Source organism: Roseomonas sp. USHLN139, assembly GCF_037145735.1.
In the GTDB taxonomy this organism is placed as follows: domain Bacteria; phylum Pseudomonadota; class Alphaproteobacteria; order Acetobacterales; family Acetobacteraceae; genus Pseudoroseomonas.
The window spans coordinates 277,248-372,266 of sequence record NZ_JBBCWY010000006.1 but is presented as its reverse complement, the minus strand read 5'-3'; the positions used below and the strand labels follow the sequence as shown (position 1 = coordinate 372,266).

Below are 95,019 nucleotides of genomic sequence, written 5' to 3'. Positions count from 1 at the left end.
TGCGCTCTGGGATGCCATCCGTGACGCCCTCCCGCAGTTCTCACCGCAGGAGTGTGCCAGCTACTTCACCGCCGCAGGATATGAACCAGAATGATCGGATTATGCTCTAGCGGCCCCAGCGCAGCACCACCGGATCCAGGCCGCGCGCGATCTCCAGCAGGCCGGCCCGCACCGCCTCGTGCATCGGCGCCAGCGGGTGGCGGCCGGCATCACAACGGATGACACCGCCCTCCCGCATCAAGGCCTTGGCGGCCAGCAGCCCGGCCTGCCGGTTCTCGTAATTGATCAGCGGCAGCCAGCGCTGATAGGCCGCGACCGCGGCCGCGCGGTCGCCGGCGAAATAGGGATCGGTGATCTGCCGGATGCCGTCCGGATAGCCGCCGCCGGTCATCGCCCCGGTCGCCCCGGCATCCAGATCGGCCAGCAGGGTGATCGCCTCCTCGCCATCCCAGGGGCCCTCGATGGCGGCACCCCCCGCCTCGATCAGCGCGCGCAGCTTGGACGCGGCCTGCGGCACCTCGATCTTGAAGTAGGCGACATGGGCGATCTCCTGCGCCATCCGCGCCAGCAGCGGCACCGACAGCGGCGTCCCCGCCACCGGCGCATCCTGGATCATGATCGGGATCGAGATGGCATCCGACACCTGGCGGAAGAACTCGTACACGGCCGCCTCGCCGACCCGGATGGTCGCGCCGTGATAGGGCGGCATGATCATCACCATGGCCGCGCCCGCCTGCTGCGCGCGACGGCTGCGCTCGGCGCAAAGGCGGCTGGAGAAATGCGTGGTCGTCACGATCACCGGGACGCGGCCGGCGACATGGCCGAGGATCTCATCCTGCAGCAGTTCGCGCTCGGCATCGGACAGCACGAACTGCTCGGAGAAATTGGCCAGGATGCACAATCCCTGCGATCCGGCATCGATCATGCAGTCGACCGCGCGGCGCTGCCCCTCGAGGTCCAGCGCGCCCTTGGCGTCGAAAATGGTGGGCACCACCGGAAACACGCCGCGATAGGCTGGCTCGGCCATTCCCTGCCTCCTCCCCTGGGGTGCGGCCTCGGACCGGGCCGCTGCCGGCATCCTGCCCTGCCCCGCCCTGGCCTCCAAGCCCCGCCCTCGCCGGCACTCCCTGGCCAGGCCCAAGCCTCCCGCCCCCGTGAGGCCGCCTTGCGTGACCGGACCATGACATTGACTCGCAACAGGGTATAATCGCCGGCAAAGGCCCCCTGCCCGCGCCCCGGGTGGAAGCACCGCGGCCAGACCCTTGGATCAGGAGAGCAGCTTGCAACAGGGCACGCCCCGCACGGCCGAGCCGCAGCAGAGCTTCACCACCGCGAACATCGCGCCGATGGCCCGTCCCAGCCTGATGACCCGCTTCTTCATGAGCCTGGTCTCGGGCGCGGAACGGCTGAACCTGCGCTACAGCAAGGTCGGCAATCCGCCGGTCTTCGACAATGCCACCTTCCCCTGGGCCGCCGAGATCGAGCGCGAATGGCCGCTGATCCGCCAGGAGCTGGAGCGCGTGCTGCTGCGCCAGTCCGAGCTGCCGAGCTTCCACGACATCTCGACCGATGTGCAGACCATCAGCAAGGACAGCGCCTGGAAGACCTTCTTCCTGGCCGGCTATGGCCTCTCCTCGCAGGAGAACATCAAGCGCTGCCCCGAGACCTGGCGGATCGTGCAGAAGATCCCGGGCCTGAAGACGGCGATGTTCTCGATCTTCGAGCCGGGCAAGCACCTGCCCGCGCATCGCGGCCCGTACAATGGCGTGCTGCGCCTGCATCTCGGCCTGATCGTGCCGGAGCAGAGCGACCGGCTGGCGATCCGCGTCGACAAGCAGGTCTGCCACTGGCAGGAGGGCAAGGCCCTCATTTTCGACGACGCCTATGAGCACGAGGCCTGGAACCACACCGACCAGACCCGCGTGGTGCTGTTCGTCGATTTCGTGAAGCCGCTGGCCTTCCCGGCGCGTCTGACCAACTGGCTGCTGCTGAACCTGGCGGTGTTCACCCCCTTCATCCGCGAAGGTCTGGACAACCACAAGGAGTGGGAAAAGAAGTTCTATGCGGAAGCCGAAGCGCTCCGTAACCGTCCGAATTGATCGTGGAATAAAAAGAAGATGGGGGTCCGGGGGAATTCCTTCCCCCGGCCTTTTTTTATTCGAGGGATTCGTACCAGGTCCGCCCGTCGCGCTCGATCATGGCGATGGCTGCTGTCGGCCCCCAGCTGCCCGCCGCGTAGGGCCGTGGCGTCTCAGGCCGCTCCGACCAGCCCTGCAGGATGGGTTCGACCCATTTCCAGGCCATCTCGACCTCGTCGCGGCGCATGAACAGGGTGGTGTTGCCGCGCACCACGTCCATCAGCAGCCGCTCATAGGCATCCGGGTAGCGCTGGCCGAAGGCCTTCTCGAAGCTGATATCCAGCCCGGTCGGCCGCAGATGCAGCCCGCCCGGCCCCGGCTCCTTGGTCATCATCTCCAGCCGCATGCCTTCCTCCGGCTGCAGCCGGATCAGCAGGCGATTGGGCTGCATGCCGACCGCCTCGCGCGGGAAGATGCTGAAGGGCGGCGTGCGGAACTCGATGATGATTTCCGACACCTTGCGCGGCAGCCGCTTGCCGGTGCGCAGATAGAAGGGCACCCCGGCCCAGCGCCAGGAATTGACCTGCAGCTTCAGCGCGACGAAGGATTCCGTCAGGCTGGCCTCGCCGTCCAGGTCCTGGCGATAGCCCGGCACCGGCTGCCCGGCGATGGCGCCGGCGGTGTATTGCCCGCGCACGGTGGCCAGATGCGCCTCGTGCGGGGCGATCGGCTTCAGCGCCCGCAGCACCTTGACCTTCTCGTCGCGCACCGCGTCGGGGTCGAGCGAGATCGGGCTTTCCATCGCCAGCAGGCAGAGCAGCTGCAGCATGTGGTTCTGCACCATGTCGCGCAGCGCCCCGGCGCGGTCGTAATAGCCGCCGCGGCCGCCGATGCCGACCTCCTCGGCCACGGTGATCTGGACATGGTCGATCATGTCGGCATGCCAGAGCCGCTCGAAGATCGGGTTGGCGAAGCGCAGCGCCATCAGGTTCTGCACCGTCTCCTTGCCGAGGTAATGGTCGATGCGGAAGATCTGCGCCTCGGGCAGGACCTCGCCGACGGCGCGGTTGATGTCGCGGGCGCTGGTCAGGTCGTGGCCGATCGGCTTCTCCAGCACCACCCGCGCCTGCGGCGAGAGCGCGCCATGCCGCGCCAGGCGCTGGCAGATCGGGCCATAGAGCTCCGGCGAGGTCGCGAGATAGAAGGGCCGCACCTGGCCCGGCCGCTCGTCCAGGGTGGCGGCGAGCCCCTCCCAGCCCTCCTCGCCGCTGCCCTCGATCGGGCGGTAGTGCAGCTGGGCCAGGAAGTCCTGCAGCGTCGCCGCGTCCAGCGCCCCGGCCGGCAGGTGCTGGCGCAGCGCCGCCTCGGCCTGGCGGCGGAAGCCGTCATCGTCCAGCTGCCCGCGCGCCGCGCCGATGATGCGGCTGGTGTCGGGGAATTGCCGGTCGCGGTGCCGGTGGTAGAGCGCCGGCAGCAGCTTGCGCATGGTCAGGTCGCCGGTGGCGCCGAAGACCGTGCAGTCGAAGGAAGCGACAGGGAGGATGCGGGCCATGGCCGCATCCTGCCGCAGCGCAGCGCGGAAGCCTAGCGCCAGGCTCAGGCCACGGCGACGGTATCCGGGAAGATCCGCGCGATGATGGCCTTCAGCCCGTCCATCATGGCGCGTTCATAGGCCTGGTCCTCGGGGCTGAAGGCATGCTCGTTGCGGTGCCAGCTGTATTTGGGCAGCGGCATCTGCTGGACGGTGACGCCCAGGCGCGGGCGCTCATGGCCAGGCAGCGGGGCGGTCTCGGCGGTTTCCTCGAATTGCCGGCCAACCAGCACGGCCAGACCCCAATCCTTGTCGGGGAAGCGCTTCTGCAGCGCCTCGTAGATGCGCTCGACGCCGCGGGTGATGCCGGGCACCCAGCGGTTGGTGTAGAGCAGGAAGACGATGCGGTCGGCGGCGGCGATGTCGCGGTAGAAATTCTCGATGCGCGCCGAGTACTTCTTCACCAGCAGGGCGCAGTTGTCGGCATGGAATTCCTCGCCGCGCTCGTGGTTGAAGGTCGCGCCCAATTTGGTGTGGGTGACATAGCCCTTGTCCGGCAGATACTGCAGCGCGCCGGGGTCCAGGTAGCCGGCGAAATCGGTCTCGATCAGCGTCGGGATGGTGGCGATGCGGTGGATGGCGATGTCGAAGGGGTGCGTCGCCTCGCCCAGCGCCGCCGGCGGCTTGATGCCCCAGCGCGTCGCCACCGACCGGGCGAAGCAGTTGCTGCCCAGCGAAATGAATTTGATGCCGCGATAGGCGAGAAGATTGACGCGGCGCGCCTCGGCGACCTGCAGCGCCATGCGTTCGTATTCGGCCAGGCGGGCGCGGGCGGCGGCGAAGCTGTCCCGCAGCACCGCCAGGTCGGTGTCGGTGACGGTCAGCCCGTCGCGCGCCGTCTGCTTCATCGGCTCGCGCAGGGCGGCGTCGAGCCGCTGGGCGAAGGCCTCCGGCTGGAAGACGGTGTTGGTCAGCTTCTGCCAGTCCATTCGTTTCCCGGCTCGCTCATGGCCATACTGTTGCTTGCCCGTCATTATCGCCGCCGGATGTCAGGGCGTCCAGGCGCCGGCGGCAGCCGCCAGCATCGTCCACAGCGTTATCCACAAAGCGGTCCACCGAATCTGTGGATAACCATCCTTGCCCGGCCGGCGCGGCGCTTCCTATCCTGGCGCCGATGCGCGACCTGAAATCCCTGGAGACCTTCGTCTGGATCGCGCGGCTGGGCGGCTTCCGCGCGGCGGCGCAGCGGCTGAACACCACCCAGCCGGCACTGTCGGCGCGGATCCGCCAGCTGGAGCAGGATCTCGGCGTCACGCTGTTCGAGCACCGGCTGCGGCGCACCGCGCTGACCGCCGAGGGGGTGGCGGCGCTGCGCTATGCCGAGAGCATGCTGGAGCTGCGCGGCGAGATGCTGCAGGCGGTCGCCGCGCCGGCGGCGATGGATGGCGTGCTGCGGCTCGGCCTGGCGGAGACGCTGGTGCACACGCTGCTGCCGCAGCTGCTGGAGAGTATCCACCGCCGCTATCCGGCGCTGGTGCTGGACATCGTCGTCGACATCACGCCGAACCTGCGCGACCAGCTGCTGGACGGGGCGCTGGACCTGGTGATGCTGGTCGGGCCGGTGGAGGACCCGCGGGCGGTGAATGCGCCGCTGTGCCGGATCGAGCTGGGCTGGGTGGCGCGGGCGGATATCGCGCTGGCGCGGCGGCCGCTGCGGCTGGCCGAGCTGCTGCCCTGGCCGGTGGTCAGCTTCTCGCACAGCTCGCCGCTCTCGGGCGAGATCCGCGCCGCGCTGGAGGCGAGCGGCACGCCGGGCCTGCGGCTCTGGGGCAGCACCTCGCTGACGGCGATGACGCGGCTGGTGCTGGATGGCATCGGCTTGGCGATCCTGCCGCTGCTGATGGCGCAGCAGGAGCTGGCCGCCGGCCGGCTGCGCCAGCTGGAGGTGTCCGACGTCACCCTGCCGCGCAATGCCTTCCACCTGAGCTATCTGCGCAGCCCGAAGAGTCACCTGGCCGCCGCCGTCGCCGCCGAGGCGCATCGCCTGGCCGAAGGCCTGTAGGTCAGCGTCCCGCGGTGCCGCCCTGGCGCGGCAGCCTGACAGAAAGACGAAGGGGGTGCAGGGGGAATTCCTTCCCCCTGCCCTTGTTTTTGTTGTGGTTTGTCAGGGGTGATAAATTCCCTTTATCGCTTCGATCCAAATTAAGGATTCGACAGCGATCCGGCCCTGCGATCCCATGACCGGCAATGCAGCTGCGACCCAAGCGCGGCGCCGGGAGAGCCATTCAAACGGAAGCCGCCAGCAGAGCAACAGGGGCTTCACAGAATGAACAAGTGGATCGCGGGCGGCCTGGCCGCCTGGCTCGGGCTGACCTCCTTCACGGCGGCCGCGCAGGGGCCTGCCACGCTGCCCGACGGGCCGAAGCTGCGCATCGTCGCGGTGACGCAGCCGCTGCCCACCATGCCGCAATTCACCCGCGTCGACACGCCGCTGCTGCGCGAACAGCTGCAGGCGCGCTCGAACGGCCGCATCACCGTGCAGCTCAGCTCGCATGCCGAGCGCAACCTGGGCGGCAACGAGATCGTGCGCCTGGTGCGCTCCGGCCAGGCGGATATCGGCGCGGGCACGCTGTCGACGCTGTCGGGCGATGTGCCCTTCCTGGACGGCATCGACCTGGCCGGGCTGAGCGCCGACATCACGACCGCCAAGCGGATCGCCGAGGCCGTGCTGCCGGTGGCCAACAAGGAGCTGGAGCGGTTCAACACCCGGCTCGTCGTGCTCTATCCCTTCCCGGCGCAGGTGCTGTTCTGCCGCCAGCCCTTCCGGTCGCTGGCCGATCTGCGCGAGCGCAAGATCCGCACCTTCGGCAACTCGCTGGTCGACCTGATCGACAAGATCGGCGGGCTGCCGGTCAGCGTCGGCTTCCCCGAGGTCTATAGCGCGCTGGAGCGCGGCGTGGTCGATTGCGCGGTCACCGGCACCGGCAGCGGCGCCTCGGCCCGCTGGCCGGAGGTGACCTCGCACATCTCGGACCTGCCGCTCTCCTGGTCGGTCGCCGGCTACATGGTCAACCTGGCCTGGTGGAACAAGCTGGACCCGCAGGTGCGCGGGCTGCTGGAAGCCACCTTCGCCGAGATGCACGAGAAGCTCTGGGATCTCGGCGCCGCGGCGACGCGCGACGGGCTCGACTGCAACACTGGCAAGCCCGAGGGCTGCAAGCTGCACCAGCTGGCGGCGCGGCCGATGACCGAGGTGGCGGCCACCGAGGCCGACCGCGAGCTGGTGCGCGCGACGCTGCGCAGCACCGTGCTGCCCGGCTTCGTCCGCCGCTGCGGCGCGCGCTGCGGCGAGATCTACAACCAGGTGATCGCGCCGATCTCCGGCGTGGAGTATCGCCCGTGAGGCGGGCTGCCGGGGCCGCCGCCCCGGCGCCGCTGCGCGCGGCGCAGGCGCTGCGCCAGGGCATCGCCAGGGTGTCGGCCGTGATGGCCTATCTGGCGGGGTGGAACTACATCCTCTGCGCGCTGTTCATCACCGCCGATATCGTCGGGCGCTCGGTCTTCCATGTCTCCAGCGCGGCGACGGTGGAGATCACCAGCTACATGCTGGCCGGCGGCATCTCCTGGTCGCTGGCGCATACCCTGGCGGCGCGCGCGCATATCCGCGTCGACGTGCTGGTCAACCGCCTGCCGCTGCGGCTGCGCGCCGTGCTGCATGTGCTGGCGCTGATCCTGCTGGCCGGTTTCTCGGTCTTCGCCGCCTGGGCCGCCTGGTCGCTGCTGGATGAGTCGCTGATGTTCGACGCGCATGACAGCAGCAAGCTGCGCATCCCGATGGCGATCCCGCAGGGGGTCTGGACCTTCGGCCTCTTCGCCTTCGTGGCGATGATCCTGGCGCTGCTGCTGGAAGCGCTGCTGGAGCTGGCGCTGGGCCGTTTCGCCGAGGCCGATGCGCTGCTCGGCGCGCGCACCATCGACGACGAGGCGGAGGAGGCGCTGGAAGCCGTCGCCATGGCCCGGGAGCGCGCCGCATGATCGCGATCCTGTTCATCCTGGGCCTGCTGGGGGCGCTGTTCTTCGCCGCCGCCAGCGGCGCGCAGTCGCTGCCCATCGCCGAAATCCTGGGCCTCGTCGCGGTCTTCATGGTGTTCTTCGGCGCCGGCGTGCATATCGCCGCCGTGCTCGGGCTGCTGGCGCTGCTCGCCGGTTTTCTTTTCTCCGATCGACCCTTCTGGCTGTTCGCGGGGCAGACCTTCTGGGGGCCGTCGAGCAACTTCGTGCTGATCGCGGTGCCGCTGTTCCTGCTGATGGGCGAGATCCTGTTGCGCGCGGGGCTGTCCGACCGGCTGTACAAGGCGCTGAACGTCTGGCTGAACCGGCTGCCGGGCGGGCTGCTGCACACCAACATCGCCTCCTGCGCGCTGTTCTCCGCCGTATCGGGGTCGTCGGTGGCGACGGCGGCGACGATGGGTTCGGTCGCCCTGCCCTATTTCGAGGGCACCAAGTACAGCCAGCGCATGGTGCTGGGCTCGCTCGCCGCCGGCGGCGCCATGGGCAATTTGATCCCGCCCGGCATCACCTTCATCGTCTATGGGCTGATCACCGAGACCTCGGTCGGCGCGCTCTATATCGCGGCGCTGATCCCGAGCGTGCTGGTCACCGCGCTGTTCGTCGCCGTCATCACCGCGCATGGGCTGCGCTCGCCGCTGCCGAAGCCGCCGCCGGTGCCGCTGGCCGAGAAGATCCGCGCGCTCGGCGGGCTGGTGCCGACCCTGCTGCTGATGCTGCTGGTGCTGGGCTCGATCTATGGCGGCTATGCGACGCCGACCGAGGCCGCGGCGCTTGGCGTCGTCGGCGCCGCCGGCTTCGCGGCGCTGGACGGCAAGCTGAACTTCCGCATGCTGAACGCCTCGGCCGAGGCGACCGCGCGCAACACCGCGCTGCTCGGGCTGATCATCCTCGGCGCCTATCTGCTGAACTACGTGCTGACCGGGCTCGACGTGCCGCAGACGGTGGCCACCATGATCGGCGGCCTGCCGGTCCCCCCTTGGGCGATCATGCTGGCCATCATCGGCATGTACTTCGCGCTCGGCACCTTCATGGAGGGCTTCTCCATGATCATCACCACGGTGCCCGTGGTCTTCCCGATCGTCGTCGGCCTCGGCTACGACCCGATCTGGTTCGGCGTGATCGTCACCATGCTGGTGGAGATCGCGCAGATCAGCCCGCCCGACGGCACCGTGATGTACGTGCTGCAGGGCATGCGCCCCAAGGGCGGGCCGATCACCGACGTCTTCGCCGGCGTCATGCCTTTCCTCGCAGCCTATCTCGTGGCGGTCGCGGCCCTGCTGGCCTGGCCGGAGCTCGCCACCTGGCTGCCGCAGGTCCTGGGCTGACCGCCATGCCTCCCATCATCCCAGCGCAGCACGCTGCGAGCGGAGTTCCCGTGTCCCCTGATCCCTTCATCCGAATCGGCATCGATATCGGCGGCACCTTCACCGATCTGCAGATCCTCGACGAGCGCAGCGGCGCGCTGCGCAGCCTGAAGACGCCGACCACGCCGGAAGACCCCTCGATCGGCCTGATCACCGGGCTGAACGAGGCCGCCACGCGCTATGGCTTCGGCCTGACCGATATCCGCATCCTGCTGCACGGCACCACCATCGCGACCAATGCCGTGCTGGAGCGCCGCCTGGCCCGGGGTGTTCTTCTCACCACCGCCGGCTTCGAGGATGTTCTCGAGATCGGCCGCCACAGCCGCAAGGACATCTACGGGCTGAAGCCGCATCACGATGCGCCGCTGATCCCGCGCGATCGCCGTCTGGGCGTGGCGGAGCGCATCCGCGGCGATGGCAGCGTCGAACGCGCGATCGACCCCGCCTCCCTCGCCCCGCTGCTGGCCAAGCTCGACGCGCTGGGCGCCGAGGCGGTGGCCATCTGCCTGCTCAACGCCCATGTCAATCCGGCGCATGAGCAGGCCCTGGCGGAGGTCATTCGCGCCGCGCGCCCGGACCTGCCGCTCTGCCTCTCCAGCGAGCTCAGCCCGGAAATCCGCGAATACGAACGCAGCTCGACCACCGCGCTCAACACCCTGCTGATGCCCGTCGTCGGCGCCTATCTCCAGAAACTGACCGGGCGGCTGGCGGAGGCCGGCATCGCCGCGCGGCTGCTGCTGGTGCAATCCAACAGCGGCGTCTGCTCGGCCGAGGTGGCGGCACGGCAGCCGGCGCGGCTGCTGCTCTCCGGCCCCTCCGGCGGCGCGCTGGCGACGCTGCGCATGGCAGAATCGCTGCAGCGGCCGAACCTGCTGGGCGTCGACATGGGCGGCACCAGCTTCGACATCTGCGTCGTCCATGAGGGCAGCGTCACCCGCATGACCCAGGGCGAGATCGACGGTCTGCCGGTGCGCCTGCCGATGATCGAGATCCGCACCATCGGCTCCGGCGGCGGCTCGCTCGCCGCCGTCGACGATGCCGGGAGGCTGCGCGTCGGCCCGCGCAGCGCCGGCTCGCGCCCCGGCCCGGTCTGCTATGGCCGCGGCGGCACCGAGCCCGCCGTGACCGACGCCAATATCACCCTCGGCCGGCTCGACCCGCGCTTCTTCCTGGGCGGCGCCATGCCGCTGGACGCGCCGGCCGCCGAGGCCGCCATCGCGACGCGGATCGGCGCGCCGCTCGGCCTCGGCGCGCAGCAGGCGGCGGCCGGCATGCTGGCGGTGACCGACACCAACCTGGCCGCCGCCGCCCGCCTTTCTCTCTTCGAGAAGGGCCTCGACCCGCGCGAATTCTCTCTCCTTTCCTTCGGCGGCGCTGGCGGGCTGCATGCCATTCCCGTCGCGGAAGAGCTGGGCGTGCCGGAGGTGATCTTCCCCGCCGATGCCAGCACTTTTTCTGCGTTTGGCATCCTGCATTCCGACATCATGCACGACCTGACGCGCAGCCGCGTCATGCCGGCGACGGAAGAAAACCTGCCGCGCGTCGCCGCCTTCCTGGACGAGTTGCGCGAGCAGGGCGATGGGCTGCTGGCCGCCGATGGCGTGCCCCTGGCTGACCGGCGCTTCAACTTCTCCGCCGACCTGCGCTATCGCGGCCAGGCCTTCGAGCTGGTGATCCCCTGGGAGGCGCCGGCCGCCGAGCCCGCCGCGCTGGCGACACTGCTGGCCGCCTTCCATGCCGAACACGCCCGCCGCTTCTCCTACAGCAACACGGCGGCGCCGGTGGAGCTGGTGGCGCTGCGTCTCTCGGCCACCGGGTTGCTGGCGCGCGCCCGCACCCGCCGCGCCCCCGGCCTGGGGGCCGATCGCAAGCCGGAGGCGCGCCGCATCTGGCTGGGCGATGCCTGGCGCGAAGTGCCGGTGCACCAGCGCGAGCAGCTGACCGCGCCGGTCAGCGGCCCGGCGCTGATCGAGGAGGAATACACCACCATCTACCTGGCCGAAGGCTGGCGCTGCGCCCCCGGCCCCGACCACACGCTGATCGCGCGGCGCCAGAGCGCCGGCCGGACGGAGGCCCTCGCGGCATGAGCACCCATCTCGACGCGATCGCGCTGGAAATCCTGCGCAACGCCCTGACCGCCGCCGCCGCCGAGATGGATGTCACCGTCTGGCGCACCAGCCGCTCCACCATCGTGCGCGAGCTGCTGGATTATTCCACCGCGATCTTCGACGCGCATGGCGACAATGTCGCGCAATCGGCGCGCATCCCGCAGCACCTCAACTCGATGAGCACCGGCCTGCGCACCGTGCTGCGCGACCACCTGCCGCTCGAGCGCTGGGAGGATGGCGATGTCGTCATCACCAACGATCCCTATTGCGGCGGCCAGCACATCCCCGACATCCTGGCCTTCCGCCCGGTCTTCGCCGAGGGGCAGCGCGTCGCCATCGTCGGCACGCTCTGCCACCATCTCGACATGGGCGGCATGGCGGCCGGCTCCTATGCCGCGACGGCGACCGAGGTCTTCCAGGAGGGGCTGCGCATCCCGCCGCTGAAGCTGGTCAAGGCGGGCGCCCTCAATGACGACCTGCTGGCGATGATGAAGCAGAATGTCCGCCGGCCCGACATGCTCTGGGGCGACCTGCAGGCGCAGCTGGCCTCGCTGGCGGTGGGGGAGGCGAATATCCGCAAGCTCGCCGACCGCGTCGGCGCGGCGACACTGACCGAAGCCTGCGCCCGCATCCTCGACGGGTCGGAGCGCGCCATGCGCGCGATGATCGGCCGCATCCCGGACGGGAAATACGACTTCGAGGATTTCCTCGACGATGACGGCATCGACGCGAAGCCGATCCGCATCCATGCGGAGATCGAAGTGCGCGGCGAGGAGCTGATCATCGACCTCTCCGGCTGCGGCCCGCAGGCCGTCGGGCCGGTGAACGCGACGCTGGCCTCCTCGGGCTCGGCCGTCTCCTATGCGGTGATGGCCATCGCGGATGCAGAAATCCCGCCCAATGCCGGCTGCTACCGCCCGGTCACGGTGATCGCGCCGGAGGGCAGCATCGTCAATGCCCGCCACCCCGCCCCCGTCGCCAACCGCATCGCCACCGGCCACCGCCTGGCGACGACGCTGCTCGGGGCGCTGCACAAGGCGGTGCCGGGGCGGGTGCCGGCGGCCTATTACGGCGTCAGCTATGTCTGCTCCTTCCAGACCATCGGCGACCAGGGCGAGCGTGGCGTGCTGGTCGAGATCGAGGTCGGCGGCAGCGGCGCGCATGACGACACCGATGGGCTGAACGGCTATACCTATGGCATGCACAACAACTCGAACATCCCGGTGGAGATGATCGAGAGCGAGCTGCCGATCACGCTCACCGGCTATGGCCTGCTGGACGGCTCCGGCGGCGCCGGGCGGCAGCGCGGCGGGCTCGGCCTGTTCCGCGAATGGCGCATCGACAGCGCGGAAGCCGTTTTCACCGCCAATCTCGAGCGCTTCAAGCACCGTCCCTATGGGCTCGAGGGCGGCGAGCCGGGCCGCGCCGGCGCGCTCTGGCTGATCCGCGGCGGCGAGCGGACGGCGCTCGGCTCCAAGGTCAACAACCTGCGGCTGTGGCGCGGCGACACCATCCGGCTGGAGACCTCGGGCGGCGGCGGCTTCGGCCCCGCGGAGCAGCGCAGCGCGGCGGCGCAGATGATGGACCGTCAGCTCGGCTACATCGCCGCCTGACCCTTGCGGCGCCGCAGCGCGGCCTTATCTGGGCAGGGATGGACCCCTGCCCCGAGACGGCCGCCCTGGCGGCGCTGCAAGCTTCCTTCCAGAGCGGCGCGACGCGGCCGCTGGAGGCCCGGCGGGCGGCGCTGCGGCGGCTGGCGCAGGGCCTGGCGCGGCTCGAGGACGACTTCCTCGATGCCCTGCGGGCTGATCTCGGCAAGTCAGCCTTCGAGGCCTGGACCTCGGAGATCCTGCCGCTGCGGCAGGAGCTGGCGCATGTCCAGAAGCACCTGGCGCGCTGGATGAAGCCGCGCCGCGTCGCCACCGGCCCGCTGCACTGGCCGGCGCGTGCCGGGGTACAGCCCGAGCCGCGCGGCGCCGTGCTGATCCTCAGCCCCTGGAACTATCCGCTGCAGCTGGCGCTGATGCCCCTGGTCAGCGCGCTGGCCGCCGGCAATACCGTGCTGCTGAAGCCCTCGGAATTCGCCCCCGCCACCGCCGCCCTGCTGCAGCGCCTGATCGGGGAGAGTTTCGCCGCCGACCATGTCCGGCTGCTGCAGGGTGATGCCGGCCTCGCCGCGCGGCTGACCGCGCTACCCTGGGACCATATCTTCTTCACGGGCTCGGTGGCCACCGGGCGCAAGGTGGCGCTGGCGGCGGCGGCCATCCTCACCAGCTGCACGCTGGAGCTCGGCGGCTGCAACCCGGCGGTGGTCGAGCCCACCGCCGATCCGCGCATCGCCGCGCGCCGCATCGTCTGGGGCAAGTTCCTCAATGCCGGGCAGACCTGCATCGCGCCGAACCATGTGCTGGTGCATGCCGACCTGCACGACCGGCTGGTCGAGGAGCTGCGCCGCGCCATGGTCGCCTTCTACGGCGCCGATGGCGCCGCGGCGCAGCGTCTCGCGCATCGCGGTCAGTTCGAGCGCATCGCTTCCCTGCTGAACGAGGGCCGCATCCTGCAGGGCGGCGCCACCGATGCCGCGCGGCTGCATGTCGCGCCGACGCTGCTCGGCGATGTCGCCCCGGATTCGTCGCTGCTGCGCGAAGAAATCTTCGGGCCGGTGCTGCCGGTGCTGGCCTGGCGCGAGGAGGCGGCGCTGGTGGCGCGGCTGCAGGCGGCGCCCTCGCCGCTGGCGACCTATCTGCACGGCCGCGACGACGCCCTGGCCGGCCGGCTGCAGCAGGCGACGCGCTCCGGCGCCTTCGTCCGCAACGACAATGTGCTGCAGGCGGCGGTGCCCGGCCTGCCCTTCGGCGGCGTCGGCCCGAGCGGCCAGGGCCGCGCGCATGGCGAGGCCGGCTTCCGCGACTTCAGCAATCTGCGCAGCCTCTACCAGCAGAGCCCGCGCCTCGACCTGCCGACCCGCTACCCGCCCTATGGCAACCAGCTGCCCTGGCTGCGGCGGATCTTCGGGCGGACCGGGCTCTAGAGCAGACTCCGATCTGGTGGAATCACCAGATCGGGTGAAGATGTTCGCGAAGACAAAAGGCTGGAGTGGTTGACGTGAGCGATTGCGAACGGAAACCGCTCTAGCCGCCGCCGGCCAGCACCCGCACCGGGATCGCCTTGGCCGCCGGCACATGGCTTTCCTTCGCATGGTGCCAGGCCGGCAGCAGCGGGTTGCATTCCGGGAAATAGCCGGCGATGCAGCCCGGCGTCAGGTCGTAGCGCACCACCTGCAGCCCCTCGACCCGGCGCGACACCCCGTCATCGGCGACGGTCGACAGCGTCACCTTCTGGCCGTCGCGCAGGCCGAGGCGGGCGATGTCCTCGGCATGCATCATCACCACCGCGCGGCTGCCATGGATGCCGCGGAAGCGGTCGTCGAAGCCATAGACGGTGGTGTTGAACTGGTCGTTGCTGCGCAGCGTGATCAGCCGCAGCACCGGACCGCCTTCGCTCGCCATGTCGGCATCGGCCGCCAGCCCGGGGGGGGCGATGAAATTCGCCTTGCCGGTCTCGGTCTGCCACTGCCGCTGCCGCGCCGGATTGGCGCGCGGCATGCCGCCCTTCTCCCAGACGCGCCGGTTGTAGTTGGCGTACCACTTCGGGAAGAGGGCCGCGATCTCCTCGCGGATGCGGCCGTAATCCGCCAGCCAGCCATCCCAGTCGATGCGCGGATTGGCCGGCAGCAGCGCCTTGGCCAGGCCGGCGATGATGGCGGGCTCCGACAGCAGCCCCGGCGCCGCCGGGCTGCGCATGCCGCGCGAGGGATGGATCACCGCCGTGCTGTCCTCCACCGTCACCACCTGCGGGCCGCCGGCCTGCTGGTCGATCTCGATGCGGCTGAGGCAGGGCAGCAGCCAGGCGCTGCGGCCATGCACCAGATGGCTGCGGTTCAGCTTGGTGGTGATCATCACCGTCAGCGGCAGGCGCCGCCAGGCCGGCTCCAGCAGGCTGCTCTCCGGCAGCGCGCGCACCAGGTTGCCGCCGAGCTGCAGCACCGCCTGCACCTTGCCGGCGATCACCGCCTGGGTGACGCCGACGGAATCCAGCCCCTTCTCGCGCGGCGCGGTGAAGCCGTAGCGCTGCTCCATGGCGTCGAGCGGCGCCAGCTCGGGCTTCTCGGTGATCCAGACGGCGCGCTGGCCCTGCACGTTGGAATGGCCGCGCACCGGGCAGATGCCGGCGCCGGGCCGGCCGAGATTGCCGCGCAGCAGCAGCAGCGCCACCAGCATCTGCACATTGTCGACGCCGGCCCGGTGCTGGGTCAGCCCCATGCCATAGATGCCCAGCACCGCCTTCGAGCGGGCATAGACTCCGGCGATCTGTTCCATCGCCGCGCGGCTCAGGCCGGATTCCTGCTCGATCGCGGTCCAGCCATGGCCGCGGATGCTGGCGGCGAAGGCGGGGAAGCCGTGGCAGTGCTCGGCGATGAAGGCGTGGTCGAGCACCGCCGGGCGGCCGGCGGCCTGCGCCGCGTCGTCCCATTCCAGCAGCAGCTTGCACAGGCCCACCAGCATCGCCAGGTCGCCGCCGGCGCGCGGCTGGTGGTATTGCGCGGCCAGCTGCGTGGCGCCGGTGCCCAGCATCTCCACCGGGTTCTGCGGATTGGTGAAACGCTCGAGCCCCGGCTCGCGCAGCGGATTGACGACGATGATCGGCACGCCGCGCCGCGCCGCCTCCTCCAGCTGGTGCAGCATGCGCGGGCTGTTCACCGCGGTGTTCTGGCCGATCAGCAGGATGCAGTCGGTGGTCTCGAAATCATCGAGCCGCACGGTGCCGACCGGCACGCCGATGGTCTTGGGCAGCGCCACCGAGGTGCTCTCGTGGCACATGTTCGAGGAATCGGGCAGGTTGTTGGTGCCGTGCAGCCGGGCCAGCAGCTGCCAGAGGAAGGCCGCCTCGTTGGCGGCGCGGCCGGAGGCGTAGAACACCGCCTGGTCCGGCGCCATGCCGCGCAGCGCCGTGGCGATGCCCTCGAAGGCCTCCTGCCAGGAGGCCGGGACGTAATGGTCGCTGGCGGCGTCCCAGCGCATCGGCCCGGTCAGCCGGCCGGCCTGCTCCAGCGCGTAGTCGCTCCAGCCCTCCAGCTCGGTGACGGTGTGGCGGGCGAAGAACTCGGCGGCGATGCGGCCGCTGCTCATGTCCCAGGCGGTGGCCTTGGCGCCGTTCTCGCAGAATTCGAAGAGATGCGGCGTCGCCGGCTTGGCCCAGGCGCAGGAGACGCAGGCGAAACCGCCATGCTTGTTCTGCTGCGTCAGCAGCAGCGGCACGCTGAGCGGATTGCCCTCCCGCTTCAGGATCTTGCCCAGCGAGCGGACCGAGCCCCAGCCGCCGGAGGGCCCGTCGTAGCGGACCACCCGCAGCGCGCCGTCCCCGCCCGTCTTTCCTGTCTTCCGCATCGCTGCCCGATCCTTCGCTGCCCCGGTTCAACCCGCGATGGCGGGCGGCGTTGCAGCCCGGCGGCAACGCCGGGCCGCCGCGCCGCATTACCGGGGCGATGCGCCCGGTGGTCGGGACCGCTCCTGCTGCCGGAAAGACCCTGCCCGATGGATGTCCTCGCCGCTCCGCCGCCCGCCCTTGCCGATGCGGCGCTGCTCGGCGCCGCCCGGGCGGTCGCCGAGGCGGCCGCCGCCGGTGCCGCCGCGCTCGACCATCCGGGCGCCTTCCCGGCCAGGGAGGTGGCGGCGCTCGGCACCCAGGGCCTGCTCGCCGCGCCGCTGCCGGCCGCGCTGGGCGGCGCCGGGCTGGGCGAGGGCGCCGCCGGCCACCGCCTGCTGGCCGAGGTGCTGATGGCGATCGGCGCGGGCAGCCTGGCGCTCGGGCGGCTCTATGAGGGCCATGTCAACGCGCTGCAGCTGGTGCTGCGCCATGGCGATGCGGCGCAGCGGCGCGAGGCCGCGGCCGCCGCCGCCGGCGGCGCGCTGTTCGGCGTCTGGAACACCGATGACCGCGCCGCGCCGCTGCGGCTGGAGCAGGGCGTTCTGCAGGGCGCCAAGATCCTCGCCTCCGGCGCCGGCCATGTCGCGCGGCCGCTGGTGACGGCGGCGACGCCGGCCGGATCGGTGATGCTGCTGCCCCGCCTCGCGCCCGGCCAGGGGGCCGATCTCAGCGGCTGGACGGCGCAGGGGATGCAGGCCTCGGCCACCGGCCGGGTCGACTTCACCGGCCTCGCCGCGCCGTCGCCGATCGGGGCGCCGGGCGACTACCTGCGCGAGCCGGATTTCTCCACCGGCGCCTGGCGCTGCCTGGCGGTGCAGGCGGGCGGCATGGCGGCGTTGCTGGCGCTGCTGCGGCAGCATCTGCTGGACAGCGGGCGCGACGAGGACCGGGCGCAGCGCCAGCGCTTCGGCGAGGCCGCCATCGCCGCGCAGACCGCCCGGCTCTGGGTGCTGCGCTCGGCCGAGAGCGTGGCCATGACGGCGGATGTCGAGGGCGCCGTCGCCGCGGTCAATCTCGCGCGCCGCGCGGTGGAGCAGGCGGCGCTGGCGCTGCTCGAGCTGGTGCAGCGCTCGATCGGCTTGGCCGCCTTCCTGCGCCCGGCCCCCGTCGAGCGCATCGCCCGCGACCTCGCCACCTATCTGCGCCAGCCGGCGCCGGACCTGGCGCTGGAACGCGGCGCCGCCACGCTGCTGCGGCAGGGCCAGCTGCCATGGTGATCCGCGCCGATGAATTCTGGGCGGCCACGGCCGCGCTGCCGCACCGCCCGCTGGAACAGATCCTGGCGCCCGGCGGCGTGCTGGTGCTGGCGCCGCATCCGGACGACGAAAGCCTGGGCTGTGGCGGGCTGATCGCCGCGGCGCTGGCGGCCGGGCGGCGGCTTGGCGTCGTCTTCCTCTCCGACGGCGCCGCCTCGCATCCCGGCCATCCGGCCGCGGCGCTGCAAGCGATGCGCGAGGCGGAGGCGCGGGCGGCGCTCGCCCGCCTCGGCGCGCCGGACGGCGCGGCCCGCTTCCTCGGCCTGCCCGACAGCCGGGTGCCCGACCGCGGCCCGGATTTCTGCCGCGCGCTGCAGGCGGTCACCGCCGAGGCGGCGGCGCTGGAGGCCGGCACGGTGCTGGCGACCTGGGCGCATGACCCGCATTGCGACCACCAGGCCTGCGCGGCGCTGCAGGCGGCGCTGCCGGCCGGGCTGCGCCGCCTGGCCTATCCGGTCTGGGGCCATACCCTGCCGCCGGCGACGCCGCTGCCGGCACCGCCGCGCGGCGCCTGGCTGGACATCGCGCCCTGGCTGCCGGCCAAGGCGCGGGCGGTGCAGGCGCACCGCTCGCAGCTCGGCGACCTGCCCGGCGGCTTCGCGCTGGATGCCGAGATGCTGGCGCGCGCCGCGCGGCCCCGCGAGCTCTATCTGGAAGCCTGAGCCCGGCCGCGGCGGGCCAGCAGCGCCTGCGCCGCCAGGATCGCCTGCGACAGCAGCGCCGGCGGCAGTGGCCGCGCCGCCAGCACCGGCGCCAGGGCTTCCAGCCGCCGCCAGGCGGCGCTGAACGGCCGCGGCTGCAGCGCCGCCAGCGTCGCCGCCGGCAGCCGCAGCGGCGCGGCCAGGCCCGCCAGCGCGCCCGCCGCATGCGCCCGGCGGGCGCGGCCGCGCAGCAGGGCGCGGCGCAGCGCGGCGCCGGGCATCTCCAGCGCCGCGTCGCCGGGCAGGCCGGGCTGCGCCGTCCACAGCGCCAGCGTCGCCGCCGCACCGCCGGCCGCGCGCCCGGCCCGCCGGCAGGAGGTGACGGCCCGCACCGAGGGCGCATGGCGCAGCCGCAGCCCGGCATCGAGCACGGCATTGGCCAAGGCGCGGTCCTCGCCCACCGCCAGCCGCGGCAGGCCGCCGATCCGGCGATAGGCGGCGAGCGTCAGCGCCAGGCTGGCGCCGGAGGCCATGCGATGCCGCGGCCAGGGGTCCTGCGGCACCGGATCGCCCAGGCTGTCGATCCGCGCCAGCAGGCCAGCATAGCGCGCCTCCAGCCGCAGCCGCTGCGCCAGCGCCGGCGGCAGCGTCGGATCCTCGTCGAGGGCATAGTCGACCTGCCCGGCCACCGCATCGGCGCCGGCGCGGATGGCCTGGCGGGTGGCCTGCAGCCAGTCCGGCGCGACGCGGCTGTCGGCATCGGTGGTGAGCAGCAGCGCCTCGGCCGCCGCCGGCGGCCCCTCGGCCTCCAGCCAGAGCGCGGCGGCATCCAGCGCCTGGCCGCGCGCCTCGCCGACATGCCGCGCCGCCGGCGGCAGGCTGACCTCGCAGAGCCGCAGCGGGAAGGGCAGGCGCGGCGCCCAGTCCCGCGCGATGGCGGCGCTGCCGTCGCGGCAGTCGTTCAGCAGCAGCAGCACCGCCAGGCCCTCGGCCTCGCGCTGCCCCGCCAGCGCCGCGAGGCAGGCCGGCAGAAAGGCCGCCTCGTCGCGCAGCGGGATGGCGACGATGGCGTCCGGCAGGCCGGGCCCGGGATGCAGCGGCAGGTCGAGGATCGGCTGGTGCTGCAGAGCGGGTCCTTCCGGTAAATCGAGCGCGGCAAAGGAACGGATCACGGTCCTGGCGGTTTCCCTCTGCAGCGCCTGCAGCCCGGGCCGCGCGCCGCCACCACCCTGGCGGCGCCGCCCCGTGGCGGCCGGCCCCCACCCGGAGGAGAGCGGCCATGACCGACAAGGCGTCCCGCGAGGGACTGAAGAACTGGGGCCACGGCCCTTCCAGCGGCCGGCCCGACAGCGTCGGCCCGCATGACGTCAAGCGCGACCAGCTCGACCCGGACCGCAAGGGCGTCGATCCGGAAGATTATGACCGCGGCCCGGTGACGCAGCCCGGCCCCGGCGGCCCGGTCAACATCAAGCCCAAGGCATGAGCGCCACCGGCGCGGGGGGCGGGGCGTCGCAGCCCCTGCCCTACGATCCCGCCTACGAGACGCCGGAGCCCGACGAGGCGGAGACCACCGCCGCCCTGGTCGAGACCATGCGCGGCATCGCCGAGACCACCTACCAGGACGAGGGCGTGCCGCTGCGCAGCGTGCATGCCAAGAGCCACGGGCTGCTGCGCGGCCGGCTGCAGGTGCTGGAGGGGCTGCCCGCCGCCCTGGCGCAGGGGCTCTTCGCCCGGCCGGCGGAGTATCCGGTGGTGCTACGCTTCTCGACCAATCCGGGCGATCTGCTGGATGACAGCATCTCCGTGCCGCGCGGCCTGGCGGTGAAGGTGGTCGGCGTCGAGGGCGCGCGGCTGCCCGGTTCCGAAAGCGCGCGCGAGCAGGATTTCGTCCTGGTCAATGCGCCCGTCTTCGCCGCCCCGACCGCCAAGGCCTTCCTCGGCAGTGCCCGGCTGCTGGCGAAGACCACCGACACGCCGCAGGGGTTGAAGAAGGCGGTCTCCGCCGTGCTGCGCACCGCCGAGGCGGCGCTGGAGGCGGTCGGCGGCCAGAGCGCGACGCTCACGCAGATGGGCGGCCATCCCAATACCCACCCGCTCGGCGACAGCTATTTCTCGGCGACGCCCTTCCTCTATGGCCGCTGCATGGCGAAATTCGCGGTGGTGCCGGTCGCCCCCTCGCTGCTGGCGCTGCGCGACCGCAAGGTCTCGGTGTCGGGCCGGCCCGACGCGCTGCGCGAGGAGATCCTGGCGCATTTCGCGGCCCAGGGCGCGGAATGGGAATTGCGTGTGCAGCTCTGCACCGATCTCGCGGCGATGCCGATCGAGGATCCCTCCGTCGAATGGCCGGAGGCGATGAGCCCCTATGTGACGGTGGCGCGGATCAGCGCCGGCGCGCAGCCCTCCTGGAGCGAGGCGCGGTCCCGCGCCGTCGATCTCGGCATGGCCTTCAGCCCCTGGCAGGGGCTGGCGGCGCACCGGCCGCTGGGCGCGGTGAACCGCGCGCGGCGGCCAGCCTATCGCATGTCATCGGCCTTCCGCGCCGAGCGCAGCGGCTGCCCGATGCACCATCCGCGCAGCGCCGACGAACTGCCGATCTGAGGGAAAGGGTCGCGCGGCGCGGCAAAATGCAGAGGGGCGGGGAACCGGCAGGGCCGGCGCAGGTTTCACCTTGGCATGCGTCCTCGCCTCCGCCGGGCCGCTTGTCGCTGCAGGGGCCCCGGCACGGCCGCGACGCGGCGTGGCGGGCCATCTTCGGCCCGTCCTCCGACAGCCAGTCTTCCAACAGCCGGTCTTCCATCCTGACCCTGTCGCATGGCCGCCCCCGGCCGTGATCCGCGCCGGCGCCCCGCGCCGCGCCCTGGCCTGTCCTGCCTTGCCCATGGCCGACCCGTCCGGGCCGCGGCCGCTTCCCCGCACCTCGCCTTCCAGGAGATCGCCCCTCATGTTCATGCGCATCGACAAGCTGCAGGCCGAGCTTCCCGCGCCGCGCCGTGCCGACCCGAACGCGGCGGCCGCGCTGCAGGAATTGCTGGGCGGCAAGTATGGCGAGATGTCGACGCTCGGGAACTACCTGTTCCAGAGCTTCAACTTCCGCAGCAAGAGCAAGCTGCGGCCGTTCTACAGCCTGGTCGCCAGCATCACCGCCGAGGAGATGGGCCATGTCGAGCTGGTCAGCAACGGCGTCGCCATGCTGGCCAACGGCCCCGACCACGACCAGGACGAGGAGCCCGGCGGCGACATCTCCGGCGCGCCCTTCGAGGCGATGAAGGACATCCGCTCCTTCGCCAGCTTCGCCTCGGCCGGCGGCGGCGCCCTGCCGGTGAACAGCAACTCCATGTCGTGGAACGCCGACATGGTCACCACCACCGGCAATGTCGTGGTCGACCTGCTGCACAACTTCCACCTGGAATGCGGCGCGCGGCTGCACAAGCTGCGGGTCTATGAGACGCTGACCGACCCGACCGGGCGCGAGGTCTGCGGCTATCTGCTGGTGCGCGGCTCGGTGCATGCGCATGCCTATGCCCTGGCGCTGAAGCAGATCACCGGGGTCGAGCTGGAGAAGTTCCTGCCGACGCCGAACATCCCGCTCGACAAGATCCCGGAATGCCAGAAGTACCTGCAGGAGGGCTCGCACCGCCGGCTCTATACCTGGAGCCCGGCCGACTACAAGGAGATCGCCGGCATCTGGGGCCATGGCGAGCAGGCGCTGCCGGGCGACCCGCCGGGCGCGCTGGAAGTGGTCGACGGCCTGCCCGAGGGCGGCAAGATCCACCAGCTGAGCGGCGTGCCCTCGGCCTTCACCCCGGATTACGCGCCGGAGGAGATGATGGAAATCGCCACCAAGCTGTACAAGGCGTCGCGCTGACGCGGCGCCCCTGGCGGTGGCCGAAGGGCCGCCGCCCAGGGCAGAACCGGCGCTGCGGGCCGCCTGAACGGTAGCGGGAGCCGTATTTTCGGCCTGCGGCATGAAGGCGCTGGCCCGGCCACGCTGCAGATTGTAGGGAAGGCGGCGGAGCCTCGCCCGGCTCCGCGGCGGCGGCCGCTCCGGTCCGGGCAGGCGCCCTTCCCTGCCCGACCTGCGACGCCCATGGCCCCGAATGATCCCGACCAGGCGCCTGACCCCCTGTGGGCGCAGGCGCTGACCCTGCTGATGGAGATCCGCGCTGCGCCGCAGGATGCCGAGCTGCGCCAGGCCTGGCAGCGCTGGATCGGCCAGGGGCCGCAGCACCAGGCGGCCTGGCGCGAGGCCGAGCGCATCTGGCTGGCCATGGGCGAGGCGATCCGCGAGCTGCCGCCGGCTTCACCCCCCTCTCCGCCCCTGCTGCCGCGCCGCCTGCAGCGCCGCCTGCCGGGCCGCCGCCGCGTGCTGCTGGCGGCGGGCGGCGGGGCGCTGGCCACCGCGCTGCTGCTCGCAGCACCCGAACTGGCCCAGGGGCTGGAAAGCCGGCTCTGCGCCGATCTGCGCAGCGCCGCCGGCGAGAGCCGCGCGGTGCAGCTGCCGGACGGCTCGCGGCTGGAGCTGGACACGGCGACCGCCATCGAGCTCGATCTCTCCGGCGCCGCGCGGCGGCTGCGGCTGCTGCAGGGCCAGGCCTTCATCACCGTGGCGCCGGAGGCGGCGCGCCCCTTCCTGCTGCGCTGCGCCGCGGTCGAGGTCGCGACCCGCGGCGCCGCGCTCAACCTGCGCTGCCTCGGCGACCGGGTGGAGATCGCGGTGCAGGAAGGCCAGGCCGAGGCCCGCTTCGCCGGCGCGGCCGGCCCCTCCCGCCCCGTCGCGCTGGCGGCGCGGCAGAGCCTGAGCCTGTCGCTGGCCGATGGCGCGCCGCTGGCCCTGTCCGCGCCGCCGGAGCGCGCCATGGCCTGGCGCGACCACCGCCTGGTGGTGGAGCAGGCGGCGCCGCGCGCGGTGCTGCAGGAGCTCGGCCGCTATCTGCCCGGCCTGCTCTGGCTGCGCGGCGCCGCCCTCGGCGCCGGGCGGATCAGCGGCGTCTATGACCTGCACGACATCCCGGCCGCCTTGCGCCAGGTGGTGGCGCCGCTCGGCGGCCGGGTGCGCGCCTTCTCCACCTATCTGGTGGTGGTCGACGCGCCCTGAGGCCGCCGCCTCAGCGGAAGGGCGGCTCGTCGAAGGCGCGCAGCTTGCGCGAATGCAGCGCGGTCAGCTGCCGGCGCAGGATGCCGAAGGTGGCGATGCCGATCGCCAGGTGCTCGCTGACGGCGCGCTGGTAGAAGGCGGTCGCCGCGCCCGGCAGCTTGATCTCGCCATGCAGCGGCTTGTCGGAGACGCAGAGCAGCGTGCCATAGGGCACCCGCAGCCGGTAGCCCTGCGCCGCCAGCGTGCCGCTCTCCATGTCGACGCCGATGGCGCGCGACAGGTTGATGCGCAGCCGCTCCTGCGACCAGCGCAGCTCCCAGTTGCGGTCGTCATAGGAGACCACGGTGCCGGTGCGCAGCCGCCGCTTCAGCGCCTCGCCGGACTCGCCGGTGACCTCGGCCGCGGCCTGCTGCAGCGCCACCTGGACCTCGGCGAGCGCGGGGACCGGGATTTCCGGCGGCAGCAGGTCGTCGAGGATGCGGTCGCGCCGCAGATAGCCATGCGCCAGCACATAGTCGCCGATCTCCTGGCTCTGCCGCAGCCCGCCGCAATGGCCGATCATCAGCCAGCAATGCGGCCGGGTCACCGCCAGGTGGTCGGTGATGGTCTTGGCGTTGGAAGGCCCGACGCCGATGTTGACGATGGTGATGCCGTCGCGGCCGGTGCCGCGCAGCAGGTGGTAGGCCGGCATCTGGAAGCGCTGCCAGGGCGCCTCGGCGGCCCGCAGCGCCGCCGCCTCGGGATCGTCGTCGCGGGTGATAACACCGCCGCCGGGCAGCACCAGGCGCGTATAATCGCTGTCGGCGCGGCGCAGCTCGGCCAGCGCCCAGTCGACGAACTGGCCGATATAGCGCTGGTAGTTGGTCAGCAGGATCCAGGGCTGCACATGGCGCCAGTCGGTGCCGGTATAGTGCTGCAGCCGGCGCAGCGAATAATCGGTGCGCGCCGCGTCGAACAGCGCCATCGGCCGCGGCGCGCCGTCGCGGAAGCGCCACAGCCCGTCCGCCACCTCGTCGCCCACCGCCGAGAGCATCGGCACCGGGAAATGCCGCGCCAGCTCGGCCGCCGAGACGCCGCCGCGGGCCAGCTCGTCGCCGCCTTCCAGCACATAGGGATAGGGGATCTCCTGGCGGCTCGGCCCGACCTCCAGCGCCGCGCCATATTCCTCGACCAGCGGCCGCAGCTGCTCCAGCAGATAGGGGCGGAAGGCGGCCGGGCTGGTGATGGTGGTGGCATAGTCGCCGGCCACCTGCAGCTTGGCCCAGGAGCGGCGCACCTGCGGCGGCGGCCCCTCGGCGGTCCAGCGCAGCCGCAGGCCGGGATAGCAGAAGGCCGCGCGCTCCGCCGGGGTCGGCGGCAGGCGTTCCGCGATGAAGCGGTCGAGGGCCGCGCGCTCGGCGGCGATGGCGGCGTCGTAGAGCCGTTCCAGCCGGTCGACGGCCTCCTCGGCGGTGGCGCAGGGCTGGGCGGCGGGATCTTCGTGGCGCATGGGGCGAAGATAGGCCGCCTGGCCTTGGCAGCCTACCGGCTGCGCGGAAACGTCATGCGCGGGCGCCGCAAGGCCGCCGCGATGCCGCCTTGCCGCCGGCCGCGCCTTCGGCGAGCCTGACCGGGCCGGGCGGCGGCCTGCCGCGCCAGGCCAAACCGGGCCCGGCCAAACCGGACCAGGCCAAATGGACCAGGGAGGAATATCCGCATGCGCCGGAACCTGCTGCGCGAGAAGCTGACCGCCAACCAGCCGACGGTGGGGACGCATCTGCTCTCCACCTGGCCGACGCTGGTCGAGCTGGTGGGCCAGGCGGGGCATTACGACTATGTCGAGTTCACCGCCGAATACGCCCCCTTCGACCTGCACGACCTGGACAATCTGGGCCGCGCCTTCGAGCTCGCCGGGCTCGGCGGCATGATCAAGATCGAGCAGACCCAGTACACGCACCAGGCGATGCGGGCGATCGGCTCGGGCTTCCAGAGCGTGCTGTTCGCCGATATCCGCAGCGTCGAGGATGCCCGCGCCGCGGTCGCGGCGGTGCGCGCCGAGACGCCGGCGCGGGTGGGCGCGCGCGGCGTCGGCCGGCTCGGCGTCGGCATGCGGCGGGATGTCGGCTCGATCCGCGAGGTCGGCAAGCCAGCCTATGTCGAGGCGCTGAACGACATCGTCATCGCCATCATGGTCGAGAAGCAGTCCTGCCTGGACGATCTCGAGGCGATCCTCTCGGTGCCGGGCCTGGACATGGTGCAGTTCGGCCCCTCGGACTATGCGATGAGCATCGGCAAGCCGGGCCAGGGCGACGACCAGGCGGTGCTGGTGGCCGAGCGCCGCACCATCGAGACGGCGCTGCGCCTCGGCCTGCACCCGCGGGTCGAGCTGCAGGACCCGGCGCATGCCGAGCGCTACCTGGAGATGGGGGTGCGGCATTTCTGCATCGGCTGGGATGTCGGCATCCTGGCGCAGTGGTGGAGCGCCCAGGGCCAGGCGATGCGGCGGATCCTGGCGGAGGGCGGCAGCGCGGCCACGCCGGCCGGCGCGGCACGGCTCTACTGAGGGGGCGGCGGCCAGAGGAAAGCGGGCCCGCCCGCTTGACGCCGGCCGCCGCCTGCACCAGGAGGCGCGCCCCCGGGCGCGGCGACGCGCCTGCCTTTCCCGGCGCGGTGACCACGCGACCGCGCAGCAGCACAGGACAGCCGCCATGCCTTCCCCGACCACCCCCGCAACCCCGGCCGGCGCGGACCGCGACGCCGTCAGCCCGGCCGCCTGGAAGGCGCTCTGGGGCTCGGCCCTGGGCTATGCCATGGACGGCTTCGACCTGCTGATCCTGGGCTTCATGCTGCGCGCCATCTCGGCCGATCTCGGCCTCAGCCCGGCCCAGGCGGCCTCGCTGGTGACGGCGACGCTGGTCGGCGCGGTGGTCGGCGGCGTCGGTTTCGGCATGCTCTCCGACCGGCTGGGCCGGGTCCGGGTGCTGACCTGGACCATCGTCCTGTTCGCCGTCTTCACCGGGCTCTGCGCCCTGGCGCAGGGCTATTGGGACCTGCTGTTCTACCGCACCATCGCCGGCATCGGGCTGGGCGGCGAGTTCGGCATCGGCATGGCGCTGGTGGCCGAGGCCTGGCCGGCCTCGAAGCGCGCCCGCGCCTCCTCCTATGTCGGGCTGGGCTGGCAGGCCGGCGTGCTGGGCGCCGCGCTGCTGACGCCGATGCTGCTGCCCGAGATCGGCTGGCGCGGCATGTTCGCCGTCGGGTTGTTCCCGGCGGTCGCCGCCTATTTCATCCGCAAGAACCTGCACGAGCCCGAGGTCTTCGTCCAACGCACGAAGACAACGGAGAAGAAGTCGGCGCTGCGGCTGCTGGTGGCCGACCGGCGCACGGCGCGCAGCAGCCTCGGCCTGGTGATCCTCTGCGGCGTGCAGAATTTCGGCTATTACGGCGTGATGATCTGGCTGCCGAACTACCTGTCCTCGCGCTTCGGCTTCGGGCTGACGCAGTCGGCGACCTGGACGGCGGTCACCATCCTCGGCATGGCGGCCGGCATCTATGCCTTCGGCCATGTCGCCGACCGCATCGGCCGCAAGCCGGCCTTCCTCGGCTGGATGCTGGGCGCGGCGATCATGGTCGTGACCTATGCGCAGCTGACCGACGCCACCGCCCTGCTGGTCGCCGGCGCGGTGATGGGCTTCTTCGTCAACGGCATGCTCGGCGGCTATGGCGCGCTGATGAGCGAGCTGTATCCCACCGCGGCGCGCGCCACGGCGCAGAACGTGCTGTTCAACATCGGCCGCGCCATCGGCGGCTTCGGCCCGGTGGTGGTCGGCGCCATCGCCCTGGCCTATGGCTTCCAGGTCGCCATCGCCCTGCTGGCGCTGCTCTACCTGGTCGATATCCTGGCGCTCTGGCTGCTGATCCCCGAGACCAAGGGCGAGGAGCTGGCCTGACGCGGCGCCGACAGCGCGGCCGGGTCAGAGACCGGCCGCGAAGTCGCGGATCAGCCGCGCCACGGCGGCCGGCGCCTCGATCGGCAGCAGATGGCGGGCGCCGGGGATGACCTCGAGCCGCGCTGCCGGAAAGTGCGGCAGCATCAGCCGGCGCTGCGCCGCGGGGCCGAGATCGCCATCCTCGGCGCCGGCCAGCACCAGGGCCGGCAGCGGCAGGATGCCGACGCGGTCCGACCAGTCCTCGCGGCTGCCGGATTGCAGCCAGGCGCGCCAGGCGGCGGGGCTGGCGCGCAGCATCTCGGCCTCGGCGAGCGCCCGGGCCGCCTCGGGCAGCGCCAGGGCATTGGCGGCGACGAAATCGCGGGCATGGCGGTCGCGCGCGGCGGCATCGCCCTCCAGCCAGCCGGTCATCTCCGCCCGCCGCGCCTCCGCCATCGGCTCCGGCGCCGGCGGCGAGCCGGCCAGCGTCACCAGCCCGGCCGGCGGCGGCAGGGGGGCAGCGCCGTCCAGCGCCTGCCGCGCCAGCACCGCCGCCACCTTGGCGCCCATGCTGTGCCCGGCCAGCAGCCAGCGCGACGGCGCTGCCGCGGCGATGCGTGCCGCCACATGCGCCGCCATCTCGGCGACCGGGTAGCCGGGGAGGGCGGCGGCGGCGCCGAAGCCGGGCAGGTCGATGCCCTGCAGGTCGAAGCCGGGGCCCAGCGCCTCGGCCAGGGCGCGCCATTGCCGGGCGCTGCCGCCGAGGCAGGGCAGGCCGAACAGCGCCAGGGGCGCCGCGGGATCAGAAGGCATAGCGCACCCGGCAATAGGGCATGCGCGCCGCCAGCAGCGCGATGAAGCGGTCCAGCCAGCGCCGCTTCCACGGCGTGCGGTAGCGCAGGTTGACGCCGCCGCCCTCGGAGACCTTCTGTTCCTGCAGGTCGGGGCGCCAGAGCAGCGCCTCGGCCTTGGGGTGCCAGGCCAGGTTGACCTGGTGCAGCGTCTCGTTGTGGGTCAGCATGATGATCTCCGCCGCCAGCTGCTGCTTCACCGGATCGGGCAGGCTGTCGTCCAGCATCTCGAACAGCGCGCCCCATTCGCCCTCCCAGCCCTCGCGCAGCACGACGGGGGAGAAGTTGACATGCACCTCGTAGCCGGCGCGGTGCAGCTCGGGGATGGCGGCGATGCGCTCGGCCACCGGCGCGGTGCGCACATCCAGCAGCCGCGCCAGCTCGGGCGGCATCAGCGACATGCGGATGCGGGTGCGGCCCTGCGGGTCATAGCCGAGCAGCGCCGGATTGACCGCCTTGGTGGCGAAGCTGCCCTTGGCCTGCGGCAGGCCGCGGAACAGCGCCACCAGGTCGCGCACATTGTCGGAAATGGCGGCATCGACGGAGAGGTCGCCATTCTCGCCCAGGTCATAGACCCAGGCCACGGGATCGACCTGGTCGGGCACCGTCTTGCACCCCTGCCGCGTGGCATGGCGGATGATGGCGGCGCTGATCGCCTCGATATTGACGAAGACGCTGACCGGATTGGCATGGCCCTTGCGCCGCGCGACGTAGCAATAGGCGCAGGCCATGGCGCAGCCATTCGAGGTGGAGGGCGCGATGAAATCGGCGCTGCGCCCGTTCGGCCGGAATTCCAGACCCTTCTTGACGCCGAGCACCAGCGACTGCCGCTTGGCGGCCAGGTAGTCGCCCGGATCACCGTCCCGCAGCGCCGGGATGCGCCAGTGGGACTCCACCGGGATGCGCTCGGCGTCAGGAAAGCGCGCCAGGATCTCGCGGCCGCGCGGATGCGCCTCCACGGCGGGCTCGAGATAGAGGCGGTCGATGTCGAGCAGCGGGGCGAGCATGCCCCAGGCATGTGGGGATGGCGGCGCGCCTGCCCAGGGGTCGCTCGCGCGGAGGTCAGGCCGCCGCGGGCAGCGGCAGCCCCAGCCGCGCCGCCAGGACCGCCGGGTTGGGGCGCAGCAGGTCGGCCAGGCTCTGCCCGTCCAGCACCGCCAGGAAGGCGGCCAGCGCCTCGCCCAGCAGCCCCTGCAGCCGGCAGGCATCGATCAGCGCGCAGCCGGCGCCGGTCGCCGGGTCCTGGAAGCAGGCGACCAGCGCCATGTCCTCCTCGGTGAAGCGCACCACGGCGCCGACATTGATCGCCTCCGCCGGGCGCGCCAGCCGCAGCCCGCCGCCCTTGCCGCGCGTGGTCTCGATGAAGCCGCCGCGGCCGAGATTGTGCACCACCTTGACCAGGTGGTTCTCCGAGATGCGGTGCGCCGCGGCGATCTCGCGGATCGAGACGCGGCGATCGGTCCGCAGCCCGAGATAGATCAGCGTGCGCAGCGCATAGTCGGTGTGCAGGGTGAGACGCATTTCGAAGATGTAGGGGATTTACATCTTCAGGCCAAGCGGGCATGAAGGTGCACGGCCGATACATCTTCAAAGAGGTTGCCATGCCCCGCCCGCTCTCGCCGCAGACCCTTGCCACCGTGAAGGCCACGGTGCCGGCGCTGGAGGCGCATGGCCTCGACATCACCCGCGCCATGTATGCCCGGCTGTTCCGCGACCCGGCGATGCGCGACCTGTTCAACCAGTCGCATTACGGCGCGACCGGGTCGCAGCCGAAGGCGCTGGCCAATGCGGTGCTGGCCTATGCCCGCAACATCGACAATCTCGGCGCGCTGACCGGGGCGGTGGAACGGATCGCGCAGAAGCATGTCGGGCTGAACATCCTGCCGGAGCACTATCCGGCGGTGGCCGAGGCGCTGCTCGGCGCCATCCAGGAAGTGCTGGGCGCCGCGGCGACGCCGGAGATCCTGGCCGCCTGGGGCGAGGCCTACTGGTTCCTGGCCGATCTGCTGATCGGCCGCGAGGCGCAGATCTATGACAGCCAGGCCAGCGCCCCCGGCGGCTGGCGCGGCTGGCGCGACTTCGTGGTCGCCGACAGGATCCGCGAGAGCGAGGTCATCACCTCCTTCCTCCTGGCCCCGGTCGATGGCGACCCGGTGCTGCGCCACCGCCCCGGCCAGTACCTGACCTTCTGGCTGGAAATCCCCGGCCAGGCGCCGCTGAAGCGCAACTACAGCATCTCCTCGGCGCCGGGCGGCACCGCCTATCGCATCAGCGTCAAGCGCGAGCCGCAGGGCACCGCCTCCGGCTGGCTGCACGACACGGTGGAGAAGGGCACGGTGCTGAAGGTCGCGGCCCCGGCCGGCGACTTCTTCCTGCCCGACGCGCCGCCGCGGCCGGTCGTGCTGCTCAGCGGCGGCGTCGGCCAGACGCCCTTCCTGTCGATGCTGCAGGCCGCCGCCGCGCAGCCCGGCGGGCCGGCGATCCATTTCGTCCATGGCACCCTCTCCGGCGCCACCCATGCGCTGGGCGCCGAGGCGCGCGCCCTGGCCGCGGCCTCGGGCGGCCGTATCCAGGTGACCACCTTCTACGAATGCCCGCGGCCGCAGGACCACGGCCATGACGTGGAGGGCCGCATCACCGCCGAATGGCTGGCGGCCAACACGCCGCTGGCGGGCGCCGACTATTATCTCTGCGGCCCGCGCGACTTCCTGCGCGGCCTGGTCTCGGCACTGCGCCGGCTGGGCGTGCCGGCGGCGCAGATCCACCACGAGTTCTTCGGCCCGGCCGACGAGCTGCTGGCCGCCTGAGGGAGGAACGCCGCGATGCCCTGGACCGACCGCCGCCTCCTCGACCTGTTCGGCATCGACCTGCCGATCATCCAGGCGCCGATGGCCGGCAGCACCACGCCCGAGATGGTGATCGCCGTCAGCCAGGCGGGCGGCCTCGGCTCGCTGGCCTGCGCCGCCTACAGCGTGGATCAGGCGCGCGCGGCGGTGGCGGCGATCCGCGCCGCCACCGACCGTCCCTTCGCCATGAACTTCTTCTGCCATGTCCCGCCGGCGCCCGATGCGGCGCGGGCGGCGGCCTGGCAGGCGGCGCTGGCGCCCTATTACCGCGAGCTCGGCCTCGACCCGGCGATGCCCACGCCGCCCGGCGCCCGCGCGCCCTTCGACGAGGCTTTCTGCGCCCTGGTCGAGGACGTCCGGCCGGCGGTCTGCAGCTTCCATTTCGGCCTGCCGGAGCCCGCCCTGCTGGCGCGGGTGCGGCAGACCGGGGCGCGCATCCTCTCCTCCGCCACCACGGTCGCCGAGGCGCGCTGGCTGGCGGCGCGCGGCTGCGATGCCATCATCGCCATGGGGCTGGAGGCCGGCGGCCACCGCGGCCATTTCCTGTCGGACGATCTGGCGACCCAGCTGGGCACCTTCGCGCTCCTGCCGCAGGTGGTGGATGCGGTGTCGGTGCCGGTGATCGCGGCGGGCGGCATCGGCGATGCGCGCGGCATCGATGCCGCCCTGGTGCTGGGCGCCGCGGCGGTGCAGCTCGGCACCCTCTACCTCTTCACCCCCGAGGCCAGCATCCCGGCGCCGCACCGTGCCGCGCTGCGCGAGGCGGCGCAGCGCGAGACGGCGCTGACCACCCTCTTCACCGGCCGCCCGGCGCGCGGCTTCGTCAACCGGCTGATGCGCGAGCTCGGGCCGCTCTCGCCGCTGGCCCCCGCCTTCCCCACCGCCGGCGGCGCGCTGGCGCCGCTGCGCGCCGCCACCGAGCCGGCGGGCTGCGGCGACTTCATGAGCCTCTGGGCCGGCCAGGCGGCGGCGCTGGGCCGCGAGATGGCGGCCGGCGCGCTGACCCGGCGGCTGGCGGCGGAGGTGCTGGCGCGGCGCGGCCAGGCCTGACGCCGCGCCCTCAGCCCAGGTCGTGCAGGTCGCGGCCGAGCGGCGGCGTCACGCTGAAGCCGCTGAAGCCGACCTGCAGCCCCTGCCCCTCCGGGCTGCAGGCCATCGGCCCGACCAGGCAGGGGCCGCTGCCGGGGAAGCTGCAGAGCCGCAGCAGCGGCCAGCGAATTCCATCGGCGGAAGCCTGCAGCCGCAGCACCCCGTCTGCCAGCGTGGCGCGCAGCCAGAGATCGCCCGGATCGCCGCGCCAGGGGCCGGTCGCCCAGTCGGAGCGGCCAAGCGTCAGCACGCTGCCCAGCAGCGCCTCTCCATCCGACAGCTCGATCCCCGCCTTGATCCACTGTGCCGGCCCGCGCCGCAGCATCAGCCCGGCCTGGTCGTAGAGCGCCGCGTAGCGGCCCTGGACGCGCAGCGTCGCGGTGAAGTCGCCCTCGACGGCGCGGCCGAGGAAATGCCCGCTGTCGCGGGTGAAGCCGTAATGCGTCTCGCGCCAGAAATCGCTGCCCGGCGCGGTGGTGAGGCGGAGCCCGTCCGCCGTCGCCGACCAGGCGGGCGGCGGGTTCAGCCAGGCACATCCCTCGAACATGTCTCGTCCCCCCTGCTGCGGCTCGCATCATCGCCATCCGGCGGCGCGGCTCAAGGCAGCGGGCCGGCCGGGCAAAATTTCGATACTTTTAAGAAACGGTCTGTTTTGCTTTTTTTGTACTGGCATTGCCGTGCAACGGGTGGTTGATTGCCGCGGCTGCCGGCGAACCTTCCTGGAGCGTCCCGTGACCCACGCGCATGCCGGCCTGCAGGGGCTGACCGTCCTGGTGGGGGAGCCCGGCCCCGTCCGCGGCAGCGCCCTGCATGACGCCCTGACCACGGCCGGCCTGCATGTCATCGGGCCGATGCGCGACGCCGCCTCGCTGCGCGAGATGCTCGATGTCTTCGTCGTCGATGCCGTGCTGGTCAATGCCCTGATGCTGCGCGGCCCCGCCGCGCCGGCGCTGCCGCCGCTGGCCGCCGGGACCGGGCTGCTGGTCTTCGGCAGCCCGGCGATGCTGGCCGCCATCCCGCTGCCGCCCGGGGCGCGCCGGCTGGCCGGGCCGGCGACGCCGGCGGCGCTGCGCCGCAACCTGGGCCGGCTGCTGGCGGCGCGGCCGCGGCCGGTGTGAGGGCGAACGGCGGGCGGCCGCGACTTTACGGATGGCGGGACGCCCCGCATTCTCCCGGCCAACACGATCCCGGGAGCACCACACCATGTCACGCATCCGCCACGCCCTCAGCGCGACCGGCCTGGCGCTCGCCGCCACGCTGGCCAGCTGGGCCGCCGCCACCCCCGCCCGGGCCGGCGCCACGCTGGAGGCGGTGCGCAGCCGCGGCAGCGTCACCTGCGGCGTCAACACCGGTGTCGCCGGCTTCTCGCAGCCGGACAGCCAGGGCGTCTGGCGCGGGCTGGATGCCGATCTCTGCCGCGCCATCGCCGCCGCCGCCACCGGCGACGCGACCAAGGTGCGCTTCGTGCCGCTCTCCGGCCAGCAGCGCTTCCCCGCCCTGCAATCGGGCGAGATCGACGTGCTGGTGCGGCAGACCACGGCGACCATGGGGCGCGACACCGCGCTCGGCCTGCGCAGCGTCGCCATCAACTTCTATGACGGCCAGGGCTTCATGGTGCGCAAGGACGCCAACCTGTCGCGCGCGGCGGAGCTCGGCGGCGCCACCATCTGCGTGCAGCAGGGCAGCACCACCGAGGGCAACCTGGCCGACTGGGCGCGCGCGGCGAAGCTCACCATCACCCCGGTGCTGTTCGAGCGCATCGACCAGGTGGCCACCGCCTTCACCGCCGGGCGCTGCGACGCGCTGACCACCGATGCCTCGCAGATCGCCGCCGTCCGCGCCTCCTTCCCCAATCCGGGCGACTACACCGTGCTGCCCGACCGTATCAGCAAGGAGCCGCTGGGCCCGATGGTGCGGCGCGACGACCAGGAATGGTTCGACCTGGTGCGTTGGGTGCTGAACGCGCTGATCGAGGCGGAGGAGCTCGGCATCACCGCCGCCAATGCCGAGGCGCGCCGCGCCAGTGACAGCGCGCCGGCGGTGCGCCGGCTGCTCGGCGCCGACCCGTCGCTGGCGCAGCCGCTGAAGCTGCAGCCGAGCTGGGCCTATGACGCGATCCGCGCCGTCGGCAATTACGGCGAATTGTTCGAGCGCAATGTCGGCCGCGCCACGCCGCTGGGGATGGAGCGCGGGCCGAACGCGCTGTGGACCGCTGGCGGGCTGATGTACGCCTGGCCGCTGCGCTGAGCCGCGGCCGTTGCATCGCGCCGCATCTTCCGGCGCGGCGCGATGCAACGCGGGCGGGCCTGGCGGGTTGATGGCAGGTCGGTCCCCAAGCTCGACGCCCCTTCGCCGCCACCCTTGCCGGGTGGCGGTTTTTTTTGGCGCCTCCCCGCCCGGCGCCGCCGCATGGACCCGGGCGCCGTGACGCCGTATTGGCCAGGCTGACGGCATCAGGCCGCGGCCCCCCCGGGTCGACCGCGCCCGCCGGCGCGGCCGGCCCCGGCCGGTGGACAGGAAGGAGACGGAATCCCATGAACCGACGTGACCTGCTGGCGGCGGCGACGCTGGCCGGCGGCCTGGCGGCCTTCCCGCGGCTGGCCCGCGCCAATGGCGTGCTGCAGATCGGCATGGCCGGCGCCTTCACCACCATCGATCCGCATTTCTTCCATGCGACGCCGAACCACACGGTCGCCATGCACATGTTCGAGCGGCTGGTCGACCGCGCGCCGGACGGCACGCTGATCCCGGGCCTGGCGGAAAGCTGGACCCTGCTGGACAGCACGGTCTGGGAATTCCGCCTGCGCCCGCGCGTGACCTTCCACGACGGCGGCGCCTTCACCGCGGACGACGTGGCCTTCACCTTCGACCGCGCGCCCAAGGTGCCGAACAGCCCGGGCGGCTTCGGCACCTTCCTGCGCGCCGTGGCGCGGCTCGAGATCGTCGACCCGCTGACCATCCGCGTGCACACGCACCAGCCGGCGCCCGACCTGCCGGCCAACCTGACCTATATCGGCATCGTCTCGCGCCGCGTCGGCGAGGGCGCCAGCACCGCCGACTACAATGGCGGCAAGGCGGCGATCGGCACCGGCCCCTATCGCTTCGTCTCCTTCACCCCCGGCAGCCGGGTCGAGCTCGCCCGCTTCGACGGCTGGTGGGGCGCGAAGCAGCCCTGGGAGACGGTGACGCTGCGGCTGCTGTCGAACCCCGCCGCACGCAGCGCCGCGCTGCTGTCGGGCGACGTGCAGGTGATCGAATCGCCCTCCGTCAGCGACCTGCCGCGGCTGCGCGAGACGCCGCAGGTCAGCGTCGCCAGCGTGCCCGGCATCCGCTGCATGTACCTGGTGCCCGACTTCTCGCGCGAGGGCGAGAGCCCCTTCGTGCTCGGCCAGGACGGCAAGCCGCTGGCGAAGAACCCGTTCCGCGACCGGCGGGTGCGCGAGGCGCTCTCCCTCGCCATCCAGCGCAGCGCGCTGGCCGAGCGCGTCATGCTGAACACCGCCGTCGCCACCAACCAGTGGATGCCGGAGGGCAGCTATTCCCACGCGCCGAAGATCCGCGTGCCCGAGGTCGACGCGAACCGGGCGAAGGCGCTGCTGGCCGAGGCCGGCTTCCCCGAGGGCTTCCGCCTGACCCTGCACACGCCGAACGACCGCTATCCCAATGATTCCCGCCTGGCCCAGGCGGTGGCGCAGATGTGGACGCGGATCGGCGTGCAGACCACGGTGGAGGCGCTGCCCTGGAGCAGCTTCTTCGGCCGCGGCAACCGCCAGGAATTCGCCATGGCGCTGTGGGGCTGGGGCAGCCCGACCTTCGAGGCCGGCTACATGCTGACCAACTGCATGGCGACGCAGGACCGCGCCCGCAACCGCGGCGCCTACAATTACGGCCTCTATTCGAATCCGGCGCTGGACACGGCGATCTTCGCCGCGGTCGAGGAGATGGACGCGGCGAAGCGCGAGACGCTGCTGGTCGCCGCCGCAGAGCAGGCCATGGCGGAGGTGCCGATCATCCCGATCCTGATGCTGGAGAACCTCTGGGCGGCGCGGCAGGGCTTCCGCCTGCAGCCGCGCCGCGACGAGCGCACCCTGGCCATGGACATCGCCCCGGGCTGAAGCACCGGGGCGCGCGTCGATCCCGCCGTCAGACGGCGGGGTCGACGCCGCTGTCGCGATAGGCGGCGTGGAACTTCGGGTCGTTCAGCGTCGCCAGGAAGGCCTGCGCCGCTGCGCGATGCGGCGAGCCCGGCATGACGCCGGCCGAGAAGGAGGAGACCTTCTGCAGCGCCTCGGGGAATTTCCCCACCAGCTCGATGCCCTTGACCACCAGCAGCTCGCTGACCTGCTGCACGGCGAGGTCAGCCTCGCCGGTCACCAGCTTCTCGGCGGTGAAGCCGGCCGGGATGACGGTGGCGCGGGCGCGGACCTCCGCGGCGATGCCGAGCCGCTCGATCACCGTCTCGAAATGGATGCCGCTGGCGCCGGCGCGCGAATAGCAGACCGAGCGCGCCGCCAGCAGCGCCGCGCGGAAGTCGTCGGGCGTGTCGATCCTCGGATGCGGCGCGCCCGCGGCGACGGCGAGGCCGAGGCGCGAATGGGCGATCTCGACGCGGGTCGCCGGATCGACCTTGCCGTCGGCGATCAGCTGGTCCATCGATTCGCGGATGGCGACCAGGATGTCGGTCTCGGCGCCGGCCTTGACCTTCTCCATGATCAGCGTGGTGGGCAGCCAGTCGACGGCGATGCGGTGGCCGCTGCGCGCCTCGTAATCGGCGACGATGCCGCCCTCGAAGGCGCCGCGCACCGCCAGGCCCGACCAGATCCGCACGGTTTCCGCGGTGACGTCGCTCGACATGCTGCAGGCCTTTCTGTTGCGGCGCGAAGCCGGCGGCCGCGCATCCCGTTTCCCTCGCCCCCGCCGACAGCTCGCAGCGGCCGTTCCGGGGGCGGCTTCACAGACCATGGCGGGCCCCGGGTGTCAACGCGGCCCCCCTGGCGGACGGCCGCCCGGCTTGGAGGCGGCGGCCGGATATGCCACGACGGCCGCAACGCCACGCCCGTCACGAAACTGGAAGAAGAATGTCCAAGCGGATCGTCCTGCTGCACGCCACCCCGGTCGCCATGGCGCCGATCCAGGCGGCCTTCGCCGCGCTCTGGCCGGAGGCCGAGACGGTCAACCTGCTGGACGACGCGCTGTCGCTCGACCGCGCGCGCGAGGCGACGCTGAGCGAGGCGATGATCGAGCGCTTCGTGGCGCTCGGCCAGCACGGCTTCCGCAGCGGGGCGGATGGCATCCTGGTCACCTGCTCGGCCTTCGGCCCGGCGATCGAGCGGCTGGCCGAGGCGCTGCCGGTCCCGGTGCTGAAGCCGAACGAGGCGATGTTCGAGGCCGCCATCGCGCAGGGCCAGCGGATCGGCATGCTGGCCACCTTCGCCCCCTCGATCGGCACCATGACCGAGGAGTTCGAGGAATTCTCGGCGCGCAGCGGCGGCACGGCGCAGCTGACCACGCTGCTGGTGGAGCAGGCGATCGACCGGCTGAAGGGCGGCGATGCCGAGACGCACAACCGGCTGGTCGCCGGCCGGGCGCCGGAGCTCGCCGGGTACGACGCCATCATGCTCGCGCATTTCTCCACCTCGCGCGCCGCCGCCGCGGTGCGGCAGGCGGTGGACGTGCCGGTGCTGACGGCGCCCGAGGCGGCGGTGCAGCGGATGCGCGCCCTGGTCGAGGCGGCGGCCTGAGCGCACCCCCCGCGCAGCGCCCGGCGCCGCACACCTCGGCGTGAGGTGCCGGCGCGACTCTGCGTGGGCATGTTCACTTTCTGTTCTTTCTGATAGACCCGGATGCAAGGGGCCTGCAGGGGTGCAGAAAGAGGGATGCGCGAGCGTGGGATTCGACGCGGGATGCGATGCGGGACGTGACGGACACCGGCTGCCCGGCGCCACGGCGCGGGTGCTCGACGGCCACCTGGCGCCCTGGCGCGGCTGGATGGCGCGCTCGCGCTGCCTGGACGCCGATTGCCCGCCGAACCGGCTGATCGCCGTCGCCGACATCCTGGCGGCGCGCGGCGATGTCACCCTGCTCGGCATGGCGGAGGGGCTGCGCTGCCATGCCTGCGGCGCCAAGGCCGGCAGCGTCAGCCTGGTGCTGCGCTCGCCGGCGGGCGAGATCGTGCAGCCGCTGCGCGGCGGTGCCGCGCTATTCGGGCACCGCGCCTGAGGCGCGCACCACCGGCGCCCATTGCGCCACCTGCTGGCGGACGAAGGCCTGGGCATCGTCCAGATAGGCCTCGCCCGGCGTGCTGGACAGGTCGGCCAGGCGCTGGCGCACAGGGGCCTCGCTTTGGGCGGCGCGCAGCGCGTCGGCCACCGCCTGCAGCACCGGGCGCGGCGTGCCGGCCGGCGCCGCCAGCCCGGCCCAGCCATCGGCGACCACGCCGGGGAAGCCCAGCTCGGCGAAGGTCGGGATCTCCGGGAAGAGCGGCGAGCGCTGCGCGCCAGAGCTGGCGAGCGCGCGCATGCTGCCGGCGCGCAGGAAGCCGCTGGTGGCGGTCAGGCTCTCGATGATGCCCGGCAGGGTGCCGCCCATCAGGTCGGCGCCCGACTGGGTCAGGCTGCGATAGGGGACATGCTCCATCGTCGCGCCGGCGGCCTGGGCTAGCTGCACCCCCAGCAGATGCGCGACCGAGCCGACGCCGGTGGTGCCATAGGCCAGGCCATCGGCGCGGCGCGCGGCGGCCAGCCAGTCGGCCAGGCTGCGCATCGGGCTGTCGGGCCGCACGCAGAGGATCCAGGGCGTCTGCAGGATCATGCCGATATGGGCGAAGTCGCGGTCGGCGTCCCAGGTGATGCGGTCGCGGTAGAGCGTCTGGCCGATCGCTAGCCCGCTGATGGTCGAGACCACCAGGGTATAGCCGTCGGCCGGCGCGCGCGCCGCGGCGGTGGTGCCGATGGTGGCACCGGCGCCGGGCCGGTTCTCCACCACGATGGTCTGGCCGAGATGGCGCGACATCGCCTCGGCGAAGACGCGGGCGACGATGTCGGTGGCGCCGCCGGTGCCGAAGGGCACCAGCAGGCGGATCGGCGCGCGCTGCGGCCAGGCGACGTTCTGCTGGGCTGCGGCCAGGCGCGGCGCGGCCAGGCCCAGGCCGGCGGCGGCCAGCAGGCCGCGGCGGGAGAGGCGGGAAGAGATCATGCGGTGCTCGCAGCCCCGCCGGCGCCGGTCAGCAGCAGGACGGGGATCATGAGGTGGGACAGCACGCGGACGGGCGTCAGGTGGTCGTCGTGATAATGCCCGGCGCCATGCAGCAGGTTGACCTGCCCCAGGCTCCGGCCGCGCCACAGCACCGGCATGTTCAGGATGCTCTCGCAGCCGAGCGCGAAGATCTTCTCGTGGTCGGGAAAGTCGCGGCGCAGCTCGGCGGCGTCGCGGCCGATATAGGGTCTTCCGCTCTCCGCCACGCGGCGCTGGGTGGGGGCGTCGGCAAAAGCCTTGCGCGCGCCGACGGGGAAGAGTTCCGGGCGGTTGCTGTGGATGCGCTCGGCGACGCCCTCGGCATGGTGATAGACCAGGACCGAGAGGAAGCGATGGCCGACCGCCTGCTGCAGCGCCGCGTCCAGCGCCTGCAGCGCGGCCCGCGGCTGGTCCGGCGCCGCCAGCGCGTCGAGGACGGCCTCGAGGCTCACGCCGCCACCCGGCGCAGCGGCAGCTCGAGCGCCGAGCCGGCCTCGCCGCCGAGCTGGAGGCTGAGCAGCGGCGGCCGGCCATGCGGCACCTGCACGCAATGGTCGGCATCGGCGCCGGCGAGGGAGAGGCGGAGCCGGCTGCCGGCGCGGAACACCCAGGAGACCGGCAGCAGCGGGATGCGGATGCGCTCCCCCTGCCCCGGCACCAGCGGCGCCGCATCCTCGCGGCGGAAGCTGCGGAAGGGCCAGCTGGTGCGGTAGTTCGCGGGCGCCGGGCTCTCCTGGCGGTGCAGCGCGCGCAGCAGGCCCTCGGTGACGTAGCGGACGGTGCCGTCGGCCTCGACCTCGGAGAGATAGGCGAAGAGCGCGGCATCCGGCTCGCTGCAGGCGAGGTGCAGGTCGGCGAGGCCATGGCCGGTCAGCTCGGTGTCCTCGGCCAGCGGCGCCGAGCTCCAGCCGATCAGCCGCGCCTCACGCTCCTGCCAGTCGGCATAGTAGGTCGTGCTGTTGATGCCGGCGATGCGCTCGTAGCGGGTGCCGTGGCCGCTGCCGGCGGCGAAGTCGGCGCGGGTCTCGGCGATGGCCGCGACGGCGGGCGCCGCCTCGGCCAGCAGGCCCCCGGGCGCCAGGTGCAGCCGGCGGGTCTCCGGCAGCGGCGGCCAGGATTCCGCCGCCATCCAGGTCTCGGCATGCAGGCCGAAATAATGCACGCGGGCTTCCTGCTCGAGCCCGGTGTCGCGGCCGAGGAGATAATGGTCGAAGAAGCGCAGCACCTCGCCGAGCAGCGCGAAGTCGGGCACCTGCTGGTGGCGCCAGGGCGAGACGTTGCAGCGCGCGCCATGGTCCCAGGGGCCCAGCAGCAGATGCACCGGATTCCGGTCCAGCGTCAGGAAGCGGGCGATGGCGCCATTGGCATAGCCGGCGCCGTCCATCCAGCCGGAGACCGCCAGCACCGCCACATCCTCGCGGATGCCGTCGCACACCGAATAGGGGCTGAAGGCGGCGGAGGAGAAGGAGGGGTCGTAGGGCAGCGGCTCCTCGCGGAAGCGGAACTCGCCCATGAAGTCCGGCTGGCGGAAATTGCCGAGATGCTCATGGATCGCCTGCGCCAGCAGCGTGCCGTCCGGGTCCTCGTCGACCGGATGCGGGCCGGCGAGATCCGGATTGGCGTAGTAGACGAAGTTCTTCAGCAGGTCGCGGCGGTCATGGTCCATGGCGACCATCAGCTCGTCATAGCTGCGCGCCAGCTCCTTCAGCAGGATGCCGCCGGGATAGTAGTTGTCGGCATAGGTGTCCCAGACGGCGAAGAGCGGCGCGATGGCCCTGACCGCCGCATGCCCGGTGCTGGCCAGGAAATCCGAGGCAGCGCCGGGATAGGAGATGCCGGTGGCGCCGATGCGGCCGTCCGACCAGGGCTGCGCCACGATCCAGTCGGCGATCTCGCGGCTGTCCTCGCGCTCGCGCGGCGAGCGGAAGCTGTCGCGGGTGCCGAAGCTGGCGCCGGTGCCGCGCACATCGACCACCACCACCGCATAGCCGCGCGGCACGAAGAGGTTGATGAACTTCCCCGCATTCGGCGTGGCGTCGCCGGCGCCGCCCGGGCGCAGCGCGAAGCGGCGGTAATAGGGCGTCAGCACCAGGATCGCCGGCACCGGGCCGGTGGCGCCCTGCGGCCGCCAGACATCGACCGCGATGCGGCAGCCGTCGCGCATGGTCAGGTAGCGGGACTCCGGCTGCTCCGGCAGCGCGAAGGGCGTCGGGCGCCCGGCCAGGTAGCGGCCGGGCGGCAGCTTCCAGGCGGTGCTGCCGGTATCGCTGTCGGACATGTCGCTCTCCCCCGCGGCGCCGCCCCTGCCGGCGGCCGGGAGGCAGCCTGCTGAGTTGCAACAAATGCGTCAAATGCGTAATTCCGGCGCTGAGCTGCGCTTTCCGCAGCATCGCCAGGAGGGGCGGGCATGCTGGGCTACCGGTCGCTGGCGGCGCTGCGCGCCTTCGTCGAGACCGGCTCGGTGGCGCAGGCGGCGGCCCGGCTCGGCCGCACCGCGCCGCAGGTCGGCCGGCTGCTGGCGGCGCTGGAGGCGGAGCTGGGCTTCGCCCTGTTCACCCGGCACAACCGCCGCCTGCTGCTGACCGCCGAGGGGGCCCGCTTCTATGCCCAGGCCGAGCGGGTGCTGGCCGGGCATGACGGGCTGGACCGGCTGGGCCGCGAGATCCGCCAGGGGCAGCGCGACGACCATCTGCGCCTGCTGATCGCGCCGCAGGTGACCAATGCCTTCATCGGCGAGGCGCTGGCCGCCATGGCGGCGCGGGTGCCGGGCTTCACCGCGACGGTGGAATCGCGCATCCGGCTGGATATCGAGAGCTGGGTCGGCCAGGAGCATTTCGACCTGGCGGTCACCGTGCTGCCGCTGACCCATCCGGCGCTGGAGGCCGAGGAATTCTGCGCCGTCGAGGCGGTCGCCGCGCTGCATCCGGCGCATCCGCTGGCGGCGCGCGACAGCCTGGGGCTCGCCGATCTCGCCGAGCAGCCGCTGGTGGTGACGCATCCGCGCTCGCTGATCCGGCAGCGGCTGGAGGCGCTGTGCCGCGACGCCGGCCAGGGCCTGCGCATCCGCTTCGAGACCAGCAGCGGCGCGGTCGCCTGCCAGCTGGCCTCGCGCGGCATGGCGCTGGCCGTCGCCGATCCCTTCGTGGCGCAGTCGAGCGGCGCGGCGCCGCTGGTGCTGCGCCGCTTCAGCCCGGCGATCCCGCTGCCCTACGGGCTGCTCTACCCGCGCTGGCAGCCGCGCTCGGCCACGGTCGAGGCCTTCTCGACCCTGGTCGCCGCGGCGGGGCGGCGGCAGGCGGCGGCGCTGGCCGCGGCGCTCGGCGGCTAGAGGCAGCTCCCGCGCCGGCGGCCTCGCCGGAGCAGGCGACAGGGCCCGCGGAAACGGCAGGCCGGAGAGATGGAACCGCGCCGGGCCGCGCGGCCGGCGCCCCTGCGCCTAGTCGGCGCCCTGGGCGGTGCGCACCACCGCCAGCACCGCCTCATGCGTCGCCAGGATCCGCCGCAGCGTCGGCTTGCCCTTGTCGCTGGCCTCGGCGATGCCCTCGTGCATCTCCTCGATGCCGCTGGCCATCTGCTCGGCGAGGCCGGCGAGGCGCTCCTGCAGCGGCTCGTCATCCTCGCCCAGCTCGGCCTTCCACTTCTCCAGGACGCGGTTGAGCTCGGCGGCGGCGCGGGCGGGCGGGACGCCCGCCTGCATCAGCTTGATGAGCGGGGCGAGATCGGCGGCAGGGGAAGCGGCGCGGGAGCGGGACATGCGGCGCATGATAGGCGCGGCGACGACGCGCAGCCAGGGCGGGCGATACCGGGCGCCTAGCCGCCGCGCGCCGGCTTGGGCTGCGCCGGCCGGCCGACCGGCGGCTTCCACTCGCCGCGCTTGCGCACGCTCCAGGCATAGCGCGGATCGCCCTCCAGCAGGTGGACATGGTCGGCCAGGCGGTTGCGCTCCAGCCAGCCCAGCGCCGCCTCCAGCTCGGCCAGGGTCATGGCGGCGCGCGACTTGTCGCCGACCACGCGCTTCAGCACGGCATTGTAGCGGTGGTAGAGGCCGGGACCCATGACGCCCTTGTGGTGGCCGATGGCGCCGGCCTCGTCCTCGACCGCCTGGGCCGCCACCATCTCGCCGAGCCGGGCGCGCAGCCGCCGCTCGACCACCGAGGGCACCTGCACCAGCTCGCCCTGCGCCGCCTCCTGCTCCGGCCGCCGCATCGCCAGCTCGGGCCCCGGCGCCAGGTGGTCGTAGCGCATCGCCAGGGCGTTGGAGGAAAGCGGGGTGATGCCCGGCGGCGGCTCGGGCAGCTGGTCGAGCAGCCAGGCCGGCAGGCCGCCCTTGCCGCGCGGCGGCTTGATCCGGCGCGCCATGGTGCCCTGCTCGGTCTCCATGCGCCGGCGGAACAGGCCGAACAGCGGGTCGTCGGGATGGAAGACCAGCGCCTGCTGCCCTTCATAGGGGCCGGCATGCGGATCGACCCGGGTGGCGCGCGCCACCATCTGCTCCAGCCAGGGGCGCGAGCGGATATGCGTCAGCGCCGCGACCACGGCGACCTCCGGCGCGTCCAGCCCCTCATAGGCCATGGCGACGGTGACCAGCACGGAAGGCTCGGGCCGCAGGCGGAAGGCGGCCAGCAGCTCATGCGCGCGCGGCGTATCGGAGGTCGCCAGCTGCACCGCCTGCTCGGCCTGCGCCGCCGGGATCCATTGCCGCACCACCGTCAGGTAGTGCCGCGCCGTGGTCTGGTCGGGCGCCACCACCAGCAGCTTGCCGAGGCCCTGCGCCGCCTCGCCCGGCGCCAGCCCGCGCTCGCGCCGGCGCCGCGCCCGCAGGTTGCGGATCGCCAGGAAGGCCTCGCGCAGCAGCGCCTCGGCGAAGCCGGTGCGCAGCGCGGTGAACAGCGCCGGGCGCGTCGTCTCGTCCGGGTGCAGGCCGGAGAGGCGGTGCGGGCCGAGCGCCGTGCCGGTCTCGTCGCGCCAGCTCGCCTCGCCGTCCAGCGCGCCGAACAGCACCGGCAGCACCGATTTCTCGGCCAGCGCCTGGGCGCGCGAATAGCCGACCACCGCCCAGCCGGGGGCGTCCAGCTCGACCTCGCGGGTGCGCGCCTTCGGGCCGCTGCGATAGGGCAGCCAGAGGATGCCGCGGCCATCGGCGCGCTCCAGCGTGCCCGACAGCAGCAGCCGCACGCGGGCGCATTCCAGCAGCGGCAGGATGGCGCGCGACCAGGCGCTGGCCTGGTCCTCCTCGGTCGCCTGCGCCGCGGCGGCGGGGTCGGTCTCGGCCAGCGCCGGCAGGTGGTGCACCTCGTCGACCACCAGCAGGGTGCGGTGGCGGCGGAATTCGGCGAGATGCAGGTCGGGCGCGGCGGCGATGCCCTGGTAGGTGGTGACATAGCCGGCCAGGCCGCGGCTCGGATCGGGCGCATTGTCGGCGGCGCGGACGGAAAGCTGATGGCCGAGCACCTGCCGCCAGACCGGATCGGCGAAGGCCTCCTCGGCCTGCAGCCGCAGGCTGTCGCGCGGCACCACCCAGCAGACCCGGTCGACCGTCCCGGCGGCGATCAGCCGCGCCGCAGCGATCACCGGCAGCAGCGACTTGCCGCCACCGGGCGTCACCGCGGCGAGGATGTCGCAGGCCTCGGTCTGTCCCGTGGCGATCGCCTCGACCACGCCGGCAAGGCGCTGCTGATGCGACCGGAGCGGGCGGAGGCTCACGGGAGGGCGCGGAACGGATCGTGCACAACAGCAATCTAGGCAGGCTCGAATCCGCTTTCCAGGCCCGGCGGCCGGCTTTCCCGGCCCCCATCGCCCTCGTCAGCCGCCCTCGTCAGCCGCCGAAGGGCGTCGGCTGGCGGCGCATCAGCGCATTCCACACCGTCTCGAAGAACGGGTTGCGCGGCCCGTCCGGCGCGCCCTCGACCTGCAGCAGCGCGGCGCAGGCGCCCTTCGCCACGCCCTCCCCGGCCAGCAGCGCGGTCTGCGCGGCGGCGCCCCCGGGGCCGGCGAGGCGGCGCCAGCGTTCGCCCATCTCGGCCGCCGCCCGCTTCGCCTTGTCGCAATCGGCATAGCCCAGCGCCACCACCAGCCCGGCCCGGCCGGGCCCCGCCAGATCGGCCATCAGCCCGGCCTGCCAGGTGGGAAAGGCGGCCGGCGGCTCGGCCAGCGCCTTGCGCGCCGCCTCCATGCCGCCCTGCAGCAGCACCGCCGGATCGGCCGGCGGATTGGCCAGCACCGGCGAGAGCAGCACCGCCTGCACCAGCCCGCCCGCGCCGCCGCGCGCCGCGATCCCCTGCAGCGCGACCTCGAGCGCCGGGCGGCTGGTGGCGGCCGGCTGGTCGCGCAGCTGCGCCGCCGCCGCGGCATCCTGCAGCTGCAGCAGGCTGGCCCCCTGCTGCAGCACGGCCGAGGGTCCGGGCAGGCTGCGCCAGGGATCGGACATGCGGTCCATCAGCGGCACCGGGCCGGGATCGACCAGCGCCTCGCCCTCGGCGCGGAAGCCGCGGCCGCGCAGATGCGCCATCACCGCGCCGGCGGCGGCTTCGTCGGCCAGGCGCCACAGCGCCAGGCCACGGCCCAGGCCGAACATCGCCTCGACCTGCTGCGGCGCGACGCCGGCCGGTGCCGTCCAGCGCTCGACGCCGACCTGGCCAAGGGTGGCGAGCGGCGTGATCTCGCCGCCGACCACGGCGCGGCGCAGCGTGGCCGGGTCCCAAGGACCTGGGGCACCGGCGACCAGCGACAGCGCGGAGAGCTGCACGAAGGCGCCCTGGACCGGCGCCGGGCTGTCCAGCAGCAGCGCCGGCACCTGGTCCAGCGCCTCGCGCAGCCGCGCCAGCCCGTCCTGCGGCGCGGCCAGAGCGGGCATCGCGGCGAGACAGGACAGGCCGAGCAGCGAGAGGGCGAGGCGGCGGGAGATCATGCGGCGGCTCCGATCGGAATGCGTCGCCCCGAGACACTCCGGCGGCGGCGGCAGCGCAAGCCGGCCGCGCCGCCGCTTGCGCAAAGGTGATCGGCGCCGCTCAGCACTCGATGGCGTTCACCGCCAGGCCGCCCTCGGAGGTCTCCTTGTATTTCGAGAGCATGTCGCGCCCGGTCTCGCGCATGGTGCGGATCACCTGGTCGAGCGAGACATGGTGCTGGCCGTCGCCATGCAGCGCCAGCCGCGCCGCGTTGATCGCCTTCACCGCGCCGATGGCATTGCGCTCGATGCAGGGGATCTGCACCAGCCCGGCGATCGGGTCGCAGGTCAGGCCGAGATTGTGCTCCAGCCCGATCTCGGCGGCATTCTCCACCTGGCCGTTGTCGCCGCCCAGCACCGCCGCCAGCCCCGCCGCCGCCATCGCCGAGGCGGAGCCGACCTCGCCCTGGCAGCCGACCTCGGCGCCGGAGATCGAGGCATTGCGCTTGATCAGCGAGCCGATCGCCGCCGCCGCCAGCAGGAAGGTCTCGATGCCGCGCGCATCGGCGCCGGGGACGAAGCTGACGTAGTAGTGCAGCACGGCGGGCAGGATGCCGGCGGCGCCATTGGTCGGCGCGGTGACCACCCGGCCGCCGGCGGCGTTCTCCTCGTTCACCGCCAGCGCGTAGAGATTGACCCAGTCGATGCCGTGCAGCGGGTCGGGCTCGTTGCCCGGCTGGCGCTCCAGCAGCCGGCGGTGCAGCGCGGGGGCGCGGCGGCGCACCCGCAGGCCGCCCGGCAGCTCGCCATCCTGGCGCAGGCCGCGCGCCACGCAGTCGCGCATCGCTGCCCAGAGCCGGGCGATGCCGGCGCTGATCTCGGCATCGCTGCGGAAATGGCGCTCGTTGCGGCGCTGCAGCTCGGCGATGCTCAGCCCGGCGGCGGCCGCCATCGCCAGCAGGCCGGCGGAATCGCGGAAGGGATAGGGCGGCGCGGCCGCGGCGCGGTCGTCCGGCGCGGCCTCCTCCTCCTCCTCGCCGAGGATGAAGCCGCCGCCGATCGAATAATAGGTCTTCTCGATCACCGTGCCGTCGGTGGCGGTCGCGGCGAAGACCATGCCGTTGGTGTGCCGCGGCAGGACGTCGCGGCGGTGGAACAGGATGTCGCGCTCCGGACAGAAGGGCACCGGCCGGCCGCCCGGCAGCGTCAGGCTCTGCCGCGCGCGCAGCCCAGCGAGCAGCGCCGGCGCCGCATCCGGGTCGATGCCGTCCGGCGTCTCGCCGAGCAGGCCGAGCATCACCGCCGCGTCCGTCGCATGCCCCTTGCCGGTCAGCGCCAGCGAGCCGTAGAGCGCGACGCTCAGCCGCGCGAGCGGCCGGTCGGGCAGCGCGGCGGCGAAGCGGCGGGCGGCGATCATCGGCCCCACGGTGTGCGAGCTGGAGGGGCCGATGCCGATCCTGAACAGGTCGAACAGCCCGACCCAGGGCATCGGCGGCGCCGTCGCGGTGTCTTGCGTCATTCCCTCACCCGTCGCAGCGCGTGCTGCGCCTTCCCGGCCGCGACGTGGCGCGGCCGGCGGCGAATGAACAGCATCCGCCCGCCGCGCGCCAGGGCGGGCGGGCGCGGCCACGTCACCCCACGGCGACGACGGCGCCGTTGCGGCGCGGATCGGCCGCCCCCTCCAGCCGGCCGGTCGCCGGGTCGCGGGCGATCGCCTGCATGCCGCCCACCCGCCAGGAGAAGGGCCCCGGCAGCGCCTGCGCGTCATGCCCGCGCGCGCGCAGCTGGGAAAGGACCTCGCCGGCGACGCGGTTCTCGATCTCGACCAGCCGGCCATCCCACAGCCGGGCGCGCGGCGCGTCGATCGCCGCCTGCAGGCCCAGGCCGAAATCCAGGTGGCTGACCATCGCCTGCACCTGGGTCTGCAGGATGCCGTAGCTGCCCGGCGTGCCCAGCGCCAGGCAGGGCGCGCCGTCGCGGGTCGAGAGGCTGGGCGACATGCACATGGCCAGCGGCGCGCCCGGCCGCGCGCGGTTCGGGCTGCCCGGCTGCACATCGGCCCAGTAGAGGAAGTTGTTGAGCAGGATGCCGGTGCCGGGGATGGCGACGCCGCCGCCGAAGACCGAGCCCAGGCTCTGGGTGATGCAGACCAGGTTGCCCTCGCCGTCGGCGACCGAGAAGGAGGTGGTGTGGCCCGGATCGGCGCCCGGCGGCAGCTCGCCGGTCCATTGCTCGGTCGGGCCCTCGATCCCCGCGCCGGCGCGCAGCCGGTCGCGCAGCCGCGCCACGCTGTCCTCCGACAGGATCTCCGCCAGCCGCACCGGGTCGGGGTTGTTGTGGGCGATGCGGATCCCGGCCGAGAGCCGGATGGCGCGCAGCACCAGGTCGAGATGCTCGGCCGAGAGCGGCGCCAGGCCCGCCAGGTCGAAGCCCTCCAGCAGCCGCAGCGCCAGCAGGAACTGGAAGCCCTCGCAGGGCGGCGGCGGCACATGGATGCGCAGGCCGCGATAGGCGATGGCCAGCGGTTCGCGCCAGGCGGGCTCGACCGCGGCCAGGTCGTCGCGGTCCAGCGTGCCGCCCTGCTCGGCGACATAGGCGGCCAGCCGGGCGCCGAGCTCGCCGCGGTAGAGCGCCTCCGGTCCCTCCTCGGCCAGCTGGCGCAGCGTGGCGGCCAGCATCGGCAGCCGCGCCGTCTCCCCCTCCTGCAGCGTCGCGTGGAAGGGGAAGGCGGCGGTGAAATCGGCGCCGGTGCCGGCGGCAGCGGCATGGGCCGGGGCGAAGGCGCGCATCTCCTCCAGCCCGAAGCGGGAGAAGGCGAAGCCCTGCTCGGCCAAAGCGATGGCCGGCGCCATCACCTGGCGCAGCGGCATCCGGCCATAGGCCCGGTGCAGCGCGCACCAGCCGGCGAGATTGCCCGGGCTCGCCGCCGCGGCGGCGCCGGCCAGCAGCTGCTCGCGCGTGGTGAAGCGTTCGGCCGGGAAGGAGCGCGGGATCGGCGGGACGAAGTCGAGCACCCGCACCCGGTCCTCGGCGGCGACCCAGGCGGTGGCGAAGCCCATGCCGGCGAGGCCGGACATATAGGGCTCGACCACGTTCAGCGCGGCAGCGACGGCGACCGCCGCGTCGAAGGCATTGCCGCCGGCCTGCAGCACGCTGCCGCCCGCTTCCGAGGCGCGCTGATGCGCGCTGGCCACCATGCCGCCGCCCTGGCGCGTGCCACCCGCCGCGCCACCTGTCGTCCCGCCCATGGCCGCCCTCCCCTTGCCGCGGCCGGGCGACTCCCCCGGCCGGTTGCTGGCCTGGGATGGTAGCCAGCCGCGCGCGCCGGCTCAAACCGGCGCCGCCTTTCCGACGGTCCGCGCGTTACCCACCGGGGATCTCCCCCGATCCAGCATCAGGAGGCCAAGCCATGGGCGAGGACGAGACGCGCCGCGCCGAGATCGAGACGCGCGCCTATACGCTATGGGCCGAATCCGGCCGGCCGGAAGGCCGCGCCGAGGAGTTCTGGCACCTGGCCAAGGCGCAGATCGAGGCCGAGGAACAGCCCGCCGACCCCGAGAGCCGGGTGGCGGTGGAAAGCGGCGGCGGGCTGATCCCGCCGCCCTCGCCGGTCGACAACTGAGGCCGGCGCGCCCCCGCGCCCGGCGTTCCGCGGCGACCTCCGGGGGCAACCCTGGCGCCGCCGCCGCGTCCTTCTGCTGCAATCAGGAGAATGCGGATGGATCTCGGCATCAAGGGGCGCAGGGCGCTGGTCACCGGCGGCGATTCCGGCATCGGCCTGGCCACGGCGCGGCAGCTGGTGGCGGCCGGGGCGCGGGTCGTGCTGTCGGATGTCGACGCGGCGAAGCTCGCGGCGGCCGCCGGCCCGCTGGGCGACGCGGTGACGGCGGTGGCCGCCGACCTGACCGATCCGGCCGCGGTGGCGCGGCTGTCGGAAGCCGCCGGCCGGGTGGACATCCTGGTGCATGCCGCCGGCATCACCGGGCCCACCGGCGATTTCGAGACGCTGACCGATGACGACTGGCGGCTGGCGCTCGAAGTTGACCTGATGGCGGCGGTGCGGCTGCTGCGCGCGGTGCTGCCGGGGATGGCCGCGGGCGGCTGGGGCCGGGTGGTGCTGATCGCCTCCGAGGATGCGGCGCAGCCCTATGCCGACGAGCTGCCCTATTGCGCCGCCAAGGCGGCGATCCTCAACCTGTCGAAGGGCCTGTCGAAGGCCTATGCGGCGAAGGGCGTGCTGGTGAACACCGTCTCGCCCGCCTTCATCCACACGCCGATGACGGATGCGATGATGCAGAAGCGCGCCACCGAGCGCGGCTGCAGCTTCGACGAGGCGGTCAGCAGCTTCCTGGCCGAGGAACGGCCGACGCTGGAGCTGCGGCGGCGCGGCGAGCCGGAGGAGGTCGCCGCCGCCATCGCCTTCCTGGCCTCCGCCCCGGCCAGCTTCATCACCGGCGCGACGCTGCGCGTCGATGGCGGCTCGGTCGCCAGCCTGGCCCTCTAGCTGGCGCCCTGCCGGCCGCGCCGGAACCGCTCACTTTCCGCTGAGCGGCATGATCCGGCGCGGCGCCGCGCGTTGAACCCGCGATCGGCGCGTGGCCTGCCCGCCCGCCCGAACGCCTTCCCCCGGTCCCCCCTGGACCGGAGCGTGTTTCAAGAGGACGGGATTTCTGCATGCGAACCTCCGACGTCGCGGCCACCCGGCGCGGCCTGGTCGTCGGCACCGCCGCGACCGCCGCGACCCTCGCCGCCTCTCCCGGCGCGGCCGCGGCCCGGCCGGCGCCGCCCCTCGCTTCACCGACCCCCGCCGGAGCTCCTGCCATGGCCAAGGTTTCCTTCTCCCTCAACGGCGCGCCGCGCAGCCTGGAGCTCGACACGCGCACCACGCTGCTGGACGCGCTGCGCGAGCATCTCGATCTCACCGGCACCAAGAAAGGCTGCGACCACGGCCAGTGCGGCGCCTGCACCGTCCTCGTCGACGGCCGCCGCATCAATGCCTGCCTGACGCTGGCGGTGATGCATGAGGGCCAGTCGATCACCACCATCGAGGGGCTGGGCACTCCCGACGAGCTGCACCCGATGCAGGCCGCCTTCGTCAAGCATGACGGCTACCAGTGCGGCTATTGCACGCCGGGGCAGATCTGTTCCTCCGTCGCGGTGCTCGAGGAGATCAAGGCCGGCATCCCGAGCCATGTCACCGGCGAGCTGACCGCCGCGCCGCAGCTGACGGCCGACGAGATCCGCGAGCGCATGAGCGGCAACATCTGCCGCTGCGGCGCCTATTCCAACATCATCGAGGCCATCACCGAGGTCGCGGAGCGCCAGGCATGAAGCCCTTCACCTATGAGCGCGCCGCCTCCCCCGCGGCCGCCGCGGCGGCCGTGGCGCGGATGCCCGGCGCCAAGTTCATCGCCGGCGGCACCAACCTGCTCGACCTGATGAAGCTGCAGATCGAGACGCCGCCGCATCTGATCGACGTCAACGGCCTGGCGCTGGACCGCATCGAGGCGACGCCGGAAGGCGGCCTGCGCATCGGCGCGCTGGTGCGCAACACCGACCTCGCCGCCGATCCGCGCATCCGCCGTGACTACGCGCTGCTGTCGCGCGCGCTGCTGGCCGGCGCTTCCGGGCAGCTGCGCAACAAGGCGACGACGGCGGGCAACCTGCTGCAGCGCACCCGCTGCCCGTATTTCTACGACACCAACATGGCCTGCAACAAACGCCAGCCCGGCAGCGGCTGCGCCGCCATCGGCGGCTACAGCCGGCAGCTGGCGGTGATCGGCCACAGCGAGGCCTGCATCGCCACCAACCCCTCCGACATGGCGGTGGCGATGCGCGCACTCGATGCCGTGGTCGAGACGGTCGACGCCGAGGGCGCGACGCGCGCCATCCCGATCGCCGAGTTCCACCGCCTGCCCGGCGACACGCCGCAGCTCGAGACGGCGCTGCGCCCCGGCGAGCTGATCACCGCCGTCACCCTGCCGCCGCCGGTGGGCGGGCAGCAGATCTACCGCAAGGTGCGCGACCGCGCCTCCTATGCCTTCGCCCTGGTCTCGGTCGCCGCCGTGGTGCAGCCGGATGGCAGCGCGCGGGTGGCGCTGGGCGGCGTCGCGCACAAGCCCTGGCGGGTCGAGGCGGCGGAGCGCGAGGTACCGCGCGGCGCCAAGGCCGCGATCGACGCCATCCTCGACGGCGCGCGGCCGACGACAGAGAACGCCTTCAAGGTGACGCTGGCGGCGCGCACGCTGCATTCGGTGCTGCTGGAAGCGAAGGGCTGAAGCGATGAAGTTCGAAACCCCCGCCACGCAGAACCCGATCGACCAGTTGAAGGTCGTCGGCCAGCCGCTCGACCGCGTCGAGGGCCGGCTGAAGACCACCGGCCAGGCGCCCTATGCCTATGAGCGGCGCGACAGCCCGGTGGCCGATGCCGCCTATGGCCATATCATCGGCGCCGGCATCGCCAAGGGCCGCATCACCGGCATGCACCTGGAGGCGGCGCGCGCCGCGCCCGGCGTGCTGGCCATCGTCACCGCCGAGAATGCCGGGCCGCTGGACAAGGGCAAGATGAACACCGTCCGCCTGCTCGGCGGGCCGGAGGTCGACCACTACCACCAGGCGGTCGCCCTGGTGGTGGCCGAGACCTTCGAGCAGGCGCGCGATGCCGCTGGCCTGGTGCGCATCGACTATGCCCCGGCCGAGGGCGCCTATGACCTGGCCGCCGCGCGCGACAGCGCCGAGAAGGTCGACCAGTCGGCCAGCGCCACCGGCGATTTCGCCGGCGCCTTCGCCGCCGCGCCGGTGCAGTTCGACGCCACCTACACCACGCCCGACCAGACCCATGCGATGATGGAGCCGCATGCCTCGGTGGCCTTCTGGGAGGAGGACCGGGTGACGGTCTGGACCTCCAGCCAGATGATCGCCTGGGGCGCCAGCGACCTGGCGAAGACGCTGCGCCTGCCGCGCGAGAAGGTGCGGCTGATCTCGCCCTATATCGGCGGCGGCTTCGGCGGCAAGCTGTTCCTGCGCGCCGATGCGCTGCTGGCCGCCCTCGGCGCGCGGGCGGCGGGACGCGCGGTCAAGGTGGCGCTGCCGCGGCCGCTGATGATCAACAACACCACTCACCGCCCGGCCACCATCCAGCGCATCCGCATCGGTGCCGACCCGCAGGGCCGCATCACCGCCATCGGCCATGAGAGCTGGTCGGGTGACCAGAAGGATGGCGGGCCGGAGACGGCGGTCGACCAGACCCGGCTGCTCTATGCCGGGGCGAACCGGCTGACCCAGCTGCGGCTCGCCGTGCTCGACCTGCCGGAGGGCAATTCCATGCGCGCCCCCGGCGAGGCGCCCGGGCTGATGGCGCTGGAAATCGCCATCGACGAGATGGCGGAGAAGCTCGGCCTCGACCCGGTCGAGTTCCGCATCCGCAACGACACCCAGGAGGACCCGAACCAGCCGGGCCGCCGCTTCTCGCAGCGCCAGCTGGTGGAATGCCTGCGGCTGGGCGCCGAGCGCTTCGGCTGGGACCGCCGCCGCGCCCCCGGCCAGGCGCGCGACGGCCGCTGGCTGACCGGGCTCGGCGTCGCCGCCGCCTTCCGCAACAACATGGTCACCAAGTCCGGCGCGCGGGTGCGGCTGGACGCGCAGGGCCTGGTCACGGTCGAGACCGACATGACCGATATCGGCACCGGCAGCTACACCATCATCGCGCAGACGGCGGCCGAAATGATGGGGGTGGGCATCGAGCGGGTGACGGTGAAGCTCGGTGATTCCAGCTTCCCGGTCTCGGCCGGCTCGGGCGGGCAGTGGGGCGCCAACAGCGCCACCGCCGGCGTCTATGCCGCCTGCGTCAAGCTGCGCGAGGCGGTGGCGCAGCGGCTCGGCGTCAACTCGGCCGATGCGGTCTTCGAGGGCGGCGACATCCGCTCCGGCAACCGCCGCGTCGCCCTGGCCGAGGCGGCCGGCGCCGACGGGCTGGTGGCGGAGGACAGCATCGAGTTCGGCGACCTCGACAAGCAGTACCAGCAATCCACCTTCGGCGCGCATTTCGTCGAGCTGGCGGTGGATGCCGCGACCGGCGAGACGCGGCTGCGCCGCATGCTGGCGGTCTGCGCGGCGGGGCGCATCCTCAACCCGAAGACGGCGCGCAGCCAGGTGATCGGCGCCATGACCATGGGCGTCGGCGCGGCGCTGATGGAGGAGCTGGCCGTCGACACGCGGCAGGGCGCCTTCATCAACCACGACCTGGCGCTCTACGAGGTGCCGGTGCATGCCGACGTGCCGCACCAGGAGGTGATCTTCCTCGACGAGGTCGATCCGATCTCCTCGCCGATGAAGGCCAAGGGGGTGGGCGAGCTCGGCCTCTGCGGCGTCGCGGCGGCGATCGCCAATGCCGCCTACAACGCCACCGGCATCCGGCTGCGCGACTATCCGCTGACGCTGGACAAGCATCTCGACCGGCTGCCGGCGCTGGCCTGAGGCGTCCTGGCCGACCCTGGCTAACCCTGGCTAGCCGGGGCGGTGGCCGATCGCCACCGCCCCGGCCGGCGTCAGGCCGAGCTGGCGCAGCGCGTGATGCGCGGCGGCATCGAAGGCGATGTCGACCCGCTCGGCGCTGGGGCGGCCCTGGAACACCGCCGGCATGTCCTGCAGCCCGAGGATCCGGTCGGCCCAGAGCAACAGGTCGCAGCCGGGCACGGCGCTGGGCGCGATCCGCCGCGCCGGGTCGGGCAGGAAGACCAGCCGCGCCTCGTCCCCGGCCCGCGGCGTCGGATCGACCAGCGCGGTGCCGCCCGGCGGCTGCCAGACCGCGTGATAGGCCGCCTCGTTGATCATCCCCGGCCGCAGCAGCCAGCCCGGCACCACCTGGCCGCCGGCCTCGCGCACGCGGTGCGCCACGTTGACGTGGCACTGCCCTGCGGCATAGTGCGGGTCGAGCGGGGTGACGGGCAGGATCGCCGAGCGGGACAGCCGCAGGCGGCGCAGGAACTGCTGGATCAGGGCGGGTTTCGGCAGGGAGGGGCGCATCGCCGCCTCATAGCACCGATCGGCCGGCGGGCGAGCCGGCGCGGGCTCAGCCGGCGTCGCCGGGCGCCGCCTGCCAGACCTGGCCGGGCCGGGCCGCCAGGAAGCGCTGCGGCGCCACGCCCTGCTGCGCCAGCGCCACGGCCAGTTCCTCCTCCGGCCGGGCGATGCCCTCGTCGGTCAGCTTGAAGGTGCCCCAGTGATAGCCCAGTGCCTGGCGCGCGCCGAGCAGGCGGAAGCCCTGCGCCGCATCGGCCGGGTCCATGTGCTGGCCGGCCATGAACCAGCGCGGCGCATAGGCGCCGATCGGCAGCAGCGCCAGGCCGAGCGCGCCATGCCGCGCGGCGACGCGGCGGAACGGCCTTCCCTCGTCGAAGCCGGTGTCGCCGGCGAAGAACACGCCCTCCCCCAGCCCGCGCAGCACGAAGCCGCACCACAGCGCACGGTTGCGGTCGAACACGCCGCGCGCCGTCCAGTGGTGCACCGGCTCCAGCACCGCCTCCACCCCGGGGCCGAGCGGCACCACCGCCTCCCAGTCGGCCGTGGTCACCGCGATATCGGCGTCATGGCCGCGGATCGTCGCGTCATGGCCGAGCGGCGCCAGGATGCGCGGCCGGTCGCGCTGCCAGAGCCGCGCCAGGGTGTCGAGGTCGAGATGGTCGTAATGGCCGTGCGAGACCAGCACGGCGTCGATCGGCGGCAGGTCGTCGAAGGCGATGCCCGGGGCATTGACCCGCTTCGGCCCGGCGAAGGAGACCGGGCTGGCGCGCTCCGACCAGACCGGGTCGGTCAGGATGTTCAGCCCGGCGCCCTGGATCAGGAAGCTGGCATGGCCGGCGAAGCTGACGCGCAGCGCCCGGCCGGCGACGCGCGGCGGCGGCCGGTCCGGCGGGAAGGGGCTGGGATAGGCTTCCGGCCAGGGCTCGTCGCCGCCGCCGAGCTTCCAGCGCGCCAGGTCGAGCAGGCCGCGCGGCCCGGCGCCGCCGGGGTTGAAGAAGCGCTCGCCGTCGAAATGGTCGCTGGCCGCCAGCGCGGCGCCGGGCACCCCGCCGCCCAGGCAGCCGCCGATCCAGGGCAGCGCGGCGGCAGCGCCGAGCAGGCCGCCGAGGCGGCGGCCCAGGCGGCGACGAGTCAGGCGGGGGGCGGGCGGCTGGTCGGTCACGGGCGGACGGGTCTCGCGGCGGGGATGGCTGCGAGGTGGTGCCGGAAGCGGCGGCCGCAAGCCGCCGTGACCCTGCGTGACAAGAAAGCGGCCGGCGGCGGCACGGGGCCGCCGCCGGGATCAGTCCGTCTCAGTAGTGGACCGAGGCGGCATCCAGCGGCGTCGCCTTGGGCGGGGCGAACTTGGTCAGGTCGATGCCCTGGACGGCGGCCTTGTATTCCTCGGCGCTCGGCGTGCGACCGAGAATGGCGGAGAGCACCACCACCGGGGTCGAGGCCAGCAGCGACTCGCCCTTCTTCTCGCCGGCATCCTCGACCACGCGGCCCTGGAACAGGCGGGTGGAGGTGGCGAGCACGGTGTCGCCCTTCTCCGCCTTCTCCTGGTTGCCCATGCAGAGGTTGCAGCCCGGGCGCTCCAGATAGAGGATGTTCTCGTATTCGGTGCGCGCCGCGGTCTTCGGCTGCACGTCGTTGAACTCGAAGCCCGAATAGCGCTGCAGGATCTCCCAGTCGCCCTCGGCCTTGAGCTCGTCGACGATGTTGTAGGTGGGTGCTGCGACCACCAGCGGCGCCTTGAACTCGACCTTGCCCTGCGTCTTCTCGATGTTCTTCAGCATCTGGGCGACGATCTTGATGTCGCCCTTGTGCACCATGCAGGAGCCGACGAAGCCCAGATCCACCTTCTTCGCCGCGCCGTAATAGGAGACCGGGCGGATGGTGTCGTGGGTGTAGCGCTTGGAGACGTCGGCATTGTTGACGTCCGGGTCGGCGATCATCGGCTCGTCGATGATGTCGAGGTCGACCACCACCTCGGCGAAGTACTTGGCATTGGCGTCGGGGGCCAGCGCCGGCTTGGCGCCCGAGCGGATCTCGGCGATGCGGGCATCGGCCTTGGCGATCAGCCCGCGCAGCGTGCCGGCGGCATTCTCCATGCCCTTGTCGATCATGATCTGGATGCGCGACTTGGCGATCTCCAGGGATTCGATCAGGGTCGCGTCCTGGCTGATGCAGATCGAGGCCTTGGCCTTCATCTCCGCCGTCCAGTCGGTGAAGGTGAAGGCCTGGTCGGCCAGCAGGGTGCCGATATGCACCTCGATGACGCGGCCCTGGAAGACGTTGTCGCCGCACTGCTTCAGCATCTGCTGCTGCGTCGCATGGACCACGTCGCGGAAATCCATGTGCGGCTGCATGGCACCCTTGAAGGTCACCTTCACCGATTGCGGGATCGGCATGGTGGCCTCGCCGGTCGCCAGCGCCAGCGCCACCGTGCCGGAATCGGCGCCGAAGGCGACGCCCTTCGACATGCGGGTATGGCTGTCGCCGCCGATGATGATCGCCCAGTCATCCACGGTGATGTCGTTCAGCACCTTGTGGATGACGTCGGTCATCGCCGGATAGGCGCCCTTCGGGTCGCGCGCCGTGATCAGGCCGAAACCGTTCATGAAGGACATCAGCTTCGGGATATTGGCCTGCGCCTTCTTGTCCCAGACCGAGGCGGTGTGGCAGCCCGACTGGTAGGCGCCGTCCACCAGCGGCGAGATGACCGAGGCGGCCATCGCCTCCAGCTCCTGCGCCGTCATCGGGCCAGTGGTGTCCTGCGAGCCGACGATATTGACCTTGACGCGGACGTCCGAGCCCGCGTGCAGGATCTTGCCCGGCGTCACGCCCACCGCGTTACGGTTAAAAATCTTCTCGACCGCGGTCAGGCCCTGGCCCTCGACCGAGATCTCCTTGTTCGGGGCGAAGACCTGGGCCGCGGCGACGCCGAGCGTCTGCGCCGCGAAGGTCTGCAGCTTCTTGCCGAAGACGATGGCATAGGAGCTGCCCGCCTTCATGAATTCCAGCTTCTGCGGCGTGAAGGCGCCGGCGATGTCGACCAGCTCGTTGCCCTGGGCGTCGCGCAGCTTCTTGCCCTTGACGTCGATGGTCAGGACGGTGCCGGTCTCGACCGAATACTTCTGCTCGAGGATCGGGTTGCCGTCATTGTTGAGGATCGGCTTGCCGTCGGCGCCGAGCTTCTTCACCCAGTTCTTCAGGTTGATGCCGATGCCGCCGGTGACGTCGACGGTGGTGGCGAAGATCGGCGAAATGCCGTTGGTGCCGGCGACGATCGGCGCGACATTGACGAAGGGGACATAGGGGCTGGAGGGCCGGCCGGTCCACAGCGCCACGTTGTTGACGCCCGACATGCGCGAGGAGCCGACGCCCATCGTGCCCTTCTCGGCGATCATCATCACCCGCTTGCCCGGGTGCTGGCGCTGCAGCGCGACGATCTGCTGCTGCGCCTCGGGCGAGCACATGCAGCGGCCGTGCAGCTCGCGGTCGGCGCGCGAATGCGCCTGGTTGCCGGGCGAGAGCAGGTCGGTCGAGATGTCGCCCTCGGCGGCGACGAAGGTCACCACCTCGATCGCGTCGGGGACCTCGGGCAGCTTGGTGAAGAACTCGGCCTTGGCGTAGCTCTCCAGCACGTCACGCGCCACGGCGTTGCCGGCCTGGTGGGCGTCGCGCAGCCGGAACATGTCGGCGTCGTAGAGGAAGACCTGGGTCTTCAGCACCTCGCCGGCCTGCGCGGCCAGGGTGGCATCGGCGCCCAGCGCGATGTCGAGCAGCACGGCGATCGAGGGGCCGCCCTTCATGTGCGACAGCAGCTCGAGCGCGAAGGCCGGCGTGATCTCGGGGAGCGCGACCTCGCCCAGGATGATCCGCTTCAGGAAGGCGGCCTTCACCCCGGCGGCGCTCGTGGTGCCGGGCAGGGTGTTGTAGATGAAGAACTTCAGCGCATCGGCGCGGTGCTCGCTGCCGGCATCCTGGATCAGGGCGATCAGGTCGGCCACCAGCGCGCCATCGTCGATCGGCTTGGGAGCGAGCCCTTGAACCTTTCTGCCTTCGATGTCGGTCAGGTAATCCAAGTAGGCTTTCATCGCATTCCCACCGTCATGAGGTCGGTGCAGGAGCCGCGCGCGGCGCCCAGCACCGGTATTGTAAACTGCCTGGGGTCCCAACGGCCCCGAGTACGCCAAGCCAGGCAAACTGACAAGGTACCGTCTCCCGGCCGGCCATTCTGCCGCGCATCCGATGCCGGGTTGTTAAGAAAGGGGGCGGTCCGCAAGCGCCGGGCCGGCCGGCTGGATCCCAGGATGGATCCCATCATGGATCCCAGGATGGATCCCGTGGCCGCCTGGCGCGTTGACCCCGCATGATCATCCGCCGTCCCGAGGCGGGCTGCCGCCTGCTGGTCCCGCAGCCCGCCCATGCCCTGCTCTCCGGCCAGATGCTGGCCGCCTGGGGCGCCCCGGGCTTCGCCCTGCCCGACCCGGCGCCCGCGGTGATCCTGGCCGCCGGGCAGCACGACCTGGCCTGGCTGGACTGGGAGGCGGCGCCCAGCCTGAACCCGGAGACCGGCCTGCCGCACAGCTTCACCGAGCTCGGCGCCGCGGTGCACGCGCCGATGTGGGCGCAGGGGGTGGAGCGGGCGCGCGCCGCCTGGGGCCTCTGGCCCGCCCTGCTGATCTCGCTGCACGGCACCCGGATCTACACCGAGTACCTGCGGCCCGAGCGGCTGCCGCCGGCCGACCGCGCCGCCATCAACGAGCATGCCGCGCGCCAGGCGGCGCTGCAGGCGGACTGGACGGCGAAGCTCGGCGCCGCGCCGGAGCAGGTGGCGCGCAACTCGGCGCTGGTCGCGGTGACCGACGCGCTGTCCCTGGCGCTCTGCTTCGCCGCCCCCGACAAGGCGGGCGAGGCGCCGATGGAAGATGGCAGCCGCCGCCCGATGCGGCTGGCGCGGCAGGAGGAAGCACGCTGGTCGCTCGACCCCTGGCCGTTCCGCGAGGAGCGGCTGGTGCTGCGCGCCGAGGCGATCCAGCTGCCGGAAGCAACCCGCTGGACCGGGGAGGAGGCGATGCGCCGCGACCTGCGCCAGGCGCGCTGGAGCCCGCTGGTCGAGACCCTGGTCCCGGCATGAGCGCCGCGCCGCCGCCGACCACGCCGGATGGCCGCTACCTGATGGTGCGCGGCCGGCTGTGGCGCCGCGCCAACCCGGCCCTGTCCGCCGCCCGGCGCGAGGCGCTGGTGCGGGAGCTGATGGCGGCGCGGCGGGCCAAGCAGGCGGCGATGCGGCAGCAGGACAGCGCGGCGCGGGAGGCGGCGCGGCAGCGGGTCGAGGCCGCCAAGCAGGAGCTCGGCGAGCGCGGCCCGGTCTGGTGGCAGGATGGCGCGCCGGACTACACCCGCCACCTGGCGCGCAACACGCCCTATGCCGGTTGGGCGGCCGCGCTGGCCGAGGAACTGGCGGAGGGCTGAACCGCCGGTTCAGCGGCGTCGCAGATTGGCCCAGGCCTCGGCCAGGCGGTCGATGCGCTGCTCGGCCGGGCTGCGCGGCGGCAGGCTGGGCAGCACCGGGCCGCGCCGCAGCGCCATGGCGGCCGGCGTCTCGCCCTCGCGCCAGTGCCGCACCGTGCCGGAATCGAGATGGATGAAGCCCTGGCCGGGATACAGGCCGACGCCGCCGCGGCCGAGCTTCAGCGCCGCCTCGGCGAAGCCGTCGAAGCGGGCGCGGGCGATCTGCAGGTCGAGCGCCGCGGCGCGCAGGTGCTGGCTGTTGGCGGCGCCGTTCACCTCGCGGTTGGTCGCCTCGGTGCGGTAGCCGGAGAGCACGGTGAATTCCGCGAAGCCCTGGCGTCGGCCCATCTCCCAGACGATGTCGATGGCCTCGACGTCGAAGGCGCGGACCTGGCCGGTGCGGGTATCGGCCAGCACCTGCGACAGCTCGGCCATGGCCTTGGGATCGGCGGCCAGGCCGTTGTGGTAGATGCCGGAGAAGACCGCGCCGGAGGCCGCGTGGCGCAGCCGCAGCCGGCGCGCCAGCGGCGGGTCCGGCAGCAGCCGCGGCGCCGCCAGGGCGGGCGGCGCGGCAACGGCGGCGGCCAGGGACAGGGTGCAGAAGAACCGGCGGCGCATGCCCGCATTTTCGTCGGTTAAATATTATGGGGCAACCCACTAATTCGCAGTTTTACTATGTTTGTCCTTGGACGATTTCAAATTGATCCAGGGGAAATATTTTCATCCCTGGCAGGCGGGGAAATGACCCGTGGCGGAAACCGCCCGGCGGGGATGGCCGCCCTGCCCGGCTGCCGGCGGCCGCGCCGCGGCCCCCGCCGGCGAAACCGCCGCGCGCGGCGCGGCGTTGGACGGTCGACAGGAGAACCCGGATGACGCCGCCGCGCCTCAGCCTTGCCGTGCTGCTCGCCGCCCCCGCGCTGCTCGCCGCCTGTGCCGGCGAGGGGCCGGGCGATGTCGATCGCGGCCTCGCCACCTATGTCGGCCAGCCGGAGATCCGCCTGGTCGAGGGCTTGGGCGTGCCGCAGCGCGTCTATGACGGCGAGGGGCGGCGCTTCCTGGAATACGACCTGACCAGCAGCACGCCGCCCGCCGCCTCCGGGCTGAGCTTCGGCATCGGCGCCGGCAGCTTCGGCTATGGCGGCGGCTATGGCCGCGGCCGCGGCGTCGGCACCGGCACCGGCATCGGCCTGGGCTTCCCGCTCGGCGGCGGCGGCTATGCGGCGGAGCCCTGCCTGGTCACCTTCGAGCTGCGCGACGGCCGGGTGTTTAACTTCCGCCGCACCGGCGACAACTGCCGCTGAGGCCGCGCCGCTGACGCGAATGTGCCGCGGCCGCCCGCTCCGGCGCCGCGCGCCGGCATGCTAAGCCCGGCGGCGGCAGCACAGCGCGGGAGGCAGGGCATGGCGGCGCGGCATCGATGGGCGGGGGTCCTGCTGGCCGCGCTGCTGGCGGCGGGCCCGGGCCGGGCGCAGGAGATGGCCTGGTCGCGCGACCCGGCGACCTCCTGCCGCTTCGTCGCGCCCCGCTCGCTGGAGGGCGGCCCGGTCTTCTCGACCGGCGCCTGTCCGGCGGGGCTGGCGGAGGGCCATGGCATGCTGCGGCGCCGCGACAGCGCCCGGCCGGGCGTGGCCTTCTACGGCGCGATGCAGGGCGGCGTGCCGCGGATCGGCGTGGTCGATCTCGATGGCGGCTATCGCGTCGGCGCCTTCCGGGAGGGCGAGATCGGCGAGGGCGAGCTGGACTGGCCCCAGCGGCTGGAGGCCTTTGACGCCGCGGTGCGGGCGGCGCGCGCGGTCAGCGCCGCCTACCGCGCCCAGGGCAATACGGCCTCGGCGCGGCATTATGAGGGGGTGGCGCGGCAGCTGGCGATGCAGAACGACGGCTGAGCGGGCGGCGCCCGCCTCAGGCCACCCCGGTCGGGCCGTCGAGCACCAGCCGCACCTTCTTCGCCAGGTTCTGCAGGCCATAGGGCTTGTTGATGATCTCGAATTCCGAGCCGCCGGCCTCGATCCGCTCGACCGAGGCCTCGGCATAGCCGGTGGTCAGCAGGATCTTCAGCTCCGGCCGGCGCCGCCGCGCCTCGCGCGCCAGCACCACGCCGTTCATCCCGCCCGGCATGATCAGGTCGGAGAACAGCAGGTCGATCTCGGGATGCGCCTCGAGCATCACCAGCGCCTGGCGCCCGCTCTCGGCGCGCAGGATGCGGTAGCCGAAATCCTCGAGGAAGGCCTCGGCGACATCGCCGATCTCGGGCCGGTCCTCGACCACCAGGATCACCTCCTGGCCGCCGCGCTGGATCGCCCGCGAGTGCGGCGTGGCGCGGCGGTCGCCGGTCCCCTCGGCGGCGGGGAAGTAGAGCCGCACCGTGGTGCCGAAGCCCGCCTCGGAATACAGCCGCACCGTGCCGCCGGACTGCTTGGCGAAGCCATAGACGGTGGACAGGCCGAGGCCGGTGCCGCGGCCTTCCTCCTTGGTGGTGAAGAAGGGATCGAGCACCCGGGCCAGGATTTCCGGCGACATGCCGCAGCCATTGTCGGAGACGCTGATGCAGGCATAGCGCCCGGGCGGCAGGCCGGCCGGGTTGCCGGCATCCTCGGCCGCCACCTCGTGGTTGCGGGTCTCCAGCGTCACCGAGGGCGAGGGCCGCCCCTGCAGCGCGTCGCGCGCATTGATCAGCAGGTTCAGGATCGAGACCTCGAGCTGGCTGGGATCGGCCCGGCAGTTCCACAGCGTCTCGTCGAGATGCGCATAGACCTTGGCCTCGCCGCCCAGCGTCCGCCGCGCCAGGTCGAGCATCGAGCGCGCCGTCTCGTTCAGGCTCAGCGCGCGGCCCTCCAACCGCTGCTTGCGGGCGAAGGCCAGCAGCTGCTGGGTCAGCGTGCCGGCGCGCATCGCCGCCTGGTGCGCCGCCTCGATATGGCCGAGCGCCCGCACCTCCGCCCCGCCGCCGCGGCGCAGTGCCGCCAGCGCCAGCTCGTGATAGCCCGACATCACCTGCAGCAGGTTGTTGAAGTCGTGCGCGATGCCGCCGGTCAGCTGGCCGAGCGCCTCCATCTTCTGCGCCTGGCGCAGCGCATCCTCGGCATCGCGCCGGCGCGAGACGTCGAGCTGCGAGCCGAAGAAGTAGATCAGGTTGCCCTCGCCGTCATGCACCGGCGAGATGTAGAGCGCGTTCCAGAAGCTGGAGCCGTTCTTGCGGTAGTTCAGGATCTCGGTGGCGATCTCCTGCTCTTCGCGGATCGCCTGCTTGACCTGCTCCACCGTGTCGCGATCGGTCTCCGGCCCCTGAAGGAAGCGGCAGTTGCGGCCGATCAACTCCTCCGAGGCATAGCCGGTCAGCGCCAGGAAGGCCTGGTTGGCGAAGATGATCGGATTGTCCTTCTGCCGCGGATCGGTCACGGTCATCGGCATCCGCGTGGTCTCGACCGCGGCGAAGAAGATGTCGCGGCTGTCGCGCGCGCCGGAGAAGTCGGGGCTCTGCCGCGTCTCCTCCGACAGGGCGGGCCTGTTGCGCGACCGTTCGACGGGCATGACTCTCCCTTCTGCCGCTGGCGGCATGGCTGCGACGGTTCCGATAGCGGGATGCGGCGGGCGGCCTGCGGCGGCCCGGCACCCGGTTCCGTCACATAAGTTATTTCCGCGCCAAACGTTGTGCGGGACCCTGGCTTTTTTTCCCGCGCCGCAAGCCGGCCGGCCGGCCGGGCCCGGGCCGCCCTCCCCTCCGCCCCCGTCCCCCGCAGCGTCATCGATCCTTCACGCTGCTGCGATGCGGCTGTCATCATGCGCGGGCTAAGCGTCCGCCCATGCTGATCATCCAGGGATTGACGCGGCGCTTCGGCGACCGGATCGCGCTCGACAACCTCTCGCTCGAGGTGCCGCGCGGCGCCTTCGTCGGCGTGATCGGCCGCTCGGGCGCCGGGAAGTCCACCTTCCTGCGCATGGTGAACCGGCTGGCCGAGCCGAGCGCCGGGCAGATCCTGTTCGACGGCACCGACGTCACCGCGCTGCGCGGCCGCGCGCTGCGCGACTGGCGGGCGCGCTGCGCCATGGTGTTCCAGGGCTTCAACCTGTCCGGCCGGCTCGACGTGCTGACCAATGTGCTGATGGGCCGGCTGAACCAGGTGCCGGCCTATCGCTCGCTGCTGCAGCTCTGGCCGGAGGAGGACCGCGCCATCGCCCTCTCGGCGCTGGAGAGCCTCGACATCGCCGAGCTGGCCGCGCAGCGCGCCGAGACCCTCTCGGGCGGCCAGCAGCAGCGCGTCGCCATCGCCCGCGCCCTGGTGCAGTCGCCCGAGATCATCCTGGCCGACGAGCCGATCGCCTCGCTCGACCCGCGCAACACCCGCGTGGTGATGGACGCGCTGGCGCGGATCAACCGCGACTACGGCATCACCGTGCTCTGCAACCTGCATTCGCTCGACATCGCGCGCCACTACTGCACGCGGCTGGTCGGGCTCTCGGCCGGCCGCCTGGTCTTCGACGGCGCGCCGGACCGGCTCGACGCCGCCGCCGCGCGCGCGCTCTACGGCCTCGAGGCGGCCGAGGCGATGGAGGCCGCGCCGGTCGCGGCGCCGCCCCGCCGCGCGGCACAGCCGCTGCACGCCTGACGCTGCCTTCGCTTTTCGCCGACCCACAGGGAAGACACCCATGCTCCTCCAGCGCCGCGCCCTCCTGGGCGCCTCCGCCGCCATGCTCGCGGCGCCGACCGTCCTCCGCGCCCAGGGCGCCGCACCCTGGGCCGCCCGCTATCCCGAGCTGGTCTTCGCCATCATCCCGTCGGAGAACGCCTCGGGCGTCACCGAGCGCTACGCGCCCTTCATCGCCTACATGTCGAAGCGCCTCGGCACCAAGGTGACGCTGCGCATCGCCAGCGACTATGCCGCGGTGATCGAGGGGCAGCGGGCGGGCAATATCCACCTCGCCTCCTACGGCCCCTCCTCCTTCGCCCGCGCGCTGATGACCGGCTCGAAGATCACCGCCTTCGCCATCGAGAGCAATCTCGACGGCAGCAAGGGCTACTACTCGGTGTTCTACGTGAAGGCCGACAGCCCCTACCAGAAGATCGAGGATCTGAAAGGCAAGAACCTCGGCCTGGTCGATCCGAACTCCACCTCGGGCAACAACGTGCCGCGCTTCGCGCTGAACAAGCTGGGCATCACCCCGGAGCAGTTCTTCGGCCGCGTCGTCTATACCGGCAGCCATGAGAACGCGGTGATCGCGCTCAGCCAGGGCACCGTCGACATGTGCGCCAACTGGTGGAATGACGAGCAGGAGAGCAACCTGCTGCGCATGGCGCGCAAGGGCATGGTGAAGGCAGCGGATTTCCGCATCATCTTCAAGTCCGAGCAGATCGTGAACTCGCCGATGGCCTATCTGGACGCGCTGCCGGAAGACCTGAAGGCGGCGATCCGCAGCGCCGTGCTGGAGCTGGCCACCGCCGACAAGGCCGCCTTCGACAGGATGACCGATGGCAAGGCGGGCCCGCTGGTGGCCGCCGACAACAGCGTCTACCAGCCGATCATCGAGCTGAACCGCTTCGTCGACAACCTGCGCCGCCGCGGCTGAGGCGGCGCGCCCGCTGTCCTGGCCCTGGTGGCCGGGACAGCGGCCGTTCCGGGACGCATTCCCCTGGCCATCTCCCTCCCCCGCCCCGCCGACCCGCGCCTCGCCGAGCCGCTGGACGGCTATCGCCAGGCCGGCCGGGCGCCGCGCCGCCGCGCGCTGCTGCTGGCGCTCGCCATCGCGGCCCTCACCCTGCTCGCCGGCCATGTCGCCGAAATCGACCTCGCCCGGCTGTGGCGGCATCTCGGCGGCTTCCTCGACTATTTCGACCGCATCACCGCCTTCGAGAGCGGCAGCGGCCGGGTCTGGACCGATCCGGCGGAATGGCTCTGGGGCTGGCGGAAATGGGGCGTGCTGCTGTTCGACACGCTGCTGATCGCCTATCTCGGCACCGTGCTCGGCGGGCTCGGCGGCTTCCTGCTCTGCTTCCTGGCCTCCTCCAACCTGGTTGCCCATGGCTGGCTGCGCGGCGCGGCGCGGCGGCTGCTGGAATTCTGCCGCACCGTCCCCGACATCGTCTTCGCGCTGGTCTTCGTCATGGCCTTCGGCCTCGGCCCGGTGCCCGGCGTGCTGGCCATCGCGCTGCACAGCATGGGCGCGCTCGGCAAGCTGTTCTACGAGGTGGTCGAGAACATCGACCGCAAGCCGGTCGAGGGCGCGACGGCGGCCGGCGCCTCCTGGGTCGCCATGGTGCGCTTCGCCGTGCTGCCGCAGGTGCTGCCGAATTTCGTCAGCTACCTGCTGCTGCGCTTCGAGATCAATGTCCGCCAGGCCTCGGTGCTGGGCTTCGTCGGCGCCGGCGGCATCGGCCTCGACCTGCTCGAGGCGATCCGCAAGTTCTACTACAACGACGTCTCCGCCATCCTGCTGCTGATCATCCTGACCGTCATGCTGATCGATCTCGGCACGGAATGGCTGCGGCACCGGCTGATCGGCGCGATGGAGCGGCATGGATGAGCACCACGCATCCCCTGAGCCTGCGGCAGAGCGCGCTGGCCGACCTGGCCGGCCTGCGGGCGCGCCACCCGGCGGCCTTCCGCCGCGCGACGCCGCGCCGGCTGCTCGGGCTGGCGCTGCTCGCCGCCGCCATCTGCCTCTTCGCCTTCGGGCTCTGGCGGCTGGAGTTCTCGCCCGGCCGCATCGCCGGCGGCCTGGCGCAGCTGGTGCATTTCATCGGGCTGATGATCCCGCCGACGCCGGGCACCGCCAGCCGCGCCGTGCTGATCTTCCAGGGCCTGGCGGAGACGCTGGCGATCGCCTTCCTCGGCACGCTGCTGGCCGCCATCCTCGCCTTCCCGCTCGGCCTGCTGGCGGCGCGCAACACCAGCATCAACCGCCTGGTGCATTTCCTGTCGCGCCGGCTGCTCGACAGCATCCGCGGCGTCGATGCGCTGATCTGGGCGCTGATCTGGGTCAGCGTCGTCGGCCTCGGCCCCTTCGCCGGGGTGCTGGCGATCATGACCGGCGATATCGGCACCTTCGGCAAGCTGTTCTCCGAGGCGATCGAGGCGGCCGACCGCCGCGCGGTCGAGGGCGTGCGCTCGACCGGCGGCGGCCGGCTGGCCGGCATCCGCTTCGGCGTGCTGCCGGCGGTGCTGCCGGTGATGATCGGCCATGTGCTCTACATGATCGAGAGCAACACCCGCTCGTCGACCATCATCGGCATCGTCGGCGCCGGCGGCATCGGGCTGATGCTGTCGGAGATGATCCGCACGCTGGAATGGGACGTGGTGTCCTTCATCGTGCTGCTGATCCTGGCGACGGTGATGCTGGTCGACCGCCTCTCCACCCGGCTGCGCCGGATGATCACCGGCTGATCACCGGCTGGGCAGGGTGGCGGGCGGGGCGCTGCGCCCCGCCCGGCCGGGCGGTCAGCCGCGGATCAGCGGGCAGGCGCTCTGCGCCAGCGGCTTGACCGTCTCCTCCGGCGCCATGGTCGAGACCAGCTTGCAGAAATCCCAGTCCTGGCGGCTCTCGCCCGGCGCCTTCACCTGCAGCAGATAGGCGGCCAGCACGGCGCGGCCATCGGCGCGGATGCTGCCCTGGCCGAAGGCGTCGTCCTCGGTCGGCATCGTCTTCATCTGCGCCACCACGGCGGCGCCGCTCTGCTTCGCCCGCGCCACCCCCATGGCGGCGACCGCCTTCAGGTAGTGGCGGGTGACGGCATAGCAGCCCGCATGCACCATGCCCGGATAGGCGCCGCCCATCACCGGCAGGACGCGGCGGGTGAAGGCGCGGGTCTGCTCGTTGGTGTCCCAGTAGAAGCTGTTGGTGAACAGCAGCTGCTGCATCACCGGCAGGCCGGCCGCCTTGATGTCGCTCAGGAACATCACCAGCGCGGCCATCTTCATCCGCCGGGTGATGCCGAATTCCTGCGCCTGCTTGATGCAGTTGGGCAGGTCGTTGCCGCCGAGCGCCAGGCCGATCACCTCCGCCCCGCTGGCCCGCGCCGTCTGCAGGGTGGCCGAGAAATCGGCGGTGCCGAGCGGCACGCGGGCGCCGCCCACCACGCTGCCGCCGGCCTCCTGCACGAAGGCGGTGGTCTCGGCCTGCAGCGAATGGCCGAAGGCATTGTCGGTGGCGATGAAGTACCACTTCTTGCCGCCGCCCTTCACCGTCTCGGCGGCGACCGCCTTGGACAGCATGTAGCCGTCATAGGTCCAGTTGATGGTGTTGGGCGTGCAGAGCGTGTTGGTGAACTCGGTCGCCGTCACCGCGACGCCGAGGCAGACCTTGTCCTTGTCGCGGGTGATGGTCGAGGCGGCCAGCCCCACCGCCGAATTGGGGCCGGCGATCAGCATGTCGACGCCCTGCTGGTCGAACCAGGAGCGCGCCAGGGTGGCGCCGACATCGGCCTTGTTCTGGTGGTCGCCGAAGATCACCTCGACATTCAGGCCGGGCGTCGCCGCCATGAACTCGCTGGCCGCCTGGCGGGCGCAGGCGACGCCGGCCGGGCCCAGCAGGTCGGTGTAGATGCCGGAGAAATCGGCCAGCACGCCGATGCGCAGCGCCGGCGCCTGGGCCAGGGCCGGGCGGGCGAGCGGGGTGGTGGTCAGGGCGGCGGCGGCGGCGAGGCCGGCGCTGCCCTGCAGCAGCGCGCGACGAGAGCTGGACATGAGCGTTTCCCTTGATGCGTGGTGGCCCGCCCTCTGCGGGGCGGTGCCTGGTCGGTCCGGCGGGGCAGCGTCAGCGCAGGCGGGGCTTCTCGATCTGCGCCAGGTCGCAGAGCGCATCGACCATGGCGGAGAAATCCTTGTCGCCGAAGCCGCGCGAGCGGGCGGTGCTGAAGGCCTCGCGCGCCGCGGCGGCCATCGGCATCGGCACGCGCGCCGCATTGGCCGCCTCGACGATCAGCGTCAGGTCCTTGTGCGCCAGGTCGATGGTGAAGCCGGGCGCGATATCGCCCTTCAGCACCTTGCTCGGCCAGGCGATCTTCAGCTGCCCGTTCACCGCGGTGGTGCCGTAGAGCACCTCCAGCGTGGTCTCCAGTTCCAGCCCGAAGCGCTGCGACAGTGCCAGCGCCTCCGCGTTCATCTGGCAGGAGGCCACCGCCAGGAAATTGTTCACCAGCTTGGTGCGGGTGCCGCTGCCGACCGGGCCGCAATGGTGGATGGTGCTGCCCATCGCCTCCAGCAGCGGGCGGACCAGCGCGAAGTGCTCGTCCGTGGCGCCGACCATGAACAGGGATTCGCCGCGATCGGCGTGGCTGGCCAGCCGGCCGACCGGCGCGTCGACGAAGCCGATGCCCCGCTCGGCGGCCTGGGCCGCCAGCCGGTCGGTGGTCTCCGGGTCGATGGTGCTCATGTCCAGCACCACCGAGCCGGGCTTCGCATGCGCCAGCACGCCGTCGGCGCCGCCGACCACCTGCCCGACGATGGCCGAGTTGGGCAGCATGGTGACGATCACCTGGCCGGCGGCGGCGGCTTCCGCGATGCTCGCGGCCGGGCGCGCCTGCAGCAGCGCCAGCTCGGCCACCGCCTCCGGGTTGATGTCGTTGACGGTCAGCCGAAAGCCCTTGCGGCAGAGGTTGGACGCCATCGGGCGCCCCATCCGGCCGAGGCCGATGAATCCGACATCCATGCTGGTCTTCGCTCCCTGGTGGCCGTGGCGTCCGTCTTGGCTGGCGCGGCGCTCGGCTGAAGGGAGATTAAGCAATGGCCGGGCCCGCGCCCCGCCATACAAAAGCGGCATAGCAGAAAGAGCGGATGCTGAATTCGCCGCCCCCTTCCGCTCAGGCCCCCGCTCAGGCGAGGGTGCCGGACAGCCGCGCCGCCAGGAAGCCGACGAAGACCCGCACCCGCGCCGGGGTATTGGCGCCGCCGACGAACAGCGCGTGCAGCTGCTCGGTATCGCCGGGGTTGAACGCCTCCAGCAGCGGCACCAGCCGCCCTGCGGCGATCTCCGGCGCCACGCTGAACCGCCCGACCCGGCTGATGCCGAGGCCGAGCAGCGCCAGCTGGCCCAGCGTCTCGCCATTGTTCGCCTCCAGCCCGCCGCGGATGTCGAGGGTGAACAGCCGTCCGTCGCGGCGGAACGGCCAGGTCGCCTCGGCGCGGCGGAAGTTGAAGTTCAGGCAGTTGTGCCGAAGCAGTTCCTCCGGCGCGCGCGGCGTGCCGTGGCGCGCCAGATAGGCGGGGGCGGCGACGATGACGCGACCGCCCTCGCCCAGCCGGCGCGCGGTCAGCGCGCTGTCGGCCAGCGGGCCGAAGCGGATCGCCACATCGGCCTGGCCGGCGGCGACATCGACCACCGCATCGGTCAGCGACAGGTCGAGCAGGATCTGCGGGTAGCGCGCCATGAAGTCGGGCAGCAGCGGCAGCAGGCAGAGCCGCCCGTGCGACTGCGCGGCGCTGACCCGCAGCCGGCCGCGCGGCGCCGCCTGGTCGGCGATGCGCTGCTCCGCCTCGTCGAGCTCGCCCAGGATGCGCCGCGCCGCCTGGCGATAGGCCTGGCCCTCGGCGGTCAGCGCCAGCGCCCGCGTCGAGCGCAGCAGCAGCCGCACGCCGAGCCGCGCCTCGATCCGGTCGATGCCGCGGCTGACCGCCGAGGGGCTGAGCCCGAGCGCCCTTCCGGCGGCCGAGAAGCTGCCCTGCTCCGCCACCAGGGCGAACAGCGCCAGGTCGCGCGCGCGGTCGGTCCGCGCCTCCAGCTTTGCGTCCATCGCAAAGATCCTTTTCGCCGTCGCGCCGTAGTCAGGCGAGAGGGGCCGTATCATCTTTGCGCCGACACCGGAACACTCCTTCCAATGCCGGCGCCGCCCCGCCGCCTGGCCGACCGCCGGGCCGGCCCGCCGCGCCGCTTCACGAGGCCTGCATGAAGACCAACCCCGGACTCCTGGCCCTCGCGGCCGGGGCCTTCGCCATCGGCGTGACCGAATTCGCGCCGATGGGCCTGCTGCCGGTGATCGCCGGCGATCTCGGCGTCTCGATCCCGCGCGCCGGGCTGCTGGTCAGCGCCTATGCGCTGGGCGTCATGCTCGGCGCGCCGCTGATGACGCTGGGCACGCGGCGCCTGCCGCGGCGCACCCTGCTGCTGCTGCTGACCGCCATCTTCACCCTGGGCAACCTGATGGCGGCGCTGGCCACCAGCTACGAGATGCTGCTGGCCGCCCGCATCGTCACCTCGCTGCACCATGGCGCCTTCTTCGGCGTCGGCGCGATCGTCGCCGCCGGGCTGGTGCCGCCCGAGCGCCGGGCCGGCGCGGTCGCCACCATGTTCATGGGGCTGACCCTGGCGACGGTGGTCGGCGTGCCGCTGGCCAGCTGGGCCGGCGAGACGCTCGGCTGGCGGGTCAGCTTCTGGGCCATCGCCGGGCTGGGCCTGGCCACGCTGCTGGCGCTGCGGCTGACCCTGCCCGCCCTGCCGGCGCCCGACAGCGGCGACGCGATGGCCGAGATCCGCGCCCTCGGCCAGCGGCGGGTGCTGGGGGCGCTGCTGCTGACGGTGGTCGGCTCGAGCGCGATGTTCACCGTCTTCACCTATATCGCGCCGATCCTGCGCGAGGCGACGGGCGCCTCGCCCGGCTATGTCACGGCGATGCTGGTGACCTATGGCCTGGGCCTGACCCTCGGCAACGGGCTCGGCGGCCGCTTCGCCGACCGCTCGGTCGACCGCACGCTGATCGCGGCGCTGGCGGGGCTGGCCCTGGTGCTGCTGGCCTTCGCCTGGTTCATGCCGGATGCCGTGGTCAGCGCCGGGCTGATCTTCCTCTGGGGCATCGCCAGCTTCGCCCTGGTGCCGCCGCTGCAGGTGCGGGTGATGGGCGCGGCGGCGGCGGCGCCGAGCCTGGCCTCCTCGGTCAATATCGGCGCCTTCAACCTGGGCAATGCCCTCGGCGCGGCGCTGGGCGGCGGGGTGATCGCCGCCGGCTGGGGCTATCCGGCGGTGGCCCTGGCGGGGGCGGCGACGGCGCTGGCGGGGCTGGCGATGGTGCTGTACGCGGCGCGCCGCCCGGCTGCCACCGGGCTGGCCGGCGCTGCGGCGGAATAGCCCGCCTGAAAAAAAGGCCCCGCCCGGTGGCGACCGGGCGGGGCCTTGATGGCGGTGGCGGCCGGGCCTGCCGGCCGCCGGCCGTCAGGCGGCCTGCAGCGAGGCCAGGGCTTCCTTGTGGTTCATCCGCGTCACCACCTTGCCGTCGCGCACCGCCTCCACGGCGTCGAGCGCCAGGAAATGATGCCGGCCATCGGCGCTGTCCTTCGCCGTCAGCTTGATGCGCTGGCCGTCGAGATGATCGACGGTGCCGACATGGTTGCCGCAGGAACCGACGACTTCCATGTGCTCGGCGATCTGCTTGGTATCGACCATGGCGCTGTCTCCTCTATCGTGGGCGTCGACAGGAGAACGGGCGGGGCGGCGCGAAGTTGTCGCCGCTCGCGGCCTTGCGAGGCGGCTCAGCGCCCCGCCAGGCCGCCGATCACCCGGCGCAGCTCGGCCACCGCCTCGTCCGGCGTGACGGCGCCGCGCGCCGCCGCCTCGGCCAGCGCGTCCGCCGCCCCGAGCATCGCCCAGAGCCCGGCGGCGGGCAGCGCGCCACCGCCGGCGCAGGGCTCCAGCGCGGCGCGGCAGCGGGCGATGAAGGCCGCCTGGTAGCGGCGCTTCAGCGCCTCCATCTCCGGCGCGCCGGCCAGCGCCGCGGCGACGCCCGGGATCTCCTGCCGCTCGGTCAGCACGCAGCCGATATAGGCCGTGGCGATGACATCCGCGCGCGCCTCGAGCGTCGCCGGGGCGGCCTGCAGCGCCGCCTGCAGCACCGCCGCCTGATGCCGGTCGTAATCGGCGTAGAGCGCCGCCAGCAGCCCCTCGCGCGTCGCGAAATGATCATAGACCACCGGCTTGGTGACGCCCGCCTGCTCGGCCAGGCGGCCGAGCGTCAGCGCATCCGTCCCCTCCTGCTGCACCAGGCGGCGCGCGGTGTCGAGCAGCTGCGCCTGGCGCTCCTCGCGGGAGAGGCGGCGACGGGGGGGAAGGGTCATGCTTGACAGACAACCTACAAAAGGTAACTTACCAAAAGTATATAGACCCCGTTCCCACTCGCCAAGGAGATCTGCCATGCAGGCGCTGATCGTCACCGCCCATCCCGCCGCCGACTCGCTGACCCAGGCCGTCGCCCGCCAGCTGCAGGCCGGCATCGCCTCCCGCCCCGGCCATGGCGCCAGCCTGGCCGAGCTGACGGCGGAGGGCTTCGACCCCCGCTTCTCCGCCGCCGATCACGCGCAGTTCCAGCGCCGCGGCCCGACGCCGGCGGACGTGCTGGCCGAGCAGCGGCGGATCGACGGGGCGCAGGCGCTGGTGCTGGTCTATCCGGTCTATTGGTGGGCGATGCCCGGGCTGCTGAAGGGCTGGATCGACCGCGTCTTCACCCGCGGCTGGGCCTATGACGAGCGGCCCGATGGCGGCATCGAGAAGCTGCTGGGGCGGCTGCCGGTGCAGCTGGTCGGCCTCGGCGGCGCCGACCAGGGCACCTATGCGCGGCGCGGCTATGACAGCGCCATGCGCACCCAGATCGAGCAGGGCATCTTCGGCTATTGCGGCGCGCCGGTGGTCGGCGCCGAGTTCCTGCTGCATGACGACGAGGCCGGGCGGCAGGCGGCGCTGCGGCGCGGCTTCGCCCTCGGCGCCGCGCTGCCGGCGGCGGTGGCGGCGCTCCGCTGAGGGCGGCCGGGGGTGCGCCGCCCGGCGCCGCCCTCTGCCGCCGCCCTCGGCCGCCGCCCTCAGCCGCCGCCGATCAGCGCGCGGATGCGGCGCGCCAGCGCCTGCAGGGCGAAGGGCTTGGTCATCACATGCATGCCCGGCGGCAGCCGCCCCTCGCCCAGCACGGCGGCCTCGGCGAAGCCGGTGACGAACAGCACCGTCAGCCCCGGCCGCCCCTCCCGCGCCGCATCCACCATCTGCCGCCCGTTCATGCCGCCGGGCAGGCCGACATCGGTGACCAGCAGGTCGATGCGCGCCGGCGACTGCAGGATGGCCAGGCCGGCCGCGCCATCCTCGGCCTCGATCGCCGCATAGCCGAGCTCGCGCAGCACCTCGGTGACCAGCATGCGCACGGTGGGCTCGTCATCGACCACCAGCACGGTCTCGCCCAGCCCGGCGCGCGGCGCATCGGCCAGCACCGGCAGCCCCGCCGCTGGCTCGGCCGGGCCGCAATGCCGCGGCAGGGTCAGGCAGATCTCGGCGCCCTGGCCCGGGGCCGAGACGATGGTGGCCTGGCCGCCGGACTGCCGGGCGAAGCCGTAGATCATCGACAGGCCGAGCCCGGTGCCCTGGCCCAGCGGCTTGGTGGTGAAGAAGGGATCGAAGGCGCGCGCCGCCACCTCCGGCGTCATGCCCTCGCCGGTGTCGGAGACGCAGAGTGCCACGTAATCCCCGGCCGGCAGGCCCTGCGCCGCCGCCGCCGCCGCATCGAGCCGGCGGTTGCCGGTGGCAATGCGCAGCCGCCCGCCCTGCGGCATGGCGTCGCGCGCATTGATGCAGAGGTTGAGCAGCGCGTTCTCCAGCTGCGGCGGATCGACCCGGATCGGCCACAGCGCCGGCTCCCCCGCCACTTCCACCGCCACCGCGGGACCGACGGTGCGGCGGATCATCTCCTCCAGCCCGGCCACCAGCCGGTTCACGTCGGTCGGGCGCGGGTCGAGCGTCTGCCGGCGCGAGAAGGCCAGCAGCCGGTGGGTCAGCGCCGCCGCCCGCTGCGCCGCGCCCTGGGCGGCGGCGACATAGCGCTCGACCTCGGCCGGGCGGCCCTGCGCCAGCCGGGCGCTGAGCAGCTCCAGGCTGCCGGTGATGCCGGTCAGCAGGTTGTTGAAGTCATGCGCGATGCCGCCGGTGAGCTGGCCGACCGCCTCCATCTTCTGGCTCTGGCGCAGCTGTTCCTCGGCCTGCGCCAGGCGCTCGGCGGCGGCGCGCTGCTCGGTGACGTCGCGCGCCGAGCAGTAGAGCTTGCCCTCCACCGGCACCGCGGTCCAGGACAGGCTGCGATAGCTGCCGTCGCGGCAGCGCAGGCGGTTCTCGAAATCCTGGCTGGCCTGGCCGGCGGCCAGGCGCGCCACCTCGCCACGGGTGCGCGCCCGGTCGTCGGGATGCTCCAGCCATTCCGAGCTGCGGCCGACGATCTCGGCCGGCTGCCAGCCCAGCCGGGCGGTCCAGGCCGGGTTGACGCTGCGCCAGACGCCCCCGGTGTCGGCGACGCCGAGCAGGTCCTGCGAGGCGTTCCAGATGGCATCGCGCTCGGCGGTGCGCTCGGCGACCTGGGCCTCCAGCGTCTCGTTCAGCGCGCGCAGGCTGGCCTGGCTCTCCGCCAGGGCGCGGTCGGCCAGCACCCGCGCCGTGGTCTCGTTGGTGAAGATGAACAGGCCGGCGACCTCGCCCTCGGCATCAAGGATGCGCGAATAGGAGAAGGTGAACCAGGTGTCGGCGGCGCCGCGGTCGGTCGCCAGCTTCCAGGGCAGGTCGGTGAAGCGCTGGCTGCGCCCGGCGAAGGCGGCGTCGATGATCGGCCGCGCCTGCGCCCAGGCATCGGCCCAGACCTGCGCGAAGGGCGCGCCCATCGCCCAGGACAGCCGCGGCCCGAGCAGCGGGAAATAGGTCTCGTTGAAGAAGAAGGTGAGCGCCTCGCGGCCCCAGCAGAGGATCATCGATTCGGGCGAGTTCAGCACGGTGCTGAGCGTCGCCTTCAGCGCCTCCGGCCAGGTCTCGGGCGGGCCGAGCGGATGGTCGTTCCAGTCGCGCGCCAGGATCAGGCGGGTGGCGGCCCCGCCGCCGGCCAGGAAGCGGAGGCCCGGCGGCAGCGGCGGTTGCTCGGGAGTCGCGGGGCAGTCCATCGGTCTGATCAGGCGGTCCGGCCAGGAGACAAGCGGGGGGCGGGTTATAGCGGCGCCACCCCCGCGGCGGCCACCGCTAATCCCGCCGGGCCCGGCCCCGGCCCGGTCACGCCCAGGTCAGGCGTGGGCCTGGCCGCGCCGCCAGCCCGCCGCCTCAGCCGGCCAGCAGGCGGCGCGCCGCCGCGTGCAGCACCTGCATGCCCAGCACCAGGTCCTCGCGCCGGGTGTCCTCGGTCCAGTGGTGGCTGATGCCGCCGATCGAGGGCACGAAGAGCATGCCGACCGGCAGCCGCCGCGCCAGGATCTGGCTGTCATGGATGGCGCCGCTCGGCATCGCCTGCCAGGCGCCGGGGCAGAGCTCTGTCGCGGCCGTCCCGAAGGCGGCGACGATCGCCGGGTCGGACAGCGCCGGGGCGGAGCGGCCGATCTCCTCCAGCACGGCGGGGCAGCGCTCGCGCCGGTTGCTCTCCTGCACCACGGCGCGCAGGCAGGCCTCCATCCGGTCCATCACCGCGTCCGACAGGTCGCGGAAGGAAAAGACGATCTCGGCGCGGCCGGGGATGATCATCGGCGCGTTCGGCTCCAGCGCGATGCGGCCGGTGGTCCAGACGCTGCGCGCGGCCGCGGCGCGCGGCATCTCGGCATCGAGCAGGCCGAGCAGCCGCACCGCGGTCAGCCCGGCATCGCGCCGCTCGCGCATGGTGGTGCCGCCGGTATGGTCCTGCTGGCCGGTGATCACGATGCGGAACTGGCGGATGCCGACGATGCCGGTGACCACGCCGATGCGCAGGCCGGCCTGCTCCAGCTGGGTGCCCTGCTCGATATGCATCTCCAGCGCGCCCCGGTAGCGCCCGGGGTCGAGCGCCAGCCGCGGCCGGCCGGCCAGGCCGACCTCGGCCAGCTTCGGCCGCAGCGCCTCGCCGGTGAAGCGGTTGCGGGCGGCGTCGATCTCGGCCTCGGTCAATTCGCCCACCAGCGAGCGGCTGCCGATGAAATCGCCCCAATGCGCCTCCTCATCGGCATAGGCGCAGACATCGACCGGCAGCCCGGCGCGGGCCAGCTCGAGCGCGGCAACCACGCCCAGCACGCCATCCAGCCAGCCGGCCTGGTTCTGCGTCTCCAGATGGCTGCCGGCCAGCAGGTGCGGCCCGGGCCCGCGATGCCGGCCGAAGACATTGCCGATGCCGTCGATGGTGGCCTCCAGCCCGGCGGCCTCGAGCTGCGCCGCCAGCCAGTGGCGGGTCTGCATGTCCTCGGGCCCGAAGGTCGGGCGGTGCACGCCGCTGCGATAGGTGCCGATGCCGCGCAGCGTGTCGAGGTCGTCGAGGAAGCGCGCCGTGTCCAGGGTCATCCGCCGGTCATCCTTCTGGGGCCAGGACCGCAGGATAGGCAGGGCGGCGCGACCCGGACAGCCGCTGGCGGCCAGCGAAGCGCCGGCCTGCCGACGCCGCTGCCGCATCGCGCGCCGCCGGCGGCGCCGGCATGCCCGGAAAACGGGCGGCCGTGCTCAATCGGGCCGGATGCCGGCGTCGCGGATCAGCGCCGACCAGGTCTCGCTGTCGCGCGCCAGCAGGGCGGCCAGCTGCGCGCCGGTCTCCGGCACCACGGCGACGCCCTGGGTGGCGAGCCGCTGCACCAGCGCCGGGTCGCGCGTCGCCGTCAGCATCGCCGCCTCCAGCTTCGCCAGCACCGGCGCCGGGGTGCCGGCCGGCGCGAACAGCCCCTGCCAGAAGGCGACGTCATAGCCCGGCAGCGTCTCGCCCACCGGCGGCAGGTCGTGCAGCAGGGCCAGGCGCTGCGCCGAGGAGACCGCCAGGCCGCGCGTCACCCCCTCGGTGATCGGCGGCGCCGCCTCCAGCGCCGCCGAGAACATCGCCTGCACCCGGCCGCTGCGCAGGTCGAGCAGCGCCTGCACCCCGCCGCGATAGGGCACATGCACCATGTCGAGCCCGGCCCGCGCGCGCAGCAGTTCCATGCAGAGATGGTTCACCGCGCCGATGCCCGAGGAGCCGTAATTGACCTGCCCCGGATGCGCCCGGACATAGGCGATGAACTCGGGCAGCGTCTTCGCCGGCACCGAGGGGTGCAGGTGCAGCACCATCGGCGTGCGGTAGCCCATGGCGACGGCCACCAGCTCCTTCTGCGGCGCCCGCGGGGTCAGCGAGGGCTGCAGCGCCGGGTTGATGGCCAGCGTCGGCGAGCCCATCAGCAGGGTGTAGCCATCGGGTTTGGCGGTCGCGACGGCCGTGCTGGCCGGGCTGGTGGCGCCGCCGGGGCGGTTGTCGACCACCACGTTCTGGCCCAGCACCTGGCCCATCCGCTCGGCCAGGACCCGGGTCGCGGTGTCGGTCACGCCGCCGGGCGGATAGGCGTTGATCAGCGTCACCGGCCGGGTCGGGAAATTCGCTTCCTGGGCGGCCAGCCGCCGGGACGCCAGCGTTGTGGCGGACAGCGCCAGGGCAGCGCCGGCCAGCAGGCCGCGCCGCGCGATCGCGTCGGACATTCTCTTCTCCCTCGATGCGGCGGCGCCTCGGCGGGCGCCGCTCTTGCCCGCCAGTTGAGCCCCGGCGGGCCGGGCCGGCAAGGGCCTGCGGCGCGGTGGCGGCGGCGGCCGACCGTTCGTCTCGCGCATCAACATCTTTGAAGGATGGGCGGGGCGCGCCGCGCCGGCTATGTGCTCCCCACCGGCCCGCGGCGGCGCCGGTCTGGAGGCGCCCGATGCGGGACCGGAAGACGATGCTCCTGCGCGGCGCCAGCGTCCTGCTCTGGACGCTGACGCTGGCCGCCCTGTTCCTCTCCGCCACGGTCAGCCCGCATGGCCGCCTGCACGCGATGCTGCCGGCCGAGGGGCCGCTGGCCGCGCTGCAGCCGCAGCACCTGCTGCTCGGCCTCTCGGCGGCCAGCCTGCTCGGCTGCCTGCTGGTCGGGCGGGCGCTGCGGCGCCAGGCGGGCGAGAGGCGCGGCGGCCGGCGCGGCTGAGCCCGCCGGGCCAGCGCCTGCGGCGCTAGAAGCGGAAGAACAGGCTCTCCTGCAGGCTGCGCGGGCTGCCGCGATGCGGCCGCCCGGCCGGGTCGCCGCCCTCGCCGGCGATGGCGGGGCCGGGCGTCTCCTCCAGGCTGCGGGTCGAGACCCCGGCGCAGGCCGCCAGCCCGGCGAGCAGCGGCAGCAGGATCAGGCGGCGCAGGCCAGGCATGGCGGTCTCCGGGGACAGGCGGGCGGCGGCGCGGCGAGGGAACCAATGCCCCGCATTCCGCCAGGGCGCGGCCGATGCTAGTGCTGGCCGGCGCGGTCCCGCCCCAGGGACCCCGCCGCGGGATCGTATCGGACGTGTCAGCCGACCTCAACGCCCCCTCCTCCCCCCCTGCCCCCGCGCCGCATGAGAGCGAGGCGCGGCTGCGCGCGCTGATCAGCGCCAGCTCCGACGCCGTCTACCGGATGAGCCCCGACTGGCGCGAGCTGCGCCAGCTGCAGGGCCGCGCCTTCATCGCCGACACCGACAGCCCGAATGCCGCCTGGCTGGAGAAATACCTGCTGCCCGAGGACCAGCCGCGGGTGCGCGCGGCGATCGCGGCGGCGCTGCGCGACGGGCGCGCCTTCGAGCTGGAGCACCGGGTGATCCGCGCCGATGGCAGCACCGGCTGGACGCTGTCGCGCGCCGTGCCGGTGCTGGACGCGGCCGGCGCGGTGATCGAATGGCTCGGCACCGCCAGCGACATCACCGAGCGCAAGCGGGCCGAGACGCTGCTGGCCGAGAGCCAGACCACCGCCGAGCGGCAGCGCCGCCTCTACGAGGCGATCCTGACCAACACCCCCGACCTCGCCTATGTCTGGGGCCTCGACCACCGCTTCGTCTATGCCAACAAGGTGCTGCTGCAGATGTGGGGGCGCAGCTGGGACGAGGCGATCGGCCGCAACTGCCTCGAGCTCGGCTATCCCGACTGGCACGCGGCGATGCATGACCGCGAGATCGAGCAGGTCATCGCCACCCGCCAGACGGTGCGCGGCGAGGTGCCCTTCAACGGCGCCTTCGGCCTGCGCATCTACGAATACATCCTGGTGCCGGTGATCGGCGACAGCGGCGAGGTCGAGGCGGTGGCCGGCACCACGCGCGACGTCACCGATGCCCGCGCCACCGAGGCCGCGCTGAAGCTGCAGGCCGAGCGCGTGCAGCTGGCGCTCGATGCCGGCGCCATCATCGGCACCTGGGTCTGGGACATCGCCGCCGACCGCTTCACCGCCGATGAGCGCTTCTGCCAGGTCTTCGGCCTGGACCCGGCGGAGGGCCGCGCCGGCCTGCCGCTCCGCGCCGTCACCGCGGCGATCCATCCGGCCGACCGCGCCGGGGTGAACGAGGCGATCGAGCGCGCCATGCAGCAGGGCGGCCGCTACAGCGAGCAGTACCGCGTCCGCCGCGGCGAGGGCTACCGCTGGATCGAGGCCAGCGGCCATGTCGAGCGCGGCGCCGACGGGGTGGCGCGGCGCTTCCCCGGCGTGCTGCTCGACGTCGAGGAGCGGCGCGCCGTCGAGGAGCGGCGGCGCGAGGCCGAGCAGGCGCTGCGCCGGCACCGCGAGGAACTGGAGCGGCTGGTCGAGGCGCGCACCGCCGCCCTGCTGCGCGAGGTGGAGGAGCGCCGCCGCGCCGAGGAGGCGCTGCGCCAGGGCGAGAAGCTGCAGGCGATCGGCCAGCTGACCGGCGGCATCGCGCACGACTTCAACAACATCCTGCAGGTGGTGGCGAGCGGCGTCTCGCTGCTGGCGATGCCGGCGCTGCGCGAGGCGCAGCGCGCCGCCGTGCTGGAGGGCATGGGCAAGGCGGCGGAGAATGCGCGCGAGCTGACCGGGCGGCTGCTGGCCTTCGCCCGCCGCCAGGCGCTGCAGCCCGAGGCCTTCGACCTGAACGCCCGCATCGCCGGCATGGCGCATCTGCTGCGCAGCACGCTGGGGCCGCGCATCCGCATCGAGACCGACCTGCTGCCCGGCCTCTGGCCGGTGATGGCCGATCCGAGCCGGCTGGAGGCGGCGCTGCTGAACCTGGCCGCCAATGCGCGCGACGCCATGCTGCCGGAAGGCGGCCGGCTGCTGCTGACCACCGGCAATGCGACGCTCGACCGCGACGCGCAGCACGCGGCGGGCGACTATGTCTTCGTCTCGGTCCGCGACGACGGGAAGGGCATGCCGCCCGCCGTGCTGGCGCGCGTCTTCGAGCCCTTCTTCACCACCAAGGGCCCGGCCAAGGGCACCGGGCTCGGCCTCGCCCAGGTGCATGGCTTCGTGCTGCAATCCGGCGGCGACGTGCAGATCGAGAGCCATCCCGGCGCGGGCACGGTGGTGACGCTGCACCTGCCGCGCGCCGGGCATGCCGTCGCCGCGCCCGTGCCGGCGGCGCCGGCGGAAAGCAGCGGCGCCGCGATCGCCCGCCGTGCCGGCCGCACCGTGCTGGTGGTCGACGACAATGACGATGTCGCGCATTTCGCCGCCTCGCTGCTGCAGGGGCTAGGCTATGCGACGCGCCGCGCCGGCGACGCCGCCGCCGCGCTGGCGATGGTGGCGGCGGAGCCCGCGATCGACGCGGTGTTCTCCGACGTGGTGATGCCGGGCGAGATGGACGGGCTGCAGCTGGCGGCGCGGCTGCGGCAGACGCATCCGCGCCTCGCCCTGCTGCTGGCCTCAGGCTACAGCGAGGTGCTGGCCGAGCATGACGGCCCGGCCGCCGCCGAGGTGCTGCGCAAGCCCTACCACCTCGACGAGCTGGCCGCGGCGCTGGACCGCGCCTTCGCCGCGGTCGAGCGGTAGCCGGCGCGCGCCCGCTCAGGCGGCGCGGCGGTCGAGCCAGTCGCGGAAGCGGTACCAGTTGCCGACCATCGGCAGCATCCAGGGCTGGCCGGTGTAGAGCGGCCGGGTCGGGAAGTCGCGGCCGTCGAAGACCGGCATGCGGTTGCTCTTGCCGAGCAGCTTCTTGCCGAGCTCGGCGCCGAGATAGGAGAGCATGGCGACACCGGCGCCGTTGCAGGCCATGGCGTAGTGCAGCCCCTTCTGCGTCACCCCCATATGCGGCAGGTAGTCGAAGGCGAAGGCGACATTGCCGGTCCAGGCATGGGTGATGCGGGTGCCCTTCAGCTGCGGCCAGCGCTGCAGCATCATCGCGTGCAGGATCGGCGCCGAGACCTCGGGCGTCACCTGGGTGAAGCGGGCGCGGCCGCCGAAGATGACGCGGCGGTTGTCCGGCGACATCCGGTAGTAGGTCAGGATGCGGCGGCTGTCGGCCAGCGTGCGCTGCTTCGGGATCAGGCTGGCAGCCAGCGCCGGGTCCAGCTCCTCGGTGGCGATGATGTGCGAGGCGACCGGGATCAGCCGCCGCCGCAGATCCGGCGTCAGCGAGCCGGTATAGCCATTGGTGGCGATCACCACCTCGCGCGCCTCGACCGGGCCGCGCGAGGTCTCGACCCGCCAGCCCTCGCTGATGCGGGTCAGCGCGCCCGCCTTGGTCCGGCCGAGCAGCGTCGCGCCATGCCGCCGCGCCGCCGCCATCAGCCCGCGATGGTAGAGGCCCGGATGGATCTTGCCGGTGCGGTTCACCACCATGCCGCCGTAATAATAGTCGGAGGCGATCTCCTCGCGCTGGCGCTCGCGCGGCAGCATATGCGCGTCGGCGGCAGCGAACTCGTTCAGCACGTCGATCTTGGCGGCCATGCCGGCATAATGCTTCGGCGTCCAGGCGCCGACGAAGCGGCCGGTGCGCGCGTAATGGCACTCGATGCCCTCGCGCTGCACCAGCGCCTCGATATGCGCCAGCCCCTCGGAGGCATCGCCCATGATGGCGCGCAGCCAGTCGCGCATCTCCTCTGGGCTCTGCCGGCCCTTGGCGCCGGAGAGGCCCTTGCCGACATTGTTGCCGCCGGAGACGCCGCCGCCATTGCGGGTGGAGGCGCCGAAGCCCAGCGGCTCGGCATCCAGCACCAGGGGTTTGGCGCCGCCGCGGCCGAGCTCGATGGCGCAGTTCAGCCCGGTCAGCCCGCCGCCGACGATGACGACATCCGCCTTCGCCGGCAGCGCGTCGGCCGGGTCGTCGCCGCCCATGTCGATCGCGTCCCACCAATAGGGCCGCGCCTTGAAGTCGGGATGGAAAAGCGAGGGGTCCATGCGATTGCCTCAGCGCGTGATGGTGGTGGTGAGGGCGCCGCGGCCGAACAGGCTGGTCAGGCCGAGCGCGACGGCCACCAGCAGGATCTGCAGCACCGAGACCGCCGCGATGGTCGGGTCGATCTCCATCAGGATGTTGTCGAACATCTTCTTCGGCAGCGTCATCGACGCCCCGGAGAGGAACATCGCCAGCACCAGCTCGTCGAAGGAGCTGACAAAGGACAGAAAAGCGGCGGAGACCAGGCTGGGCCGCAACTGCGGCAGGGTGACGCGCCAGATGATCCAGGGCCAGGCGGCGCCCAGCCCGGCGGCGGCCTGTTCCTGCGCCGCGTCGAAGCCGCGCAGCCCGGCGCCGACCAGGATGACGACGAAGGGCAGCGCCAGGATGGTATGGGCGATGGCGACGCCATACCATTCGCCGATCAGCTGCAGCCGGGCGAAGACGCCATACAGCGCGATCGACAAAATGATGGTCGGGACGATGATCGGCGCCGCCGTCAGCCGGTCGAGCAGCCGGATGCCCAGCAGGCGCGAGCGGGTCAGGAAGAAGGCCAGCGGCACGCCGAGCCCCATGGCCAGCACGGTGCAGAGCGCGGCCACCTGCAGGCTGCGGATGGTCGCCTCGATCCAGCCGGGATCGTCCAGGTAGCGCTGGTACCACTGCCAGGAGAAGCCCGGCGGCGGGAACTGCAGATAGGCGGCCGAGGACAGCGAGATCGGGAAGACCACCAGCAGCGGCAGCAGCAGGAAGAAGAAGACCAGGCCAGCGAAGCTGCCGAGCAGCAGGCGGCCGGCGCGGTTGCTATGGCGTGGCATGGCGCGCCCCCCGGGTCAGGCGGCCGATCAGCGCGTAGATGGCGAGCGTGGCCAGCAGCAGCACGGTCGACAGCGCCGCGGCGAAGGGCCATTCGAGGAATTCGCGCACCTGCTGCTCGATCAGCATCGAGATCATGATGACATGGCCGCCGCCGAGCAGCGCCGGCGTGATGAAGAAGCCCAGCGAGAGGACGAAGACCAGCGCGCAGCCGGCCGAGACCCCGGGCAGCGACAGCGGGAAGGTGACCCGCAGGAAGCTGCGCCAGGCCGGCGCGCCGAGGCCCTCGGCGGCGCGCGACAGGTCGGGATCGACGCGCAGCAGCGCCGCATAGATCGGCAGCACCATATAGGGCAGCAGCACATGCACCATGCCGATCAGCACGCCGGTGGTGTTGTGCAGCAAGGGCAGCGGCGCCTCGATCCAGCCCCAGTCACGCAGCATCCGATTGATGATGCCGTTGCGGCCGAGCAGCACCATCCAGGCATAGGTGCGCACCAGCACGCTGGTCCAGAAGGGCAGCAGCAGCGCGAACATGCCCAAGGCAAGGCCGAGCCGCCCGGCGCGCGACAGCCAGAAGGCCACCGGATAGGCGAGCAGCAGACAGATCACCGTCACCAGCGCCGCGATGCGCAGGCTGTCGAGCAGCACGCTGACATAGAGCCCGTCCAGCGCCGCCTTCTCGAAATGCTCGAGCGTGCCGCCCTCGACCGAGAGGGAGAGCAGCCGCAGCACCGGCCAGGCGAAGACCAGCGCCAGCAGCAGCAAGGCCGGCAGGCCGAGCAGCAGCAGCCCGGCCTCGCGCCGGCGCGCCATCCGCCGGCGGTTCTCGCCGGGCCCTTCCGCCGGCAGCGCGGCCGCCGCGGCGGCGGCCGGCATGGCGCTAGCCCTGGGGGACGACATGCAGGTCCTCCGGCGCGAAGCCCAGCGCGACAGGGCTGCCCTCGGGCGGCGGCGGCGGGTCGGAGGGGCGCAGCGGCAGTCGCGCCAGCAGCTCGGTGCCGCCCTCCAGCCGCAGCCGCAGCTTGGCCGACTGGCCGAGGAAGACCGTCTCCACCACCTGCGCCCCGGCGCGGCAGGGCAGCGCCACGGTGTCCTCGCCAACCCGCAGCGCCTCCGGCCGCAGCAGCAGCGTCACCGGCCCGTCCGGCTGGCCGGCCGGCAGCGCCACCGCGCCGAAGCCCGCCAGCTCCGCGACACCGCTTTTCGCGCGGCCCTCCAGCAGGTTGGACTCGCCCAGGAAGTCGGCGACGAAGCGGCTGGCCGGGCGGGCATAGAGCTCGCCGGGCCGGCCGATCTGCTGGATGCGCCCCCGGTCCATCACCGCGATGCGGTCGGACATGATCAGCGCCTCCTCCTGGTCATGGGTGATGAACAGGGTGGTCAGCTGCAGCCGGCGCTGCAGCCGCCGCACCTCGAGCTGCAGCGATTCGCGCAGCTTGCGGTCGAGCGCGCCGAAGGGCTCGTCGAGCAGCAGCAGGCGCGGGCCGAAGACGATGGCGCGGGCCAGCGCCACGCGCTGCTGCTGGCCGCCCGACAATTGCCGCGGCAGCCGCTCGCCGAAGCTCTCCAGCTCGACCAGGCGCAGCGCCTCGGCGACGCGCTCGCGCACCTCGGCGCGCGGCCGGCGGCGCATCTCCAGCGGGAAGGCGATGTTCTGCGCGACGGTCATGTGCGGGAACAGCGCGTAGTTCTGGAACACCATGCCGACCTCGCGGCGGCGCGGCGGCGACAGGGTGACATCCTGGCCGCCGAGCCGCACCGCGCCCTCGTCCGGAATCTCGAAGCCGGCGATCGCCTTCAGCAGCGTGGTCTTGCCCGATCCCGAGGGGCCGAGGATGGTCAGGAACTCGCCCTCGGCGACCTCGAGATCGACGCCCCCCAGGGCGGCGACGGGGCCGAAGCGGCGGACGATGCCGGTGACGGAGAGCTGCATCTCAGCCCCGCTGCAGCATCCAGCGGTTCCACCGTTCCTGCGCGCGGGCGCCGTTCTCGGTCCACCAAGCGACGTCCAGCCAGAACTGCTGCGCCAGGTTGACCGGCGCGGTCGGCAGCAGCGGGCGCAGCTCCTCGGGCACGTAGTTCACCGTGTCCGGGTGCAGCCCGGCATAGGAGAGCTCGGTCGCATAGATCGCCTGCAGCTTCGGATTGGTCATGGTCTGCAGGAATTTCTGGCCCCAATAGGCGTGGCGGGTGCCGCGCGGGATGCCCCAGGCGCTGCTCTTCAGCGAGCCGCCGCGGAATTCCGAGCCGACCGGCGCGTTCTTCTTGGCCAGCTCGAAGAAGCGGCCGTTCCAGCCGGTGGCCAGCACCACCTCCTTGTCGACCAGCATCTGCGCCGGCTGCGCGCCGGTGCTCCACCAGACCGCGATATGCGGGCGGATCTGGTCGAGCTTGCGGAAGGCGCGGTCCATGTCGAGCGGATAGAGCTGGTCCATCGGTACGCCATCGGCCAGCAGCGCGAATTCCAGGTTGTCGACCGGATGGTTGCGCAGCGAGCGGGCGCCGGGGAAGCGCGCCACGTCCCAGAACTCGGCCCAGCCCTTCGGGTGGCTGCCATCCTTGAAGACGTCGCTGCGGTAGCCGAGCACGGTGGAATAGGCCGAGCCCACGAAGATATGCGACTGCCGGCCGATCGCCGGGTATTTCGACAGGTCGACGATCGCGGTGTCGATCGGCTCGACCAGGTTCATCTCGCGGGCGCGGTCGGCGTCCTGGCCGCCGATCTCGGTCACCGTCCATTCCGGATTGCCGCTGTTGACCATGGCGCGCAGCTTGCCGAAATCGACCGGCGAGGTGTCGATGACGCGGATACCGTGCTCGCGCTCGAAATCGGCGAAATAGGCGCGGCGCAGGAAATTCGCCATGGCGCCGCCCGAGGCATTGACGACGATGCGGTCGGGCTTGGGCGGCGGCGCGCCCTGGGCATAGGCCGGCATCGCCAGGCCGGAGATCGTCAGACCGGAGATCGCCATGCCGCCGGTCTGCAGCAGGCCGCGACGCGTGATGACAGGCATCCTGCCTCCTCCCTTCTTCTTCTGTTGCTTTGTCAGCCCAGCACGGAATCGACGGCGCGGCCGAGGCGCTCGACGATCGCGTCGATGTCGTCCGGCCGCGCGATATAGGGGGGTGCGACGATGACATGGTCGCCCTGGCGGCCGTCGATGGTGCCGCCCATCGGATAGATCATCACGCCGGCCGCCATGGCGGCGTCCTTCACCGCCTCGTTGACCTTGCGCTCGGGCGCGAAGGTCTTCCGGCTGCCGCGGTCCTCGACAAATTCCAGCGCCCAGAACAGGCCGCGGCCGCGGATGTCGCCGACATGGGCGTGGTTGCCGAAGCGGTCCTGCAGCGCCGCCTCCAGCCGCGCGCCCATCGCCTGGACATTGGCCAGCAGGTTGTCGTCGCGGATGATGCGCTGCACCGCCAGCGCCGCGGCGCAGGCCACCGGATGCGCCTGGTAGGTATGGCCGTGCTTGAAGGCGCCCGAGCCCGCCGCCAGCGCCTCGACGATGCGGCCCTGCGCCAGGATGGCGCCGATCGGCTGGTAGCCGCCGCCGAGGCCCTTGGCGATGGTCTGGATATCGGGAGAAACGCCCTCCTGCTCCCAGGCATGCAGCGTGCCGCTGCGGCCCATGCCGCACATCACCTCGTCGAGGATCAGCAGCGCGCCATGCCGGTCGCAGACCGCGCGCATCGCCGGGAAATAGCCGGGCAAGGCGGTCACGCAGCCAGCGGTGGCGCCGACGATCGGCTCGGCGACGAAGGCGGCGACATTCTGCGGGCCCAGCCGCTGGAATTCGGCTTCCAGCTCGGCGGCCAGGCGCGCGACATAATCGGCATCGCTCTCGCCTTCATCCTGGAAGCGATAGGCGAAGCAGGGCGAGACATGGCTGAAGCAGTCGGCCAGGATCGGCGCATAGGGCTCGCGCCGGGCGAAATTGCCGCCGAGGCCCAGCGCGCCCAGCGTGTTGCCGTGATAACTCTGCCGCCGCGCGATGAAGCGGTGCCGGCTCGGCTGGCCGACTTCCAGGAAATACTGCCGCGCCAGCTTCAGTGCCGCCTCCATCGCCTCCGAGCCGGAGGAGACGAAATAGGCATGGGTCAGCCCACCCGGCGCATGGCCGACCAGCAGCTCGGCCAGGTCCTCGGCCGCCTGGCAGGTGAAGAAGACGGTGTGGGCATAGGCGATCTGCCGCGCCTGGGCGGTGATCGCCTCGACCACCCGCTCGTCGCCATGGCCGAGGCAGGCGACGGCGGCGCCGCCCGAGGCGTCGATCACCGGTTCGCCGGTCGCTCCCCCCATGGTTCTGCCGTGGACCATCAGGCCACGGCCCGAGACGGCCAGCAGCGGTTCGTTGCGCAGGCTGCGATGCAGGATGCGGCTCATGGCGCTCCCCTCCCCTTCCGGGCGTTTCCCCCGGGGATGGCTGCCGGTCCGGCGCCTCCCTCGTGCTTGGCGCCAGCACAGGCCGATTCCGCAACGGTGTCAATATGCGGGATCACTTCCCAAAATACGGGATTTGCGCCAGGCCGCGACCCGCGTAAACCCCGGCGCATGACCGCGCCCGACGCCCCCCCGATTCCCACCGCCGTGCAGAAGAGCTTCCAGATCCTGGAGGCGGTGGCCGCGGCGCCGCGCCCGCTGCCCGGCCTGGTGCTGGCGCAGCAGCTCGGGCTGACGCGCTCCACCCTGTCGCGGCTGGCGCTCAGCCTGGCGGCGCTCGGCTATCTGGAGCGGGTCGAGGGCGGCGGCTGGCAGCTCGGCCCGGCGGCGCTGCGGCTCGGGCTGGCGCGGCTGGCGCGGCTCGACCTGCGCGGCGTCGCGGCGCCGCTGATGCGCGCGCTCAGCGAGGCGGTGGGCCTGCCGGTGGATCTCGCCATGCCGGTCGGCGAGGAGATGCTGCATTTCGAATTGGCGCAGACGCCGGGCCAGGTGGTGGTGGCGCGCGAGCGCGGCGCGCGGCTGCCGATGGCGCGCACCGCGCTCGGCCATGCCGCGCTCTTCGCCATGCCCGAGGCCCGGCGCGCGGCGCTGCTGCAGCGGCTGGCGGCGCAGGAGCCGGCGCGCTGGCCAGCGCAGCAGGCGGCCCTCGCCGCCTCCTTCGCGCAGCTCGAGGCCTCCGGCTTCTGCATCGTCGCCGGCCAGCTGCGCGCCGATGTCGCCGCCATCGGCGCGCCCTTCATCGATCCGCGCGACGGCGCGATCTACAGCTTCAGCTGCTCGGCCATCGGCTTCGCGGTGGAGACGGCGCGGCTGGAGGCGGTGGGCGCGCCGCTGCTCGCCATGCTGGCCCGGGTGGGCGCCGCGCTCGGCGCGGCCAAGCTGTCGTGAACAGGGCGCCGGCGATCCGGCCCGGCCCGCCGCGCGTTACCGCCGCAGCCCCATGAAGGAGGATGGCGATGCAGCGATGGACGAGAACCCTGGCGACGAGCCTGACGGCGGCGCTGCTCGGCGTCGCCGGGATGGCGGCGGCGCCCGCGGCCCAGGCCGCGACGGCCAGGATCATGACGCTGCCGGCGGCCGCCAGCGAGGCGGGCGGCGTGCAGGAAGTGCGCTATGTCAACCGCTGCCGCCGGGTGATGGTGACGCGGCGCGACCGCCATGGCCGGCACGTCCGCGTGCCGCGCGAGGTCTGCCAGCGCGTCTGGGTCGGGCCGCGCCGCGGGCCGCCGCCGCGCCACGGCTACTGATGCCGATGGCCGGTTGGCGCCGGCGCGCAGCCTCACCCCAGGGGCTGCGCGACCGCGCCACGGCCGGCCCGCTCGATCGCCGGGCGGCTAGCCCGCCTGGCGGCGCTGCCGGTGCAGGGCGGGGACGAAGCCCGGCATCTCGTCCAGCGGGAAGAAGGGGCGGGCCAGGGTGAAGGGCAGCTCCTGCACCCGGTAGGAGGTCATCCCCGGCGTGTCGACGGTGATGCACTCGCCGGTCGCCGCGAAGTTCAGGGTGAAATGATAGCCGGAGCGGGTGACCACCACGCCCATCCGCGCCAGGTCCACCCCCATGGCGCGGAAATAATCGGGATCGAGATAGGAATAGGGCTGGTCGGTCAGCAGCACCTGCACATTGCCGAGGCCGAGCAGGGCATAGCCGCCGAGCCGGGTCCGGTAGCCGGCATCGGCCGGGCCGTCATAGGTGACCTGCGCCTCGGTGCCGAGGCCCAGCACCTCGCCGGTGACCGGCAGCGGCGGCGCCACGGTGGAATGGCGGCCGCCGATCGTCAGGGTGACGCGGGCGCCCTGGCCGGCGGCGTGGCAGGCGCGCACCGCCTCCGGGTCGGTCAGCGGCACGACGGAGGGCGGCAGCTGCGGCCGCGCCAGCAAGGCGCGCAGGACATGGGTGCTGTCGCCCGGGCCGCCGCCGGCCACCCGGTCGCCCTGGTCGCCCAGGATCAGCGGCCGCGGCGTGCCCCGCTCCGCCCGGTCGAGGCAGGAGTCCAGCGAAGGGTAGGTGCCGATCAGTGCCCGGCGCTGCTCCCACAGGCTGCGCGCCAGCTCCAGCGCCAGCGCGTCCGGCGCGGCGCCGTCGCCATAGGCGAGCACCCATTGCCCCAGCCCCGGCACGTCGAGGAACTGCTGCGCGTTGAAGATCGAGACGTCATAGGCGGCGCCGTTCTGCACCGCCGCCCGCGCGCGCGCCTGCAGGCCCTGCAGCGGCGCCTCGTCGGTGCGGTCATGGCCGAGCGTCAGCATCGGCAGGTGCACGGCAGAGAGGGCGGGGCGCAGCCGGCCGGCCAGGATGTCGAGCGCGGCGCGGGTGGCGCGGCGGCCGGTGGCCCCCTGGTCGCCATGCGGATTGGTCAGGTAGCCGGCCAGCAGGTCGCAGGTGTCGAGGATCTCCGGCGTGACATGGGCGTGCAGGTCGAAGGCCGCCGTCATCGGCAGCTCCGGGCCGGTGATGGCGCGCAGCGCCGTCATCAGCGCGCCCTCCGGGTCGTGCAGCGTCGGCGTCAGCATGCCGCCATGCAGCGGCAGCACGATGGCGTCGAAATCGCCGCGCCGCGCCGCGTCGCAGAGGATGTCGCGCATCTCGGCGAAGACCGCGTCATCCACCGGCCCGCCGGACTGGGCGCGGTAGAGCGTCGGCACGATGACCTCGGCCTCCGCCTCGGCGGCGGCGTCCAGGATGCCGCCGAGCAGGGAGTTGCTGCCCCGCGCGCCGGCGATGGCGGCGGCGCCGGACTGGATGTTGAAGCGCTCCCGCCGCGTCGGCACCGGGTTGAAGCTGTGCGATTCCTGCGCGATGCCGCCTGCCAGGATCCGTCTTCTGCCCATGACCCGTCTCCGCTTCCTGTCCCGCATCGGCCCTGCCGCGCCGGGATCGTTCCGGTGCGGCAGGACAGCCCGGCCCGCCGCGCCGCGCAAGCCGGGGCGGCGGCGCTGGCCAGTATCCTGCCCATCCCGCCACCGCGGCGGGGCACGGCGGCGCGCTAGTAGGTGGGCGGGGTGATGGCGCTGACGATCTCGCTGATGCCGGGATCGGCATTGCGGAAGCTGTGCGGCAGGCGGCTGTCGAAATAATAGGCGTCGCCCTGGCGCAGCACCTGGCTGCGGCCCTCCACCGTCACCTCCACCGCGCCGCGGGTGACGATGCCGGCCTCCTCGGCATTGTGCGCGATCATCAGCTCCGTCTCGGCGCCGGGCGCGTAGCGCTCGGCCAGCATCAGCATGCGGCGGTTGGGATAGTCCATGCCGACCAGCCGGTAGGAGATCCGGTCGGCGCGGCCGATCTCGGCCAGTTCCTCGGCCTTGTAGAAGGGCCGGCTGGGCAAGCCGCTCTCCAGATCGGCGAAGAAGGAGGAGAGGGTGGCGCCGAGCGCGGCCAGGATGGCGCCCAGCGTGTCCACCGAGGGGCTCATCCGCTCGCGCTCGATCAGCGAGATGGCCGAATGCGACACCCCCGAGCGCAGCGCCAGCTCCCGCATGCCGAGCCCGCGGCGCTGCCGCAGCGCCCGCAGTTTCGCCCCCACCATGGCCATGCCCGCCCCTCCTGCCGCTCTGCCCCGGCCAGGGTGGCGCCGGTCAGAATGCTCGACAAGGCCCCTCCCCCCGCCCCGGCCAGGCCAGCAGCGGCGGGGCCGTGGCGGCGCGCGGGTGTTGAGTATTCTGACCAACCCGGCCCGCGGCCGCCCTGCGGCGCGGAAACTCTGCCAGACTGCCGGCAAGCGCCGCGCCGACGACGCGGTGGAGGCTGACCGCACCCGGAGGGACCCAGAAATGAGCCTGAGACGCCGCACCCTGATGCTGGCCGCCGCCGCCCTGCCGCTGGCCGGCGCTGGCCTCGCCCGCCCTGCCCTGGCGCAGAACCGGCGCGCCGGCACGCTGCGCCTGGTGCCCTCCACCGACCTCGTCTCGCTCGACCCGGTCTTCTCCACCGCCCTGGTCGCCGTGCAGCATGGCTACCACGTCTTCGACACGCTCTACGGCGTGGACGCGAGGATGCGCCCGCAGCCGCAGATGGCCGAGGGCGCCTCGGTCAGCGATGACGGCCGCGTCTGGAGCATCCGCCTGCGCGAGGGCCTGCGCTTCCACGACGACACGCCGGTGCGCGCCGCCGACTGCGCCGCCAGCCTGGAACGCTGGAGCCGGCGCGACACCTTCGGCCGCGCCTATGGCGCCGCCGTGGACCGCTACGACAGCAGCGACGACCGCGTGCTGCGCATCCACCTCAAGCGCCCCTTCCCGCGCCTGCTGGACGCCATCGGCAAGCCGCATTCCTCGCCCGCCTTCATCATGCCGGAGCGGCTGGCGCGCGCCGCGCCGGACCAGCCCATCACCGAGATGGTCGGCTCCGGCCCCTACCGCTTCCTGGCCGGCGAGCTGGATTCCGGCAACCTGGTCGCCTATGCGCGCTTCGACGGCTACCGGCCGCGCGAGGGCGCCCCGGAATGGACCTCCGGCGGCAAGGTGGCGCATTTCGAGCGCGTCGAGTGGCGCATCATCGCCGACAAGGCCACCGGCGTCGCGGCGCTGCAGCAGGGCGAGGTGGACTGGGTGGAGAACCTGCCCGCCGACCTCGAGCCGCTGGTGGCGCGCAACCGCCAGGTGAAGGTCGAGAACGCCGATCCGCTCGGCACCGAGCTGGTGATGCGCTTCAACCACAGCGTCGCGCCCTTCAACAACCCGGCGCTGCGCCGCTTCGTCATGGCCGTGGTGCAGCAGCCCGACTACCTGGCCACCGTCACCGGCGGCAACGGCCAGGACTGGCGCGAATGCAAGGCGATGTTCCCCTGCACCATCCCGGGCGTCGAGGAGCTGGGGCGCGAGGAATTCGGCAGCCTCGCCGGCGACCCGGCCCGCATGGCCGAGGCGCTGAAGCGCACCGGCTATGCCGGCGAGAAGGTGGTCATCATCAACGCCGCCGACAGCGCCGCCATCGCCCCGCTTGGCCTGGTCACCGCCGACCGGCTGCGCCGCGCCGGGCTGAATGTCGACCTGCAGGACATGGACTGGGGCACGCTGCTGCAGCGCCGCCTCTCCAAGGCGCCCGCCGACCAGGGCGGCTGGGGCATCTACCACAGCACCTGGCCCGGCATCGCCATCGCCAACCCGGTGCTGAACACCACCCTCCGCGGTGAGGGCGCCGGCGGCTGGCCCGGCTGGTACGAGAGCGCCGAGATGGAGCGGCTCACCGCCGAATGGCTCTCGGCCACCGCCGATGCCGAGCGGGAGCGGCTGATGCGCGAGGCGCATGCCCTGGCGCTGCGCGAGGTGCCGAGCCTGCCGCTCGGCATCTACTTCCCCAAGACCGCCTATCGCACCGACCTGCAGGGCGTGCTGGGCGGCTCGGTCCGCTACCCCTGGAATGTCCGCCGCGTCTGACCCGCGCCGCCCCCTGCTGACCAACCGGAACACTGGCATGCCCTTCCCCGATGATTCGCTGACCTTTCTCAAGGCGGCGCGGCGCAACTCCTTCCAGGACAATGACGCGCTGGCCGGCACGGTGAAGGCCGTGCTGGAGGATGTCCGCGCCCGCGGCGACGCGGCGGTGCGCGATTATGGCCGCGCCTTCGACAAGTCCGACCTCGAGCGCTTCGAGGTCAGCGCCGCCGAGCGCGCCGGCACCGTGGCGCGGATGGACCCGGCCGCACGCGCCGATGCCGAATTCGCCATCGCCCGGGTGCGCGACTTCGCCGAGCGGCAGCGCGCCACCCTGCTGCCGCTGGAGGCCGAGGTGCTGCCCGGATTGCATCTCGGCCACCGCGTCATCCCGATCGCGCGGG

86 protein-coding genes (1 of these 86 cut by a window edge) are annotated in these 95,019 nt (G+C 72.8%); 45 read left to right on the top strand and 41 right to left on the bottom strand.

The window, feature by feature from the left end:
- Window positions 1-106: 106 nt before the first annotated feature.
- Complete coding sequence (locus WFI16_RS18395; protein ID WP_419899302.1) at window positions 107-1,027, bottom strand: dihydrodipicolinate synthase family protein; 921 nt, start codon at window positions 1,025-1,027, stop codon at window positions 107-109.
- Window positions 1,028-1,280: 253 nt separating this feature from the next.
- Here WFI16_RS18395 and WFI16_RS18390 point away from each other — a divergent pair, with 253 nt between their 5' ends.
- On the top strand, window positions 1,281-2,099 hold the full coding sequence (locus tag WFI16_RS18390) for an aspartyl/asparaginyl beta-hydroxylase domain-containing protein (protein ID WP_419899301.1): 819 nt from the start codon (window positions 1,281-1,283) through the stop codon (window positions 2,097-2,099).
- A 55-nt stretch (window positions 2,100-2,154) separates the two neighbouring features.
- Here the strand turns inward: WFI16_RS18390 and zwf are convergent, their stop codons facing one another.
- Window positions 2,155-3,630: a glucose-6-phosphate dehydrogenase gene (gene zwf, locus WFI16_RS18385; protein WP_419899300.1), complete on the bottom strand. Its 1,476-nt coding sequence runs from the start codon at window positions 3,628-3,630 to the stop codon at window positions 2,155-2,157.
- A gap of 44 nt (window positions 3,631-3,674) precedes the next feature.
- A complete protein-coding gene (locus tag WFI16_RS18380) occupies window positions 3,675-4,598 on the bottom strand; it encodes a DUF1796 family putative cysteine peptidase (protein WP_419899299.1) in 924 nt (307 codons plus the stop codon).
- Window positions 4,599-4,783: 185 nt separating this feature from the next.
- Between WFI16_RS18380 and WFI16_RS18375 the strand changes: the two genes are divergently transcribed.
- The 7 genes from WFI16_RS18375 to WFI16_RS18345 all read left to right on the top strand — a co-directional run bounded on the left by WFI16_RS18375 (window position 4,784) and on the right by WFI16_RS18345 (window position 14,183).
- On the top strand, window positions 4,784-5,671 hold the full coding sequence (locus WFI16_RS18375; protein WP_419899298.1) for a LysR family transcriptional regulator: 888 nt from the start codon (window positions 4,784-4,786) through the stop codon (window positions 5,669-5,671).
- Window positions 5,672-5,935: 264 nt separating this feature from the next.
- Window positions 5,936-7,012 carry a TRAP transporter substrate-binding protein gene (locus WFI16_RS18370; RefSeq protein ID WP_419899297.1) on the top strand — a complete coding sequence of 359 codons (1,077 nt, stop codon included), beginning with the start codon at window positions 5,936-5,938 and terminating at the stop codon, window positions 7,010-7,012.
- Entirely contained in the window at window positions 7,009-7,644 is a 636-nt protein-coding gene (locus tag WFI16_RS18365; RefSeq protein ID WP_419899296.1) for a TRAP transporter small permease subunit, read from the top strand. The genes WFI16_RS18370 and WFI16_RS18365 overlap by 4 nt, the downstream gene beginning before the upstream one ends.
- On the top strand, window positions 7,641-9,005 hold the full coding sequence (locus WFI16_RS18360; protein ID WP_419899295.1) for a TRAP transporter large permease: 1,365 nt from the start codon (window positions 7,641-7,643) through the stop codon (window positions 9,003-9,005). The genes WFI16_RS18365 and WFI16_RS18360 overlap by 4 nt, the downstream gene beginning before the upstream one ends.
- Window positions 9,006-9,055: 50 nt before the next feature.
- The gene (locus WFI16_RS18355; RefSeq protein ID WP_419899294.1) at window positions 9,056-11,131 is read left to right on the top strand and encodes a hydantoinase/oxoprolinase family protein; all 2,076 of its coding nucleotides are present in this window, start codon (window positions 9,056-9,058) and stop codon (window positions 11,129-11,131) included.
- Complete coding sequence (locus tag WFI16_RS18350) at window positions 11,128-12,765, top strand: hydantoinase B/oxoprolinase family protein (RefSeq protein ID WP_419899293.1); 1,638 nt, start codon at window positions 11,128-11,130, stop codon at window positions 12,763-12,765. The genes WFI16_RS18355 and WFI16_RS18350 overlap by 4 nt, the downstream gene beginning before the upstream one ends.
- A gap of 38 nt (window positions 12,766-12,803) precedes the next feature.
- Entirely contained in the window at window positions 12,804-14,183 is a 1,380-nt protein-coding gene (locus WFI16_RS18345) for an aldehyde dehydrogenase family protein (RefSeq protein ID WP_419899292.1), read from the top strand.
- 100 nt (window positions 14,184-14,283) lie between these two features.
- Here the strand turns inward: WFI16_RS18345 and WFI16_RS18340 are convergent, their stop codons facing one another.
- Window positions 14,284-16,599: an FdhF/YdeP family oxidoreductase gene (locus tag WFI16_RS18340; protein WP_419899291.1), complete on the bottom strand. Its 2,316-nt coding sequence runs from the start codon at window positions 16,597-16,599 to the stop codon at window positions 14,284-14,286.
- A 147-nt stretch (window positions 16,600-16,746) separates the two neighbouring features.
- On the opposite strand from WFI16_RS18340, the gene WFI16_RS18335 reads away from it, so the two are divergent.
- On the top strand, window positions 16,747-17,856 hold the full coding sequence (locus WFI16_RS18335; protein WP_419899290.1) for an acyl-CoA dehydrogenase family protein: 1,110 nt from the start codon (window positions 16,747-16,749) through the stop codon (window positions 17,854-17,856).
- Window positions 17,850-18,557: a PIG-L deacetylase family protein gene (locus tag WFI16_RS18330; RefSeq protein ID WP_419899289.1), complete on the top strand. Its 708-nt coding sequence runs from the start codon at window positions 17,850-17,852 to the stop codon at window positions 18,555-18,557. Before WFI16_RS18335 ends, WFI16_RS18330 begins: the two co-directional genes overlap by 7 nt.
- On the opposite strand, the gene WFI16_RS18325 is transcribed toward WFI16_RS18330, so the two are convergent.
- The gene (locus tag WFI16_RS18325; RefSeq protein WP_419899288.1) at window positions 18,542-19,708 is read right to left on the bottom strand and encodes a glycosyltransferase; all 1,167 of its coding nucleotides are present in this window, start codon (window positions 19,706-19,708) and stop codon (window positions 18,542-18,544) included. The genes WFI16_RS18330 and WFI16_RS18325 overlap by 16 nt on opposite strands.
- 107 nt (window positions 19,709-19,815) lie before the next feature.
- Between WFI16_RS18325 and WFI16_RS18320 the strand changes: the two genes are divergently transcribed.
- The 4 genes from WFI16_RS18320 to WFI16_RS18305 all read left to right on the top strand — a co-directional run bounded on the left by WFI16_RS18320 (window position 19,816) and on the right by WFI16_RS18305 (window position 23,631).
- Window positions 19,816-20,019: a hypothetical protein gene (locus WFI16_RS18320; protein ID WP_419899287.1), complete on the top strand. Its 204-nt coding sequence runs from the start codon at window positions 19,816-19,818 to the stop codon at window positions 20,017-20,019.
- Entirely contained in the window at window positions 20,016-21,134 is a 1,119-nt protein-coding gene (locus WFI16_RS18315) for a catalase family protein (protein ID WP_419899286.1), read from the top strand. Before WFI16_RS18320 ends, WFI16_RS18315 begins: the two co-directional genes overlap by 4 nt.
- Before the next feature lie 343 nt (window positions 21,135-21,477).
- Window positions 21,478-22,401: a manganese catalase family protein gene (locus WFI16_RS18310; protein ID WP_419899285.1), complete on the top strand. Its 924-nt coding sequence runs from the start codon at window positions 21,478-21,480 to the stop codon at window positions 22,399-22,401.
- Between the two features lie 222 nt (window positions 22,402-22,623).
- Entirely contained in the window at window positions 22,624-23,631 is a 1,008-nt protein-coding gene (locus WFI16_RS18305; RefSeq protein ID WP_419899284.1) for a FecR family protein, read from the top strand.
- A 10-nt stretch (window positions 23,632-23,641) separates the two neighbouring features.
- On the opposite strand, the gene WFI16_RS18300 is transcribed toward WFI16_RS18305, so the two are convergent.
- Window positions 23,642-25,120: an AMP nucleosidase gene (locus WFI16_RS18300; protein ID WP_419899283.1), complete on the bottom strand. Its 1,479-nt coding sequence runs from the start codon at window positions 25,118-25,120 to the stop codon at window positions 23,642-23,644.
- A gap of 207 nt (window positions 25,121-25,327) precedes the next feature.
- On the opposite strand from WFI16_RS18300, the gene WFI16_RS18295 reads away from it, so the two are divergent.
- Together WFI16_RS18295 and WFI16_RS18290 are read left to right on the top strand one after the other, a co-directional pair.
- On the top strand, window positions 25,328-26,173 hold the full coding sequence (locus tag WFI16_RS18295; protein WP_419899282.1) for an HpcH/HpaI aldolase family protein: 846 nt from the start codon (window positions 25,328-25,330) through the stop codon (window positions 26,171-26,173).
- A 145-nt stretch (window positions 26,174-26,318) separates the two neighbouring features.
- The gene (locus WFI16_RS18290) at window positions 26,319-27,560 is read left to right on the top strand and encodes an MFS transporter (RefSeq protein WP_419899281.1); all 1,242 of its coding nucleotides are present in this window, start codon (window positions 26,319-26,321) and stop codon (window positions 27,558-27,560) included.
- Window positions 27,561-27,584: 24 nt separating this feature from the next.
- On the opposite strand, the gene WFI16_RS18285 is transcribed toward WFI16_RS18290, so the two are convergent.
- From WFI16_RS18285 to WFI16_RS18275, 3 genes are read right to left on the bottom strand one after another with little or no spacing between them, the layout of a single operon-like run.
- Entirely contained in the window at window positions 27,585-28,352 is a 768-nt protein-coding gene (locus WFI16_RS18285; protein WP_419899280.1) for an alpha/beta fold hydrolase, read from the bottom strand.
- Window positions 28,342-29,397, bottom strand: coding sequence for a spore photoproduct lyase family protein (locus WFI16_RS18280; protein ID WP_419899279.1), 1,056 nt, complete (start codon window positions 29,395-29,397; stop codon window positions 28,342-28,344). The genes WFI16_RS18285 and WFI16_RS18280 overlap by 11 nt, the downstream gene beginning before the upstream one ends.
- 55 nt (window positions 29,398-29,452) lie before the next feature.
- Window positions 29,453-29,911 (bottom strand): RrF2 family transcriptional regulator, encoded by a 459-nt coding sequence (locus WFI16_RS18275; RefSeq protein ID WP_419899278.1) that lies wholly within the window; start codon window positions 29,909-29,911, stop codon window positions 29,453-29,455.
- A gap of 80 nt (window positions 29,912-29,991) precedes the next feature.
- On the opposite strand from WFI16_RS18275, the gene hmpA reads away from it, so the two are divergent.
- Window positions 29,992-31,197, top strand: coding sequence for an NO-inducible flavohemoprotein (gene hmpA, locus WFI16_RS18270; RefSeq protein WP_419899277.1), 1,206 nt, complete (start codon window positions 29,992-29,994; stop codon window positions 31,195-31,197).
- Window positions 31,198-31,212: 15 nt separating this feature from the next.
- Entirely contained in the window at window positions 31,213-32,286 is a 1,074-nt protein-coding gene (locus WFI16_RS18265; protein WP_419899276.1) for an NAD(P)H-dependent flavin oxidoreductase, read from the top strand.
- Window positions 32,287-32,296: 10 nt separating this feature from the next.
- On the opposite strand, the gene WFI16_RS18260 is transcribed toward WFI16_RS18265, so the two are convergent.
- Window positions 32,297-32,872, bottom strand: coding sequence for a DUF1349 domain-containing protein (locus WFI16_RS18260; RefSeq protein ID WP_419899275.1), 576 nt, complete (start codon window positions 32,870-32,872; stop codon window positions 32,297-32,299).
- Window positions 32,873-33,056: 184 nt separating this feature from the next.
- Between WFI16_RS18260 and WFI16_RS18255 the strand changes: the two genes are divergently transcribed.
- The 3 genes from WFI16_RS18255 to WFI16_RS18245 all read left to right on the top strand — a co-directional run bounded on the left by WFI16_RS18255 (window position 33,057) and on the right by WFI16_RS18245 (window position 36,440).
- Entirely contained in the window at window positions 33,057-33,443 is a 387-nt protein-coding gene (locus WFI16_RS18255; protein WP_419899274.1) for a hypothetical protein, read from the top strand.
- A gap of 85 nt (window positions 33,444-33,528) precedes the next feature.
- The gene (locus WFI16_RS18250) at window positions 33,529-34,572 is read left to right on the top strand and encodes an amino acid ABC transporter substrate-binding protein (RefSeq protein WP_419899273.1); all 1,044 of its coding nucleotides are present in this window, start codon (window positions 33,529-33,531) and stop codon (window positions 34,570-34,572) included.
- A 287-nt stretch (window positions 34,573-34,859) separates the two neighbouring features.
- The gene (locus WFI16_RS18245; RefSeq protein WP_419899272.1) at window positions 34,860-36,440 is read left to right on the top strand and encodes an ABC transporter substrate-binding protein; all 1,581 of its coding nucleotides are present in this window, start codon (window positions 34,860-34,862) and stop codon (window positions 36,438-36,440) included.
- A 28-nt stretch (window positions 36,441-36,468) separates the two neighbouring features.
- Here WFI16_RS18245 and WFI16_RS18240 read toward each other — a convergent pair whose 3' ends face one another.
- Window positions 36,469-37,179, bottom strand: coding sequence for a molybdate ABC transporter substrate-binding protein (locus tag WFI16_RS18240; RefSeq protein WP_419899271.1), 711 nt, complete (start codon window positions 37,177-37,179; stop codon window positions 36,469-36,471).
- 224 nt (window positions 37,180-37,403) lie between these two features.
- Here WFI16_RS18240 and WFI16_RS18235 point away from each other — a divergent pair, with 224 nt between their 5' ends.
- Complete coding sequence (locus WFI16_RS18235; RefSeq protein WP_419899270.1) at window positions 37,404-38,066, top strand: aspartate/glutamate racemase family protein; 663 nt, start codon at window positions 37,404-37,406, stop codon at window positions 38,064-38,066.
- A 145-nt stretch (window positions 38,067-38,211) separates the two neighbouring features.
- Window positions 38,212-38,544 (top strand): hypothetical protein, encoded by a 333-nt coding sequence (locus WFI16_RS18230; RefSeq protein WP_419899269.1) that lies wholly within the window; start codon window positions 38,212-38,214, stop codon window positions 38,542-38,544.
- Here WFI16_RS18230 and WFI16_RS18225 read toward each other — a convergent pair.
- Genes WFI16_RS18225 through WFI16_RS18215 form a run of 3 tightly spaced genes read right to left on the bottom strand, consistent with a single transcriptional unit; the run spans window position 38,524 to window position 41,836 of the window.
- Complete coding sequence (locus WFI16_RS18225; RefSeq protein WP_419899268.1) at window positions 38,524-39,519, bottom strand: Bug family tripartite tricarboxylate transporter substrate binding protein; 996 nt, start codon at window positions 39,517-39,519, stop codon at window positions 38,524-38,526. The two genes, WFI16_RS18230 and WFI16_RS18225, sit on opposite strands and share 21 nt — an antisense overlap.
- Complete coding sequence (locus WFI16_RS18220; RefSeq protein WP_419899267.1) at window positions 39,516-40,010, bottom strand: GAF domain-containing protein; 495 nt, start codon at window positions 40,008-40,010, stop codon at window positions 39,516-39,518. Before WFI16_RS18220 ends, WFI16_RS18225 begins: the two co-directional genes overlap by 4 nt.
- The gene (locus WFI16_RS18215) at window positions 40,007-41,836 is read right to left on the bottom strand and encodes a CocE/NonD family hydrolase (protein WP_419899266.1); all 1,830 of its coding nucleotides are present in this window, start codon (window positions 41,834-41,836) and stop codon (window positions 40,007-40,009) included. Before WFI16_RS18215 ends, WFI16_RS18220 begins: the two co-directional genes overlap by 4 nt.
- A 129-nt stretch (window positions 41,837-41,965) precedes the next feature.
- Between WFI16_RS18215 and WFI16_RS18210 the strand changes: the two genes are divergently transcribed.
- Entirely contained in the window at window positions 41,966-42,886 is a 921-nt protein-coding gene (locus WFI16_RS18210) for a LysR family transcriptional regulator (RefSeq protein WP_419899265.1), read from the top strand.
- Window positions 42,887-42,994: 108 nt separating this feature from the next.
- Here WFI16_RS18210 and WFI16_RS18205 read toward each other — a convergent pair whose 3' ends face one another.
- From WFI16_RS18205 to WFI16_RS18185, 5 genes are all read right to left on the bottom strand, one after another.
- Window positions 42,995-43,312 (bottom strand): hypothetical protein, encoded by a 318-nt coding sequence (locus WFI16_RS18205; RefSeq protein ID WP_419899264.1) that lies wholly within the window; start codon window positions 43,310-43,312, stop codon window positions 42,995-42,997.
- Between the two features lie 56 nt (window positions 43,313-43,368).
- Window positions 43,369-45,261 carry a DEAD/DEAH box helicase gene (locus WFI16_RS18200; RefSeq protein WP_419899263.1) on the bottom strand — a complete coding sequence of 631 codons (1,893 nt, stop codon included), beginning with the start codon at window positions 45,259-45,261 and terminating at the stop codon, window positions 43,369-43,371.
- A gap of 112 nt (window positions 45,262-45,373) precedes the next feature.
- Window positions 45,374-46,465 carry a hypothetical protein gene (locus tag WFI16_RS18195; protein WP_419899262.1) on the bottom strand — a complete coding sequence of 364 codons (1,092 nt, stop codon included), beginning with the start codon at window positions 46,463-46,465 and terminating at the stop codon, window positions 45,374-45,376.
- 100 nt (window positions 46,466-46,565) lie between these two features.
- The gene (locus WFI16_RS18190; protein WP_419899261.1) at window positions 46,566-47,963 is read right to left on the bottom strand and encodes an L-serine ammonia-lyase; all 1,398 of its coding nucleotides are present in this window, start codon (window positions 47,961-47,963) and stop codon (window positions 46,566-46,568) included.
- A 112-nt stretch (window positions 47,964-48,075) separates the two neighbouring features.
- A complete protein-coding gene (locus WFI16_RS18185) occupies window positions 48,076-49,692 on the bottom strand; it encodes a gamma-glutamyltransferase family protein (protein ID WP_419899260.1) in 1,617 nt (538 codons plus the stop codon).
- Window positions 49,693-49,853: 161 nt separating this feature from the next.
- Here WFI16_RS18185 and WFI16_RS18180 point away from each other — a divergent pair, with 161 nt between their 5' ends.
- The 5 genes from WFI16_RS18180 (at window position 49,854) to paoC (ending at window position 54,919) form a co-directional block, all read left to right on the top strand.
- A complete protein-coding gene (locus WFI16_RS18180) occupies window positions 49,854-50,066 on the top strand; it encodes a DUF2934 domain-containing protein (RefSeq protein ID WP_419899259.1) in 213 nt (70 codons plus the stop codon).
- A gap of 96 nt (window positions 50,067-50,162) precedes the next feature.
- Window positions 50,163-50,948, top strand: coding sequence for an SDR family NAD(P)-dependent oxidoreductase (locus WFI16_RS18175; protein WP_419899258.1), 786 nt, complete (start codon window positions 50,163-50,165; stop codon window positions 50,946-50,948).
- A 170-nt stretch (window positions 50,949-51,118) separates the two neighbouring features.
- Window positions 51,119-51,775 (top strand): aldehyde dehydrogenase iron-sulfur subunit PaoA, encoded by a 657-nt coding sequence (paoA, locus tag WFI16_RS18170; protein ID WP_419899257.1) that lies wholly within the window; start codon window positions 51,119-51,121, stop codon window positions 51,773-51,775.
- Window positions 51,772-52,722, top strand: a complete 951-nt coding sequence (locus WFI16_RS18165; RefSeq protein ID WP_419899256.1) for an FAD binding domain-containing protein — start codon at window positions 51,772-51,774, stop codon at window positions 52,720-52,722. Before paoA ends, WFI16_RS18165 begins: the two co-directional genes overlap by 4 nt.
- Window positions 52,723-52,726: 4 nt before the next feature.
- Entirely contained in the window at window positions 52,727-54,919 is a 2,193-nt protein-coding gene (gene paoC / locus WFI16_RS18160) for an aldehyde oxidoreductase molybdenum-binding subunit PaoC (protein WP_419899255.1), read from the top strand.
- 30 nt (window positions 54,920-54,949) lie between these two features.
- Here paoC and WFI16_RS18155 read toward each other — a convergent pair whose 3' ends face one another.
- The 3 genes from WFI16_RS18155 to WFI16_RS18145 form a co-directional block, all read right to left on the bottom strand.
- On the bottom strand, window positions 54,950-55,468 hold the full coding sequence (locus WFI16_RS18155) for a hypothetical protein (RefSeq protein WP_419899254.1): 519 nt from the start codon (window positions 55,466-55,468) through the stop codon (window positions 54,950-54,952).
- A gap of 46 nt (window positions 55,469-55,514) precedes the next feature.
- Window positions 55,515-56,627, bottom strand: a complete 1,113-nt coding sequence (locus tag WFI16_RS18150) for an MBL fold metallo-hydrolase (RefSeq protein ID WP_419899253.1) — start codon at window positions 56,625-56,627, stop codon at window positions 55,515-55,517.
- 130 nt (window positions 56,628-56,757) lie between these two features.
- Window positions 56,758-59,535 (bottom strand): bifunctional aconitate hydratase 2/2-methylisocitrate dehydratase, encoded by a 2,778-nt coding sequence (locus tag WFI16_RS18145; protein ID WP_419899252.1) that lies wholly within the window; start codon window positions 59,533-59,535, stop codon window positions 56,758-56,760.
- A gap of 287 nt (window positions 59,536-59,822) precedes the next feature.
- Between WFI16_RS18145 and WFI16_RS18140 the strand changes: the two genes are divergently transcribed.
- Window positions 59,823-60,590: a DUF3891 family protein gene (locus WFI16_RS18140; protein ID WP_419899251.1), complete on the top strand. Its 768-nt coding sequence runs from the start codon at window positions 59,823-59,825 to the stop codon at window positions 60,588-60,590.
- The gene (locus tag WFI16_RS18135) at window positions 60,587-60,928 is read left to right on the top strand and encodes a hypothetical protein (RefSeq protein ID WP_419899250.1); all 342 of its coding nucleotides are present in this window, start codon (window positions 60,587-60,589) and stop codon (window positions 60,926-60,928) included. Before WFI16_RS18140 ends, WFI16_RS18135 begins: the two co-directional genes overlap by 4 nt.
- A 9-nt stretch (window positions 60,929-60,937) precedes the next feature.
- On the opposite strand, the gene WFI16_RS18130 is transcribed toward WFI16_RS18135, so the two are convergent.
- Window positions 60,938-61,585 (bottom strand): YcbK family protein, encoded by a 648-nt coding sequence (locus tag WFI16_RS18130; RefSeq protein ID WP_419899249.1) that lies wholly within the window; start codon window positions 61,583-61,585, stop codon window positions 60,938-60,940.
- 251 nt (window positions 61,586-61,836) lie between these two features.
- Here WFI16_RS18130 and WFI16_RS18125 point away from each other — a divergent pair, with 251 nt between their 5' ends.
- Together WFI16_RS18125 and WFI16_RS18120 are read left to right on the top strand one after the other, a co-directional pair.
- Window positions 61,837-62,268, top strand: a complete 432-nt coding sequence (locus tag WFI16_RS18125) for a hypothetical protein (protein ID WP_419899248.1) — start codon at window positions 61,837-61,839, stop codon at window positions 62,266-62,268.
- A 99-nt stretch (window positions 62,269-62,367) separates the two neighbouring features.
- Entirely contained in the window at window positions 62,368-62,853 is a 486-nt protein-coding gene (locus WFI16_RS18120) for a hypothetical protein (protein WP_419899247.1), read from the top strand.
- Between the two features lie 16 nt (window positions 62,854-62,869).
- Here WFI16_RS18120 and WFI16_RS18115 read toward each other — a convergent pair whose 3' ends face one another.
- Entirely contained in the window at window positions 62,870-64,498 is a 1,629-nt protein-coding gene (locus WFI16_RS18115) for a histidine kinase famiy protein (RefSeq protein ID WP_419899246.1), read from the bottom strand.
- 272 nt (window positions 64,499-64,770) lie between these two features.
- On the opposite strand from WFI16_RS18115, the gene phnC reads away from it, so the two are divergent.
- Genes phnC through phnE (WFI16_RS18095) form a run of 4 tightly spaced genes read left to right on the top strand, consistent with a single transcriptional unit; the run spans window position 64,771 to window position 68,346 of the window.
- On the top strand, window positions 64,771-65,574 hold the full coding sequence (phnC, locus tag WFI16_RS18110) for a phosphonate ABC transporter ATP-binding protein (protein WP_419899245.1): 804 nt from the start codon (window positions 64,771-64,773) through the stop codon (window positions 65,572-65,574).
- Between the two features lie 40 nt (window positions 65,575-65,614).
- Window positions 65,615-66,532, top strand: a complete 918-nt coding sequence (gene phnD / locus WFI16_RS18105; protein WP_419899244.1) for a phosphonate ABC transporter substrate-binding protein — start codon at window positions 65,615-65,617, stop codon at window positions 66,530-66,532.
- Between the two features lie 27 nt (window positions 66,533-66,559).
- Window positions 66,560-67,486 carry a phosphonate ABC transporter, permease protein PhnE gene (phnE, locus tag WFI16_RS18100; protein ID WP_419899243.1) on the top strand — a complete coding sequence of 309 codons (927 nt, stop codon included), beginning with the start codon at window positions 66,560-66,562 and terminating at the stop codon, window positions 67,484-67,486.
- Window positions 67,483-68,346: a phosphonate ABC transporter, permease protein PhnE gene (gene phnE / locus WFI16_RS18095; protein WP_419899242.1), complete on the top strand. Its 864-nt coding sequence runs from the start codon at window positions 67,483-67,485 to the stop codon at window positions 68,344-68,346. Before phnE (WFI16_RS18100) ends, phnE (WFI16_RS18095) begins: the two co-directional genes overlap by 4 nt.
- Before the next feature lie 54 nt (window positions 68,347-68,400).
- Here the strand turns inward: phnE (WFI16_RS18095) and WFI16_RS18090 are convergent, their stop codons facing one another.
- The 3 genes from WFI16_RS18090 to WFI16_RS18080 form a co-directional block, all read right to left on the bottom strand.
- A complete protein-coding gene (locus WFI16_RS18090) occupies window positions 68,401-69,645 on the bottom strand; it encodes an ABC transporter substrate-binding protein (protein ID WP_419899241.1) in 1,245 nt (414 codons plus the stop codon).
- Between the two features lie 70 nt (window positions 69,646-69,715).
- A complete protein-coding gene (locus WFI16_RS18085; protein ID WP_419899240.1) occupies window positions 69,716-70,609 on the bottom strand; it encodes an NAD(P)-dependent oxidoreductase in 894 nt (297 codons plus the stop codon).
- Window positions 70,610-70,772: 163 nt separating this feature from the next.
- A complete protein-coding gene (locus WFI16_RS18080) occupies window positions 70,773-71,690 on the bottom strand; it encodes a LysR substrate-binding domain-containing protein (RefSeq protein WP_419899239.1) in 918 nt (305 codons plus the stop codon).
- A gap of 152 nt (window positions 71,691-71,842) precedes the next feature.
- Between WFI16_RS18080 and WFI16_RS18075 the strand changes: the two genes are divergently transcribed.
- Window positions 71,843-73,018: an MFS transporter gene (locus WFI16_RS18075; protein ID WP_419899238.1), complete on the top strand. Its 1,176-nt coding sequence runs from the start codon at window positions 71,843-71,845 to the stop codon at window positions 73,016-73,018.
- An 84-nt stretch (window positions 73,019-73,102) separates the two neighbouring features.
- Here the strand turns inward: WFI16_RS18075 and WFI16_RS18070 are convergent, their stop codons facing one another.
- Both WFI16_RS18070 and WFI16_RS18065 read right to left on the bottom strand, forming a co-directional pair.
- On the bottom strand, window positions 73,103-73,333 hold the full coding sequence (locus WFI16_RS18070; RefSeq protein WP_419899237.1) for a DUF2171 domain-containing protein: 231 nt from the start codon (window positions 73,331-73,333) through the stop codon (window positions 73,103-73,105).
- 86 nt (window positions 73,334-73,419) lie between these two features.
- Window positions 73,420-74,001, bottom strand: a complete 582-nt coding sequence (locus tag WFI16_RS18065; protein WP_419899236.1) for a TetR/AcrR family transcriptional regulator — start codon at window positions 73,999-74,001, stop codon at window positions 73,420-73,422.
- 76 nt (window positions 74,002-74,077) lie between these two features.
- Between WFI16_RS18065 and WFI16_RS18060 the strand changes: the two genes are divergently transcribed.
- Window positions 74,078-74,680 carry an NAD(P)H-dependent oxidoreductase gene (locus tag WFI16_RS18060; RefSeq protein ID WP_419899235.1) on the top strand — a complete coding sequence of 201 codons (603 nt, stop codon included), beginning with the start codon at window positions 74,078-74,080 and terminating at the stop codon, window positions 74,678-74,680.
- Window positions 74,681-74,739: 59 nt separating this feature from the next.
- On the opposite strand, the gene WFI16_RS18055 is transcribed toward WFI16_RS18060, so the two are convergent.
- From WFI16_RS18055 to WFI16_RS18045, 3 genes are all read right to left on the bottom strand, one after another.
- On the bottom strand, window positions 74,740-76,842 hold the full coding sequence (locus WFI16_RS18055) for a hybrid sensor histidine kinase/response regulator (RefSeq protein WP_419899234.1): 2,103 nt from the start codon (window positions 76,840-76,842) through the stop codon (window positions 74,740-74,742).
- A gap of 154 nt (window positions 76,843-76,996) precedes the next feature.
- A complete protein-coding gene (locus WFI16_RS18050; protein ID WP_419899233.1) occupies window positions 76,997-78,193 on the bottom strand; it encodes a Zn-dependent hydrolase in 1,197 nt (398 codons plus the stop codon).
- 156 nt (window positions 78,194-78,349) lie between these two features.
- The gene (locus tag WFI16_RS18045; protein WP_419899232.1) at window positions 78,350-79,345 is read right to left on the bottom strand and encodes a Bug family tripartite tricarboxylate transporter substrate binding protein; all 996 of its coding nucleotides are present in this window, start codon (window positions 79,343-79,345) and stop codon (window positions 78,350-78,352) included.
- A 215-nt stretch (window positions 79,346-79,560) separates the two neighbouring features.
- Here WFI16_RS18045 and WFI16_RS18040 point away from each other — a divergent pair, with 215 nt between their 5' ends.
- Window positions 79,561-79,821 carry a hypothetical protein gene (locus WFI16_RS18040; protein WP_419899231.1) on the top strand — a complete coding sequence of 87 codons (261 nt, stop codon included), beginning with the start codon at window positions 79,561-79,563 and terminating at the stop codon, window positions 79,819-79,821.
- A gap of 25 nt (window positions 79,822-79,846) precedes the next feature.
- On the opposite strand, the gene WFI16_RS18035 is transcribed toward WFI16_RS18040, so the two are convergent.
- A complete protein-coding gene (locus WFI16_RS18035) occupies window positions 79,847-80,035 on the bottom strand; it encodes a hypothetical protein (protein WP_419899230.1) in 189 nt (62 codons plus the stop codon).
- Window positions 80,036-80,169: 134 nt separating this feature from the next.
- On the opposite strand from WFI16_RS18035, the gene WFI16_RS18030 reads away from it, so the two are divergent.
- The gene (locus WFI16_RS18030; RefSeq protein ID WP_419899229.1) at window positions 80,170-82,635 is read left to right on the top strand and encodes a PAS domain-containing protein; all 2,466 of its coding nucleotides are present in this window, start codon (window positions 80,170-80,172) and stop codon (window positions 82,633-82,635) included.
- A 15-nt stretch (window positions 82,636-82,650) separates the two neighbouring features.
- On the opposite strand, the gene WFI16_RS18025 is transcribed toward WFI16_RS18030, so the two are convergent.
- Genes WFI16_RS18025 through WFI16_RS18000 form a run of 6 tightly spaced genes read right to left on the bottom strand, consistent with a single transcriptional unit; the run spans window position 82,651 to window position 89,186 of the window.
- Entirely contained in the window at window positions 82,651-83,982 is a 1,332-nt protein-coding gene (locus WFI16_RS18025) for an NAD(P)/FAD-dependent oxidoreductase (RefSeq protein WP_419899228.1), read from the bottom strand.
- A 9-nt stretch (window positions 83,983-83,991) separates the two neighbouring features.
- Window positions 83,992-84,798 carry an ABC transporter permease gene (locus tag WFI16_RS18020; protein ID WP_419899227.1) on the bottom strand — a complete coding sequence of 269 codons (807 nt, stop codon included), beginning with the start codon at window positions 84,796-84,798 and terminating at the stop codon, window positions 83,992-83,994.
- Window positions 84,785-85,699, bottom strand: a complete 915-nt coding sequence (locus WFI16_RS18015) for an ABC transporter permease (protein WP_419899226.1) — start codon at window positions 85,697-85,699, stop codon at window positions 84,785-84,787. The genes WFI16_RS18020 and WFI16_RS18015 overlap by 14 nt, the downstream gene beginning before the upstream one ends.
- Window positions 85,680-86,732 carry an ABC transporter ATP-binding protein gene (locus WFI16_RS18010; RefSeq protein WP_419899225.1) on the bottom strand — a complete coding sequence of 351 codons (1,053 nt, stop codon included), beginning with the start codon at window positions 86,730-86,732 and terminating at the stop codon, window positions 85,680-85,682. The genes WFI16_RS18015 and WFI16_RS18010 overlap by 20 nt, the downstream gene beginning before the upstream one ends.
- A 1-nt stretch (window position 86,733) precedes the next feature.
- On the bottom strand, window positions 86,734-87,813 hold the full coding sequence (locus WFI16_RS18005) for an ABC transporter substrate-binding protein (protein ID WP_419899224.1): 1,080 nt from the start codon (window positions 87,811-87,813) through the stop codon (window positions 86,734-86,736).
- 32 nt (window positions 87,814-87,845) lie between these two features.
- Window positions 87,846-89,186: an aspartate aminotransferase family protein gene (locus WFI16_RS18000; RefSeq protein WP_419899223.1), complete on the bottom strand. Its 1,341-nt coding sequence runs from the start codon at window positions 89,184-89,186 to the stop codon at window positions 87,846-87,848.
- Between the two features lie 168 nt (window positions 89,187-89,354).
- On the opposite strand from WFI16_RS18000, the gene WFI16_RS17995 reads away from it, so the two are divergent.
- Both WFI16_RS17995 and WFI16_RS17990 read left to right on the top strand, forming a co-directional pair.
- Window positions 89,355-90,131: an IclR family transcriptional regulator gene (locus tag WFI16_RS17995; RefSeq protein ID WP_419899222.1), complete on the top strand. Its 777-nt coding sequence runs from the start codon at window positions 89,355-89,357 to the stop codon at window positions 90,129-90,131.
- Window positions 90,132-90,199: 68 nt separating this feature from the next.
- A complete protein-coding gene (locus tag WFI16_RS17990; RefSeq protein ID WP_419899221.1) occupies window positions 90,200-90,490 on the top strand; it encodes a hypothetical protein in 291 nt (96 codons plus the stop codon).
- A gap of 87 nt (window positions 90,491-90,577) precedes the next feature.
- On the opposite strand, the gene WFI16_RS17985 is transcribed toward WFI16_RS17990, so the two are convergent.
- Window positions 90,578-92,071: a M81 family metallopeptidase gene (locus tag WFI16_RS17985; RefSeq protein ID WP_419899220.1), complete on the bottom strand. Its 1,494-nt coding sequence runs from the start codon at window positions 92,069-92,071 to the stop codon at window positions 90,578-90,580.
- Between the two features lie 155 nt (window positions 92,072-92,226).
- Window positions 92,227-92,775: a cupin domain-containing protein gene (locus tag WFI16_RS17980; protein ID WP_419899219.1), complete on the bottom strand. Its 549-nt coding sequence runs from the start codon at window positions 92,773-92,775 to the stop codon at window positions 92,227-92,229.
- 238 nt (window positions 92,776-93,013) lie between these two features.
- Between WFI16_RS17980 and WFI16_RS17975 the strand changes: the two genes are divergently transcribed.
- Both WFI16_RS17975 and hisD read left to right on the top strand, forming a co-directional pair.
- Window positions 93,014-94,618, top strand: a complete 1,605-nt coding sequence (locus WFI16_RS17975) for an ABC transporter substrate-binding protein (RefSeq protein WP_419899218.1) — start codon at window positions 93,014-93,016, stop codon at window positions 94,616-94,618.
- A gap of 37 nt (window positions 94,619-94,655) precedes the next feature.
- Window positions 94,656-95,019, top strand: partial view of a histidinol dehydrogenase gene (hisD, locus tag WFI16_RS17970; RefSeq protein ID WP_419899217.1) — the 5' portion only. Its footprint extends 920 nt past the window's final position; the window shows 364 of its 1,284 coding nt (coding positions 1-364); its start codon is at window positions 94,656-94,658; its stop codon lies beyond the right edge, outside the window.

Bases quoted from the DNA above. Each gene is read 5' to 3' on its own strand.
- WFI16_RS18180 (WP_419899259.1), top strand. From the start codon at position 49,854: ATGGGCGAGGACGAGACGCGCCGCGCCGAGATCGAGACGCGCGCCTAT.
- WFI16_RS18280 (WP_419899279.1), bottom strand. From the start codon at position 29,397: ATGCTCGCCCCGCTGCTCGACATCGACCGCCTCTATCTCGAGCCCGCC.
- WFI16_RS18225 (WP_419899268.1), bottom strand. From the start codon at position 39,519: ATGATCTCTTCCCGCCTCTCCCGCCGCGGCCTGCTGGCCGCCGCCGGC.
- WFI16_RS18045 (WP_419899232.1), bottom strand. From the start codon at position 79,345: ATGTCCGACGCGATCGCGCGGCGCGGCCTGCTGGCCGGCGCTGCCCTG.
- WFI16_RS17985 (WP_419899220.1), bottom strand. From the start codon at position 92,071: ATGGGCAGAAGACGGATCCTGGCAGGCGGCATCGCGCAGGAATCGCAC.
- WFI16_RS18015 (WP_419899226.1), bottom strand. From the start codon at position 85,699: ATGTCGTCCCCCAGGGCTAGCGCCATGCCGGCCGCCGCCGCGGCGGCC.
- WFI16_RS18060 (WP_419899235.1), top strand. From the start codon at position 74,078: ATGCAGGCGCTGATCGTCACCGCCCATCCCGCCGCCGACTCGCTGACC.
- WFI16_RS18040 (WP_419899231.1), top strand. From the start codon at position 79,561: ATGCGGGACCGGAAGACGATGCTCCTGCGCGGCGCCAGCGTCCTGCTC.
- WFI16_RS18025 (WP_419899228.1), bottom strand. From the start codon at position 83,982: ATGGACCCCTCGCTTTTCCATCCCGACTTCAAGGCGCGGCCCTATTGG.
- WFI16_RS18080 (WP_419899239.1), bottom strand. From the start codon at position 71,690: ATGGACGCAAAGCTGGAGGCGCGGACCGACCGCGCGCGCGACCTGGCG.
- WFI16_RS17995 (WP_419899222.1), top strand. From the start codon at position 89,355: ATGACCGCGCCCGACGCCCCCCCGATTCCCACCGCCGTGCAGAAGAGC.
- WFI16_RS18320 (WP_419899287.1), top strand. From the start codon at position 19,816: ATGACCGACAAGGCGTCCCGCGAGGGACTGAAGAACTGGGGCCACGGC.
- WFI16_RS18185 (WP_419899260.1), bottom strand. From the start codon at position 49,692: ATGGGCGGGACGACAGGTGGCGCGGCGGGTGGCACGCGCCAGGGCGGC.
- paoC (WP_419899255.1), top strand. From the start codon at position 52,727: ATGAAGTTCGAAACCCCCGCCACGCAGAACCCGATCGACCAGTTGAAG.
- WFI16_RS18350 (WP_419899293.1), top strand. From the start codon at position 11,128: ATGAGCACCCATCTCGACGCGATCGCGCTGGAAATCCTGCGCAACGCC.
- hmpA (WP_419899277.1), top strand. From the start codon at position 29,992: ATGCCCCGCCCGCTCTCGCCGCAGACCCTTGCCACCGTGAAGGCCACG.
- WFI16_RS18005 (WP_419899224.1), bottom strand. From the start codon at position 87,813: ATGCCTGTCATCACGCGTCGCGGCCTGCTGCAGACCGGCGGCATGGCG.
- WFI16_RS18315 (WP_419899286.1), top strand. From the start codon at position 20,016: ATGAGCGCCACCGGCGCGGGGGGCGGGGCGTCGCAGCCCCTGCCCTAC.
- WFI16_RS17980 (WP_419899219.1), bottom strand. From the start codon at position 92,775: ATGGCCATGGTGGGGGCGAAACTGCGGGCGCTGCGGCAGCGCCGCGGG.
- WFI16_RS18275 (WP_419899278.1), bottom strand. From the start codon at position 29,911: ATGCGTCTCACCCTGCACACCGACTATGCGCTGCGCACGCTGATCTAT.
- WFI16_RS18035 (WP_419899230.1), bottom strand. From the start codon at position 80,035: ATGCCTGGCCTGCGCCGCCTGATCCTGCTGCCGCTGCTCGCCGGGCTG.
- WFI16_RS18300 (WP_419899283.1), bottom strand. From the start codon at position 25,120: ATGCGCCACGAAGATCCCGCCGCCCAGCCCTGCGCCACCGCCGAGGAG.
- WFI16_RS18070 (WP_419899237.1), bottom strand. From the start codon at position 73,333: ATGGTCGATACCAAGCAGATCGCCGAGCACATGGAAGTCGTCGGTTCC.
- WFI16_RS18215 (WP_419899266.1), bottom strand. From the start codon at position 41,836: ATGTCCGACAGCGATACCGGCAGCACCGCCTGGAAGCTGCCGCCCGGC.
- WFI16_RS18065 (WP_419899236.1), bottom strand. From the start codon at position 74,001: ATGACCCTTCCCCCCCGTCGCCGCCTCTCCCGCGAGGAGCGCCAGGCG.
- WFI16_RS18020 (WP_419899227.1), bottom strand. From the start codon at position 84,798: ATGCCACGCCATAGCAACCGCGCCGGCCGCCTGCTGCTCGGCAGCTTC.
- WFI16_RS18330 (WP_419899289.1), top strand. From the start codon at position 17,850: ATGGTGATCCGCGCCGATGAATTCTGGGCGGCCACGGCCGCGCTGCCG.
- WFI16_RS18395 (WP_419899302.1), bottom strand. From the start codon at position 1,027: ATGGCCGAGCCAGCCTATCGCGGCGTGTTTCCGGTGGTGCCCACCATT.
- WFI16_RS18250 (WP_419899273.1), top strand. From the start codon at position 33,529: ATGTCACGCATCCGCCACGCCCTCAGCGCGACCGGCCTGGCGCTCGCC.
- WFI16_RS18010 (WP_419899225.1), bottom strand. From the start codon at position 86,732: ATGCAGCTCTCCGTCACCGGCATCGTCCGCCGCTTCGGCCCCGTCGCC.
- WFI16_RS17975 (WP_419899218.1), top strand. From the start codon at position 93,014: ATGAGCCTGAGACGCCGCACCCTGATGCTGGCCGCCGCCGCCCTGCCG.
- WFI16_RS18375 (WP_419899298.1), top strand. From the start codon at position 4,784: ATGCGCGACCTGAAATCCCTGGAGACCTTCGTCTGGATCGCGCGGCTG.
- WFI16_RS18260 (WP_419899275.1), bottom strand. From the start codon at position 32,872: ATGTTCGAGGGATGTGCCTGGCTGAACCCGCCGCCCGCCTGGTCGGCG.
- WFI16_RS18115 (WP_419899246.1), bottom strand. From the start codon at position 64,498: ATGCCCGTCGAACGGTCGCGCAACAGGCCCGCCCTGTCGGAGGAGACG.
- WFI16_RS18380 (WP_419899299.1), bottom strand. From the start codon at position 4,598: ATGGACTGGCAGAAGCTGACCAACACCGTCTTCCAGCCGGAGGCCTTC.
- WFI16_RS18195 (WP_419899262.1), bottom strand. From the start codon at position 46,465: ATGATCTCCCGCCGCCTCGCCCTCTCGCTGCTCGGCCTGTCCTGTCTC.
- WFI16_RS18000 (WP_419899223.1), bottom strand. From the start codon at position 89,186: ATGAGCCGCATCCTGCATCGCAGCCTGCGCAACGAACCGCTGCTGGCC.
- WFI16_RS18285 (WP_419899280.1), bottom strand. From the start codon at position 28,352: ATGCCTTCTGATCCCGCGGCGCCCCTGGCGCTGTTCGGCCTGCCCTGC.
- WFI16_RS18085 (WP_419899240.1), bottom strand. From the start codon at position 70,609: ATGGATGTCGGATTCATCGGCCTCGGCCGGATGGGGCGCCCGATGGCG.
- WFI16_RS18335 (WP_419899290.1), top strand. From the start codon at position 16,747: ATGGATGTCCTCGCCGCTCCGCCGCCCGCCCTTGCCGATGCGGCGCTG.
- WFI16_RS18125 (WP_419899248.1), top strand. From the start codon at position 61,837: ATGACGCCGCCGCGCCTCAGCCTTGCCGTGCTGCTCGCCGCCCCCGCG.
- WFI16_RS18090 (WP_419899241.1), bottom strand. From the start codon at position 69,645: ATGTCCAGCTCTCGTCGCGCGCTGCTGCAGGGCAGCGCCGGCCTCGCC.
- WFI16_RS18135 (WP_419899250.1), top strand. From the start codon at position 60,587: ATGAGCGCCGCGCCGCCGCCGACCACGCCGGATGGCCGCTACCTGATG.
- phnC (WP_419899245.1), top strand. From the start codon at position 64,771: ATGCTGATCATCCAGGGATTGACGCGGCGCTTCGGCGACCGGATCGCG.
- WFI16_RS18140 (WP_419899251.1), top strand. From the start codon at position 59,823: ATGATCATCCGCCGTCCCGAGGCGGGCTGCCGCCTGCTGGTCCCGCAG.
- WFI16_RS18235 (WP_419899270.1), top strand. From the start codon at position 37,404: ATGTCCAAGCGGATCGTCCTGCTGCACGCCACCCCGGTCGCCATGGCG.
- WFI16_RS18210 (WP_419899265.1), top strand. From the start codon at position 41,966: ATGCTGGGCTACCGGTCGCTGGCGGCGCTGCGCGCCTTCGTCGAGACC.
- WFI16_RS18165 (WP_419899256.1), top strand. From the start codon at position 51,772: ATGAAGCCCTTCACCTATGAGCGCGCCGCCTCCCCCGCGGCCGCCGCG.
- WFI16_RS17990 (WP_419899221.1), top strand. From the start codon at position 90,200: ATGCAGCGATGGACGAGAACCCTGGCGACGAGCCTGACGGCGGCGCTG.
- WFI16_RS18360 (WP_419899295.1), top strand. From the start codon at position 7,641: ATGATCGCGATCCTGTTCATCCTGGGCCTGCTGGGGGCGCTGTTCTTC.
- WFI16_RS18120 (WP_419899247.1), top strand. From the start codon at position 62,368: ATGGCGGCGCGGCATCGATGGGCGGGGGTCCTGCTGGCCGCGCTGCTG.
- WFI16_RS18295 (WP_419899282.1), top strand. From the start codon at position 25,328: ATGCGCCGGAACCTGCTGCGCGAGAAGCTGACCGCCAACCAGCCGACG.
- WFI16_RS18345 (WP_419899292.1), top strand. From the start codon at position 12,804: ATGGACCCCTGCCCCGAGACGGCCGCCCTGGCGGCGCTGCAAGCTTCC.
- WFI16_RS18190 (WP_419899261.1), bottom strand. From the start codon at position 47,963: ATGACGCAAGACACCGCGACGGCGCCGCCGATGCCCTGGGTCGGGCTG.
- WFI16_RS18050 (WP_419899233.1), bottom strand. From the start codon at position 78,193: ATGACCCTGGACACGGCGCGCTTCCTCGACGACCTCGACACGCTGCGC.
- zwf (WP_419899300.1), bottom strand. From the start codon at position 3,630: ATGGCCCGCATCCTCCCTGTCGCTTCCTTCGACTGCACGGTCTTCGGC.
- WFI16_RS18290 (WP_419899281.1), top strand. From the start codon at position 26,319: ATGCCTTCCCCGACCACCCCCGCAACCCCGGCCGGCGCGGACCGCGAC.
- WFI16_RS18305 (WP_419899284.1), top strand. From the start codon at position 22,624: ATGGCCCCGAATGATCCCGACCAGGCGCCTGACCCCCTGTGGGCGCAG.
- paoA (WP_419899257.1), top strand. From the start codon at position 51,119: ATGCGAACCTCCGACGTCGCGGCCACCCGGCGCGGCCTGGTCGTCGGC.
- WFI16_RS18055 (WP_419899234.1), bottom strand. From the start codon at position 76,842: ATGGACTGCCCCGCGACTCCCGAGCAACCGCCGCTGCCGCCGGGCCTC.
- WFI16_RS18340 (WP_419899291.1), bottom strand. From the start codon at position 16,599: ATGCGGAAGACAGGAAAGACGGGCGGGGACGGCGCGCTGCGGGTGGTC.
- WFI16_RS18310 (WP_419899285.1), top strand. From the start codon at position 21,478: ATGTTCATGCGCATCGACAAGCTGCAGGCCGAGCTTCCCGCGCCGCGC.
- WFI16_RS18075 (WP_419899238.1), top strand. From the start codon at position 71,843: ATGAAGACCAACCCCGGACTCCTGGCCCTCGCGGCCGGGGCCTTCGCC.
- WFI16_RS18240 (WP_419899271.1), bottom strand. From the start codon at position 37,179: ATGTCGAGCGACGTCACCGCGGAAACCGTGCGGATCTGGTCGGGCCTG.
- WFI16_RS18130 (WP_419899249.1), bottom strand. From the start codon at position 61,585: ATGCGCCGCCGGTTCTTCTGCACCCTGTCCCTGGCCGCCGCCGTTGCC.
- phnE (WP_419899242.1), top strand. From the start codon at position 67,483: ATGAGCACCACGCATCCCCTGAGCCTGCGGCAGAGCGCGCTGGCCGAC.
- WFI16_RS18205 (WP_419899264.1), bottom strand. From the start codon at position 43,312: ATGTCCCGCTCCCGCGCCGCTTCCCCTGCCGCCGATCTCGCCCCGCTC.
- phnD (WP_419899244.1), top strand. From the start codon at position 65,615: ATGCTCCTCCAGCGCCGCGCCCTCCTGGGCGCCTCCGCCGCCATGCTC.
- WFI16_RS18175 (WP_419899258.1), top strand. From the start codon at position 50,163: ATGGATCTCGGCATCAAGGGGCGCAGGGCGCTGGTCACCGGCGGCGAT.
- WFI16_RS18265 (WP_419899276.1), top strand. From the start codon at position 31,213: ATGCCCTGGACCGACCGCCGCCTCCTCGACCTGTTCGGCATCGACCTG.
- WFI16_RS18245 (WP_419899272.1), top strand. From the start codon at position 34,860: ATGAACCGACGTGACCTGCTGGCGGCGGCGACGCTGGCCGGCGGCCTG.
- WFI16_RS18155 (WP_419899254.1), bottom strand. From the start codon at position 55,468: ATGCGCCCCTCCCTGCCGAAACCCGCCCTGATCCAGCAGTTCCTGCGC.
- WFI16_RS18370 (WP_419899297.1), top strand. From the start codon at position 5,936: ATGAACAAGTGGATCGCGGGCGGCCTGGCCGCCTGGCTCGGGCTGACC.